Source organism: Pseudomonas sp. KUIN-1 (assembly GCF_009176725.1).
In the GTDB taxonomy this organism is placed as follows: Bacteria; Pseudomonadota; Gammaproteobacteria; order Pseudomonadales; family Pseudomonadaceae; genus Aquipseudomonas; species Aquipseudomonas fragariae.
Window position 1 is genome coordinate 2,348,625 of the sequence record NZ_AP020337.1, and the last position, 112,390, is coordinate 2,461,014.

Below are 112,390 nucleotides of genomic sequence, written 5' to 3' on the forward strand. Positions count from 1 at the left end.
AGTTCAAGTGGCTCTCGACCATCAGGCCGATGATCGATTCGTTGCCTTCCAGGATCTGGTTGGCGACGTTTTCCATCACCAGCGGTTGCAGGGCCGGGTCCTTGTTGGAGTTGGCGTGGCTGCAGTCGACCATGATGTTCGGGCGAATGCCGGACTTGTTCAGCGCCTGCTCGCAGAGCGCGACGCTGACCGAGTCATAGTTGGGCTTGCCATTGCCGCCGCGCAGCACCACATGACCGTAGGCGTTGCCTTTGGTGGTCACGATCGACACGCCGCCTTCCTGGTTGATACCCAGGAAACGATGCGGGCTCGACACCGATTGCAAGGCGTTGATGGCAACCGTCAGGCCGCCGTCGGTACCGTTCTTGAAACCGACTGCCGAGGACAGGCCCGAGGCCATCTCACGGTGAGTCTGGGATTCTGTGGTGCGCGCGCCGATGGCCGACCAGCTGATCAGGTCCTGCAGATACTGCGGGGAGATCGGGTCCAGGGCTTCGGTGGCGGTGGGCAGACCCATCTCGGCCAGATCCAGCAGCAACTGGCGACCGATGTGCAGGCCATCCTGGATCTTGAACGAGTCATCCAGGTACGGGTCGTTGATCAGGCCTTTCCAGCCCACCGTGGTGCGCGGCTTCTCGAAGTAGACGCGCATCACCAGATACAGCGTGTCAGACACTTCCGCCGCCAGCGCCTTGAGACGCTCGGCGTACTCCTTGGCTGCCTTGAGGTCGTGGATCGAGCACGGGCCGATCACGATGAACAGGCGGTGGTCATGGCCATCGAGAATGTTGCGAATCACTTCGCGGCCCTGGCTGACGGTCTGCAGGGCAGCATCGGTCAGGGGGATGTCGCGCTTGAGCTGATCCGGAGTGATCAGAGTCTCGTTGGAGGCAACGTTGAGGTCGTCAATCGGTAAATCAGCCATCGTGTTACTCATCAGGTCGCGGGTACTGGCCGCCAACGGTCCCCCGTGCGGCGGTGTCCAGCTGGTTTGAGCGCAGCGGGGAGCCGAACCTTAGCGCGTTATCGCGCTGTTCGACAATAAGTAAACGAGGTATTGGCCAGGTCGTTGCCCGGGATGCGCTGCCTTATTGCAAGACAATCCGCTGCGACGGATAGTGTACGGCCGCAAATAGCGAGACAGTCAAGGGAGAGGTCATGAGTGTTGATTCCCGTGGTCCGCGCGTCGGCATCATTGGTACGGGTGCCATCGGTGGCTTTTACGGACTGATGCTGGCGCGTGCCGGATACGATGTGCATTTTCTGCTGCGCAGCGAGTTTGACACGGTGGCGCGCGAAGGTTTGCAGGTCAAAAGCGCCGTGCACGGCGAGCTGTCCCTCAAGCCCGTTCAGGCGTATCGCTCGGCGGCTGAAATGCCGCCTTGTGACTGGCTGCTGGTCGGCACCAAGAGCACCGGCAATGCCGCGCTCGGTCCGATCATCCGTCAGGTGGCTGCGCCGAATGCCAGCGTGCTGCTGTTGCAAAACGGCCTGGCTGTCGAAGACCAACTGCGTAACGTCCTGCCCGACAGCCTGCACATACTCGGCGGGCTGTGTTTCGTCTGCGTCAACCGGGTTGCGCCCGGCGTCGTCGCCCATGAAGCCTTCGGTGCGGTCAGTGTCGGCTATCACAGCGGCCCGGCGGACGATGAGGCGAGCCGCATGGCGGTCGTCGAAGCCTGCGCGGCCCTGTTCAAGACGGCCGGCATCGACGCGCCGGTCATGGCCAATCTGCAGCAGGCCCGCTGGCAGAAGCTGGTCTGGAATGTGCCCTATAACGGGCTGTCGGCCTTGTTGCAGACCAGTACCGGTCGATTGATGGCCGATCCTGACAGCCAGGCCTTGATCCGGGCGCTGATGGACGAGGTCGTGCAGGGGGCCGAGGCCTGCGGGCACACCTTGCCGCCGGGTTTCGCGCAGCATCTGTTTACAGTGACCGAAAACATGCCGGATTACAGGCCCAGCATGTACCACGACCTGGCCGAAAGACGCCCGCTGGAGCTGGACGCCATTTATGCCCGGCCCCTTGCGGCGGCGCTTGCCGCCGGGTTTGACATGCCCCGCGTGCGGGCGCTTTATCAGGCACTGGCGTTCATCGATCGGGGCAACCGCCCGGCAAGCAAGGAGTGATTCATGACAGAAGCTGAAGACCATAAGCTGGTACTGGCGATTTCATCGCGCGCACTGTTCGATCTGCGCGACAGTCATGAGTTGTACATGGCCGATGGCGTCGAGGCCTACCGCAAGTATCAGATCGAGCATGAGGACGAAATTCTCGCGCAGGGCGATGCGTTCCCGCTGGTGGAAAAACTGCTGAGCCTCAATGCCAGCCTGGAGAAGGCGCGCGTCGAAGTGGTGCTGGTATCGCGCAACAGTGCCGATACCGGCCTGCGGGTCTTCAACTCGATTCAGCATTACGGCCTCGACATCAGTCGCGCCGCCTTTGCCGGCGGGCGCAGTCCTTACCCGTATCTCGCAGCGTTTGGCTGCCACCTGTTTCTCTCCACCCATGCCGAGGATGTACGCAGCGCCCTGGATGCCGGGTTCGCGGCCGCGACCATCCTTTCGGGTGGCGCACGGCGTGCAGCCAGTGCCGAGTTGCGGATTGCCTTCGATGGCGACGCGGTATTGTTTTCCGACGAATCGGAGCGGGTGTACCAGAGCGGCGGGCTGGCGGCCTTTCAGGCCAGCGAGCGTGAGTGGGCTCGCGAGCCGTTACGCGGCGGGCCTTTCAAACCGTTTCTCGCCGCACTCAATCAACTGCAGCGCGAGTTTCCCGACGCGAGCTGCCCGATTCGCACCGCGCTGGTCACGGCTCGCTCGGCACCTGCCCATGAGCGCGTGATCCGCACCTTGCGCGAATGGGACATTCGTCTGGACGAGTCGCTGTTTCTCGGTGGTTTGCAGAAATCGGCCTTCCTTGAAGCGTTCGCCGCCGATGTGTTCTTCGACGATCAGCCCGGCCACTGCGAGAAGGCGCGTGATGTGGTGGCGACGGGGCACGTTCCACACGGCATCAGCAACGAAATAGTGCCGCTTGCCGACGGGGGCTGAGAAGTCCGCCGTCGCAGCCGATGATGCGCTGCTACGCTGAGTCAATCTCCGCCATTCGGGTTGTTCGGGAGGTTGTATGGTTCGTTCGATGCTGTATGCCGCAGACCTCGGTCTGTACGCGCCTTATGTAACGCAGCACGCGCTGGCGCTGGCTCGAACGTTCAACGCCGAGCTGTACGTCATCCATGTCGTCGAGCCTCTGGGCCTGTTCGCCGAGTCGGTGCTGCAGAGTTACCTGGGCGAGGAAGCGTTGAAAGAGCTTCGCGGCAAAGGTGTGAATGCATTTTTGAGTGGAATAGAGCAACGAATGCTCGACGGGTTTCGTGAAGAGTTGGGCGAAGGGCACTCGGACCTTTCCCTGATTCGTACGGTGCGCGTCGTGCAGGGCGAGCCTGCCAGCGTGATTCTCGAACAGGCGCACAAGCTGGATGTGGATTTGCTTGTGGTCGGCAGTCACAGCCGCAGCATGGAAGAGGGCTCCTCCATAGGCCGGACGGCTGCCAGGGTTCTGCAGTTTTCCGCTGTGCCGGTCTACATGGTTCCGATGATGTTGAAAAAGGTGCGGGGGTAGGGGAAAGGTCCAATTGGTGGTTTTAATGAAATCGAGCGTGCGATCACCTTACAAAGGTGATAAAAAGTTCTAGAATTATTCGTCTCACCATTAATCCAGTTATATACCGTCGCCGATACCCATAGGGTTTATCTGCTTTGAGGGATACATATGAAGCTCCAACAACTGCGCTACATTTGGGAAGTGGCGCACCACGACCTCAACGTTTCCGCGACGGCCCAGAGCCTTTACACCTCCCAGCCCGGCATCAGCAAGCAGATCCGTCTGCTTGAAGATGAACTGGGCGTCGAGGTTTTCGCCCGCAGCGGCAAGCACCTGACGCGTGTGACACCTGCAGGCGAGCGCATCATCACGACAGCGGGCGAGATCCTGCGCAAGGTCGAGAGCATCAAGCAGATTGCCCAGGAGTTCTCCAACGAGAAAAAGGGCACCCTGTCGATCGCCACCACCCACACCCAGGCGCGCTATGCCTTGCCGTCGGTGATCAGCAACTTCATCAAGCAATACCCTGATGTTGCGCTGCACATGCACCAGGGCTCACCGATGCAGATCGCCGAAATGGCCGCTGACGGGACGGTCGATTTCGCTATCGCCACCGAGGCGCTCGAGCAGTTCAGCGATCTGGTGATGATGCCGTGCTATCGCTGGAACCGTTGCGTTGTCGTGCCGCAGGGTCACCCGTTGACCAAGGCACCCAAGCTGACCCTGGAACTGCTGGCCGAATACCCGATCGTGACTTACGTCTTCGGTTTCACCGGTCGTTCCAAGCTGGATGAGGCGTTCAGCCATCGCGGGCTGGTGCCCAAGGTGGTGTTTACGGCGGCGGACGCCGACGTGATCAAGACCTACGTCAGGCTGAATCTGGGTGTGGGTATCGTGGCGAGAATGGCGGTAGACGAGGAAGTGGACAGCGACCTGGTGGTGCTCGATGCCAGTGATCTGTTCGAGTCCAGCGTTACAAAAATCGCTTTCCGTCGCGGCACTTTCCTGCGGGGCTTCATGTGCGATTTCATCGAGAAATTCGCGCCGCACCTGACCCGCGAAGTCATGGCCAAGGCGATTCAGTGCCATAACAAGCAGGAAATGGAAGAGCTGTTTGCCAATGTCGAGCTGCCGGTGCATTAGAGGCAGTTTTGAGCTACAAGCTGCAAGCTACAAGCTACAAGCTACAAGCTACAAGCTACAAGCCAGAGCCCTACGCGCTTTGACTTGAAGCTTGAAGCTTGAAGCTTGCCGCTCGCGACATTAGTCGCGCACTATCAGATTGCCCGCATGCAGCCCGCATTCCTTCTGCGTGGCTTCTTCCCACCACCAGCGACCTTCGCGCTCGTGCTGGTTCGGCAATACCGGGCGGGTGCAGGGTTCGCAGCCGATGCTGATGAAGCCGCGCTCGTGCAGGCTGTTGTAGGGCAGCTCCAGCATGCGGATGTAGCCCCAGATTTCCTCGCTGCTCATTTGTGCCAACGGGTTGAATTTGTACAGCGTGCGCTCGGCTGTCGAAAAAGCGCTGTCGATTTCCACTGCAGCAACGGCGCTGCGGGTGCCGGGGCTCTGATCACGGCGCTGGCCGGTTGCCCAGGCGCTGACGCCAGACAGTTTGCGACGCAGTGGCTCGATCTTGCGGATGCCGCAGCATTCGCCATGGCCGTCCCGGTAAAAGCTGAACAGGCCCTTTTCCTTGACGAAAGGTTCAAGCTTGCTGTGATCGGGCGAAACGATCTCGATCTCGATCTTGTAGTGCTCGCGGACCTGCTCGATGAAGCGATAGGTTTGCGCATGCAGGCGCCCTGTATCCAGGCTGAAGACCTTGACGTTCTTGTTCAGCTTCCAGGCCATGTCGACCAGAACCACGTCCTCGGCACCGCTGAAAGAGATCCACAGGTCGTCGCCGAAGTGCTCGAAGGCCAGTTTCAGAATGTCTTGTGCAGATTTGTTCGCATAGGTCGTCGCCAGTTCAGCGACGTCGAAAGGTTGGCTCATCAGGCGGCTTCCTAAAATGCAAGAGTGGCGCTTAAGCGCTCGTGATGGCGGCAATGGTAACAAAATCCGCTGTTCAGTGGCCGTTGCCAGCGGCTAGAGTGGCACTTGCGTCGAGAGTGAATGGTTTGAGGAGTGTGCTGTGGAAATTGCCTGCCTGGACCTGGAGGGTGTTCTGGTCCCGGAAATCTGGATCGCCTTTGCCGAGAAAACCGGCATCGAATCGCTGCGTGCCACCACGCGGGACATTCCCGATTACGACGTGCTGATGAAGCAACGCCTGCGGATTCTTGATGAGCACGGTCTGAAACTGGCGGATATTCAGGAAGTGATCGGTACTCTCAAGCCGCTGGAGGGCGCCGTGGAGTTCGTCAACTGGCTGCGCGAGCGGTTTCAGGTAGTGATTCTCTCGGACACGTTCTACGAGTTCTCTCAGCCACTGATGCGACAATTGGGTTTTCCGACCCTGCTGTGTCATCGCTTGATCACTGACGAGACCGACCGGGTGATCGGTTACCAGTTGCGTCAGAAAGATCCCAAGCGTCAGTCGGTGCTGGCCTTCAAGAGCCTGTATTACCGGATCATCGCTGCAGGCGATTCGTACAACGACACGACCATGCTGGGCGAGGCCGACGCCGGTATCCTGTTCCACGCCCCCGACAACGTGATCCGCGAATTCCCGCAGTTTCCGGCGGTGCATACTTTCGATGACCTGAAAAAGGAATTCATCAAGGCCTCGAATCGGGATTTGATGCTTTGAGGGCGAAGCCTCGGTTGCGCGCGACTGGAGACAGGTGACGCAGAGCGTCACGAAATGATCTGGCTATCGTGCCGACGCTCTGCGTCGGTATGCCGTTCTGGACGCTCTGCGTCCTCTTTGCAACGCAGAGCGGTTCACAGTGCTTCAAGCGTCTCCAGCAGTACACGGACTTTGGTGAAGGTTTCCTGATATTCCGCCTCGCAGTCCGAGTCGGCGACGATGCCGCCACCGCCCCAGCAGGAAATCTGTCCGTCCTTGACCAGCAGGCTGCGGATGGCGATCGAGCTGTCCATTTCGCCACGCACGTCCAGGTACATCAACGAACCGCAATACAGGCTGCGGCGGGTCGGCTCCAGCTCGTCGATGATCTGCATGGCGCGGATCTTCGGCGCGCCCGTGATGGATCCGCCAGGAAAGCTGCCGCCGATCAGGTCCAGTGCATCGTTGCCGGCGGCCAGCTCCCCGGTCACGCTGCTCACCAGATGGTGCACGTTGGGGTAGCTTTCGAGGCTGAACAGCTCTGGGACTTTCACCGAGCCGATGCGGCAGCTGCGGCCCAGGTCGTTGCGCAGCAGGTCGACGATCATCAGGTTCTCTGCGCGGTCCTTCTCGCTGGCCAGCAGTTCGGCGGCCAAGGCGGCATCCTGCGCCGGGTCCGCGCTACGCGGCCGTGTGCCTTTGATCGGGCGGGTTTCGACCTGCCGGGTGCTGACCCGCACAAAGCGCTCGGGAGAAAGACTCAGCATTGCATCGGCCCCCGGCAGGCTCAGGTAGCCGGCGAATGGCGTCGGACAAGCCGCTCGCAGCGCACGATAGGCGGCCCACGGGTCACCCACGCACTGCGCCTGAAAGCGTTGTGCAAAGTTGACCTGGTAGCAGTCACCGGCCTGGATGTAGGCCTGAATGCGTTCGAACGCCTGGCGATAGTTATCCGCGCTGATACTGGCCTGAAACGGCTGGCTGAGACGGAACTCCGTGCGCGGCTCAGGGATATCGACAGAGAACAGCTCAATCAGCCGTTCGCGTTCGCTTGCGGCCAGGGACGGGTGAAAAATCAGCTGGCTGGTCTGCTCCTGATGATCACTGATCAGCGCCCAGGCGTAGAGCCCCAGACGGGCCTCGGGCAGTTGCAGGTCGTCAATGGCCTGATCCGGCAACGGCTCCAGGCGTCGACCAAACTCATAACTCAGATAACCGATCAGGCCGCCAGCGAAGGGCAGCTCGCATCCGTCAGGCAGCTGCGCTGGGCCGAGGGCCTTGAGACTGTCGCGCAAGCGCTGGAGATAGGTCGCTCCGTTCTCACCATCGGCGACGGTCAGTTCCTGCAACGGCCATGCACTGAGCAGGTCATGTCGGCCCCGCACGGCTGCCGGCCTGCCGCTGTCGAGCAGCACCGCACCCGGCGCTTCGCGGATTCGCGCGAAGAACGCGATCGGGTCGGCGCTGTAGGGCAGGGGGTGTATCGAACAGATCGGCATCGTCGAATATCGGTCTTGGAAACGCGGCTGGCGATTGTAGCCTTGCCGATGCGGCAGTCCTAGCGGTATGTCGGTTCAGACGCCGGGCACATGACCGAACAGGTCCTGAACAAAGTCGACCCGCTCCTGCGCCGATTCCTGGCGTCCTTCGAGAGCCAGTTGCTCCAGACGCGCCTCGACGGCCTGAGTGCGATGGGTCAGGCCACTGTCGTTGGCGATCTGAATGTTCAGGCCGGGACGGGCGTTGAGCTCCAGAATCAGCGGGCCTTTGTCCTGGTCCAGCACCATGTCGACGCCGATGTAGCCGAGGCCGCACAATTCGTAGCACTCGGCGGCAAGCTTCATGAAGCCGTCCCAGTTAGGCAGCTGCACGCCATCCACCGAGTGGGTGGTGTCCGGGTGCTTGCTGATGATGTTGTTCAGCCAGGTGCCTTGCAGGGTAACGCCGGTGGCCAGGTCCACACCCACGCCGATAGCGCCCTGGTGCAGGTTGGCCTTGCCGCCTGATTGCCGGGTAGGCAAGCGCAGCATGGCCATCACCGGATAACCCATCAGCACGATGATGCGGATGTCCGGTACGCCTTCGTAGCTGATGCTTTTGAAGATCGGGTCCGGCACGACCCGGTACTCGATCAGCGCGCGGTCGCGGTGGCCACCCAGTGAATAAAGGCCGGTGAGGATGCTGGACACCTGATGCTCGATTTCCGAGTGGCTGATGATGCGTCCCGAGACGGTGCGAAAGCGCTCCTCGAAACGGTCGGCGATCACCAGAATGCCATCGCCGCCTGCGCCCTGTGCGGGTTTGATCACGAAGTCGCTGTGCGCGCCGATGATCTCGTCGAGCCTGTCGATTTCCTTTTCCGTGGAAATCACGCCGTACATCTCCGGCACATGAATGCCTGCGGCGATGGCCCGCTCCTTGGTGATGATCTTGTCATCGACGATCGGATAGAGGCTGCGCTTGTTGTACTTGAGCACGTAGTCGGCGTTACGTCGATTGATGCCCATGATGCCGCGGGCTTCGAGCGCCTTCCAGGTTTTCCACCAGCCGATCACTTGGCCTTTTCCTCTTTCAGGAATGCCTTGAAGCGCACCAGTTCGGTCAGCCGGTAGCCACGGTATCTGCCCATCGCCAGCATGAAGCCGACCAGTATCAGCAGCACTGCCGGGAAGGTGAAGACGAAATAGGTCAGTTCCGGCACGCTCATGATCAGGTGTGCCAGCGACGCGGCGAACAGCGTACCGATGGCGACCTTCATGGCATGGCTGCCGCCACGCTCTTCCCAGGTGATCGACAGGCGTTCGATGGTCATGGTCAGAATCACCATCGGGAACAGCGCAACCGACAGGCCGCGTTCCAGCCCGAGCTTGTGGCTGAACAGGCTGATGGCAGCGATCAGCACCACGACGAAGGTCAGTACCACCGACAGGCGCGGCAGCATTTGCAGTTTCAGGTGCTCCAGATACGAGCGCAGTGACAGGCCCAGCGCGGTGATCACGGTAAACAGGGCGATGCCGAAGCCCAGTTGTGTCTCCCGGAATGCCAGCGCGATCAGCACCGGGGTGAAGGTGCCCAGTGTCTGCAGGCCGATCAGGTTGCGCAGGATCAGGATGACCAGCACGCCAATCGGGATCATGACCATGATCATGAAGGTCTGCTGGGTCTGCAGCGGCAAGCCGTACAGCGAATAGGCCAGGAAGTCCGAATCGGTGCTGGCGTCGGTCAGTTTGGCGAGACGCATGGCGTTCATTTCACTGTTGTTGAGGCTGAACGTGACTTGCACCTTCTTGCCGCCCTCGACGCTGACCAGGCCTTCCTCGCCGGTCCACCAGAGCAGGCGATCGTCCGGCAGGCCGGCTTCGCCGGTGTCGGGATTGAAGTACAGCCATTCCTTGCCGTTGAAGCTGCGCAGCCAGAGTTCCGGTGTCTGCTGCTCGGCATCCAGGCGAATGGTGTGGGCTTTTTCCAGCGGTACGTGGGCGATCGACAGCAGCAGCTCGGTGACCCGGGCCTTGTTGGACGCCGAGTTATCACCGGCCAGCAGCAGTTTGACGTTATCGTCATTCAGGTTGTTGACGCGCTTGATGGCCTCGGTGATGAAGGTCTCAACGTCCGCCGAATGCTGGCGAATGGGTGCCAGCAACGCTTCGGCTGCGACCTTTTCCGGGCCTTCGACGGTCATGCTGTCGCGAAAGATAGGCCCTTTGACCTTGGGTTTTTCACCGCTGTAGCGCTTGGTCAGCACCAGTCGGTAGTACAGGGTCTGGTTGCCGGTGGCGCGACGGGCCGACCAGGTGACCTTGCGGTTGCCGTCGGCGCGGTTGACGCTGACGCCGTAATTGTTCGAGATGAAGCTTTCATTGAGGCTGATGTAGTCGTGGGCCAGCGGCGGCACGAACATCTGCACCTTCACCGAATCCTTGGGATTGGCGACGAATTCGACTTTGGCGTCGATGTTCCACAGATCATCGGTTTCGTCTTCGCTGACGGGTATGCCGAGCGCCAGTATCTGATAGGCCGTGATCGCGATGCCGAGAGTCACCAGGGCAGTGATCAGGATCTTCAGATGGAGTGTAAGAGAGCGCATGGATTTACTCTGCGTTTTGAGCGACGGAAGCGCAGCCGGGCTTCCCTGCCGCATATTTAAGACTTGGATCGACCAGCGCATCAAAGCGTTTCAAGGCTTCGGAGCCGATCAAAAGCGGGTATTGGAAAGCACTTCGGTCAGTCAAGTTCACTTCTATGGTGCGCAAAGATTCGCCCATGCAGATATCGAGGCTGATCACCGGGCGTGACGAATACCGATTGTCGTCATCCGGGTCGAGATCGTCGGCACGCCGCTTGATCTTGCTGACCCGCGCCAGGGGGCGTTCGATGGGGTGTACATGCTTGCTGTCGCTGGCCAGATAGAAGCGCACCCAGCTTTCACCATCGCGCTTGAAATGTTTGATGTCGCGGGCGCTCAGCGAAGCAGTCTTGGCGCCGGTGTCGAGCTTGGCGGCAATCTCGATATCGATTTCGCTCAGCCTGGCGTATTCGTTGAGGCCATAGACTGTCTTGTTGGCGGCCAGGGTCAGGCCGGGCAAAAGCAGAAGGCCGAGCAGTGTGGGGAGGGTAGTCAGTCTCATAAATCCTGGCGCGATGAGCGAACAACTTCAGGGTCAGGGCGCAAATGGAATTGACCTGATGATGGTAGGGCAGGCGGTTCGCAGGCGCTGGCTCCGCTGCGGAGCGCGCTGTACGGACGCGACGCATTCTAGCATGAAGCCCTGCGGCTGCCAGTGATCAACCTGCCTGGCTGTTCAGGTTGGTCTGTCGTGCAAGGGGTGCGCGTTTTGGCTGATTGTCGACAATGCAGGGTTTTGTTTTGACTGAGTGGCGAAATATGACTAGATTTAAGCGAATATGGTCATGAGGTGTCGACAATGCTGAAGGTGGTCGAAAAAACTATGACGGTTGCCGACGACTCGGAAACGCTCTCCGAGAACGTTTTTCGACGTATTCAATCGGCCATCGTGAAAGGCGAGATTGCTCCCGGCAGCAAGATTTCCGAGCCGGAACTGGCTCGCACCTATGGCATCAGTCGCGGGCCGCTGCGCGAAGCGATTCACCGGCTCGAAGGGCAGCGACTGGTGGTTCGCGTGCCGCATGTGGGCGCCCGGGTGGTCTCGCTCAGTCATGCCGAACTGATCGAACTCTATGAAATTCGCGAGTCACTGGAGGGGATGGCCTGTCGTCTGGCCGCCGAACGCATGACGCAGGCCGAAATCGATGAGCTGCGCGGCGTTCTGGATACCCACGAGCGCGATGCCGCCTTTCAGGCAGGTATCGGCTATTACCAGCAGGAGGGTGATTTCGACTTTCACTACCGCATCATTCAGGGCAGCGGCAATCGCACCCTCAGCCAGATGCTCTGCGGCGAGCTCTACCAGTTGGTGCGCATGTACCGCATTCAGTATTCCACCACGCCCAACCGGCCTCGTCAGGCCTTTGCCGAACATCACCGCATTCTCGACGCCATCGCCGACCGCGACGGTGAGCTGGCTGAATTGTTGATGCGTCGCCATATCGGCGCGTCCAGACGCAACATCGAACGCCACTATCAGGCGGCTTCCCAGACGACTTCCGACCGAGGTAAACAATGAGTCATGACAACAGCACTCCCGGCCAGCGTTTCCGCGATGCAGTTACCAGCGAGCAGCCGCTGCAAGTGGTCGGCGCGATCAATGCCAACCACGCACTGCTCGCCAGGCGTGCCGGGTTCAAGGCTATTTATCTGTCGGGTGGCGGAGTCGCTGCAGGATCTCTGGGCATTCCGGACCTGGGAATCACTGGGCTTGAAGACGTACTGATCGATGTGCGGCGCATCACCGACGTCTGCGATCTGCCGTTGCTGGTGGACGTCGACACCGGTTTCGGCTCTTCGGCTTTCAATGTGGCGCGTACCGTGCGCTCGATGATCAAGGCCGGGGCGGCGGCGATTCACATCGAGGATCAGGTGGGCGCCAAGCGTTGCGGGCACCGTCCCAACAAGGAAATCGTTTCTCAGCAGGAAATGGTCGACCGGATCAAGGCTGCCGTGGATGCCCGGACTGACGACAGCTTCGTGATCATGGCGCGTACCGATGCGCTGGCGGTTGAAGGGCTGGAGTCGGCCCTGGAGCGTGCCGCTGCCTGTATTGAAGCCGGTGCGGACATGGTGTTTCCAGAGGCCATCACCGAACTGGCGATGTACAAGCAATTCGCCAACCGCGCAGGCGTGCCGATCCTCGCCAACATTACCGAGTTTGGCGCCACGCCGTTGTTTACGGTCGATGAGCTGCGCGAGGCGGACGTCTCGCTGGTGCTGTATCCGCTTTCCGCATTCCGCGCGATGAACAAGGCTGCAGAAAATGTCTACGGCGCAATCCGCCGTGACGGCAGCCAGAAAAACGTGATCGACAGCATGCAGACGCGCATGGAGCTGTATGACGCGATCGATTACCACACATTCGAACAGAAGCTGGATGCGCTGTTTGCGCAGAAGAAGGGTTGATGCCTGTGAAATACCGGGCTTCTGGCCGCAGGCCGTAGGAGCGAACTTGTTCGCGAAAGGGTTGTTATATTCTCTGATAATGCAACGTTGGAATCACTATCTTCGCTAACAAGAGAAGCCTCGCTCCGTCCCATCACACAAGAACAAAATTGGAGAACACCATGGCTGAAGCAAAAGTATTGAGTGGTGCCGGGCTGCGCGGGCAGGTTGCCGGGCAGACGGCGTTGTCGACGGTGGGCATGGCCGGTGCCGGGCTGACCTATCGCGGCTATGACGTGCGCGATTTGGCTGCCGAGGCGCGTTTTGAAGAAGTGGCCTACCTGCTGCTGTGCGGCGAACTGCCCAATCAGGTCGAATTGTCTGCCTATATGGACAAGCTCAAGCGCCTGCGCGATCTGCCGCAGGCCCTGAAAGAAGTGCTGGAGCGCATACCCGCCGACACTCATCCGATGGATGTCATGCGCACCGGTGCTTCCATGCTCGGCACCCTGGAGCCGGAGCGCAGTTTCGATCAGCAGCGCGACTCGACCGACCGTTTGCTCGCAGCGTTCCCGGCGATCATGTGCTACTGGTATCGCTTCAGTCACGACGGCAAGCGTATCGACTGCACCTCGGCCGAAGACTCCATCGGCGGGCATTTTCTGCACCTGCTGCTCGACAAGGCGCCCAGCGAACTGCACCGCAAGGTCATGGACGTATCGCTGATTCTCTACGCCGAACACGAATTCAATGCCTCGACCTTCACTGCCCGCGTCTGCGCGTCGACCCTGTCGGACCTGTATTCCTGCGTCACGGCAGCCATCGGCACCTTGCGCGGCCCGCTGCACGGCGGTGCCAACGAGGCTGCAATGGAAATGATTCAGCGCTTCGCCTCGGCTGAAGAGGCAACCAAAGGCACGCTGGGCATGCTGGAGCGCAAGGAAAAGATCATGGGCTTTGGCCATGCGATCTACAAGGAGTCCGACCCGCGCAACGAGGTGATCAAGGGCTGGTCGAAGAAACTCGCCGACGAAGTGGGCGATACGGTGCTGTTCCCGGTTTCCGAGGCCATCGACAAGGTCATGTGGGAGCAGAAGAAACTGTTCCCCAACGCCGACTTCTACCATGCGTCGGCGTATCACTTCATGGGCATCCCGACCAAGCTGTTTACGCCGATCTTCGTCTGCTCACGCCTGACCGGCTGGGCCGCGCACGTTTTCGAGCAGCGCGCCAACAACCGCATCATTCGCCCGAGCGCCGAATACATCGGCGTCGAACAGCGCGCGTTCGTACCCCTGGAACAGCGCTAAAAGGGGGCAGGGGAGCCGCCGACGAGCTCCCCACCCGTATTCCGAACACTCCGTGATCGAGTCCCGCAATGAACAGTGAATTTCGCAAACCGCTCCCTGGCACCCGACTGGATTACTTCGACGCTCGGGCAGCCGTCGAGGCGCTCAAGCCCGGTGCCTATGCCACGCTGCCCTACACCTCGCGGGTGCTGGCCGAGAACCTGGTGCGTCGTTGTGATCCAGCGACCTTGAATGCCTCGTTGATGCAGCTCATCGAGCGCAAGCGTGATCTGGATTTTCCCTGGTTCCCGGCACGCGTGGTCTGCCACGACATTCTGGGTCAGACCGCGCTGGTCGACCTTGCCGGGCTGCGTGACGCGATCGCTTCGCAGGGCGGCGATCCTGCGCTGGTCAACCCGGTGGTTCCGGTGCAACTGATCGTCGACCACTCGCTGGCAGTGGAGTCCGACGGTAATGACCCGCAGGCGTTCACGAAGAACCGCGTCATCGAAGACCGTCGCAACGAAGACCGTTTTCACTTCATTGACTGGACCAAGCAGGCGTTCAAGAACGTCGAAGTCATCCCGCCGGGCAACGGCATCATGCACCAGATCAATCTGGAGAAAATGTCACCGGTGGTGCAGGTGCTCGATGGCGTGGCCTTTCCTGACACACTGGTGGGCACGGACAGCCACACGCCGCATGTCGACGCCCTGGGCGTGATTGCCATTGGCGTCGGTGGGCTCGAGGCCGAGAACGTCATGCTCGGGCGCGCCTCGTGGATGCGCCTGCCGGACATCATCGGCGTCGAACTGACCGGGCGCCATCAGCCAGGCATCACCGCCACTGACCTGGTGCTCGCGCTGACCGAGTACCTGCGTCAGCAGAAAGTGGTCGGTGCCTATCTGGAGTTTTTCGGCGCAGGTGCGTCGAGTCTGACCCTGGGCGACCGGGCGACGATCTCCAACATGGCGCCTGAATATGGTGCGACGGCAGCGATGTTTTCGATTGATTCGCAAACCATCGACTACCTGCGTTTGACAGGGCGTGAGGACGAGCAGGTCAAGCTGGTCGAGCTGTACGCCCGGCACACCGGTCTCTGGTCGGACAGCCTGAGCGAGGTGCGCTACGAGCGGGTGCTGAGTTTCGATCTGTCCAGTGTAGTGCGCAACATGGCCGGGCCCTCCAACCCCCATGCGCGGGTCGCCACCGCTGATCTGGCGGCCAGAGGGATTGCCGGGCAATGGGATGAGGTGCCGGGGCAGATGCCCGATGGCGCGGTGATCATCGCCGCGATCACCAGCTGCACCAACACCAGCAACCCGCGCAACGTCATTGCCGCCGGTCTGCTGGCCCGCAACGCCAACCGTCTGGGGCTGATGCGCAAACCCTGGGTCAAGTCATCGCTGGCCCCCGGCTCGAAAACCGTGGCGCTGTACCTGGATGCAGCAGGGCTGACCTCGGAGCTGGAGCAACTGGGTTTTGGCGTCGTGGCTTTTGCCTGCACCACCTGCAACGGCATGTCCGGCGCGCTCGATCCGCTGATCCAGCAGGAAATCATCGACCGCGACCTGTACGCCACGGCGGTCTTGTCCGGTAACCGCAACTTCGACGGGCGTATTCATCCCTATGCCAAGCAGGCCTTTCTGGCCTCGCCGCCCCTGGTGGTGGCGTATGCCATTGCCGGGACCATCCGCTTCGATATTGAAAACGATGTGCTGGGCGTCGCCGAGGGCCGGGAAATCCGTCTCAAGGATATCTGGCCGAGCGATGAAGAGATTGATGCCGTCGTGCAGGCATCGGTCAAGCCGGAGCAGTTCCGCCAGGTCTATATCCCGATGTTTGCCATCGAAGAACACATCGGGCCGAAGGTCGAACCGCTCTACGACTGGCGTCCGATGAGCACCTACATCCGTCGCCCGCCCTACTGGGAAGGCGCGCTGGCCGGAGAACGCACGCTCAAGGGCATGCGGGCGCTGGCCGTATTGCCGGACAACATCACCACTGATCACCTGTCGCCGTCCAACGCGATCATGCTCGACAGTGCGGCGGGCGAGTACCTGGCGAAAATGGGCCTGCCGGAGGAAGACTTCAACTCCTACGCGACCCATCGCGGCGACCACCTGACTGCCCAGCGCGCGACCTTTGCCAACCCGCAACTGGTCAACGAGATGGCAGTGGTCGATGGCAAGGTCAGAAAAGGCTCGCTGACCCGTATCGAACCCGAAGGCGTGGTCACGCGCATGTGGGAAGCCATCGAAACCTACATGGCGCGCAAGCAACCGTTGATCATCATTGCCGGTGCCGACTATGGGCAGGGCTCGTCCCGTGACTGGGCGGCCAAAGGTGTCAGGCTGGCGGGCGTCGAAGCGATTGCTGCAGAAGGGTTCGAGCGTATTCATCGCACCAACCTGGTCGGCATGGGCGTGCTGCCGCTGGAGTTCAAGCCCGGCACCAGCCGTCTGACCCTGGGCATCGACGGCAGCGAAACCTTCGATGTGATCGGCCAGCGCACGCCGCGCGCGACATTGACGCTGGTGATTCAGCGCCGTAACGGCGAGCGCGTCGAGGTGCCGGTGACCTGTCGTCTGGACACCGCCGAAGAGCTCTCTATTTATGAGGCGGGTGGCGTGTTGCAGCGTTTTGCTCAGGATTTTCTGGAGGCCGCTGCATCGTAGCTACGCTGGAGCGTGAGGAACGCCAAGCGTGCGCAAGAGCACTATCGTGCCCATGCTCCGCGTGGGCATGCAGTTCTGGACGCTCTGCGTCCGATTTTGAGCGCTCAGCGCGCTCATCGAACAGGACAACGAATTCATGGCTAACGCACCACAGATCCGCATCCCGGCCACTTACATGCGCGGCGGCACCAGCAAGGGGGTGTTTTTCAGGCTGACTGATCTGCCCGAAGCTGCACAGGTTCAGGGCGCGGCGCGGGATACGCTGCTGTTGCGGGTCATCGGCAGCCCCGACCCCTATGAAAAGCAGATCGACGGCATGGGCGGGGCGACGTCGAGTACCAGCAAGAGCGTGATTGTGTCGCGCAGCAGCAGGCCCGACCACGATGTCGATTACTTGTTCGGCCAGGTGTCCATCGACAAACCATTTGTCGACTGGAGCGGCAATTGCGGCAACCTGTCAGCGGCCGTGGGGCCATTCGCGATCACCAATGGTCTGGTCGACCCTGAGCGCGTTCCGCAGGACGGCGTGGCGGTGGTGCGCATCTGGCAGGCCAACATCGGCAAGACCATCATCGCTCACGTGCCGGTCAGCAACGGCGCGGTGCAGGAAACCGGCGACTTCGAGCTGGATGGCGTGACCTTCCCGGCAGCGGAAGTGCCACTGGAGTTTCTTGACCCGGCGGCGGACGAAGAGGGCGCGGGTGGCTCGATGTTTCCCACCGGCAATCTGGTGGATGATCTGCAGGTGCCCGGCATCGGCACTTTGAAGGCAACCATGATCAATGCCGGTATTCCGACGATTTTTGTCAACGCTGCCGACATCGGCTATACCGGCACTGAGCTGCAGGGCGATATCAACGCTGATCCGCAGGCGCTGGCCCGTCTGGAGGCCATTCGCGCCTATGGTGCGCTGCACATGGGCCTGATTGGCAGCATTGATGAAGCTGCCGCACGCCAGCACACGCCCAAAGTGGCCTTTGTCGCTGCGCCCGCCGATTACGTGGCGTCGAGTGGCAAGCCTGTCGCTGCGCAGGATATCGAGCTGCTGGTCCGCGCCGTGTCGATGGGCAAGCTGCACCACGCGATGATGGGCACGGCTGCGGTGGCCATCGGCACAGCGGCGGCCATCCCGGGCACGCTGGTCAATCTGGCCGCTGGTGGTCAGGCGCGCAGCGCAGTCAGCTTTGGCCACCCCTCCGGCACACTGCGGGTCGGCGCCCAGGCCGTTCAGGAGGGCGGTGACTGGAAAGTCACCAAGGCCCTGATGAGCCGCAGCGCCCGCGTGCTGATGGAAGGCTGGGTGCGGGTGCCGCAGCCAGGCGTCTGAGTCGTCGGTTTGACGGAATGACAGCAGCGTCTACTTGAAACGTCGCTCCACGCCTTTTTCGACCAGCACCTTGGCGGAGATTTCTTCCACCGAAAAATGCGTGGAGTTGATGTGTGCAATGTTCTCGCGGCGGAACAGGCTTTCCACCTCGCGCACCTCGAATTCGCACTGCGCGTAGCTGGAGTAGCGGCTGTTGGGCTTGCGCTCGTGGCGGATCGCGGTGAGGCGGTCCGGGTCGATGGTCAGGCCGAACAGTTTTTCGCGATGCTGCTTGAGCGCTGCAGGCAGTTGCAGCCTTTCCATGTCATCTTCGGTCAGCGGATAGTTGGCGGCGCGGATACCGAACTGCATGGCCATGTACAGACAGGTCGGGGTTTTGCCGCAGCGCGAGACGCCGACGAGGATGATATCGGCCTTGTCGTAATAATGCGTCCGCGCGCCGTCATCGTTGTCCAGCGCGAAGTTGACCGCCTCGATGCGCTCCATGTAATTGGAGTTATGCCCGATGGAATGCGATTTACCCACGGAGTAGGACGAGTGTGAACTAAGCTCCTGCTCCAGCGGGGCCAGGAAGGTCGAAAAGATATCGATCATGAAGCCATTGGACGTTGCCAGAATCTCGCGAATGTCCTGATTGACGATGGTATCGAAGATGATCGGCCGCACATCGTCCTTGTCGGCGGCATTATTGATTTGTTGTACCATCGCCCGCGCCTTCTCGACGCTGTCGATATAGGGCCTGGTGAACTTGTTGAAGGTAATGTTTTCAAATTGTGCCAACAGGCTCTGGCCCAGGGTTTCGGCGGTGATACCCGTGCCGTCCGAGATGAAGAAAGCGGATCGTTTCATTTTTGCCCCAGGCCTTAAGCAGTTGACGAATTCTGGCTATCATAGGCGTGCTGGCCGGTCCTGAGAGCCCGCAGTTCAGCTTTTTTGCACGCATGCTTTTCGAACACTCGGTTTTGCACGCCCGATCTGTACGTCCGGGCAGACACGCCTGAAGCCACACCGCATGTGGCGCAGGTGAATGAGCTTTTCCCAACAACAAACACAGTTAGTGGAGAGATCACCTTGGTAGAGTACGTAGTTTCCCTCGATAAGCTCGGCGTCCATGATGTAGAGCACGTGGGGGGCAAAAACTCGTCCCTCGGCGAGATGATCAGCAACCTCGCAGGTGCTGGTGTTTCGGTGCCCGGCGGCTTCGCGACTACCGCCCAGGCTTACCGTGACTTTCTCGAGCTCAGCGGCCTGAACGAGCAGATCCATGCGGCGCTGGACGCCCTTGACGTCGATGATGTCAACGCGTTGGCCCGCACCGGTGCGCAGATTCGTCAGTGGATCATGGAGGCCGAGTTCCCCGAGCAGCTCAACGCCCAGATCCGTACTGCGTTTGCCGAGCTCTCTGCCGGTAATCCGAACCTGGCCGTGGCCGTGCGTTCCTCCGCAACGGCCGAAGACTTGCCGGATGCCTCGTTCGCCGGCCAGCAGGAGACCTTCCTGAACATCCGCGGCGTCGAGAACGTGATCCGTGCCGCCAAGGAAGTCTTCGCTTCACTGTTCAACGACCGTGCGATTTCCTACCGCGTACACCAGGGCTTCGACCACAAGCTGGTCGCGCTGTCTGCGGGTGTGCAGCGCATGGTGCGCTCCGAAACCGGTACGGCCGGTGTCATGTTCACCCTCGACACCGAGTCCGGTTTCCGCGATGTGGTGTTCATCACCGGTGCCTACGGTCTGGGCGAGACGGTCGTGCAGGGCGCCGTCAACCCCGACGAATTCTACGTGCACAAGGACACGCTGGCGGCTGGTCGCCCGGCGATCCTGCGTCGCAATCTGGGCAGCAAGGCGATCAAGATGATTTACGGCGAAGAAGCCAAGGCCGGTCGTTCGGTCAAGGTGATCGACGTCGAGCCTGCCGATCGTGCACGTTTCTGTCTGAGCGATGCCGAAGTGTCCGAACTGGCCAAACAGGCGATGATCATCGAGAAGCACTACAAGTGCCCGATGGACATCGAGTGGGCCAAGGACGGTGACGACGGCAAGCTGTACATCGTCCAGGCACGTCCGGAAACGGTGAAGAGCCGTGCGTCGGCCAACGTCATGGAACGCTATCTGCTCAAGGAGACCGGCAAGGTGCTGGTCGAAGGCCGTGCCATCGGTCAGCGCATCGGCGCGGGCAAGGTGCGTATCATCAAGGACGTGTCCGAGATGGACAAGGTCCAGCCCGGTGACGTGCTGGTGTCGGACATGACCGACCCGGACTGGGAACCGGTGATGAAGCGCGCCAGCGCAATCGTCACCAACCGTGGCGGTCGTACCTGCCACGCCGCGATCATCGCCCGTGAGCTGGGCATCCCGGCAGTGGTCGGCTGCGGCAACGCCACGCATACCCTTCAGGATGGCCAGGGTGTCACGGTTTCCTGTGCAGAGGGCGACACCGGTTATATCTTCGAAGGCGAGCTGGGCTTCGACATCAAGACCAACTCGGTCGATGCCATGCCTGATCTGCCGTTCAAGATCATGATGAACGTCGGCAACCCGGACCGTGCCTTTGATTTCGCCCAGTTGCCCAATGCCGGTGTCGGCCTGGCGCGTCTGGAGTTCATCATCAACCGCATGATCGGCGTGCACCCCAAGGCGCTGCTCAACTATTCGGTGCTGCCACCGGAAATCAAGGAAAGCGTCGACAAGCGCATCGCCGGTTACGACGATCCGGTCGGTTTCTATGTCGACAAGCTGGTCGAGGGCATCAGCACTCTGGCCGCCGCGTTCACGCCGAAAAAAGTCATCGTGCGCCTCTCGGACTTCAAGTCCAACGAGTACGCGAACCTGATCGGCGGCAAGCTCTACGAGCCCGAAGAAGAAAACCCGATGCTGGGCTTCCGCGGTGCGTCGCGCTATATCAGCGAGAACTTCCGTGACTGCTTCGAGCTGGAGTGCCGTGCGCTCAAGCGTGTGCGCGAGGAGATGGGCCTGACCAACGTCGAGATCATGGTGCCGTTCGTCCGCACCCTGGGCGAGGCGAGCCAGGTCATCGATCTGCTGGCCGCCAACGGCCTGAAGCGTGGCGAAAACGGCCTGCGCATCATCATGATGTGCGAGCTGCCGTCCAATGCGATTCTGGCGGAAGAGTTCCTCGAGTACTTCGACGGCTTCTCCATCGGCTCCAACGACCTGACCCAGCTGACGCTCGGTCTCGACCGTGACTCCGGTGTGATCGCTCACCTGTTCGACGAGCGTAACCCGGCGGTCAAGAAGCTGCTGTCCAACGCCATTCAGGCGTGCAACAAGGCCGGCAAGTACATCGGCATCTGCGGGCAGGGGCCTTCCGATCACCCGGATCTGGCGCGCTGGCTGATGGATCAGGGCATCGAGAGTGTCTCGCTCAACCCCGATTCGGTACTGGAGACCTGGTTCTTCCTCGCCGAGGCACAGGCGCCTGTCTGACAGGCGGCGGCTCGCCTGAGGCGCATTCCTCGCAACACCGGGCTGCCGTGTGACGCGAACGCGGCCTGAGCCGTCATGTGGTTCAGGTGTTTGAATGAGGCGGTTTCTTCGGAAGCCGCCTTTTTTATGGCGCACCGCGAGACCCCGGAGCGCGTGGTTTCATCCCGTCTGTCAAACCAGATAAAGAGTGATATGCAGAGCAGCAGCCAGCTTTTTCCCGTGGCCTTGATCAGCGCCGAGCGTCGTGGCGATCTGGTCGAGGACGTCTACCGTCTCAAACCTGCCAACAGTCCCGACGCCAGTGTCGAACTCGCGGTAACCCGGCTGGGGCGGGCCGATCAGCCCGACGTGCGTGGCACTCCGGTCATCCTGCTGCATGGCAGCTTTTCCAACCGGCGTTTCTGGTATTCGCCCAAGGGCATCGGTCTGGGCGCGTATCTGGCGCGTGCCGGTTATGACGTGTGGATTCCTGAAATGCGCGGCCATGGCCTGTCGGCTCGCAACCTGAGTTACCGCAGCAATTGCGTGGCGGACTACGCGCGTTTCGATTTGCCAGCCATTGCCGCGTTCATCGTCGAGCAAAGTGGCCAGATACCGCACTGGATCGGCCATTCGCTGGGCGGCACGAGCCTGGCGGCAGCCTTGGGCGGTCAGTACCTGGGGGCTGATACTGCGGCGTCCGTGGCGCTGTTCGGCAGCCAGGTCAGCCGCACCTACTGGCCGCTGAAAGTCCCGCCCCTGCAATGGTCTGCGAAGTGGCTGCTGAGGTCCTTCGAGCATATCTCCGGACCGCGTTTCAAGCGCGGGCCGGAAGACGAGCCGATTGGCCTGGTTCTGGAAAGCATGCGTTGGCACGGGTTGTTCGGGCGTTTCGGTGAGCGTGACAACAACTGGTGGGCAGGGTTGAGCGCGGTTCAGGTGCCGCTTCTGGCTGTCGCTGCGGCGGGCGACCATCAGGATCCGGTGTGGGCTTGCCGTGAGCTGTTCGAGCAGATCGGCAGCGCGCACAGGCAGTTTCTCTGCCTGAGCCGTGAACACGGCTTCAGCGAGGATTTCGACCATGTGCAGATGCTGGTCAGCAAGGCCGCGCAGCAGCAGGTCTGGCCGCGGGTGATCGAGTGGCTGGGCGAGCGGTCCGTTCCTGAACAGGTTGCAGAGTTTCAGGTCGCGGTGGGCAGTTAGCCGTTAAAGTCGCTATGGTTACCGTCAGCCGGTCGTGTCTATTTCAATGTCTGTATCAAGCGCGACCTCATAGCCGATGACAGGAGTTGCCCCCATGCATTACCTCACCCCCGATCTGTGTGACGCCTATCCGGACCTGATTCAGGTCGTGGAGCCGATGTTCAGCAATTTTGGCGGCCGCGATTCGTTTGGTGGCCAGATCGTCACGCTGAAATGTTTCGAGGACAACTCCAAGGTCAGGGAGCAAGTCGAGCTCGACGGCAAGGGCAAGGTGCTGGTCGTCGACGGCGGCGGTTCGCTGCGTTGCGCGCTGCTGGGTGACATGCTGGCAGACAAGGCTGCAAAGAACGGCTGGGAAGGCATGTTGATCTACGGCTGCATCCGCGACGTGGATGTCATCGCCCAGACCGACCTGGGTGTCCAGGCGCTCGCCAGTCATCCGAAGAAAACCGAGAGGCGCGGCATAGGCGAGCTGAATGTGCCGGTGACCTTTGGCGGCGTGACGTTCCGCCCGGGTGAGTACCTGTACGCCGACAACAATGGCGTCATCATTTCCCCATCAACCCTGACCATGCCGGAATAAGCGAAGTATCCATGTTCGATGAAGCAAACGCGCAGTGGGGGCTGGTTCATGCCCTCGTTTTGGACGGTAAGGGTGGGGCGCGTTTCATCGCTCGAACCGAATTGCAGGACCTTGCGTTGCAGCCAGAGGAAAGCCTCTGGCTGCATTGGGACCGCAGCCACCCGCAGACACATGCATGGCTGCGTACCGGCAGCGGTCTGAGCGAGTTTGCCTGCGACCTGTTGCTGGAAGAGAACACCCGGCCGCGCTTGCTGCCGTTGCCGGAGCAGGAACTGCTGCTGTTTCTGCGCGGTGTGAATCTGAATCCCGGTGCCGAGCCGGAAGACATGGTCTCGGTGCGTATCTTCGCCGCCGCGCAGCGGGTGATCTCGCTGCGCCTGCGTCCGCTGCGTGCCACCGAGGAACTGATTGAGCTACTGGGGCAGGGCAAAGGCCCGAAGGGCGCCTCGGAGCTGATCCTGCACCTGGCGCAGCACCTCACTGACAAGGTTCAGGATCTGGTGGGTGAACTGACCGAAATGGTCGATGAAGAGGAAGAAAAGAACGACGCCGACGAACGGTACAATCCCGAGCATGGCAAGCTGCTGCACATCCGTCGACGCGCTGCCGGCCTGCGTCGGTTCCTTGGGCCGCAGCGAGATATTTATGGTCAGCTTTCACGCATCAAGCTGTCCTGGTTTGCCCATGACGACGCTGATTACTGGAATGAGCTGAACAACAGCCTGACCCGTTATCTGGAAGAGCTCGAGCTGACCCGCGAGCGGGTGGGGCTGCTGCTGGAGTCCGAGGACCGGCGCCTGCGCGAGCACATGAACCGCACCATGTACCGCTTCGGGATCATTACCTGTATCTTTCTGCCGATGAGTTTTCTCACCGGTCTGCTGGGTATCAACGTTGGCGGCATTCCGGGTTCGGCCAGTTCGTACGGCTTTCTGGTGGCCTGTCTGCTGATCGTCGCACTGGGCGCAGGGCAGTGGTGGCTGTTCCGCCGTTTGCGTTGGGTATAGGGCGAGCCTGGATGGTTATTTGGCGAGCCTGTGTGACTTGTTGTTTTCGCGTCGCGTCTTTGAATGACATTACGTGAGGTGCCTGATGCACGATCCGTTTGAAGAATCTTTACGCGACATGCTCAATTCTTCATCCTCCAGCCGGGATGATGATGCATGTCTGGGACGCGTCCTGAAGACCGCCAATCGCCAGGTCGGCGCTGGTGTGTTGTTCGGGCTGCTGGGCCGCTGGTCAGAGGCGCTTATGATTGCCGTGAACAACGGCTCGGCCCACGTCTCTCCCGTTTCTCGTCGCACCACGAGTGGTGCGCGTTCTATCGATAAGGCTGATTGAGCATGGAATTGAATCTCTGGACCCAGAGCCTTCTTGCTGCAATGACTGCATTGTGGACCAAAGTCGCAAACTTCATTCCCAACCTGTTCGGCGCCCTGGTTGTGGTGCTGCTCGGTTTTGTCGTCGCCAAGCTGCTCGACGCACTGCTCTCCAAATTGCTGGCCAAGCTGGGCCTTGATCGTCTGGTCGGCGGTACCGGCCTGACCAAGATTATCGGCCGCGCTGGCGTCAAGGTGCCGGTCTCCACGCTGATCGGCAAGGTCGTCTACTGGTTCGTTCTGCTTATATTTCTCGTATCGGCCGCTGAATCATTGGGCCTGCAGAGGGTCTCAGCCACGCTGGACATGCTGGCGCTGTATTTGCCCAAGGTATTTGGTGCCGCGCTGGTTCTACTGGTCGGAGTGCTGCTGGCGCAACTGGTCAATGGCCTGGTGCGCGGCGCTGCTGAAGGCGTAGGGATCGATTACTCTGCCGGCCTGGGGCGAATTGCCCAGGGGCTGGTCATCATCATCAGTATTTCGGTTGCCATCAGCCAGCTCGAGGTCAAAACCGACCTGCTGAACCACGTTATCGTGATTGCGCTGATTACCGTTGGTCTGACAGTGGCGCTTGCCTTGGGCCTCGGCAGTCGCGAAATTGCCGGGCAGATCATTGCCGGAATCTACGTCCGTGAACTGTTTCAGGTCGGGCAGCAGGTCCAGATAGGGGATACAGAAGGGCAGATCGAGGAAATCGGTACGGTCAAGACAACGCTACTGACAGACGAGGGGGAGCTGGTGTCGTTTTCCAATCGCATCCTGCTCGAGCAGAGAGTAAGCAGCCGTTAAGCGGTTAACCTGCTAATGTATGCCGCCAGGTTGCCGATACAGGCCATGGCGGACATTGACCTGACTGTCGGCAAGATTTGTTTTGAATAAACCTCAACCGTTTTCGACGCGCTATGATCCACACGAGCTCTCAGACGAGGAGCTGGTTGCGCGCGCCCACGTTGAGCTGTTCAATGTGACGCGGGCCTACGAAGAATTGATGCGCCGTTACCAGAGAACACTTTTTAACGTCTGTGCACGTTATCTGGGGAACGATCGCGACGCTGACGATGTCTGTCAGGAGGTGATGCTTAAAGTGTTGTATGGGTTGAAAAATTTTGAAGGTAAATCTAAATTTAAAACCTGGCTGTACAGCATCACCTACAATGAATGCATCACGCAGTACAGGAAGGAACGGCGTAAGCGTCGCTTGATGGACGCGCTGAGTCTGGATCCACTTGAGGAAGCGTCGGAAGAAAAGGCGCCCAAACCTGAAGAACGGGGCGGACTTGATCGCTGGCTTGTGTATGTGAACCCGATCGATCGGGAGATTCTGGTCCTGCGGTTTGTTGCAGAACTTGAATTCCAGGAAATCGCTGACATCATGCACATGGGCTTGAGCGCAACGAAAATGCGTTACAAGCGGGCTTTAGATAAATTACGAGAGAAATTTGCGGGAATCGCCGAAACTTAATACGGTGCAAATATCTCTAACAAACTGGCAAGGTCTGGTAGACTTGCCGCTGAGTTGTCCCCCTGTGTGGGACTGCTTAATAATCATCAGATGGGGATTTAACGGATGAAACTGAAAAACACCTTGGGCTTGGCCATTGGTACTATTGTTGCCGCAACTTCGTTCGGCGCGCTGGCTCAAGGCCAAGGCGCGGTCGAAATCGAAGGCTTCGCCAAGAAAGAGTACTACGACAGCGATCGTAACTTCAAAAACGACGGCAACCTGTTCGGCGGCTCCGTTGGCTACTTCCTGACTGACGATGTTGAGCTGCGTCTGGGCTACGACGAAGTCCACAACGTTCGTAGCGACAGCGGCAAGAACATCAAGGGCGCAGACACTGCTCTGGACGCTCTGTACCACTTCAACAACCCAGGCGACATGCTGCGTCCATACGTATCTGCCGGCTTCTCTGACCAGAGCATCGGTCAAGACGCTCGCCGTGGCCGTGACGGTTCCACCTTCGCCAACATCGGCGGCGGCGCCAAGCTGTACTTCACTGACAACTTCTATGCCCGTGCAGGCGTTGAAGCTCAGTACAACATCGACCAAGGCAACACCGAGTGGGCGCCAAGCGTCGGTATCGGTGTAAACTTCGGCGGCGGCAGCAAGAAAGTTGAAGCGGCTCCAGCTCCAGTAGCTGAAGTGTGCTCCGACAGCGACAACGACGGCGTGTGCGACAACGTCGACAAGTGCCCGGACACCCCAGCCAACGTTACCGTTGACGCTGATGGCTGCCCAGCAGTTGCCGAAGTGGTTCGTGTTGAGCTGGACGTGAAGTTCGACTTCGACAAATCCGTAGTCAAGCCTAGCAGCTACGGCGACATCAAGAACCTCGCTGACTTCATGCAGCAGTACCCACAGACCACCACCACTGTTGAAGGTCACACTGACTCCGTCGGTCCTGACGCTTACAACCAAAAACTGTCCGAGCGTCGTGCAAACGCCGTTAAACAGGTTCTGGTTAACCAGTACGGTGTTGGCGCTAGCCGCGTAAACTCGGTTGGTTACGGCGAAACCAAGCCAGTTGCTGACAACGCAACTGAAGCAGGTCGCGCAGTTAACCGTCGCGTAGAAGCAGAAGTAGAAGCTCAAGCTAAGTAATTAGCCGCTTGTACTGAAAAGCCCGGCTCAGGCCGGGCTTTTCTTTGCCTGCGATTTGGCAGGGTGCTTGTTCAGACGGGCCTGGTGTCAGCTGGCATTCAGCTGCGCGTGGCCCATCAGGCTTTGATTCAGCAGCTCATTGCTGTAAGCCGCAACCGCGCCGATCACCAGAATGGCGGGGCTCTTCAGCTGGAAAGCGGCTGCGTCCTGTTGCATGGCATTCAGGGTGCTACGGCATTCGCGCTGCCATGGCAGCGAAGCGTTCTCGATCATCGCCACCGGCATCTCGCCACTCATTCCGCCTGCCAGCAGGCTCTCGCGAATTTCCGCCAGTTTCGCCACGCCCATGTAAACCACCAGGGTGGTTCCGCCTTGCGCGAGCGCTTGCCAGTTGAGCGTGCTGTCATCCTGAGTGTGGGCGGTGACCAGTGTCACGCCACGGCTTATACCGCGCAGGGTCAGCGAAATGCCGCACTGTGTTGCACCGGCAAGACCCGCTGTAATGCCGTTGACCAGCTCCACGGCGACACCGCGCTCCTGTAGCCATTGAGCCTCTTCACCACCACGTCCGAAGATGCACGGATCGCCGCCTTTGAGGCGGACCACGCATTTGCCCTGACGTACGTAGCGCAGCATCAGGCGATGGATAAACGCTTGCGGCGTCGAGCGGCAACCGCCGCGCTTGCCGACCGCGATCACCCGCGCCCCCGGACAATGCTCCAGCACTGCGGGGTTGACCAGATCGTCGATCAGCACCACGTCGGCTTCATGCAAGGCGCGTACTGCCTTGAGGGTCAGCAATTCCGGGTCGCCGGGGCCCGCGCCTACCAGCCATACTTTTGCGCTCATGCCGCATTCCTCATTCTGTAACCGCCACGGTATGGATCAGTCTTCTTATTTCCGGCACGCAGGAGCCGCACTGAGTGCCGCAGCCCAACTGTGTCTTGAGTTGATTCAGGTCCAGCCCACGCTCGATAGCGCTCATGACTGCGTTCTGGCTGACATTCATGCAGTTGCACAAGGTCTTGTCGCGAGTCTGTGTCGAGTCTTTGCCCGGTTCGCTGCTCAACGGTGCCAACAGCCAGCGTCGCAACGAAGCCTCAACGCGTTCTTCCAGCCACAACGTCTGCAACCAATGCCGGGCAAGTGTTTCGCCGGCCAGGCGAATCGCGGTAATACGATCATCGTCAATCCGTACCCGCTTGCCGATCGAGCGTTTGGGGTCGTCATACGCCATGACCGGTCCCTCATCCAGGCCCAGTACACGATCAATCTGCTGCAGCAGCGCTGAATCGGGTGCTTCTGCGCTGGCGGCGCGTATTACCAGAGCCGGTCGCCCGCGTCCGGCAAGGCCCATGCTCAGGTAAGTGAAGGTGTCACACAAGGCGCGCAGCGTTTCCATCCGTTGCTGCACGTTGCCCTCGACCAGCGCAAAGAACTGCCAAGGCAGGTGGGCTTTTTCGATCCTGACGCCGGCGTGCTTGAGTTCCGGTTGTTTCGAGATCGGATCGAAGGCCGGCTGGGTGAGAACGTTGACACCCCCCTTGAGGAACCTGTCGCCCCAATGCATCGGCACAAAGGCCTGGCCGACTGCAACGCTGTCCTCACTGCTGACCGGCAACAGCAGCTCGCCGCGCCGGCTGATCAGTTTGACCAGATCGCCGGGCTGCAGGTCATGGCTGAGCATGTCCTGCGGATTGATGCTCAACACAGCTTCGCTGACATGCCCGAACAAGCGCGCAGCGGTGCCGGTGCGGCTCATGCCGTGCCATTGATCACGCAGCCTGCCGGTATTGAGCGTCAGTGGGTAGTCGGCATCGCGCAATTCCCTGGCGGCGATGTAAGGCTCGGACAGAAACTGCGCGCGGCCTGAATCGGTGGGAAAGATACCCTCGCTGTACAGGCGCTGTGTGCCGCTGCTGGCGCCACGCGGGAAGGGCCATTGCTGCGGGCCCTGCTGGTCGATGAGCTCGCGGTCGATCCCGGACATGTCCAGATCGCGCCCGACTGTCAGGCCCTTGAACTCATCGAACAAGGCTTTGGGTGTCGCGAAATCGAACAGCGCGGGGGCGTCGGGTTGCAGGCGTTGTTGCAGGCGCTGGGCGAAATCCACCGTGATTGCCCAGTCGGAGCGCGCTTCGCCGGGCGCCTGGATGGCCTTGCGCACGTTGGAGATGCGCCGTTCGGAGTTGGTCACCGTGCCTTCTTTCTCGCCCCAGCTGGCAGCAGGCAGCAACAGATCGGCGTAACGCGCAGTTTCGGTGGTTTTGAACGCTTCCTGGAGTACCACGAACGGGCAGGTTTCCAGCGCTTGCCTGATGCGGTTCTGGTCGGGCAGTGACTGTGCCGGGTTGGTGCAGGCAATCCACAGGGCTTTGATTGTCCCGTTTTGCAATTGCTCGAACAGTTCGATGGCGGAAAGGCCGGGGCTGGCGGGCAGACTGTCGACGCCCCAGTAATCTGCAACCTCCTGACGATGCTGAGGATTTGCCGCGTCGCGATGGCCAGGCAACAGGTTGGACAGGCTGCCGGTTTCGCGTCCGCCCATGGCGTTGGGCTGGCCGGTGAGTGAGAAGGGACCTGCGCCGGGTTTGCCAATCTGGCCGGTCGCCAGGTGCAGGTTGATCAGCGCGCTGTTTTTCGCACTGCCGGCCGTAGACTGATTCAGCCCCATGCACCACAGCGACAGAAAAGCCGGCGCTTCGCCCACCCAACGGGCGCAGGTGTGCAGCTGTTCCAGAGTAATGCCGCAGAGGGCGGCCACGTGCTCAGGCGGGTAATCATGGACCAGCGTGGCCAGTTCCTCATAGCCCTGCGTGTGCGCGGCAATGAACGCCGGGTCGATCAGGCGTTCGTTCATCAGTATATGAAGGATGCCGTGAAACAGCGCGACGTCCGTGCCGGGCTGAATCGCCAGGTGCAGGTCGGCCAGCTCGCAGGTGTCGGTGCGCCGTGGGTCGATGACGATGAGTTTCATCTGCGGACGATGGTTTTTTGCTTCTTCCAGACGACGAAACAGAATCGGGTGCGCGTACGCCATGTTACTGCCGACGATCATCACGCAGTCGCTCAGTTCGATATCTTCGTAGCTGCAGGGCGGTGCATCGGCACCCAGGCTGCGCTTATAGCCAGCCACGGCGGAGGACATGCACAGCCGTGAGTTGCTGTCGATATTGTTGGTGCCGATCAGGGCGCGCGCCAGCTTGTTGAACGCGTAGTAGTCTTCGGTCAGCAACTGGCCGGAAATGTAGAAGGCAACGCTGTCCGGGCCGTGTTCGCGAATGGTCTCGGCAAACACATTGGCCGCGTGTTCCAGTGCGGTATCCCAATGGGTGACGCTGCGCGCCAGGCCTTTGCTCAGGCGCAGTTCCGGGTACAGCGCGCGGGCTTCGATGTCGCCGGTCAGGTGCAGGCTCGAACCTTTGCTGCACAGCTTGCCGAAGTTGGCCGGGTGCTTCGGGTCGCCGCTGACGCCGAGAATATGCTCGCCGTCATGTTCGATCAGTACGCCGCAGCCCACGCCGCAATAGCAGCAGGTCGATGCCGTGATCCGAGGGGTGTGAAGGGCAAGGCTGTTCATGCGCAGGCCGCCTGCGCAGCAGCGGGTTTGCCGAACATCAGATGATCGCGTATGGCGTCGATTCCCTGGCCATCACGGATCTGCTGCAAGTACCAGTTGCCGTCGGCGGTGTCGCCGTACAGGCAGGCGCCGACCAGTACGTCGTTCTTGATCACCAGCTTCTTGTAGACGCCGCCAATGGGATCGGAAAGGGTGATGCTTTCAGTGCCTTCACCGCCGAGGAAATCCCCGGCGGAAAACAGGTCGATGCCGGTGACTTTAAGCTTGGTCGAGGTGACCGAACCCGGATAACGCGCGAAGCCCAGTTGCGCAAGGTGATTGGCGCAGACCCGCGCCTGCTCGAACAGCGGCGCCACCAGCCCATAGGCAATGCCGCGGTGGCTGACGCATTCGCCAATCGCGTAGATGCGCGGGTCGTAGGTCTGCAAGGTGTCATTGACCAGAATGCCGCGGTTACAGGGCAGGCCGGCTTGCTCGGCCAATTCGGTATTGGGCCGTATGCCTGCGGCCATGACCACCAGATCGGCATCGATCCTGTCGCCGTTGTTGAATTGCACCTCGGTTACGCGGCCCTGATCATCGCCGAGCAGGGCGTTGGTCTGTTCGTCGAGGCGAAAGCTCAGGCCGCGCTTTTCCAGTGCCGCTTGCAGCATCCGCCCGCTGGTCTTGTCCAGTTGGCGCTCCAACAGCGTCTGGCCGTTATGAATTACCGTGACTTGCATGCCGCGCAGGCTCAAGCCATTGGCCGCTTCCAGTCCGAGCAAGCCGCCGCCGATGACGACTGCGCGTTTGTGCGTGACGGCGGTGTCGATCATCTGCCGCGTGTGGCTGATGTCGCGATAACCGATGACGCCGTTCAGCGTGTTGCCGGGGATCGGCAGTATGAACGGCCGCGAACCGGTGGCAATCAGCAGCCGATCATAGTGGGCCTGGGTGCCGTCATCGGCGATCACCAGGCGTTTGATGCGATCGATCTTCACCACGCGGCGGTTGAGCAACAACTCGATTCCATTGCGTTGGTACCAGTCGAGATCGTTGAGCACGATGTCTTCGAAATTCTGTTCGCCAGCCAGCACCGGCGACAGCAGGATGCGATTGTAATTGGGGTGTGGCTCGGCGCCGAAGACCGTGATGTGGTAAAGGTCTTCGCTCAGTTTCAGCAACTCTTCGAGTGTGCGCACGCCGGCCATGCCGTTGCCGATCATCACCAGTTTGAGTTTGGTCATCTTGCCTCCGAGTCACTGCAGCGCGTGCTCGACACGTTTCGCGCAAACAAAAAAAGGCGTCCCGTCAGTGGCCTGACGAGGACGCCTTTGTCCGGTCCCGTTCTCTCGGGAGACGCAGCCTTCATCGTTGAGGGCTGCGTGTTATGAATTATCTGCAAGAGACCATGCAGTGCTTGTGCCAACTCGCATCTGCCGGCCTGCGCGGTGTGCAGTCGATAACCCAGGCCTTTTCTGCACTGCGCTGAGGCGCGTTGCACAGAAGCGGGGCGCAAGGGCTCAGTGGCGGCCCAGCAACCCGATCACCAGCACCAGATTGAACAGCAGGGAGAGCAGCGCCAGTGTTCGCCAGACTTTCAGTGGTTCGCGTTCCAGCAGCGGACGCGGTTTTGTCACCAACGGACGATGCTCGGCTTGCTCCAGTTCCAGCAACCACTGTTCAGCGGTTTCGTAGCGCTGGTTCGGGTCGGCGTGCAGTGCCTTGTCCAGGCTTTGGCTCAGCCACTGCGGCAGATCCGGCCGATAACGGCTGGCAGGTATCGGTGCGCCGAAGCGACGGTGCTGAAAGGCTTCGATCTCGCCGTAAGGGTATTGCCCTGTCAGCAGGTAATACAAAGTGACGCCTGCCGCGTAGAGGTCCTGCTGCGGATGCGGTTCGGCACCGTTGAAGGCCTCCGGTGCTATATAGCTCGGTGTGCCGGGCAGGTCTTCGGTGTTGACCGCCGAAAGGCCCGGGCAGAACGCCAGGCCAAAATCCAGCAGGCGCAACTCGCCGTCGTCGGCCAGCAGCAGGTTTTCCGGTTTGATATCGCGATGGATGATGTTGCGTCGATGCAGCAGGCCCGTGGCCCGTAGCAGCCGGGTGGCGAGGTCCTGCCACTGGGCCAGCGGCAACGGCCCGTTGTCAGTGAAGCGCTCGGCCAGTGTGTGCCCGGGATACTCGCGCATCACGTAATACAGATGCTGGCGGTCTGTCAGCGGGTGTATCTCGGGAAAGAAGCGCCCGGCGACCCGGCGCAGAAACCACTCCTCCAGCAGCAGCCCCTGACCGGCGCCAGTTTCGTCATGGCGACTGGCCGGCAGGGTTTTCAACAGCCAGGGTTGCTCATGGATATCGGTGACCCGATATACGATGGACTGGCGCGATTGCGCCACGACGTTGCCGACTTTCCAGCCCTCGAATGCCTGATCGGCCTTGAGCGCGGGTGGCAGCGGCCATTGTTGCAACTGCAGCAACGCGTCCCCCAGATCATCCTCGCCGAGCGTGTCGACCTGAATCAGCAGGGCGCTGGCATTGTCCTGACTGCCGGCCAGGTGCGCCGCGCTGACCAGGGTTTTCACCGCCGCGTCGAGGTCGTGCTGTTCGCCCAGAATCGAGCGAATGCTCGCATCGCCCAGCGTCGCCCAGACCCCGTCGCTGACCAGCAGCAGGCGCTCGCCTTCACACAGTTCGCCGTCCAGGTAATCCATGACCACGTACTGATCCAGGCCCAGCGCACGCTTGAGTACATGCTGCATGTCGGCCTGTTCCCAGACGTGATCTTCACTGATGCGTTTGAGCGTCCCGGTTTGCCAGCGATAAACCCGGCAGTCGCCGACATGGGCGAGGGTGAAGCGCCGACCGCGCAGTACCAGAGCGCTGAGGGTGGTCAACAGGCCGTTGGCCAGCAGCCAGCGATTCTGCGCCAGCAGCAGGCGATCAAGGGACTGCGCCACGCCCCAGGTTTCCGGCGTGGCGTAATAGTCGAGGGCCAGCGCCTGGAGGGTGGACTGCGCGGCCAGTGCGCCGTCGGCACACTGGCTGACGCCGTCGGCAAGGGCGAACAGATAGCCTTTGCTGGCCGCCAGCGCCGGGACTGGCGTGACCAGGCGCACGGCGTCCTGATTCTCCGCTCGCGGTCCGCTGGCGCTGAATTGCGCGAACTGCAGTTGCAGGGTCATCGGCGCTTCAGACCCGAGCCGCCGTGACTGCGGCCGAACCCCAGGTGGTTCTCCAGCGACGCTTGACGTTCAGCAGGCCGAACCAGGCCAGTACCGCCAGGCCGGCGAACAGCCACAGGCCCAACTGGTAGTCGCCGGTGTTCTGTTTGATGGCGCCCAGGCCGGCGGCCAGCAGGAAACCACCGATGCCACCCGCCATGCCGATCAGGCCGGTCATGACCCCGATTTCCTTGCGGAAGCGCTGCGGTACCAGCTGGAATACCGCGCCGTTGCCGGCCCCCAGGCCCAGCATGGCGGCCACGAACAGCGCCAGTGCTGCCCACGAACTTGGCAGGTTGAAGCCCACGGCGGCGATGCCGATGGCGGCAACCGCATACATCACGGTCAGCGTGCGAATCCCGCCGAAACGGTCGGCCAGCGCGCCACCCAGCGGACGCATCAGGCTGCCGCCGAAGACGCAGGCAGCGGTGTAGTAACCGGCAGTGATCGGGCTCAAACCGTATTGGTCGTTGAAATAGCCGGGCAGGGCGCTGGCCAGGCCAATGAAACCACCGAACGTCACGCTGTAGAAAAACATGAACCACCAGCTGTCACGATCACCCAGCGCATTGAGGTAGTCCGCCATGGATTTGGGTTTGCTGCGTTGCGGGGCGTTGCGTGCCATCAGGGTGAAGGCGATCAGGGTCAGGACCAGCGGGATCAGTGCCAGACCGAAGACGTTGCTCCAACCGAAACTGGCGGCCAGCACCGGCGCGATCAGCGCGGCCAGTACAGTGCCGGAATTGCCCGCACCGGCGATGCCCATGGCCTTGCCCTGATGCTGCGCTGGATACCATTGCGACGCCAGGGGCAGCGCGACGGCGAACGAAGCACCGGCCATACCGAGGAACACACCCAGCACCAGCACCTGGCCGTAGGTGTGAATGCCCAGTTGCCAGGCAGCCAGCAGCGCGCCGATGACGATCACTTGGCCGATGATTCCGGCGGTCTTGGGCGACAGCTGGTCGGCCAGCAGGCCCATGAAGAAGCGCAGCACCGCACCCGCCAGAATCGGTGTGGCGACCATCAGGCCACGTTGCTGAGTGGTCAGCTGCAGGTCAGTGGCAATCTGCACCGCCAGCGGACCAAGCAGGTACCAGACCATGAAACTCAGGTCGAAATAGAGAAAGGCCGCGAACAGGGTCGGTTTGTGGCCTGCCTTCCAGAAGCTTGTATCCATGTGCACACCTCATCATCTGCTAGTTAGTCAGTCGGGCCATGACCACGACACGGGTTATTCAGACGCTGTGGTGGAGTGTTCCGAATGACGGCGACTCCACCGGCCCCTGCGCCGGGGCCAAAACGCAAAAAACGTCGCCTCTCTGTCCACTGGCGTGGAAAGGGATGAGCGACGTCTTTGTCGTAAAAGGTGATAGCCGCCGTTGGCTACCGGTGCGATTGCTTTAGCAATAGACGGGCCAAGGGCCGTGCAAGCGCGCCGGCCGCACGTTGCAGGCAGGTTGCAGGGTCTTTAGCGGCTGGGTGGTGAGTTGATGTATGACCTTGAACCGGGCGTCGGCCAGCAGACGCGCTGCAAAAAAGGGCATGGCGGCGAAAAGCCAGATAAACATTTGCGCAGTCCGTATCAAGCAACAGGCACGGGCATGTTAATAAAATCAGGATTGGTTCATTAACATTGGAGTTATTTAATATTATTTAATGTGCCATCAGTTTTAGGCGTAAGTACTGTCATTGTGATGCTGTTTCAATGCGTCTCTATGACGGCCTTAATATATATGAATTAATACGCGGCCCGTCGCGGTTGTACGATAACAGCGCCTTAAATATTTAATTTACTTTGTGGAGTATCTCTGAGAGCATCGCTTCTGTCGCAACGTGTGACGCTTGATCAACAGAAAGTGTTTTCACTTTTCAATCCGGTAATCTGTAGTTGCAGTTTGCCAGTCAATTTCGATAAAGGCTTACTGTGTAAGAAGTTATCGGCTACTCGCTCTTTTCTCGGTTTCCGGTTGTCCCCGACACCTGAATGCCCGACACACTCTGCACCTCGGCATTGCACCCGTGCCTGCCGTGTTGTCTTCCTATACGCGCTGCTTGTACAGGCGCCTGCAAAGGACATCATCATCATGAGTAACATCAATTACGTCCCTACCGTCTGGTCCCGTGCCGATGCTTTGAAGGTCAATGAAAATGACCCGACCACCACGCAGCCGCTGGTAAAACCGGACTTCCCGGTCATGAGTGATAAGGTCTTCATCTGGGACACCATGCCGTTGCGCGAGCTTGACGGCACGGTGGTCTCAGTCAACGGCTGGTCGGTCATCGTCACGCTGACAGCTGATCGCCACCCCGACGACCCGCAGTATCTCGGCGCCAACGGCCGCTACGACATCAAGCGCGACTGGGAAGATCGTCACGGGCGGGCGCGCATGTGCTACTGGTATTCGCGTACCGGCAAGAACTGGATCTTCGGTGGCCGGGTCATGGCCGAAGGCGTGTCGCCCACCACCCGCGAGTGGGCGGGCACACCGGTACTGTTGAATGACAAGGGTGATATCGATCTGTACTACACCTGCGTGACACCGGGGGCGACGATTGCCAAAGTACGCGGCCGTATCGTGACCTCCGATCAGGGCGTGGAGTTGAAAGACTTTACCCAGGTCAAGAAACTGTTCGAGGCCGATGGCACTTATTATCAAACCGAAGCGCAGAACTCGACATGGAACTTCCGCGACCCGAGTCCGTTTATTGATCCCAATGATGGCAAGTTGTATATGGTCTTTGAAGGTAATGTTGCCGGCGAACGCGGTACGCATACCGTTGGTGCTGCAGAACTTGGCCCGGTGCCAACCGGCCATGAAGAAGTTGGGGGTGCGCGTTTTCAAGTGGGCTGTATCGGTCTGGCGGTTGCTAAAGATCTCAGCGGTGAAGAATGGGAAATATTACCGCCACTGGTGACTGCGGTGGGTGTCAATGATCAGACCGAACGTCCGCATTATGTCTTTCAGGACGGTAAGTATTATTTGTTCACCATTAGTCACAAGTTTACGTATGCCGACGGTGTGACCGGGCCGGATGGCGTTTACGGTTTTGTGGGCGAGCATTTGTTCGGGCCTTACCGGCCGATGAACGCATCCGGACTGGTGCTGGGCAATCCGCCTGCACAGCCTTTCCAGACGTACTCCCACTGCGTGATGCCGAACGGTCTGGTGACATCGTTCATCGACAGCGTGCCCACCAGCGGCGATGACTACCGTATCGGCGGCACCGAGGCGCCGACGGTCAGGATCCTGTTGAAGGGCGACCGCTCGTTCGTGCAGGAAGAGTATGACTACGGCTATGTGCCGGCGATGAAGGATGTGCAACTGAGCTGACAGGCTGCGCCCCTGTAACCTGTGAAGAACGCCTGTACGGACAGGCGTTCTTCCTGGCTTCAGCCCAGCAGTTCGCTCATCGCGATAATCTGCTCGGCCACCTGAATCAGCTTCTGCTGGCGGCTCATCGCCTGACGCCGCATCAGCGTGTAAGCGTCTTCTTCGTTGCAATCCTTCATCTTCATCAGCAGCCCCTTGGCCAGTTCGATGCGCTTGCGCTCGGCCAGTTGCTGATCGCGTGCATGCAGTTGCGCGCGCAGCGCCTGATCGCTTTCAAAGCGCGCCATCGCCACATCCAGAATCGGTTGCAGCCGTTGCGCCTGGATACCCTCGACGATATAAGCGCTGACTCCGGACTTGATCGCCTGGCGCATCACGCCCGGATCGTGCTCGTCGGTGAACATCACGATGGGCCGTGGCTGGTCGCGGCTGACCAGCACCACTTGCTCCATCACGTCGCGACCAGGTGATTCAGTGTCGATCAGGATGACGTCCGGGCGCACGGCTTCAACGCGCGCGGGCAGGTCGATGATCAGTCCGGATTCGTCGATCACGTCGAAACCGGCCTCTATCAAGGCTGACCTGAGGCGGCCGACCTTTTTGGCGGTGTCATTGATAAGCAGGATACGCAGCATGGTTACGTTCTCCGTCAACGACTGGCCACAGCGGGCACGTCGTCGGCCAGCGAGTGGAGCTTGAAGCTACGCGCGTAGCCCGCCGGATCGCTGCCGTCCCAGACCCTGCCATCGATCAGCTGGCTGCTGCGCAAGGTTGCGGCGGGTACGTCGATGCCCAGTGCACTGGCTGCCTGACGGTACAGGTCGAGTTGCTGAACGCGGCTGGCCACCGCCAGGTAGTCCGGGTCTTCGCGCAACAGGCCCCAGCGTCGGAACTGGGTCATGAACCACATGCCGTCGGACAGCCAGGGGTAGTTGACCTGTCCCTGGGCATGGAAGCTGACCGCGTGAGGGTCTTGCCAGTGATTGCCGAGACCGTCGCTGTACTGGCCGAGCAAACGCGGCTCTATGCAGTCCACTGAGGTGTCCAGGTAATCGGCACCGCTTAGGAGTTGTGCGGTGCTGCGCCGGTTATGATCGTTTTCCTCGATGAAGCGGCTCGCTTCCAGTACGGCCATGATCAGCGCTCTGGCGGTGTTGGGGTTCTGCTCGACAAACTCTCGGGTACAGCCGAGCACCTTGCCCGGGTGATCCGGCCAGATCGACTGGCTGGTCGCCATGGTGAAGCCCAGTTGCTGCTGTACGGCGCTGGCGCCCCAGGGTTCGCCGACGCAGAAACCGTCGATGCGCCCGGCCTGCAGGTGTTGCGCCATTTGCGTGGGCGGCACCACGACACTGGTCACATCATCGAGCGGATGAATGCCCTGACTGGCCAGCCAGTAGTAGAGCCACATGGCATGGTTGCCGGTGGGAAAGGTCTGCGCGAAGGTCAGCTTTGAGCCGCTTTGGTGCGCGTGCTTGTCCAGTGCTTCAGGAGTGATCACGCCGGCCTGCTGCAACTCGCGGGACAGGTTGATGCACTGGCCGTTCTGGTTGAGTCCCATGAGGATGGCCATGTCGGTCGCCGGGCCACCGCTGATGCCCAGTTCCACCGCGTAGATCAGGCCGTACAGGCTGTGTGCCGCCTGCAACCGCCCGCTGACCAGTCTGTCGCGCAGCCCGGCCCAGGAAGTCTGACGCTCGAGGTTCAGGCTCAGGCCGTAAGGCTGGGCGAAACCCTGAGTGGCCGCGACCACCAGCGGGGCACAGTCGGTCAATGCCATGAAGCCCACGTCCAGGCTGTTCATTTCCGGGGCGTCGCTACCGGCCACCCAGTCCAGCGCATTACCGGTTCGTTCGTTCATCGCGCGTGCTTCATCAAAGGTCCGTCCAGAAAAAAGGCGTCGTCCGACCCGATGCCGAGTCGCTCTTCGTTATATACAAGTCTGTTTTTGATTCTGGCCGGAGGCGGTAGGAGCGAACTTGTTCGCGAAAGGGCCGGTACAATCGCTGAAAATCTATCGTCTGAAACACGGTCTTCGCGAACAAGTTCGCTCCTACGCCCTTCTGGCAGAAGCGTGAAAAACCCTGTAATTCGGGCTTTCCAGGGCTGTATATAACGCTGAGTGCCAGTGCAAGGGGCTGAAGCGACGCCGTTGTCCATGCACCGCTCCGCCGTTGGAGTGAGTGCCGATAGCGGTTTCAAGCAAGGCATATGCCATCGCCGGGGGAGGGCGAGCAACAAGTTTGTCGCGCGCCTCGCCTGACAGGCCCGCACACGTCTATAATCGCCACCCTGAATTCAGCTGCTCACGAGCCCATCCCGCCATGTATAACCTGGCCCGCCAGTTACTGTTCAAACTTTCCCCGGAAACCTCTCATGACCTGTCGCTGGATCTGATCGGTGCAGGCGGACGGCTGGGCCTCAACGGCCTGCTGAGCAAGTCCCCGGCGAAGTTGCCTGTCAGTGTGATGGGCCTTGAGTTTCCCAACCCCGTGGGGCTGGCAGCCGGCCTGGACAAGAATGGTGCGGCCATCGATGGCTTCGCGCAACTGGGCTTCGGTTTCGTCGAGATCGGCACGGTGACGCCACGTCCGCAGCCGGGCAATCCCAAGCCGCGTATTTTCCGCCTGCCCAACGCCGAGGCGATCATCAATCGCATGGGCTTCAACAATCTGGGTGTCGACAACCTGGTGTCCCGTGTCGAAGCGGCAAAGTATCGCGGCGTTCTGGGCATCAATATCGGCAAGAACTTCGACACGCCGGTCGAGCGCGCGGTCGACGATTACCTGATCTGCCTGGACAAGGTCTATGCCCATGCCAGCTACGTCACGGTCAACGTCAGTTCGCCCAACACGCCGGGGCTGCGCAGCCTGCAGTTCGGCGATTCGCTCAAGCAACTGCTCCAGGCCCTGAGCCTGCGCCAGCAGGAACTGACGCAACGGCATGGCAGGCGTGTGCCGCTGGCGATCAAGATTGCCCCGGACATGACCGACGAAGAGACCGTGCTGGTGGCCGCAGCCCTGATCGAGTCCGGTATGGACGCAGTCATTGCTACCAACACCACGCTGAGCCGCCAAGGCGTCGAAGGCCTTCCGCATGCTGATCAGGCGGGCGGTTTATCGGGCGCGCCGGTTCGGGAAAAAAGCACGCACATCGTCAAGGTTCTGGCCGGTGAGCTCGCGGGTCGTCTGCCGATCATCGCCGCCGGGGGGATCACCGAAGGCCGGCATGCCGCTGAGAAGATCGCTGCGGGTGCCAGTCTGGTGCAGATCTATTCGGGGTTCATCTACAAGGGCCCTGCGCTGATTCGCGAGTCAGTGGATGCCATTGCGGCAATGCCTCGCGCTGCACGCTGAGCCCGGGGTAAAAAAAGGGGCTCTGCAAGAGAGCCCCTGGGCGTTGGCCCGCCGCCCGGGTCGGGCGTGCATGGTGCAGGTGTGAATCAGTCAGTCATGTATGGCCCGACAGAGGCCTGAAAGTCTTTGATGTGAATCGCCTCATCCGACCGCGTGAAGTTCGTTGAGTCTGTGGATGCCCGCAGTGCCGGTCATACCGTCCCAGTTGTCGCCGCGTCCTTCGCGCCAGCCATTGATCCATGCCTGGCGTACTGACGGTAGAGTAAAAGGGCAAAGCTCACGGGATTTACCATGAACGCCGTATTGATAACCGCGTAAAAATGCTCTTTCCAACGGATCACGCTTAAGTCTTCTCATAGGGTAATGCCCTCGTCTGTTGACTGTAATATCCCTGAGACCCCGTGATGAGGTCGGGCAGAATCTTCTGCCGTTGGGGCCCGCTGCCGGCGTCGCGGGCCTTGATGCCATCACCATTGCAGCGATGACCTGAGACGATTTCTAACCAAAGCGCAGGGCGGTGTGAATGATCGTTTTGTCATAAGCACGTCACATTCAGGTCTGTCGAGCAATAAGCGCAGACCTGTTTCAACCCTGATTTTTTCTGCAGCCCCGTGAACATGGGGTGTTGCGAGCCCATTGAGATCGCTTATCAGGCTCATATACTGGCTCAATGCCTTGGCTGCTTAAGCGACGAAGGGTCATAAAGAGGCTGCAAAAATGTGACTTTTCAAAACACGACTTTTGATTGCGTGCTTTTATTGCCGACGTCGCCCTGCCTGATATCTGTTCTAATACGCGCCAAAACTGCCGCAATGACATGACAGGATCATGCGGTGGACCGGCACACATCACGTGCCACGCAGGCGTTCTCCATGAAAGACGCCTGTTCAAATCTGGCAGGGCAATGCGTTGCCCGCCGCAGACGGCTCAGGCCCTGGAATACACATGTCGGATCGCTACGAACTTTTCCTCACTTGCCCCAAAGGCCTTGAAGGCCTGCTTGCCGAGGAAGCCACTGCGCTGGGTCTGCAAGAGACCCGTGAACACACCTCAGCCATTCGCGGCTCGGCGGACATGGAGACCGCTTACCGGCTGTGTCTCTGGTCGCGCTTGGCCAACCGCGTGTTGCTGGTGCTCAAGCGCTTCCCGATGAAGGATGCCGAAGACCTGTACCACGGCGTACTGGATGTCGAGTGGCAGGATCATCTCGAATCCGACGGCACCATTGCGGTGGAATTCAGTGGTCATGGTTCGGGCATCGACAACACCCATTTCGGTGCACTGAAGGTCAAGGATGCGATCGTCGACAAGCTGCGCACCCCGGATGGCGAGCGCCCTTCGGTTGACAAGATCAACCCCGATTTGCGCGTGCACCTGCGTCTGGATCGCGGTGAGGCCATTCTGTCCCTCGACCTGTCCGGGCACAGCCTGCACCAGCGCGGTTACCGTCTGCAGCAGGGCGCTGCACCGCTGAAGGAAAACCTCGCCGCCGCCATTCTGATCCGCGCTGGCTGGCCGCGTATTGCTGCCGAGGGCGGCGCGCTGGCTGACCCGATGTGCGGTGTCGGTACCTTCCTGGTCGAGGCCGGGATGATCGCCGCCGACATCGCGCCGAACATCAAGCGTGAACGCTGGGGCTTCTCGGCCTGGCTGGGTCATGTCCCGGCGCTGTGGCGCAAGCTGCACGACGAAGCACTGGCCCGCGCCGAAGCCGGGTTGGCCAAGACACCTTCATGGATTCGCGGTTACGAGGCCGATCCTCGACTGATCCAGCCTGGGCGCAATAACATCGAGCGTGCCGGCCTGAGCGACTGGATCAAGGTCTATCAGGGCGAAGTCGCGACCTTCGAGCCGCGTCCCGATCAGAATCAGAAAGGCCTGGTGATCTGCAACCCTCCGTACGGCGAGCGTCTGGGAGATGAAGCCAGTCTGCTGTATCTCTACCAGAACCTTGGCGAGCGCCTGCGTCAGGCGTGCCTTAACTGGGAAGCTGCGGTGTTCACCGGCGCGCCGGACCTGGGCAAGCGCATGGGTATTCGCAGCCACAAACAGTATTCGTTCTGGAACGGCGCCTTGCCGTGCAAGCTGCTGCTGATCAAGGTCACGCCTGACCAGTTCGTGACCGGCGAGCGACGCACCCCCGAGCAGCGTCAGATCGAACGCGAAAACCCTGTCGAGGTTGAAGTCGTTGAGCGCAAACTCAACAAGAACGGCAACCCGATCAAGCCGGAACCGGTGGTGGTCGAACAGGCGCGCCTGAGCGAAGGCGGGCAGATGTTTGCCAATCGCCTGCAAAAGAACCTCAAGCTGATGGGCAAGTGGGTGCGTCGCGAAGGGATCGATTGCTACCGCGTGTATGACGCCGACATGCCTGAATACTCGCTGGCGATCGATCTGTATCACGACTGGGTGCATGTTCAGGAATACGCAGCACCCAAGTCCATTGATCCGGAAAAGGCGTCAGCGCGGCTGTTCGATGCGCTGGCGGCCATTCCGCAAGCACTGAACATCGACAAGAACCGCGTGGTGATCAAGCGTCGCGAGCGTCAGAGCGGCACCAAACAGTACGAGCGCCAGAGTGCTCAGGGCCAGTTTCTGGAAGTCAGCGAAGGCGGCGTCAAGTTGCTGGTCAATCTGACCGACTACCTGGACACCGGGCTGTTTCTCGATCACCGGCCGATGCGCATGCGTATTCAGCGCGAAGCGTCGGGCAAGCGCTTCCTGAACCTGTTTGCCTATACGGCGACGGCCAGTGTGCATGCTGCCAAGGGCGGTGCGCGCAGCACCACCAGCGTCGACCTGTCGCGGACCTATCTGGACTGGGCGCGTCGTAACCTGTCGCTGAACGGTTTCTCCGACAAGAATCGTCTGGAGCAGGGCGACGTGATGGCCTGGCTGCAGGCCAACCGCGACGAGTACGACCTGATCTTCATCGACCCGCCGACGTTCTCCAACTCCAAGCGCATGGAAGGCATTTTTGATGTCCAGCGTGATCAGGTCGAGCTGATCGATCTGGCCATGGCGCGTCTGGCGCCGGGGGGCGTGTTGTACTTCTCCAACAACTTCCGCAAGTTTGTGCTCGATGAAAACCTGAGTCAGCGTTATGCGGTCGAGGACATTACCGCGCACACCATCGACCAGGACTTTGCCCGTAACGGCAAGATCCACCGCGCCTGGAAAATCATGGCGCGTAGCTGATCCGGTGCGCGATGAACCGATCGGTAACGGTCCGGTCATCGCGCCTCGCGACACTTCCTGCACTCGTTTGCATGCCCGTGTGCTCAAACGCATTTGAGCCCTGGGCAAATGCCCGATTTGTGGTTGCGTATAAACGGCATATTAATCAATAAGTTGATGTGAAAAGCCTGAGCGTATGGACTTTGATGAAATTTATTTCACAAAGGCTGAAGCTTTTGCATTGCACGGAGTTGCGCGGTGTTATACTCGTGATATCAGATGGCTATACACTTTAGTTTTTAGTATTTCAGTCGTAATCCTACGGTTATGCAATTGCTGTCTTATTGCATCTCTTGTCTGTTTTCGTTTCCTCGGATTGTGCACTTTTATTCCCGATATGATTTCCTCGGGAAAGCGGTATATCGAATTTCAATTGTCGACCTCTTGAGTGACGTCCCTGTTCAATCGGGCGACTGAAGGTATCGACTGTGTTCCGAGATTGTCCACGCCGTACCCACCTCCGAAGGTAACAAGATGAGAAACGTCAAGGTCGCTGTTCGTGCCGGGATGAGCTTTATGCTGATCACCTGCCTGCTCATCGCGCTGGGAGGGATCGCGCTATGGAAAATGGGCGAGTTACGGGCCAGCATGGAATCGCTGGAAAAGGACGCGATGGCCAGCATCATACAGGCTAACAAAATAAGCAGCGCCACGCTGCGTTTGCGACTGGATGCCCGGCGATTGATTGCACAGACTGACCCGCAGGCTCAGACAATTACCGTGACTCGATTGAAAGCTGCGCGAGAAGACATGCTCAAACAATCTGCTGCATATGCGCCGCTGGCAAGCGCTGCCGATGAGGCAAGTCTCTATCAAACCGTCACTGCGTCCGCCCAGAAGTTTGCGTCACTTCTGGATACGGTGCTCGAATTGATTCAGAAAGGTGCCAACGCTGATGCGGTGACGTTTACCGACACCAATATAGTGCCCGTCACCGGTGAGTTGCAGACCGCCATCGATGCGTTGGTGCAGATGAATATTGATCAGGCCGATCAACTGAGTGTGCGTGCAGAAGCCGCCTATGAAAGTGGTTTTATGTTCACAGTGGTTATTATTATAGTGTCATTGATTATTACCATATTTCTCGCGATTCTGTTGACGCGCAGTATTGTCACGCCTTTGAAATCATTGTTGTCGGTCAATGAGCGTATTGCCAGCGGTGATCTTCGTGGCGATATTCCGGTCACCGGTGACGATGAGTTTTCCGAGCTGCAACGCGCGACACTGGCCATGCAGAAGAACCTGCGACAAACCATTGGCCTGATCGGCAACTCGTCACAGCAACTGGCTTCCGCTGCCGAAGAAATGAACTCCATCACCGTGCAGTCCAGCACCGGGTTGGGTCGTCAGAATCAGGAGATCGAGCAGGCCGCCACGGCGGTCAACGAAATGACCGCAGCGGTCGATGAGGTCGCACGCAACGCAGCAGCTGCGTCTGACGCAGCGAAAGAATCCAACGCCTCCACCGTGCGCGGGGCTGAGCGAGTGGCCAGTACCGTCACCGCGATCGAAAAACTGAGCGCCACGGTGCTTGCCACCAGTGCCGACGTGCAGCGTCTGGCCGGGCAATCCAACGACATCAGCAAAGTTCTGGCGGTGATCCGTACTATCGCCGAGCAAACCAACCTGCTTGCCCTCAATGCCGCTATTGAAGCCGCTCGTGCCGGCGAGCAGGGCCGTGGTTTTGCGGTGGTGGCGGATGAGGTCCGGGCACTGGCGCATCGCACCCAGCAGTCCACCCAGGAAATCGAGCAAATGATCAGCGCCGTTCTAGAGGGCTCCGAACAAGCCACCCGGTCGATGCAGGAAAGTTGCATGGGCGCGCAGAATACTCTGGGGGTTGCACATGAGGCCGGTGTGGCGCTTGACGAGATTGCCCGGCGTATCGAAGAAATCAATGACATGAACACGCTGATCGCTACGGCCTCCGAAGAGCAGGCGCAGGTGGCCCGTTCCATCGACCACAATCTGATCAGCATTCGCGACCTTTCCGTGCAGAGTACCGAGGGCGCCAATCAGACTTCCCTTGCCAGTGGCGAACTGTCGAGACTGGCCATTGAAATGAATGGCGTCGTTACACGATTCAAGATGTAACTTGATTGGCTGTCCGCAAGGCGAAGCCATGTCTTCAAGCTTGCGGACAGACCAACGGACCATCATGAAACAGTCATAAGCCTATGAAAATTATTGGCGAATAGCTATAACAGAAGTCATAGCCAGCCTGACGCTTCCGTATGTTGGCGTCATGAGTTTGTGTGTATGACAGTGAAACGGTTCAAGCTCAGAGTTCTGAGTTTCATCAATGGCCAGCTTTCAGCGTGGCTTATCGCTGTCGTGGCATTGCTGGTCGGCGTGGCACTTACGATCATGCTGGCGCTGGCCGACAACGAGTTGTATCAGCGCCAGTTGCATCAGCGTTTCGATACTGTTGCCGCGGAGCGCTTCAGTCGCCTGCAGGAGCGTCTGGACCGGCAGACTACCCGGCTCGACACCCTCGCTCGCTTCTTTATCTACTCCCATCAGGTTGAACTGTCCGAATTCAACGGCTTTGTCGCGCCGTTACTGATTGGTACCCAGGCGTATGCCTGGAACCCTAGAGTGTCGCAGGCCGAACGGACGGCTTTTGAAAGACAGTTGCGTGAGGAAGGCTCAGCCGCGTATGCCATAAGCGAAATGGATGAAAACGGCGCCTTGAAAGCCGCCGCCGTGCGAAATGAGTATTTCCCGGTTCGATTCATCCAGACGCTCAGTGACATTCCGACGCCAGCAGGGTTCGATATCGCCTCGGAGCCGGTACGCCGTGCCGCGCTGGAGCGTGCGCGGTTGCTGAAACGAACCGTCGCAACGCCTCGTATCCGCCTGCTTTCCCTGGAGCCGTCGGACACGTATGGCATTCTGCTGGTCGCGCCGGTGTTCTCGACTGGCCAGCCGGTTCCACAGTTGCGGGGCTATGTCACCGCCGTGATCAGCCTGACGCAATTGATGAATGTGCGCACGGCAGAGCAGGACAATCTTGCCGTGACCATGCTCGACCTCAGTTCGCCGGAAAAGCCCGAGCAGGTTTATCAGTCGCCGCTCCCTGCGATACACAATCAGTTGTATGCCAGCAGCCTGCTGAACCTGGGTGACAGGGATTATCTGGTCGAGGTTCGCCCTACGCAGATTTTCAGCCTGAACAACCAGATCATGATGCCCGGCCGGGTGTTGTGGCTTGGAGGGCTTTTGAGCCTGATGCTCAGCGCCTTGCTCTACAGTCTGATCAGCCAGCGTCAGCGCGCCTTGCAACGGGTGGCGCAGCGCACCCGCGAGCTGCGCCAGCGCGAGCACCAATTGAGGGCCGCGCATGGGCAGTTGCGCAGTGTGCTGGACGCGGCGACCGAAGTGGCGATCATCGCCACCGATCTGGACGGGCTGATCAAGACGTTCAACGTCGGAGCACAGAAAATGCTCGGCTATGCGCAAGAGGATGTGCTGGGCAGGTTCCGGCTGATGGACTTTTATCAGTCTGCCGATCTGGAGGCCCGCGCGAGCCGCATGAGCAAGAGCCGCGGGCAACCCATCAGCGCCTCGCAACTGATGTTTCTCGATGCTGTGCAGGATGGTAATCACCCTTCGCAGGAGTGGACCCTGCAGCGCAGCGATGGCAGCACGCTGGTGGTGAACATGCTGGTCACTGCGGTGCGTGACGATCAGGGGCTGTGGACCGGGTATCTGGCGGTATGCATCGACGTCACCGAGCACAAGCGCGTCAACCAGGCCCTTGCCGAGCAGGGACAGTTGTTGAAAAAGCTCGGCTCACAAGTGCCTGGCGGCATTTACCAGTACCACCTGGCCGTCGATGGCAGCGCATGTTTCAGGTACGCCAGCGCCGGCATGTGCGAGCTGTTCGAGGTGGACGAAGAGCAGTTGCTGGGCGATTCCGAAACTATCCTGCAACGCATACAGCCGCTGGACCTGGCACGGGTCAGAAGCTCCATTCTGATCAGCGCCACACACCTGACACCTTGGAGCCAGGAGTACCGCGTCAATCTGCCACGCAAGGGGCAGCGCTGGTTACGCTCGGCCTCCACGCCCGAGCGCCTGGCCGATGGCAGCGTGCTGTGGCATGGCTTTGTGTCCGATATCACCGACCTCAAACGCGTCGAGCAGGAGTTGCGTGCGCTGTCGGTCACCGACGTGCTGACCGGCGCCTATAATCGTCGCTACTTTCAGGACCGGATGCAGGCCGAGCTGAAAAGAATCGACCGGCACGGCGGTAATCTGTCGATCATCATGCTCGATATCGATCACTTCAAGCGGATCAATGACCGCTTCGGGCATGCCGCAGGCGATCAGGTGCTCAAGGCCATCTCGGAAAAGATCAGCCAGCGGCTGCGCAGCGACGATGTGTTCTGCCGTCTGGGTGGCGAAGAGTTCATGGTGATCTGTCCGGGAACGCGGGGTGCCCAGGCCTATCAACTGGCACTGAGCCTGCGCGAGGAACTGCGCAATCAGGCTATCGAAGGCGTCGACCAAGTGGTCACAGGCAGCTTCGGGATCGCCAGCTGGCGAGAGGGTGAGGGGATCGACGAGATGTTGCTGCGCGCCGACTCGGGCGTCTACGCCGCCAAACAGGCCGGTCGCGACCGGGTCGAGCCCGAGCAGGGTTGATGCAGACAGACCCGCTGCGATAGCGGGTCTGCCGATGGCCGGTATCGGCTGGTTATTGCTGGATCGAGACGGTGGTGTTGGTCAGCTTGGGCTGCCGGTACAGATCGACCAGTACTTCGTCGAGTATCGAGGATGCGCCGAACGGACGCGGGTCGTTGAGGATCGCCACGACGGCCCAGGTGTTGCCGTTGCTGTCGCGGCTGAAGCCGGCAATCGCGCGTACGGTATTCAGGGTGCCGGTCTTGATATGCGCTTCGCCCAGCAGCGGGGTGCGCTTGAGTCGCTTGCGCATGGTGCCGTCGAGGCCGGCCAGCGGCATGGAGCTCATGAACTCGGCAGCATAGGGGCTGCGCCAGGCCGCTTGCAGGATCACCGCCATCTCGCGCGCACTGACACGCTCGGCCCGCGACAGCCCGGAGCCATTCTCCATGACCAAATGCGGCGCAGTGATGCCTTTCTTCGCCAGCCATTGACGGATGACACGCTGGGCGGCCTTGCCGTCGTCACCGTCAGCTTCGTTGCGGAACTCTTCGCCCAGGCTCAGGAACAGTTGCTGAGCCATGGTGTTGTTGCTGAATTTGTTGATGTCACGGATGACTTCCACCAGGTCCGGGGAAAAGGCCTTGGCCAGCAGCTTGGCATTGCCGGGTAGCACGCCAACGCGGTCCTTGCCTTGAATGGTACCGCCCAGTTCCTGCCAGATGGCTCGCACTGCGCCGGCCGCATAGGTAGGGTGGTCCAGCAGTGACAGGTAGGTCTGTGAGTTGCAGCCATTGCCCAGCTGGCCGGTGACCGTCACGTTGACGCTGCCATCCGCCTGGGTGACCGGGTTGTAGCGCACATCCCCGGTGCATTGTTTCGAGGCGCTTGCCTTGACCTGATTATCAATGCGAATGCTGGCAATCGGCGGCTCGACCGAGACCAGAATCCTGCCGTCATCATTGCGGGTCACGAAACGCAGCGCCTTGAGGTTGACCATCAGCGCGTCGGGCTTGACCAGAAACGGCTTGTTGTCGTCATTGCCGTCATCGTTGAACACCGGCAATTGCGGTTGCACAAAATGACTGCGGTCCAGAACCAGATCGCCGGTCACCTGCTGTACACCATTGGCGCGCAGGTCACGCATCAGCAGCCAGAGCTTTTCCATATTCAGCTTGGGATCGCCGCCGCCCTTGAGGTACAGGTTGCCGCGCAGCACGCCGTTGCTCAGGGTGCCGTCGGTGAAGAATTCGGTTTTCCACTGGTGGGTCGGGCCGAGCATTTCAAGGGCCGCGTAGGTGGTAATCAGCTTCATGGTAGACGCCGGATTGACCGATACGTCGGCGTTGAACACGGTCGGTGTACCTGGGCCGTTGAGCGGCAGCATCACCAGCGAGAGTGCGTCATCGCCGAGTTTGCTGGCTTTCAGGGCCTGTTGAACCTTGGGGGGCAGCGTGGTGTTGATGACGGCAGCGTAGGAGGGTAGGGTCAGGGGCAAAAGGAGTGACGCGAGCAACAATGGACGTAGCGACTTGATCATTGACTAAAACCCTACTGCAAAGAGGGAAACGAAAAAGAGGGCATGGATGAATTACCCTCGGTAACTATTGCAAATGTAGATTCGATTTCGATAACTATAGTAGTGAATGCGCGGCGGGCTTTTTTTGTAACACACAATGCCACGCATGATACGAGCCGCATTATGCCCCAAGCGGGGCAGGCTTGTGACCGGGGGGCAAGCCGGTAAATGCTATTTTTTATTGATTCGGTATCCATGGCCGTCGCAAGGCCGGATATCCACTCCACGCCGCAATTGTCGGGCTTTTAAATCGCCAAGCTGGTAAAGTGCCGCCCGATATTTATTGATGAGGATTGTCCCATGGCCACTAACCGCTCCCGCCGTCTGCGCAAAAAACTGTGTGTGGACGAGTTCCAGGAATTGGGTTTTGAACTGAACCTGGACTTCAAGCAAGAGCTGGACGACAAGGCAATCGATGCTTTCCTTGACGCTTTCCTGAAAGAAGCAATGGAAGCCAACGGTCTTGGCTATGTGGGCGGCGACGACTTCGGTCTGGTTTGCCTGAGCAAGCGTGGCTCGGTCAGCGAAGAGCAGCGTGCTGCTGTCGAAGCCTGGCTCAAGGGCCGCAGCGAACTGACAGAAGTCACTGTCAGCCCGCTGATCGACGTCTGGTACCCGGAAAAGGAAATCAATCCGGCCGCCTGATGTAACGGGAAGCAGGCCAGCGCCTGCTTCCCTTGCCTGTTCCCGCACGTCCCCTCGTACACCCCCTCGCTATACCGTCTTTAACGCTCAGTCAGGCTTGGCCTGCTGCAGCATCAGCGCGTCCTCAAGCTCGATCATGGCCAGTTCGACGGTCTGCTGGCAGGTGTAGAACTGCTCATCCGGTGTGTCCGGTTCGCAGGCCAGTTCAAGCGCATCACAGGCATCAACCACCCTTGAAGCTGTGATGATCCGTGCCGCGCCCTTGATCCTGTGCGCCAGATCGCGGGTTTTCTGGCGATTGTTCTCCGGCATCAGTCTGGCCAGTAATAGCCGGTCTTCGTGGTTGCTGTGCAGCAGTTGCGCGAGCAGGCGTTCAACCATTTCAGGACGGTCACCGGTCAGGTTGCTGACGCTGTCGAGGCTGAAGGGCAGGGCACGTGCGGGCGCCAGCGGGGCAATGGCTGTCAGCCGTTCGCTGAGCATCGAGAGGCTGATGGGTTTGAACAGGCAATCGTCCATGCCCGCCGCCCGGCAGCGCTCGATTTCGTCAGGCTGCGCGTTGGCCGTGAAGCCCCAGACAGGGCAGCGTTGGCGCTCGCAGGCGCGCTCCTGTTCGCGGATAGCAGCGGTCATGTCGTAGCCGTTCATGATCGGCATGTTGCAATCGGCGACGACCAGATCGAAGGCATCGTTTTTCCAGCGATCGAGCCCTTGCGCGCCGTTTTCGGCCATTTCGCAGTGATGGCCGAGAAACCTCAGTTGCTGGCAAAGCAGCAGTCGATTGGCAGGATGATCGTCGACGATCAGGATTCTGAGGGTCTGATGAACGACGGCTGCCGGTTGCGCAACGACGGGCTGCCCGGTCAGCGGTTCAAGTGTGGTCAGCACCAGGTTCATGCTGATCCGGGTGCCGTGCCCTGGCGTGCTGTCGAGCGAAAGGTTGCCGCCCATCATCATGCACAGGCTGCGGCAGATCACCAGCCCGAGTCCGGCGCCGGTACGCGCCATTTGTCCGGTGTTATCGGCCTGGGCGAACGGCTCGAACAAACGTTGCTGGTCTTCGACACTGATGCCGATGCCGCTGTCCTGAACGGTGATGTGCAGATGCAGCAGTTGCGGGTCCGGACTTTCGGCTGCCAGCAGTACGACCTTGATCCGCCCCATCGGGGTGAACTTGATGGCGTTGCTGACCAGATTGGACAGTATCTGTTTGAAGCGCAACGGGTCGATCAGTACGTCGGCGTTGATCCTGCTGTCCAGTTCGAGCACCAGCTCGAGGTCCTTCTGCCGCGCCAGCCCGTCGAATACCCGGAGCACCGCCTCCACCAGCCGACGCAGATTCGCACGCTCGGGGTTGAGTGACAGCCGCCCGGATTCGATGCGGGCGATGTCGAGGATGTCGCCGATCAGGTCCAGCAGGTCATTGGCCGAACTGTAGGCGACTTCGATGGCGGAGCGATCCAGTTCGCCGTGATCGGCACGTTTGAGCGCCAGTTCCAGCATGCCGATCACCGCATTCATGGGCGTGCGGATTTCATGGCTCATGGTGGCAAGGAAGGTGCTCTTGGCCCGGCTGGCGGCGTCGGCCTGTTCCTTGGCAGCCTGCAAGTCTTCGATGAGCTGGCGACGCTCGCTGATGTCGATCCAGCCACCGATGATGCCCTGTACTTCGCCCAGAGAATCGCGAAATGGCAGGATCCAGTGGTAGATGGTCAACTGTCGATCGCCAATGCGCAGAGGGCGGTCGAGGATCAGCGCGGTATTGCTGGCCATGACCCGCTGATAGTCGGCAGCGTATTCCCGGGCTTCGAAGGCATTGCCCAGTACCCCTTCGGTAGCGCTCTTGCCGATGATGTCTTCCCGTTGCGCGGAGAACACCCTGAGGTAGCTGTCATTGCACATGCGCAGCATACCTTCGCGATCCCGTACGTAGATGGGATGCGGCGTGCCCTCGACCAGGGCGCGCATGAATTCGAACTGATCGCCCAGCGCCCGCTCCGCAGCTTCGCGCTGACGTATCTGCCGCCGCATCCACGCATTCCATGCCAGCAGGCCCAGCAGCAACAGGCCTGCACCCACCACAATCTGATAGATCAGCCGTTCATAGTCATGCCAGTTGGCGCGTGAAGGGGTATAGACGCGCCAGCGGTTGTTGATCGCTGCCAGATCCTGCGGCGCGATGCTCGCCAGCGCCTTGTCGAGAATCGAGCTCAGCTCGATGGCATTGCGTGAGGTCGCCATGGAAATCAGCGCCGGATCCTCGCCGACGGTGGCGGTCATCTGCAAACGCTCCTCGAAGATCCCGGACGACAGGAAATAGTCTGCGCTGAGCAGCGAGATGACCGCACCTTCCGCTCTGCCCAGTGACAACATGTCCAGCGCCTGGAACGGGTTGTCGATTTCCAGCGGCACCACCCTGGGGTATTTGCGGCTTAGCCAGTCGAGCACCGGGCTGCCCTGGGTAATTGCCAGACGCTTGCCGTCCATCTGCTCCAGATAGCTGGGGGCGCCCGGTTCCTTGCGGGTGACCAGCACGAACGAATTGTCGATGTAGGGACGGGTGAAGCTCAATCGGTCCTCGCGCGCATCACTGGACACCAGCGCACCGATCATGTCTGCCTGGCCTTCGCTGACCTGATTCAACATGTCGGTCAGGCTGGGCGAGCGTTTGACGTCGAACCTGAGCCCGGTACGCAGACGTACCAGTTCGAGCAAGTCTGCGGTGATGCCGCGAAAGTTGCCCTTGGCATCGAAGAATGTCAGCGGTGCATACGCTTCGTTGACGACTACGTGCACGGTCGGGTGCTGAGCGATCCAGCGCTCCTCGCGTTGCGTCAGTTGCAGCTTCTGGTCGGTGAGCATCAAGTCGCTGCCCGTGCTCCAGCGTCTGGAGATATTGACGCGTTCATCAACCGGGATCGCCTTCAGCGTCTGATTGATGATGCCCAGCAGTTGCGGGTTTTCACTGCTGACCGCGAAGCTGAAGCCGTTGGGCTCGTGCTTGCCGAAATTCGACATCTGCACGTTGTTCAGATACCCCTTATTGATGATGTATTGGGTGGAAATCGTATCGCCCAGGAACACATCCGCCTGATTGAAGGCGACTGCATTGATGGCGTTCTGAAAAGAGGGATAGGTCTTCAGTGTCGCGCCGGGATAGGACGCTTCGACCTCGGCAGGCGGCAGGTAGTGATAGACCATGCTCAGCCGCATGCCTTTCAGGCCTTCGTTCAGGGGGCGGTTGTCTCCGACCCGGGTGACCAGGACGGGCTGGTCCACCGAGTAGGGCTGTGAAAGCCTGATGGTGCGATCGACTGCTTCAAAACCGTTTGCGGTGCCCAGCAGATCGATCTGGCCTGCGCCGAGGGCCTTGATTGCAGCATCACGGGTTTCGAAACGCTGAACCCTGATCGGCAGGTCCAGCGCATCCGAGATGATCCCTGCGTAATCGGCAGTGATGCCTTCGTAATCGTTACCCGACATCGTGATATCGAAGGGTGGGTAATCAGGGTTGGAGGTGCCGAGAATCAGTTCGCGTTGCCCGCGCACCCACTGCCACTGGTTATTGTCCAGTTTCACGTCCATGTGCGCCGGACTCGAGCGACCGAGCAGGGTATAGTGATCGGCCGCATGAACACCGGCCTCAGCACCCCAGCCTATGCACAGGCTTGTGGCCAGTATTAATAATTGTCTGAAGCGCTTGGACATCCGTTTTCTCACACTAGCGCGTTGCGTTTTGCCATCTCGATAAGTTCTACCAAGGTTCTGGTTTTCAGTTTTTGCATAAGCCGCGTTTTGTAAGTACTGACGGTTTTGTTACTGAGAAACATGCCCTTGGCTATTTCCTTGTTGGAACGGCCCTGGGCAAATAACTGCAATACCATCAGTTCACGGTCATTGACCAACTTGAACAGCTCCAGCTCGTCGGTCTGGCCATCTTCACGAACTGCGCACGTCAACGCCTGACTGGGAAAGTAATTGTAGCCGGATAATACCGCTTTCACCGAACTGAGCAGTTCACTGAGGTCTTCCTGTTTGCACACATAACCCGAGGCGCCCGATTGCATGCAGCGAATGGCAAACAGGTTGGGGGTCTGCGACGTCAGCACCAGAATCTTGGAGGGCAGCCCCATCGTATTGAAGCGGGCCAGCACCTCGAGGCCGTCGAGCTTGGGAATGCTGATGTCGAGGATGATCAGGTCGGGCATGCACTCACGCACCATTTGCATGGCGTCGACACCGTTATCGGTCTCGCCGACCACCTCATAATTTTCGTTCTCCAGAAGCATTCTTACCGCCATCCGGATGACCGGATGGTCGTCGATGATAAAAACTGAGTTCATATTCCATTCCATAACAAGCAGTGAAGAAAGCGCGCACCTTAGCTCAGATGTTCGGGCAGGCACATAAAGAGACTTGCTCGGCAGGCATATATAGGAAAAGTCCTACAAAAATTAGCGTATCGGAGTACGTAAAAGCCTACGTAGAACATAAGTGTGTTTAAACGTTAACGCTTATTTCAATGTGTGTTTGGCGAGTGCTGCCCCGAATGTTTATTACTTTCTGGAATCATCATTCATGTTGACCGATGATTTCCTACGGGTCTGAACGTCGAATTAATCAATCCAGTTTGCCGGCGTCTGGCATGTACCTGTTTTTGCCCGGCATATTTGAAGCCGAATAAAGCCGGCTGGCCGACGTCAGTCAACGAGGTTCCCCAGCAGGCGGCTGAGGTCGGGCCCGTGCAGGGGTTTGCTCAGGCAACCGAGCAGGGGGAGATCGCGCTGCAGGGCGAGTTGCTGCAGGTTTTCAAGCTGTGTATCAGGCAAGCCGCTGAGCAGAATGGCCTGGCGCAGCCAGCCGTGTCGGGCGGCCTCGTCGATCAGGTCGAGGCCTGACATGTCCGGCAGGCACTGATCGCACAGCACAAGCCCGTAGGGTTCCGCGCTGCGTTGCATGGCGGCCATGGCCTCGGCCGCCGTCAGCACGGGAGTCAGCAGGAAGTAGCCATGGTTGTTGAGCAGCACCTGAGTGGCGATCAGTTGAAACGGGTGATCTTCCACCAGAAGGATGCGCAGGCTATGTGTGGACATGAGCGTTCCGGAAAGGCCCTGGCGAAGCGTTCAGGCATCGGCAGGCGGCGTGCGGACCCGTGAGTATCGCAGGCGGATGGATGATGTGCCGGATGGCAGTTGAAGTGGCTGGAATTATTGAGGGATGCAAGAAAAGCTGCGATAGGACCCGTCTGACATGCATGTAGGGCCTGTCTGAGTTTTGCGAGGCAATCAGTCTGACCAGCCTTTTGCCTGTATCCATTCAGGCAGCGGGCTGGTCGATGGAAGCTATATCTGTCCGGAGCGGCCGGTCATTTCCCGGGCCATTTCGCTGGCGTAGCTGTCGGTCATCCCGGCGATGAAATCGATCATGCGCAGGAACGAGGTATGCAGCGGTGCCTTGGGATCGGGCGCGCTGTTACCCAGCAAGTCGAGGATGCGTCGATGCTTGAACGAGGGTGTCCTGCCGCCAAACTGTTCGACGGCCGCGCCGCAGAACGCGTTGAGGAGGATTTCCAGCGTGGTGTAGGCACCGATTTCATGCAGTGTCTTGCGCTTGTCCTGAAAGATTTTCTTGCGCGCCATGTCCTTGGCGTTGAGCACACAGCGTTTGGCCGGACCGTGCATGTGCTCGACCAGGTCGCCAGGCAGGGTGCCGGCCAGCAAGGCGTCCTGCTGCTCGACGAAGGCTCTGGCGGCCGCGTTGGTCAAGTGCTCGATAGCCTTGCCACGCAGAATTGCCAGTTTGCGCCGTCGTGAGTCGCCCGGGCCCAACTGTCGGTAGGTTTCCGGCAGATCATCGCCGACCAGCCCGAGCAAAAGCGATTCCACTTCCGCGTAATTGAGCAGGTCCATCTCCAGACCGTCTTCCAGATCGATCAGGGCGTAACAGATGTCGTCGGCGGCTTCCATCAGATAAACCAGCGGATGACGCGCCCAGCGCTGATCTTCGAGCTGCGGCAAACCCAGCTTGCCGGCGATCTGCTCAAGGATTGGCAGTTCGCTCTGATAGCAACCGAACTTGTGCTTCTTGTAGCCCAGCGAGTCCGCATGGCGGGCGGTCCACGGGTATTTGAGGTAAGTGCCCAATGTGGCGTAGGTCAGGCGGGTGCCGCCGTCGAACTGGTGGTATTCCAGCTGCGTCAGCACCCGGAACCCTTGGGCATTGCCTTCGAAATTGAGGAAGTCATTGCGCTCGGTCTCGCTCATCGCGTCGAGCCAGCCACGCCCGGCCGCCTGATTGAACCAGTTGCGAATCGCATCTTCGCCCGAGTGACCGAACGGCGGATTGCCGATGTCGTGCGCCAGACAGGCCGACTGCACGACCATGCCCAGGTCGCTCGGATCGCACCAGTCGGGCAGGGCAGAGCGCAGCGTTTCGCCGACGCGCATCCCCAGCGAGCGGCCGACACAACTGACTTCCAGCGAATGGGTCAGGCGCGTATGGATATGATCGTTGCTGGACACCGGATGCACCTGGGTCTTGCGTCCCAGGCGGCGGAAGGCCCCGGAAAAGATGATCCGGTCATGGTCCTTGTGAAACGGACTGCGCCCCAGTTCCTCGGGGCTGTGCAGGGTCTTGCCCAGTCGTTCGCGGTTAAGCAGTGTTTGCCAATCCAATGCGTTCACTCCGTCAATAATAGGGGCGTAGCTTCCCGGTTCGACACGCCTGCCGCAAGGGCCGCATTGATGAAATCAGGCCCCGTAGAAAAACAAATGCCTGCTCCGGAATACCGGAGCAGGCATTTACATTCAGGCCGGGAGATTCGAGCCTGGGTCACGCGAGACGCAGGGTGCAATCAGACTTTGCGATTGCGATTCTGCAGGGTGCGTGCTTGCATGGCGACCTTGACCAGGGGCGTCAAGGTGATGCCCAGCTTCAACAGGCGTCCCAGCAGGCTGGTACGTCCGGTTTTGGCACGTTTACCGCTCAGGAAGCCCAGCAGGGCCACCGAGCCCACGCCCCAGAGCGGCGCGTGGCGAAAGCCCAGCGCGCTTTTCCAGTCATGGCGGATGCCGCGAAAGCGTTGCAACGGCTGCATCAGTTGCGTCGATTCGTGGCGAATTTCCTGGCGGTGCATTTCCATGCGCAAGCGAATCAATGCCTTGCGCAGTTCTCGACGGGTATTGCTCTGGTGCGACTTGGGTTCACTCATGGCATCAATCGCTCACGGTCATTGGCCAGTTCTTCGAGGGTCGCATGGAAAGGCGAGGACTCGTCGAAGATCGCTGCCTTGAGGCGCAATCCACAGAAGATCGCGGCCAGCAGGTAAAACGTACACAGGCCGACGATGCCCGCCAGACGATAGCTGTCCCACAGAACGATCAGCAGCAAGGCCGAGAGCCCGGTGAGCAGCAGCAGGCCGAAAACCAGGGCCAGACCGGCGAACAGCAGCAGGCTGACGGTTCGCGCTTTCTGTTCCTGCAATTCGATGCCGAACAGCTCGACGTGAGTGTGCAACAGGCCAAGGAATGCAGCGCCCAGGCGCCGCGGTGAAGAGCCCGGAGTTCCCTCGGGCGGTGCTGATTCCGTTCCCAGAGTCATGATGTTAGCGCCTTGTAGCCAGCAGACCGATCAGAAAGCCGACACCTGCGGCGATACCGACGGACTGCCAGGGGTTGTTCTGAACGTAATCTTCGGTGGCGACCACTGCGGCTTCGCCGCGCTCGCGCAGCGAGTCTTCGGTGGTCTTCAGGGTTTCCTTGGCACGCAGCAGACTTTCACGGATCTGGGCGCGCAGTTCATCGGCCTGATCACCCGCCAGAGAGGCGGTATGCGCCAGCAATTTCTCAGTGTCGGCAACCAGTACCTGGAAGTCGGCTCTCAGGATTTCCTGAGCATTCTGTGCAGTTTCGCGGGCCATGATGTTCTCCGTTTGGTGGGCGTATGAATGTTTCGAGTACAGGTGATTCCTGAAGGTTCACTTCGATTGCCGTATCGTGTTCGATCAGGCTTTACGCTGCCGCTGCACCTTACTCCAAAACTATCTGCCAGGAAAAACCGCAAGCACTGGAAGATTGGGGTTCCGTATTTCTGGCCATTGGCTATGCTCCACACGCGTGACCACGGGATGGCCTGGCGCGCGCGACATCCGTTGAATGGAGAGAGGCATGGAGCGGCTGTATTCCCTGCAGGGGCTCAGGGGCGTAGCGGTCCTTGGCGTTGTGTTGTTTCACATGATGTCGGTAGAGAGCAAGTTTTCCGGTGGCGATATCCTTCTGCCGCCCTGGCTCGATTTTTTTCAGCTGGGCGTCGATCTGTTTTTCGTCATCAGCGGATTCGTCATGGTGATTGTCAGCCGTGGACGTTTTCAGAGCGCAATCGAGGCTCAGCGCTTTCTGTTCAATCGAGTATCGCGGATCTATCCCACGTACTGGCTGTACTTTTTCATCACCCTGGCGGTTTATCTGGTGCAGCCGGGCATGGTCAACAGCGGGCATGGCTCGTCCAACCTGATCATGTCGTTCCTGTTGTTGCCCAACGACAAGGTGCTGCTGGTGATGGTCGCCTGGTCGCTGCTGTTCGAGTTGTGGTTCTACGTGGTGTTCTCCGGCTTCCTGCTGTTTCGCGAGCGCAGTCTGCCGTTTCTGCTCGGCGGCTGGGGCGTGATCATCGTGGTGTTCAATACGCTGGCAGACTGGCAGGACTATTCCTCGGCAGTGAAGATCATCCTGCATCCCTATGCCCTCGAGTTCATGCTGGGCGCCGCGCTGGCCCTGTTCTTTTACGGTCGCCACAGTGCCCGCGTACCGACGGCTGCGGTCTGGTTACTGCTCGGTGTCGCGCTGTTGGCGGCGGTGCCCCTGATCGGCTATTACCGGTTGTATGAAAGTCAGGGCCTGCTGCGCATGCTCATGGTCGGGGGCTCGTTCGGCGTGCTGGTCCTGACGCTGGCCTTGCTCGAACGACGCCGACACCTGCTGGTGCCCGGGTTTCTGGTTGCCGTGGGCGATATGTCCTACACGATCTATCTGTCTCATCTGCTGGTGCTGGGGGTGATCGGCAGGGTCTGGAGCCTGGTGGGGGCCTGGCCCGAAAGCTATCTGGACAACCTGTTTTTCGCGTTGCTGATGCTGGCTGCGGCGGTGTGCTATGGCTGGGTCGGTTATCGTTGTTTCGAGAAACCGGTACTGGACCGTGCCAACGCGTTCAGCAAGGCGCATTTCCGGGTGTCGACGTGATCCCGGTGCGCGCCTAGAATAATTTCCGCTCACCGAGGATTCGCCGAGGATTGACTCATGCCCCCCGAATGCCAGCTGTTCAGCACCCTGGGATGTCCGCTGTGCGAGGTTGCCGAAGCGGTTTTACTGCCGTTTGCCATTGAGCACGGCCTGCTGGTTGAGCTGGTCGACATCTGCGAGGATGAGCAACTGCTTGAACGCTACGAGTTGCGCGTTCCTGTGTTGCGTCGAGTCGACACCGGTGACGAGCTGGACTGGCCATTTGATGCGCCTCAAGTGGCGTCGTTTCTGAGTCGCTGAGCTGCTTTGTCGTTGAGCTGCATTCCCTTTCATTTACCGGACACGACGCGCAGTGAATATCGATACACGCATCAAATTTCGCCATCTGGTCTGCTTTCTCGAAGTGGCCCGGCAGGGCAGTCTGGCGCGTGCCTCCGACGTTCTGGCGATCAGTCAGCCTGCGTTGTCGAAAAGTCTCAAAGAGCTGGAAACCCTGCTCGACACCACGTTGTTCGTGCGCAGCAAGAGCGGTGCGGCACTTACCGAAGCGGGTGTGGCGTTCATGCGCTTTGCCGGGCCGAGCGTTCAGGCCCTGCGCGAGGGTGTCAGCAGCCTGAGATCCGGTGAACATGACACCGTTACTGCACGGCTGGGCGTACTGTCGACGGCCGAAAGCCTGCTGGTGCCTGAGGTCGTTCATCGCCTGCACCAGCGGCACCCGGCGCTGATCGTCAGCGTGATGACCGGGCCCAGTGCCTATCTGCTGTCGCAATTGAGGGTAGGGGAGCTGGATCTGGTGGTCGGGCGCATGACTGACAGCCCGCAGATTCAGGGCCTGACGTTCGAGCACCTGTACAACGAGTCGATGACACTGGTGGTGCGCAGCGATCACCCGCTGCTGGCTGCGCCGCTCAAGCCCGAAAGCCTGGAGCAATTCCCGCTGGTGCTGCCGCTGGCAGGCACGACCATCCGCAAGTTTGCCGATAGTCTGTTCGTGCAGTGCGGCATCCGCATGCCGCGGCAACGCCTGGAAACCCTCTCGCTTACCCTCAGTCGGCGCTATGTGCAATGCAGCGATGCGGTGTGGATCGCGCCACTGGATGCCGTGTCGCTGGAGTTGAAAGGTGGCACGCTGGTTGAACTGGACATGGGTATTCGTGAGCCGGGCGGCTCGGTCGGTTTGTGCAGCAACCCGGCCTTGCCACTCACGCGCGCAGCGCAGTGGTGTGTGGACGAGCTGCGCAGTCTTGGAGAGGCCTGTCGCAACGGCTAGCATCCATAACCAAATGGTTATGGATCATGGGGTTTATTTCAGTTCTCCATAAGCATGGATCGCGCGACACTTCGCCGCAGCCTGTAGCGCATGTGATCGACGCCTGCGCGCCCCATAAAAAAGAAAAAAGAGGAGAACGCCATGTCTGCCGCGGACAACAGCCGCTTCGTCATTCGTGACCGAAACTGGCATCCAAAAGCGCTCACACCTGATTACAAGACCTCGATCCTGCGCTCGCCGCGCCAGGCGCTGGTCAGTATCCCGCAGTCCATTTCCGAAACCACCGGCCCGGATTTCTCGCATTTGAAATTCGGCCAGCACGATAACGACCTGCTGCTCAATTTCAACAACGGTGGGCTGCCCATCGGTGAGCGTATTCTGCTGGCCGGGCGGGTCTGCGATCAGTATGGAAAGCCGATCCCGCATACCCTGGTGGAGATCTGGCAGGCCAACGCCGGCGGGCGTTATCGCCACAAGCGCGATGCCTATCTGGCGCCCATCGATCCCAATTTCGGCGGCGTCGGACGTGCGTTGACCGACAGCGAAGGCAATTACAGCTTCCGTACCGTCAAGCCAGGGCCTTACCCATGGCGCAACGGTCCCAATGACTGGCGCCCGGCACACATTCATGTGTCGATCAGCGGGCCGTCGATTGCCACACGGCTGATCACCCAGTTGTATTTCGAAGGCGATCCGCTGATTCCGATCTGCCCGATCGTCAAGGCCATCGCCAACCCGGACGCCGTGCAGAGTCTGATTGCCAGGCTCGACCTGGGCATGGGCAATCCAATGGATTGCCTGGCGTATCGCTTTGATATCGTGTTGCGCGGCCAGCGCAAGACTCACTTCGAAAACTGCTGAGGAGGCCCGACATGCCCGTTCAATTGCTGCAGGAAACCCCTTCGCAAACCGCCGGCCCCTACGTCCACATCGGTCTTGCACCGCAGGTGGCCGGCAACCCGACCCGCGAGCTGGAAATCTGGAACGAGATGGCCAGGCCCGAGGCGCCCGGCGAGCACATCGTGTTGCTGGGCAAAGTCTTCGACGGCAACGGCCATTTGATCCGCGATGCCTACCTGGAATTCTGGCAGGCGGATCATCAGGGCGCGTATCACAGCGAATTCCACCCGGACAGGCCGTTCAACGGCTTTGGTCGCACGGCAACCGCGGACGATGGCCAGTGGATCCTGAAGACCATCAAGCCAGGCTCTGCGCGCAATGCGGCGGGTGTGCCGATGGCGGCGCACATCAATGTTTCGCTGTTTGCGCGTGGCATCAATATTCATCTGCAGACGCGGTTGTATTTCGACGACGAAGCCCAGGCGAATGCGCAGGACCCGGTGCTCAATCTGATCGAGCAGCCCCCGCGTCGCGAAACCCTGGTGGCGCGCCGCTGCACGTACGAGGGGCAGACGGCCTATCGTTTTGATATCCGTGTACAGGGTGAAGGCGAGACAGTGTTTTTCGATTTCTGAATCGCTTGTCGATTGCGAAATCAATGTGCGTGCGATTCAAGGCGCCTGCATCGGCAGGCGACCCTATAAAAATAAAAGGACACCTCCATGACGCTTTCCGCCGGCAGCCCCGCGCCGAGTACGCTCGACGTTCAGGCCTTCATCAATGCGCAACCGCTATCCGGGTACCAGTGGCGAGTGGTTGCGCTGTGTTTTCTGATCGTGTTTCTCGACGGCCTCGATACTGCTGCAATGGGCTTCATTGCCCCCGCGCTCAGCCAGGATTGGGGGATTGATCGGGCCAGTCTGGGGCCGGTGATGAGCGCTGCGCTGATCGGCATGGTGTTCGGCGCGCTGGGTTCCGGCCCACTGGCGGACCGCTTCGGACGCAAGGTGGTGCTGGTGGTCGCGGTGCTGCTGTTCGGTCTATTCAGCCTGGCATCAGCCTATAGCAGCAACATCGATCAATTGCTGGTCCTGCGCCTGTTGACCGGGCTCGGGCTTGGCGCAGCGATGCCCAACGCCACCACGTTGCTGTCGGAATACACCCCCGAACGGCTCAAGTCGTTGCTGGTGACGAGCATGTTCTGCGGTTTCAATCTGGGCATGGCCTGCGGCGGTTTTGTGTCGGCCAAGCTGATCCCCAGCATGGGCTGGCACAGCCTGCTGATGCTGGGCGGTATCCTGCCCCTCCTGCTGGGGTTGGTGCTGATGGTCTGGCTGCCGGAGTCGGCGCGGTTTCTGGTGGTTCGCAATCGCGGTGCGGAGCGGATCCGCAAGGTACTGGCACCGATCGCGCCGAAGGCACTGGCCGGCATCACTGACTTCAGCGTTCCCGAACAGAAAACGGTCAGCAGCCGCAACGTGCTGAAAGTGATTTTTTCCGGCACCTACAGCGCCGGCACGCTGTTGCTGTGGCTGACGTATTTCATGGGCCTGGTCATCGTCTACCTGCTGACCAGCTGGCTGCCGACGCTGATGCGCGACAGCGGCGCGAGCATGGAACAGTCGGCTTTCATCGGCGCGCTGTTTCAGTTCGGCGGCGTGTTGAGCGCTGTGGGCGTGGGCTGGGCGATGGATCGTTACAACCCGCACAAGGTCATTGGTTGTGCCTATGCGCTGGCGGGCGTGTTCGCCTGGCTGGTCGGGCAGAGTCTGGGTAACGTCGCGCTGTTGGCGACACTGGTGCTGCTGGCCGGTATGTGCATCAACGGCGCGCAGTCGGCGATGCCGTCACTGGCAGCGCGTTTTTACCCCACCCAGGGGCGTGCCACGGGGGTGTCGTGGATGCTCGGGATCGGCCGTTTCGGCGCCATTCTCGGCGCCTGGGCCGGTGCCACGCTGCTGGGCCTGGGCTGGACGTTCGAGCAGGTGCTGACCGCGCTGGTGATTCCGGCGGCGCTGGCCGCGATTGCGGTGCTGATCAAGGGCTGGGTCAGTCATTCGGACGCTACCTGAAACCTTTCAATCTGGAGTGGTGATGTGAACAGAGCGAGCAATCAACTTTTCGATGCCTACTTCATGCAACCCGAAATGCGCGAGATCTTTTCCGATGAAGGTCGGGTGCAGGGCATGCTCGATTTCGAAGCTGCGCTGGCGCGGGCGCAGGCACGGGTCGGCCTGATCCCGCCTGAAGTGGTCGCCGACATCGAGCTGAGCTGCGACGCACGGCTGTTCGATTTCGACGCGCTGGCAATCGCCATCGGCAGTGCCGGCAATTCGGCGATTCCGCTGGTCAAGGCGCTGGGCAAACAGATTGCCGCACGCAGCGCTGAAGCCGAGCGCTACGTGCACATGGGCGCGACCAGTCAGGATGTGATGGACAGCGGGCTGATCCTGCAACTGCGTCGAGCCATCGTGCTGCTTGAGCATGACCTTACCCGACTGGCCGATGCGATGGCTGAGCAGGCGCAGCGTCATGCTGGCACGCCGCTGGCCGGGCGCACCTGGCTGCAGCAGGCCACGCCGGTCACCCTGGGGATGAAAATCGCCGGCTGGCTGGGCGCGGTCACTCGCCATCGACAGCGTTTGAACGAGATCAAACCGCGCCTGCTGTGCCTGCAGTTCGGCGGCGCTTCCGGCAGCCTCGCGGCGCTGGGCGATCAGGCCTTTTCGGTGGCCGAAGCGCTGGCCGGTGAACTGCAGCTGGCGTTGCCCGAGCAGCCTTGGCACACCCAGCGCGACCGACTGGTGGAGTTTGCCAGCCTGCTGGGCCTGATCGCCGGCAGTCTCGGCAAACTCGGGCGCGACGTGAGCCTGCTGATGCAGACCGAAGTGGGCGAGGTCTTCGAGCCTTCGGCACCGGGCAAGGGCGGGTCTTCGACCATGCCGCACAAACGCAACCCGGTCGGCGCTGCGGTCATGATCAGCACCGCCACCCGCGCACCGGGGCTGGTGGCCACGATGCTGGCGGCCATGCCGCAGGAACATGAACGCAGTCTGGGCCTGTGGCATGCCGAGTGGGAGACCTTGCCGGAGCTGTGCTGTCTGGTCTCCGGTTCGCTGCAGCAGGCATTGCAGGTGATACCCGGTCTGCAGGTCGATGCCGAGCGCATGGCGGTCAATCTGCAATCCACCAAAGGCCTGGTTCTTGCCGAGGCAGTGAGCATTGCGCTGGCTCAGCGCATCGGGCGCGATGCAGCCCACCATCTGGTTGAACAGTGCTGCCGGCGTGCGGTGGAGCAGGGCGCGCATTTGCGTCAGGTGCTCGGCGAAACCCCGCAGGTCAGCGAGCAGTTTTCTTCTGACGAGCTGGATCGTCTGCTCGATCCGGCCCATTACCTTGGCCAGGCTCGCCATTGGGTCGAGCGCGCCGTGGCCGAACACACAAGGATTTCCCGATGACCGAAGACGAACGTTACGAAGCCGGCATGCAAGTGCGCCGCGCGGTGCTGGGCGAAGCGCATGTCGATAACAGCCTGAGCAAACTGACGCCGTTCAATGAAGAGTTCCAGGAGATGATCACCCGTCACGCCTGGGGTGATATCTGGACGCGTCCGGGATTGCCGCGCCATACGCGCAGCCTGATCACCATCGCGATGCTGATCGGCATGAATCGCGAAGGCGAGTTGCGCCTGCACCTCAAGGCCGCGAAAAACAACGGCGTGACCCGTGAGGAAATCAAGGAAGTGCTGATGCAGAGCGCGATCTACTGCGGCATTCCGGCGGCCAATGCGACGTTCCACCTGGCGGAAGCAGTGTGGGATGAAATGGGCGTGGAGTCATTGCAGGACAATTGAGCGCTTTGATCGAGAACGCCGCCGCAGCGCCCTTGGCCACGGCGGCGTCCTGTCTGGGTCAGAGCAGCGACAACGGGTAGCTGACGATCAGGCGGTTTTCGTCGAACTGGTTGGTGCTGTAGTCGCGACGCATGGTGGAGTTGCGCCATTTGACCGACAGGCTTTTGAACGCGCCGTTCTGGAACACATAAGCCAGCTCGGTTTCCCGTGCCCACTCTTCGCCGTCGGTGATGGCCCCGGTATGCACGTTGTCGCCGCTGATGTAGCGGTTCATCAGGGTCAGGCCGGGTACGCCCAGGGCTGCGAAGTCATAGTCGTGGCGCAGCTGCCAGGATTTTTCCCTGGCGTTGTCGAAGCTGGAGTTGTAACTGTCGTTGGCCAGGGTTCCGCCGCTGGTGCCGTTGACGCGCATCCAGGCGCTGTCGCCGCTGACTTTCTGCAGGCCCAGGTAAAAGGTGTTGCCACCGTGCCGTGCCGAAAGCAGCGCTGACCAGGTCTTGTTGTCCAGATCGCCGGCCAGCGACTGACCGTCGTCCTTGCCCTGGAAGTAGCCAAGGTTGGCCCCCAGCGTCCAGCTGCCCAGCGGCTGGCTGTGCAGCAGGTTGAAATATTGCTGGTGGTAGATGTCTTCAAGCTCGGCGTACCACACGCCGACCTGGGTGCGATTTTGGTTGAACACGTATTCGCCGCCGCCAAAGTTGAAGCGGTCGGAAGTGAACGCGGTGCGGCCATTCAGGGACATGTCTTCCATGCTGGCGTCGTTGCGCGGGCTGTTGCCACGGAACTGGCCACCGTAGAGGGTCAGGCCGTCGATCTCCTTGGAGGTGATCTGCCCGCCCTGAAAGGTTTGCGGCAGCGAGCGGCCGTCATCCGAGCGCAGGATCGGCAGCACTGGCATCCACTCGCCGACCTTCAATTCGGTCTTCGAGAAGCGCGCCTTGCCGGCCACCGCCAGTCGGCCGAAGTCGTCGGCCGGGCGTCCATCGCCATGGATGGGCAGCAATTGCGTACCGCCGGTACCCTTGCCGCCGTCGAGCTTGAGCGAGTAGAGGCCAAGCGCGTCGACACCGAAGCCGACGGTGCCCTGGGTGAAGCCGGAGCGGGCGTCGAGAATGAAGTTTTGCGTCCACTCCTCGGCGTAGTTCTGCGCGTTGGCCGGGTCGACGAAGTTGCGGTTGATGTAGAAGTTGCGTAGGTTCAGATTGACCTTGGCGTCTTCGACAAATCCGGCGCTGTGGCCGCTGATGGGCGCCAGACTTGCAGCGACGGCCGCCGACAGACCGCAAAGGAGTTTGCAGGGAGAATTCACGCGCATGGAACAGACCTTTTTTGTAGTTATTGAGTCGTTTAGCTGGCTGCGATAGTGAAATGCCGGAACGCGGCGTGCAATTGTGAAACAGTTGTTTTGGGCGATTATCGAACGTTAATGAACCGGTTCGAACATTTTCTGCGAGAAGCCGCAAACGTGTGTGCGATGCTCACGGGTAACTATGGGTAGAGAGCGTGTTCGGCCACGGTGTCGGGCTGCTGAAACTTGAACAAGGAAGCGTAATGAGCACTGCCAGCACGCCGTCGTCCGGCGTCAATCAACCTCTCAAAGGTATAGGCTTCATTCTTCTGGCGACCTTCCTGTTTGCCAGTCACGACACCCTGTCCAAGTACCTGTCCGGCTTCTATCCGATCATTCTGGTGGTTTGGGCGCGCTATCTGGTGCACACGCTGTTGATGGCCTGCATTTTCATGCCTTCAGCGGGGTTGCGAGTGTTGCGCACCAAAAGGCCCGGCCTGCAGGTCTTGCGCGCACTGGCGCTGCTGGGCACCAGTCTGCTGTTTACCAGCAGCCTGATGTTCATCCCGCAGGCAGAGGCGACCGCGGTCAACTTTCTTGCGCCGTTGCTGGTCACCGCGTTATCGGTGCCGCTGCTGCACGAGCGTGTAACGCGCGGCCAGTGGATTGCGGTGGTGGTAGGGTTTGTCGGGGTGATGATCATCATTCATCCGGGCGGCGAGCTGTTTACCCCGGCAATTCTGCTGCCGCTGTCGTCAGCCTTGTGTTTTGCGCTGTATCAACTCCTGACGCGGCTGGTCAGCCCGTTCGACAGCCCGACCACCAGCAACTTTTTCGCCGGGCTGTTCAATACCCTGTTGATGAGTGCGCTGGTGCCGTTCTTCTGGGAAGTGCCAGCGCTCAAGCACCTGCCGTTTCTGCTGGCGCTCGGCGCGTGTGGCATGTCGGCGCATTTGCTGCTGACCCAGGCCTTCCGCTTCGCCGCCCCGGCCATGCTTGCGCCGTTCAGTTATTGCCAGATCGTGTTTGCCGGACTGCTGGGCTACCTGGTCTTCGACCACACCCCGTCCCCGACCGCGCAGGCCGGCATCGCCATCATCTGCCTCAGCGGTCTGGCAGCAGCGTGGCAACAGCGACGTAAGGGTGGGTAATGTGTGACGCTGACGCCCTGCGTCACAGGTCTTCGGCGCAGCACAATGTCATGCTGCGCCTGCAAGAGGCCGCCATACGTGCTTTTCGATCACGGTGGCACTGACGACGCAGAGTGCGACGTTAGTGACGGCTGAGTCCTGGCGCTGATCCGGGGGTAGCCTGGCAGGACGCCAGGCTAGCCGTATCGGGCCATGGATGGCCCGTTGCGGCGACCCCCGGATCAGTGACAGGGCGAAGGAACCCGACGAAGTCGGGCCGGAAACGGAGCTGCGGGCTTTGCCTACTTTGGCCCCATCAAAGTAGGTCGCCGAGGGGCGAAAAGGTGACCTGAGTCGAACCCCAATCCACCTGACAAAGAAAACCCGCCGTGTGACGCGGAGCGTCACGAACTGCATTCCCACGCGGAGCGTGAGGAACGAGAGTTAAAGGTGACCTGAGCCGAACGCCAATCCACCTGACAGAGAAAACCCGCTGTGTGACGCAGAGCGTCACGAACTGCATCCCCACGCGGAGCGTGGGGACGATAGCCATTCTGGGTTTTCGGGCTGCGTCAGACGATTACTCGCTGAGCGTCGGAACCTTGCGAGGGGCCATGAAGTACATCCAGATCAGGGCAATGAAATACATCGCCGGGATCATCGTGAACAACACGTTGTAGTTGTTATTGGTGGCGGTCAGCACCGCACCCACGATCTGCGTCATGAACATACCGCCGATGGCTGCACACATGCCGCCGAAGCCGAACACGGTACTCATCATGTGCTTGGGGGTGTAGTCCATCACCAGGCTCCAGATATTCGCCGTCCAGGCCTGATGCGCACCCACGGCAAGCGAAATGGCCAGTACCGCTACCCACAGCCCGCTGGCATTGGCGGCGAACACCACGCTGCAGATCGTGATGGCAAAGATCAGCATCGACAACAGCCGCGCAGTCGTCGCACGCATGCCACGACCAATCAGCCAGGACGACAGGATACCGCCACCGACACTGCCGAAATCGGCCGTCAGCCAGATCAGAATCAGCGGAACACCCATCTGCGTCACGCTGATCCCCAGGTTGTATTGCTGATTGAGGAACGGCGGCAGCCAGTACAGGTAAAACCAGAACACCGGAGCAGTGATCGCATACGCCAGCGCGAACGCCCATGTGCCACGCATCTTCAGAATGCCGGTGAATGGCACCTTGACCGGAGCCGGTTCGACTTCCTGATTGATGTAATCCAGCTCGGTCTTGCTGACGGTCGGATGTTCTTCGGGGTTGTAGTACTTCAGGCGCCAGGTGATAGCCCAGAGCAGCCCCAGCGAACCCATCGCCACGAAGGCGGCCTGCCAGCCCCAGACCGTGAGGATCACCGGCAGCAGGGCCGGGGTCAGCATGGCACCAACGTTGGTGCCGGCGTTGAAGATACCGGTGGCCACCGCGCGCTCACCGGCAGGGAACCACAGCCGCGTGGTCTTCACACAGGCCGGGTAATTGGCGGCTTCGGTCAGGCCCAGAATGAAGCGGCAGACCATGAAGCCCACGGCGGAAGTGGCCAGGCCGTGAGCACCGGTCGCCAGGCTCCACAGCAGCACCGCGAGGAAGAATGCACGCTTCACGCCGACCTTGTCGATGAAGCGGCCCTGCAGCACAAAGCCGACCGCGTAACCCACCTGAAACCAGAAGTTGATGTTGGCGTAGTCCATCGCCGTCCAGCTCATTTCCTTGGCAAGGATGGGCTGCATGACGCCGAGCGCGGCACGGTCGATGTAGTTCAGCGTAGTGGCGAAGAACACCAGGGCGAGCATGCCCCAGCGAGTCTTGCCGACGGCGAGTGCGCCGCGGATCTTTTCGCCCATCCCGGCACGGGCGGCCTGGGCGACAGGGTTGGTCTGGGTGTTAAGCATGATGTTCTAACCATCCGTTCCAGGACTGTGCTGCTGGCAACAGTCGGACTGAGAAGTCCACTCGATGCAGGCGTTGTGCAGGTAAAGTGAAGTCGTAGAACCGCGATTCGACTGGCCTCTAGACTCAGGCTGTCCTCGAAACGATCCGTCGGGCCGACAATTTACAGGTTGAGCCGCGTAAGTGTGTTGGAATGTTTCAGGCGACGCGGACCCAGACCGGGCTTTTGGCCGGGTGGGTTCGTCGAACATGTCGTCTGATAAGACGGACGGGCGATCGGGCGAGCAAAGCGAGAAGGGTGCACATGAGCAATGTTCCTGTTTTTTGAATTGTTATGGGTTTGCTGCTGATGAAGCGAAGATCAAAATGTTTGGCTGCGGGTCTATCCTGCAATGTGATGCTGATGTTGAGCATTGCGAGATACAGCGTCAATTGAGTAAAACGGCTTTTGTTCGATAATCGAACGTAAAACTAACCGGTTCGTACACTTTATGTTGCTGTAGTATTTTCACAGGCAAATACTTTACTCGCACCTCTGAATAAGGCCGGGAAAGGCCAGGAATGCGGTGCTGTCCAGTCGCGATCCAAGCAGGTCGCGTTCATCCAGGAGCTGAAAAGCATGCAGCGTTCAATTGCTACCGTATCCTTGAGCGGTACTCTGCCCGAAAAGCTCGAAGCCATCGCCGCAGCCGGCTTTGACGGCGTCGAGATTTTCGAAAACGACTTGTTGTATTACGACGGCAGCCCACGCAACATCAGGCAAATGTGTGCCGACCTGGGCATCGCCATCACCCTGTTCCAGCCGTTCCGCGATTTCGAAGGCTGCCGCCGTGATCGTCTGCAGCGCAATATCGACCGTGCCGAACGCAAATTCGATCTGATGCAGGAGCTGGGCACCGATCTGGTGCTGGTCTGCAGCAATGCGTCTGCCGATTCGGTGGGCGACGAAAACATTCTGCTCGATGACCTGGGCCTGCTCGCCGAGCGCGCGGGTGCCCGTCACCTGCGCGTCGGTTATGAAGCGCTGGCCTGGGGCAAGCACGTGAACACCTGGCAACAGGTCTGGAACCTGGTGCGCCAGGTCGACCACCCGGCACTAGGCGTGTTGCTCGACAGTTTTCATACCCTGTCGCTGAAGGGCGATCCGAGCGCCATCGCGCAGATCCCGGGCGACAAGATCTTCTTCGTGCAGATGGCCGACGCGCCGCTTCTGGCGATGGATGTACTGGAGTGGAGCCGCCATTTCCGCTGCTTCCCGGGTCAGGGTGAATTCGATCTGGCCGGCTTCCTCGCGCCGATCCTGCGCAGTGGCTATACCGGGCCTTTGTCGCTGGAAGTGTTCAACGATGGCTTCCGTGCAGCGCCGACACGCGCCAATGCCGCGGACGGTCTGCGTTCGCTGCTTTATCTGGAAGAGAAAACCCGCCAGCTGATGGCGCGTGACGAGCCGGCCGCGGTTCCCGAAATCCTCTTCAATCCGCCTGCGGCCAGTACCTACAATGGCGTCGAGTTCCTCGAGTTTGCCGTTGACGAGAGCCACGGCGCTCGCCTGTCGGGCTGGCTGCAACGGCTGGGCTTTGCCAAGCTGGGTCAGCATCGCTCCAAGGCGGTCAGTCTGCTGGGGCAGGGCGATATCAGGATTGTGCTCAATGCCGAACCCTATTCCTTCGCCCACAGTTTTTTCGAGGCGCACGGCCCTTCGTTGTGCGCCACCGCCTTGCGCGTCGACGACGGTCATCAGTCGCTGGAACGCGCGCGTGCTTTCAAGGGCCAGCCCTATCGTGGCCTGGTCGGTCCCAACGAACGGGAGATTCCGTCGGTCCGCGCGCCCGACGGCAGCCTGATCTATCTGGTGGATAACGCCGCACCGGGAGAATCGATTTACGACAGCGATTTTGTCGTCGATCCGCAAGCCGTCGCCAAGGGCGGGTTGCAGCGTATCGACCACATGGCCATGGCGCTGCCGGCCGACAGTCTGGACAGCTGGGTTTTGTTCTACAAAAGCATTCTGGATTTCGAGGCTGACGACGAAGTGGTTTTGCCCGACCCCTACGGCCTGGTCAAGAGCCGGGCGCTGCGCAGCCGTTGCAGCACCGTGCGCTTGCCGTTGAATATTTCCGAAAATCGCAACACGGCCATTTCCCATGCGCTGTCGAGCTATCGCGGCTCGGGTGTGCACCACATCGCATTTTCCTGCGAAGACATCTTTGCCGAGGTAAGCCGCGCCAAGGAATCGGGCGTGCCGTTGCTGGACATCCCGCTCAATTACTACGATGACCTGGCGGCACGCTTCGATTTCGACGAGGAGTTTCTCAGCGAACTGGCGTATTACAACGTGCTCTATGACCGCGATGCGCAGGGTGGCGAGCTGTTCCACGTCTACACCGATGCGTTCGACGGGCGCTTCTTTTTCGAAATCCTGCAGCGCAAGAACGGTTACGCAGGGTATGGCGCTGCCAACGTCCCGGTGCGTCTGGCTGCGATGGCCAAGGCGCGCAATGTGGCAGCACGTCAGGCGCGTCTGTAAGGCGAATCCGATTGCAGGGCCGCTACGAGGGTTCGACGCCCTCGCGGCTTCCCTCGGTTGCCGGTCGGCTTCATACTCCGCGCATCACTCGTGGTCATGAGCCAACAATGAAAACAACTGACGACTCCGTTGCCGTTGCGTCGAAAGGGCGCAAGAACAATCCGGAAAAGACCCGCGAAGACATTCTGCAGGCCGCCGTTGCCGAGTTTGTCGCCCATGGCCTGTCGGGTGCGCGTGTCGATGCCATTGCCGAGCGCACCAAGACCTCGAAACGGATGATCTATTACTACTTCGGCAGCAAGGAGCAGCTGTACGTCGAAGTGCTGGAAAAACTCTACGGCGCGATTCGCAACACCGAGAGCCAGCTCAATCTGTCCGAACTCGAGCCTGTGGAAGCGATTCATCGCGTGGTCGAGTTCACCTTCGATCACCACGACAGCAATGTCGATTTCGTGCGCATCGTGTGCATCGAAAACATCCATAACGGCGAGAACGTCAAACAGTCCGAGTCGATTCAGGCCAAGAGCCAGAACATCATCAGGGCGCTCGACGGCATCCTGCGTCGTGGTGAAGCCAGCGGCCTGTTTCGTGACGGCGTTCATCCGGTTGACCTGCACCTGATGATCAGCTCGTTCTGCTTTTACCGGATCTCCAACCGCCATACCTTCAGCGAAATCTTTCAGATCGAGCTGTGGAGCGAGGAGGTCAAACAGCGTCACAAGGCAATGATCTGCGACGCTGTGTTGCGTTATCTCAAGCGCTGATGTTTACAACGTGTGGAAGTGCGCCATCATCCGCTCTGCATCGGCGGACTGGCCACTGAACAGTTCGAAGGCCTTGACCGCCTGAAACACCGCCATGGTGCTGCCATCCAGGGTGCGGCAGCCCAGTGCGCGGGCATGCCTGAGCAGTTCGGTTTCCAGCGGAAAGTAAATGATTTCCGCCACCCACAGTTCAGGCCGCAGCAACTCGACCGGCAACGGCGTACCCGGCAGTTTGGTCATGCCGACCGGCGTGGTATTGACCAGTCCGTCGGCTTCGGCCATCGCCGCAGGCAGGTCGGTACCCACCTGCGCGCGTCCGGCACCGAAGTGCTGGTTGAGGTTGTCCACCAGCCCCTGGGCGCGTTGCGGCTCGACCTCGAACACGCTGAGGCGCTCGACGCCTGCGCTCAGCAGCGCATGAGCCACGGCAGCGCCCGCGCCACCTGCACCCATCTGCACTACCTGTTGGCGTGGGGCCTTGTCCAGGCCGCGCTGAAAGCCTTCGGCAAAGCCCAGGCAGTCGGTGTTGTGACCGATGCGCTTGCCGTCCTTGAACACCACCGTATTCACCGCGCCGATACCGCGCGCTTCGTCGGACAGCTCGTCCAGTAACGAGATGACCGCCTGCTTGCAGGGGAAGGTGATATTCAGGCCGGTGAAGCCGCACTGCCTGGCACCTTCCAGCAGTTGGGGCAGGGCATGGATGTCCAGTTGCAGGGCGTCGATATCGATCAGCCGATACAGATAGCGCATGCCTTGTGCATCGCCTTCATGCTCGTGCATGGCAGGTGTCCGCGAGGCCTGGATGCCCGAGCCGATCAGGCCGGCGAGGATGGAGGGTTTTTCAGCATGAGTCATAAAAATACGTCTCTTGTTTTTGTGTCACTGCCCGGTTGGCGGCAGGTGTTAAACAGAATGTACCAGATGGTTAATAGTGCCGCAGGCAGGAGTCGATTACCACGCAGCGATGTTGTGCGGTGATCGCACTAATCAGTGATAATCCACGGCCAGCCGCTCCAGGCTTACACGAGTTCGAGTCCCCGCATGTCCGAGTCCGTCTTCAGCGCCGCACAGCAGCAAGCCAGTACGTTGTATCTGCCACCCGGCTCGTGGGCCACGGTGCTCGATTGCCTGTGCGCGAAATTTCCGGCCATCAGTCGTGAACAATGGCTGGATCGTTTTGCTCGCGGCCGGGTGCTGGACGAAAACGGCAAGGCCATCGCGCCTGATCTGGCGTACCGGGAGGGGCTGCGGGTTCACTACTTTCGTGAGGTTGCCAACGAAACGCCGATCCCCGTGGTTGAAACGATCCTCTACGCCGACGAGCATCTGGTGGTGGCTGACAAGCCGCACTTCCTCCCGGTGACACCCGCAGGCGAGTACGTCGAACAAACCTTGCTGCGCCGCTTGATCCATCGCCTGGACAATCCGGATCTGGTGCCGCTGCACCGCATCGACCGGCACACCGCAGGGCTGGTGCTGTTTTCCGCCAACCGGCAGACGCGCTCGGCTTATCAGGGCTTGTTTCCCACCCGGCGCATCGACAAGTTTTACCAAGCCATTGCGCCAGCGCTGCCGGGGCTGGCGTTTCCGCGTCTGCACGAGAGCCGTCTGGTCGAGGGCGAACCGTTCTTTCGCATGCAGGAAGGTATCGGCGCGAGCAACACCCGCACGCAGATCGAGGTGCTCGAACGGCAGGATAAATTGTGGCGTTACGGGCTTTACCCGGTGACCGGCAAAAAGCATCAGTTGCGTGTACACATGGCTGCACTGGGTGCTGCCATCTGCAACGACCCGTTTTACCCGGACGTGGTGAAAGACCCGGTGGACGACTATCAAAATCCTTTGAAGCTGCTGGCCAGCAGCTTGCGCTTCGTCGATCCGCTCAGTGGCGAGCAGCGCCACTTCGAGAGCCTGTTGACGCTCGACTGGTAGTACAGGACAGTGAAATGACAGGCAAAAAAAACCCGCACTCGGCGGGTTTTTTCAAATCAGTAACGCGACGCCCGGATCACAGATCCTTGACGGTACGTACCTGATCCTTGTTGATGCGGGTCTGCTTGCCGTCAAGTTGCTTGAACTCGTAGAAGCCCGAGTCTTCATCGTACTTCGGCGTGTCGACAGCCTGGATTTCACGACCATCATTCAAGGTGATCACAGTGGGCGATGCGCAGCCGGCGAGGGAGGCAATGCTCAGTGCAAGCAGGAAGGCAGCGGGAAGGGTCCGTTGTTTCATTACTGTGTCTCCAGATGGATTCTTGATTTGCTGAACTCTCAGACGGATACACCGTCAGCAAGTTCCGTATACACCCGCAGCAACTTCAATGACCAGTCACTTGTTGCGGTTTTCACTGATCCCGGTCAACAGACAGGGAGTGTTCAGGTTGGCCAGGCGTGGATCGCCGGCTTCCAGTTGCAGGGCGACCGGCTGCAGCGGCTCCAGAGCCCGTCTCGGGCTGCGCTCGCCGGCCTGCCATGCGGCTTCCAGCGTTGCGGCGTGAGCGACAGGGATCATACCTAAAAGCGGCTGCCAGTGCTGACCTTCACGCACCATTATCGGTCGCTCCGGGTATTCAGAGGCTTTTTCACGCAATGCGCGCAGCAACGCTGCATCGACCAAAGGTACGTCGCAGGGCAGGATCAGCAACCATCGATGTCGCGCCAGAGGCAGCGCGGCACGTATTCCGGCCAGAGGCCCGTTGAAATCGGTATCGTCGTCCTGCACCAGTCGATCGGCGTAACGCGCATAGCGATCGATATTGCGATTGCAGGAAATGATCAGATCGTCGGTCAGTGGCCGGGTCAGCCGGTGCAGATGTTCGATCAGCGCGGCGCCTTGCCATTCGATCAGGCCCTTGTCACGCCCGCCCATGCGCTGCCCGCGGCCTCCGGCCAGCAGCAGAATAGAGCAGGGCGGCAGTGGGGCAGGAACATTCATCGAACACTCGTCGGGCAGTCAAAAGGAGGGCTGTGATATAACACCCGCCTGTTTTCTTAACAACTGGATGAGGCCATGAAAGCCAAGGCTGACACACCTTTCGTACCCCTTAATATCGCCGTACTGACCGTCAGCGATACCCGCACCCGAGAAACCGATACCTCGGGCCAGATGTTCGTCGACCGCCTGACCGACGCAGGCCACGGCCTGATCGAGCGCGTGCTGCTCAAGGATGACCTGTACAAGATCCGCGCTCAGGTAGCGACCTGGATTGCCGACGATCAGGTGCAGGTGGTGCTGATCACCGGTGGCACCGGCTTCACCGGCCGTGACAGCACGCCTGAAGCCGTGGCCTGCCTGCTGGACAAGCAGGTCGATGGTTTCGGTGAGCTGTTCCGGCAGATATCGGTGCCGGATATCGGCACCTCGACCATTCAGTCCCGCGCGCTGGCCGGCCTGTCCAACGGCACGCTGGTGTGCTGCCTGCCGGGCTCCACCAATGCGGTGCGCACGGCATGGGACGGCATCCTTGCCCAGCAACTGGATTCGCGCTTCCGGCCTTGCAACTTTGTGCCTCACCTCAAGCAGGCCGAGCCCTGTGCGACCCGTGGTTGAGTGCTCATGAGTCACGAGCCGAAAACCCTGCTGCCTGTTGAAGACGCCATTGCACGGCTGCTGAAGATGGCCGAAGCCACGCCGATCACCGAGCGCCAATGCGTCTCGCTGGTCGATGCCGAAGGCCGGGTACTGGCAGTGGATCTGGTCTCCACACTGGATCTGCCGCCCTGGCCGAACAGCGCCATGGACGGTTATGCCTTGCGCGTGGCGGACTGGCGCGGCGAGCCGTTGAGCGTCAGTCAGCGCATCTTCGCCGGTCAGGCCCCCGAGCCGCTGGCCCCTGGCACCTGTGCGCGTATCTTCACCGGCGCGCCGATGCCTGAAGGCGCTGACTGCGTCGAGATGCAGGAAAACGCCGAGGTGCAGGCGGATCAGCGTGTGCGCTTCAACGAGCCGCTGGGCGCCGGGCAGAATATTCGTCCGCAAGGCCAGGAAACCCGGGTCGGCGATACCGTGCTGGCCGCCGGCACGCGGCTGGGTCCGATCGAACTGGGTCTGGCGGCCTCGCTGGGCCTCGCCGAGCTGGAGGTCATTCGTCGCGTGCGGGTCGCGGTGCTGTCCACGGGCGACGAGTTGATTGAGCCCGGTCAGCCATTGGGGCCGGGGCAGATCTACAACAGCAACCGGGTGTTGCTGTGCAGCTGGTTGAAGCGACTGGAATGCGAGGTCGTGGATGCAGGCATCCTGCCTGATGATCTGGACAAGACTCGCGCTGCACTGGCGAATCTGCAGGGCGTTGATCTGATTCTCTCCACGGGCGGAGTGTCCGTGGGCGAAGCGGATTTCCTCGGCCACGCATTGCGTGAAGAGGGCGAACTGACCCTCTGGAAGCTGGCGATCAAGCCTGGCAAGCCGCTGACCTTCGGGCATTTCCGGGGTGTGCCGGTGATCGGTCTGCCTGGCAATCCGGCCTCTACGCTGGTCACCTTCGCCTTGCTGGCCAGGGCTTACCTGCTGCGTCGCCAGGGCGTGATCGACGTCGCCCCCTTGCAGTTTCCGGTGCCTGCCGGGTTTGTCTGGACGCGTCCTGGCAATCGCCGCGAGTACCTGCGCGGCCGTCTGGAGCAGGGCCGGGCCGTGGCTTATCGCAATCAGAGTTCGGGCGTATTGCGCAGCGCTGCATGGGCCGATGGTCTGATTGAAGTCCGCGAAGGCTCGACCGTGGCCGAAGGCGACTGGGTCAACTTCATTCCGTTGAGTGAAGTGCTCGGCTGAGTGCATTCGAATGGTGGGGCGGGTACGCATGAGCTACTCTCAACAACGCTGACACAGTGGGCAACCGGACTTCGCCCTGGAGTATTGTTATGGCGCCATTGAGAGTGGCTTGTGTGATCCCGACCTACAACGGACGCAAGGATCTGGAACGTCTCCTGGATTCACTGGCTGCGCAGACTGCCAGCTTCGATACGCTGATCGTGGACTCCAGTTCCTCGGATGGCACGCTGGAGCTGGCGCAAGCGCGATGTGCCAATGTGCTGCGCATCGACAGCAAGGATTTCAACCACGGCGGCACCCGGCAGATGATGGTCGATCTGCATCCCGACTATGACGTGTATGTCTTCATGACCCAGGATGCGTACGTTGAAGACATCAATGCCATTGCCAACATTCTGTTGCCCTTCGCCGACCCGAAGGTCGGTGCTGTGTGCGGGCGACAGCTGCCGCACAAGGATGCCAACCTGCTGGCCCAGCATGCACGGTTGTTCAATTACCCGCCGACCTCGCAGATCAAAACGCTGGCCGATGCCGGGACGCTGGGCATCAAGACGCCATTCATGTCCAACTCGTTTGCGGCCTATCGGGGCGAAGCGTTGCGGGCCATTGGCGGTTTCCCGCGGCATGTGATTCTTTCAGAAGACATGTACGTCACCGCGAAAATGCTCATCGATGGCTGGAAAGCGGCTTACGAAGGCTCGGCGGTCTGCCGTCACTCCCACAATTACAGCCTGCGCGAAGAGTTTCGTCGTTACTTTGATATCGGTGTGTTCCAGGCCCGCGAAGCGTGGATCTACGAAACCTTTGGCGGCATTGGTGGCGAGGGCATGCGTTACGTCAAGTCCGAGCTGAAATTCCTCGGTCCCCGGCGAATCCTCTGGTGGCCTGTGTCGTTCGTGCGTAATGCGCTGAAGCTACTGGCCTACAAGCTGAGCCGGCAGGAAAAACGCTTGCCCCGCGGCGTGAAGAAGAAGCTCGGCATGTACGCGCGTTACTGGGACAGCCCCTACGCCTGAGTTGCGCCGCAGACCAGCCTGCGGCGCATGAGCAGGTCAGCTTTTCGCGGCTTCTTCGTCCAGACGGTCTGCCTCGAACAGTTGCGCGAGGTCGGCCCTGGCTTCGCGGGCGGTCTGCAGGACCTTGGCGTCGTCGTCATACACCTCATGCTGAGCGGCCAGCACCTGTTCGTCGTGACGTTTGAAGCGACTGATGCGTGCGTCGGCCTGTGTTTCGCTGAGGCCCAGGCCCATGAGGGTCTGGCGACTCATTTCCAGGCTTGAATAGAACGTTTCGCGAACCGCGTGAGCGCCCAGGTCCATCAACCGATGAACATGCTGGCGGTTACGTGCGCGGGCAATGATCTTCATGTGCGGATACAGCTTGCGGATCAGCTCGGCAGTCTTGATGTTGGTGTCAGGATCATCGGTCGCGATGACGAAGTATTCGGCCTCATCGACTTTGGCGGCACGCAGTATTTCCGGGCGCAACGGGTCGCCATAGAAGACCGGTACATTGCCAAAGCTACGGGAGAACTCGATGGACTCGACGGCGGTATCCAGGGCGATGAAAGGAATCTTCTGCGCGCGCAGGATACGCGCGACAATCTGTCCCATACGGCCCATGCCGGCAATGACGACGCGTGGTTTGTCGGTCTGGATATCGCGGTATTCCTCCGGCACCTCGACAGGCTTGACCTTGGGTTTGATCCAGCGCGCCAGAGCAATGAACAGCAACGGCGTGACCGCCATCGACAAGGTGATGGTCAACACCAGCATGTCGTATAGCCCGGCCTCGAACAGCCCCTGAGCGCTGCCGATCTTGAACACCACAAAGGCAAACTCGCCGCCTGCGGCCAGTACCAGACCCAGCTGCAGCGCGCTGCGGTTGTTGAGTTCGCCAAGGGTGCGACCGATCAGGAACAGCATCGGCAGCTTGATTGCGATCAGCAATAGCGTCAGGCCCAGCACGATCAGCGGCGAGCTGAGCAACAGGCCAACGTTGGCGCCCATGCCGACACTGATGAAGAACAGCCCCAGCAATAACCCTTTGAACGGTTCGATCTGTGCTTCCAGTTCGTGACGGTATTCGGAGTCGGCCAGCAACAGGCCAGCAAGAAACGCGCCCAGCGCCATGGACACTCCCACCAGTTCCATCAGCCACGCTGTGCCTATCACCACCAGCAAGGCCGTGGCGGTCGAAACTTCCTGGATTTTGGTCTTGGCGACGATCCGGAACACCGGGCGCAGCAAATAGCGCCCGCCAATCACCACAATGGCAATGCTGCCCAGCACGCGCAGACCGTGGTTGATGCTTTCGCCGGTGTCCATCGCGTGGTCAGCCCCGGCCAGAAACGGCACCATGGCAATCAGCGGGATCGCCGCAATGTCCTGAAACAGCAGAATCGCGAACGCCATCCTGCCGTGCGGGCTGTTCAGCTGTTTGCGTTCCGCCAGGCTCTGCAGGCCGAAGGCCGTGGACGACAGGGCAAGGCCCAGGCCCAGAATGGCCGCGGTGTTCAGCGACTGGCCGAAGGCAGCGAAGGCGACCCCGCCGATGATCAGGCCGGTCAGCAGTACCTGCGCCATGCCTACGCCAAACACGGATTTGCGCATGACCCATAAACGTTTGGGCGAAAGCTCCAGGCCAATGATGAACAGCAGCAGTACCACGCCAAGTTCGGAAATATGGCTGACGCTCTCGGTATCACCGATCAGGCCCAATACCGAAGGGCCGATGACCACGCCGGCGAACAAATAGCCGATCACCGCGCCCAGCTTCAACCGCTTGGCCAGCGGCACAGTCAGCACGGCGGCGAGCAGGAATACCACTGCGACCTGCAGCAGGCTGCCTTCATGGGGCATGTAAAACTCCTTGGTAATAATTGAACACACTGTTGAAGCAGGGGCGGTATTAAAGCATGGGAGTTTTACACGGCAACGCGCATCGCAGCATGACGATAATCAACGTCGTTGATAGAACCTGCAGGAAAGGGCGCGCGTGAGGGGGGGACAAGGCGCGTGACGATGCCATCTGTCGCGCATCGGCGTAAGATATGCCCGCAAACAGGCAGCGTCAGTTGCCTGCTCATGAGCATTCAGGAAACCGTTATGACCAACAAGCAGCGTTTGATTTACTCGATTCTGATCGCCCTCGGCGTTCTGGCGATCATGCTGGGCTTGTCGCATCTGCAAAACAGCGGTGCCATCACCGAAAAGACCTTTCAGTACATTGCAATCAGCGTGGCGGTGCTGGTGGTGATCCTCAACGGCATCATGCGTCGCAAGGTCAAGCGCTAAGCGCTGGTGACCGGTGCGGCGATGAGGCGGGGTTTACCGGGCGCTGTTCTTGCCGATTTCTCCCAGCCATTCCCGGGCGCGGGGGTGCAGGCTGTAGGTCTTGTCGTCGTTGAGGTCGATCACGCCCTCGTCGCACAGACGCTTGAGCACCTCGCGCACGCTCAGAAACGATAGCGGCACATCGAGCCTGAGCAACTGGCTGTGTACGCCGCGCACTCCCAGAGGGTGGCCTTCTTCACTCGAGACCATTAGCGCGTCGAGCACCTTGAGCCTGACCAGGCTGGTGCGCAGGCCGAAGCTTTTCAGGAGCATCCGGATGTGCTCGTTTCCGGGCCGCTCGGTCTCCAGAGCGGGCGACTGTGCCTGCGCAGCCACTGCGGTTTGCCGCAGCAGGGTGCGAGTCGTGATTCCTTGGCGATTGAACATCCGCAAACTCCTTTTCAGGCTTTTTAAACACTCTCAATTACTAAGACGAACGAGCTCGGCAAAACCTCAGTTATAGGCGGAAAAAAATCTGCGGCCCAGCCTGTACAGGCTCGCTGCAGCGAGGTGCGCTTGAGGTTAGATGAAGAATCGACGGGCGCGAGAAGAGATCGTTCCGACGATGGGCGCAGCCGAAATTACCGCGCGTCAGCAAGACCGCGAGTGCGATCAGCCTTTCGGAGCGTCGGCGGTGCGGCGGTTGAGTACCGGGTTGCCGTTCTGATTCTGCGTCACATACACCGGCAACACCTTGGGCAGTGAGCCCAGCAGGCTCGACAGGTCGTGAGTGTTGTAACTGCCGCCCAGGCGCATGGCTCCGGTTGCACTGTCCGCCAGCAGAATGGGGGTTTGCAGGTAGCGATTGATCAACGGCAGTGCCTGGCTGAGCGGCAGGTCATTGAAGATCAGCTTGCCATTGCGCCACGCCAGGCTGGTATCGCGTGCTTCGGTCTGGCTGATCAGTGGAGCGTCGTCGCCTGCCTTGTAACTGGCCTGCATGCCGGGGGCCAGGGCGTGGCTCGAAGAAGGATGTGCACGATCACTGTTGATCTGAACCGAACCCTCGACCAGCGTCACGCGTACCTGATCCTGATACATCCATACGTTGAAGCGTGTGCCGGTGACCCTGATGCTGCCTGCGCCGGCATCGACCACAAAAGGGTGCGAGCTGTCGTGGCTGACCTCAAAGAACGCCTCGCCCTTTGTCAGCGTGACGCTGCGTCGATCCCGGTAATTGGCGTAGGTCAGCTCGGTACCCAGGTTCAGCTCGGCGCGGCTGCCGTCTTCCAGCATGACCAGGCGTGTAGCGGTGTCGGCGTTGTAGGTTTCGTAGGCGTCAGGCAGCCAGCCCTGATGCCAGCCGACATACCCGGCGATCGGCAGTGCCAGAGCAACGACCGCTGCGGCTGTGGCCAGTTTTGCCCAGCGGCGACCGCGACGAGGCCGAACGTGATCGGGCAGGGCAGCCTGGGTTTGGCGCGCAGGTGCCGGGTTGAGCGGTTCGATTTGCCCGGTGATGTCCCAGACTTCCAGCATGGCGTTGTATTCGATCGCATGCAGGGGGTGGGCCTTCAGCCATTGCTCGAATGCTTTTCGTTCTGCAGCGGTACAGTCTTCTGCATGCAGGCGCATGCACCAATGCGCAGCGGCATCGGTGATCGCGTCGTGTTCTGCCTTGCTGAAAAGAGGGTCGCTCATGGGCGCTCCAGCCTATACCTTCGGCGCATTCTACCCTTTGATTTCAGGGAGAGAGAACATTTGCAGGCCATTGCCCATGAAGGTGCTGCGTATTTTCTGGTGAATGCAAGCGGCTCTCATTGAAAACTCCCCGTCGCATCCTGAGTGCTATTGCCCGGGGAGTGTCCTTGCAGCGTCCGCAGCGCTACTCTCGGGGCTTGCATTCGCCTTGTCGTTCTCGCTAGCGTTCTCGATCTACCGCCATGAACAGGAGTTCCAAATGCGCGCCAATCCTGCCGATCAGTCGACCCGGGCCGTTTCCCTTGAGCAACTGACAGATCTGTTGCGCCGAATCTTCCTCGCCCATGGCACCCGCGCAGAGGTTGCCGAGGTGCTTGCCGAGAACTGCGCCAGCGCCCAGCGTGATGGCTCGCACAGCCATGGCATCTTTCGCATTCCCGGCTACCTCTCATCGCTGGCCAGCGGTTGGGTGGATGGCAAGGCTGTGCCGGTGGTCGAGGATGTCGGCGCTGCGTTTGTCCGGGTCGATGCCGGAGGCGGTTTTGCCCAGCCCGCACTGGCGGCGGCCAGAGCTCTGTTGATCGACAAGGCGCGCAGTGCCGGCATTGCGGTTCTGGCCATTCGCAACTCTCATCACTTCGCTGCGTTATGGCCGGATGTGGAGCCTTTCGCCGAACAGGGGCTGGTCGCCCTGAGCATGGTCAACAGCATGACCTGCGTTGTGCCGCATGGCGCGCGTCAGCCCCTGTTCGGTACCAACCCGATTGCTTTCGCCGCGCCCCGTGCAGGCGGCGAGCCTGTGGTTTTCGATCTGGCGACCAGCGCCGTTGCCCACGGTGATGTGCAGATCGCCGCACGCGAAGGTCGATTGCTGCCAGCAGGCATGGGCGTCGATCGCGACGGCCAGCCCACTGAAGAGCCCCGCGCCATTCTCGAGGGCGGCGCGTTGTTGCCCTTCGGCGGGCACAAGGGCTCAGCACTGTCGATGATGGTCGAGCTGCTGGCCGCAGGGCTGACGGGGGGCAATTTCTCATTCGAATTCGACTGGTCGAAGCATCCCGGGGCACAGACACCCTGGACCGGTCAGTTGCTGATCGTCATCGATCCTGACAAGGGCAGTGGTCAGTCGTTTGCGCAGCGCAGCGAGGAGCTGGTACGACAGCTCCATGGGGCAGGGCAGGAGCGTCTGCCGGGGGATCGGCGTTATAGCGAACGCGCGCGATCAATGGCACACGGTATCAGCATCGCCCAGACTGACCTGGAGCGCCTGCAAGCACTGGCGGGTCATTGAGGCATTTACAAATTCACTGACCATTCGTCGCGACCAGTCTTGTATCAGCGCGCTGTTCAAAATACTGTATGCATGAACAGTAAAAAACGAATGAGGTCTGTCATGTCCCTTAAGTCAGCGCAAAGTCCGATTGCTCAACAACATCGTACGCTCTCTGCAGTCAACGAAATGCAGCGCGAGGATTTTCTCCGGCTGGCGGCCGCACTGCGCCAGTTCAATGCCTACGAGCCGGAGGTGTCGATAGTCATCGCGGCCGCCCGCGCGGGCGGTGAATACCGCCAGGCCAGCGCGATGGAGTAAAGCGGCTGAATGCAGCCACGGCACGTCTCGGGTTGATTGTGAGTATACGTAACGTATATGCTTCATATATTCAACTTGAGGTGAATCATGGGTCTGGTAAAAATTTCCGAAAACATGCACGCCAATCTGCGCTCTGCCAGCGTTGCGCTCAGCCGTTCCATCAATGCGCAGGCCGAGCACTGGATGCGTGTCGGTATGCTCGCTGAACTGCACCCGGCGCTGGATTACAGCGAGATCTGCCAGATGCTGATCCGTCTCGAAAATGCCGGTGAGACCGTGTTGACCGCTTCGAACTTCAACGTCTCGGAGCTTGCAGCTTCCAGCCTGTCCAAGGCGGCCTCATGAGCAGCGCTATCGGTATCAAGACCGAACAGGACCTCGTGCAGTTGCGCATAGCCGGCAGGCTGGCTGCCGATGTGCTCGCGATGATCACGCCTTACGTCAAGGCTGGCGTCAGCACCGAAGCGCTCGACGACATCTGCAATGAATACATCGTCAAAGAGCTGAAAGTGATTCCCGCGAATGTGGGTTATCACGGTTTTACCAAGACCACCTGCATCTCCCCGAATGCCGTAGTGTGCCATGGCATACCTTCTGCCACCGATATCCTCAAGGAAGGCGATATCGTCAATATCGACGTTGCAGTGATCAAAGACGGCTGGTACGGCGATACCAGCCGTATGTACCTGGTGGGTGAGGTCAGCCCGCTGGCCAGGCGTCTGGTCGAGACGACCTATGAGGCAACTCGCGCCGGTATTCATGCCGTGCGTCCGGGGGCAACCCTGGGTGATATCGGTTACGCCATCCAGAGCGTCGCTCATCGCGAAGGCTTCAGCGTGGTACGTGAGTATTGCGGGCACGGTATCGGGCGCAAGTACCATGAAGAACCGCAGGTTCTGCACTATGGTGCGCAGGGCAAAGGCCTCAGGCTCAAACCGGGCATGGTGTTCACCATCGAGCCGATGATCAATGCGGGCAGGGCGGGCACCCGGACGTTGCCGGATGGCTGGACGGTTCTGACCAGCGACCTCTCACTGTCTGCGCAGTGGGAGCATATGGTTGCCGTCACCTCGACCGGTTTCGAGCTGCTGACGCCGTGGCCTGACGGTACGGGTGATTACCCGGCCATCTGATCCAGTAGGGTCTGGCAATGTATATGAACAATGGCCTTTTCGAAGGCCATTGCTTTGTTGGAAAGGGCGATGCCTCAGGCTTGTAGCGAAGACCTTCTCCAATGCACCTGCGTCACGCCAAAACGCTTGGCCTGCAAGGTTGCGACGCCTATCGGGCCTGCGGATATATTGCCGCTCACTGTCCCGACACCTGCATGCAGGGTCGCACAATGCAATGCATCGCTCTGGCACAGTTGCTTTGCATGATGCAGAAAGCAGTAAGGTTGGCCATTGAACTGATAGTGAATTTCAAATTCCGTTTGATGATTCATCTTCCCTGCCTGCGAACGTGATGATTAGCCTGGCTGTTTTGACGTATGCACGAGAAGGATCGTCCCCGACTACGCCCTTGTTTTCAAAGAGTAGAACGAAAATCATTCTGCTTATGGGCTAGTTAACAGTTGACCGATGAGTGGTTTTGGATTCACTCAGATGCATTCATCAATGGCCGAGCAATCATCCGTATGAGGGCTCGGCCTTTGATCAACTTCGTTATTTACACGACTTCAGGTCTACCGGGCCTACAAAATCATTGCCACGCCCCATGACACAGGCGACCTGCTGGTTACGCTGGCGCTCCCATGCCTGGGGCGGATAGGTTTTGTCCCAGGCTTGATAAAGCTGTTGGTCCTGGCGCGAGAGACGCAAGTTGTATTGTTTGCTCATGTAGAAGTAGGTGCGCGCAATCATGCCGCGTATCGAGGGGCGGGGCATGACCTTTTTGGCCTTGAAATCCACTTGCGTCAGGCAAGAACCGTACTGACCCTTTTGTTCGGGTATCCAGCCAAAACTGAAATTGCTGCGGTCGCCGTTGACCTCGCCGATGCTGGGCACCAGATTATGCAGGTCCGCCTCGGCGCGTTTGTAGACCGGGTCGGTTTTTGTGCAGTTCTTGCGCCCGCCGTTCTGCCAGCATTGGCGCAGGTGGCCGATCTGCCAGGCAGGCACAATGTGCTCCCATTCAATACGACTGGCGCGTTTGGCGCTCTTGCGCGGGACGTAGCCGCAGCCAGCGAGATCGACTCGATTGCCGGTGTATTTGCAGCCGCAGTAAAACTCGGTCGACTGCGGCGCATACAAGCCCCAGGCAACTTTCTTGGCTTCGCTGAAGGTGCGCGGGGCTTGTGCCTGGGCGGCGAACGATGCGGTGATGAGCAGGGCGGTGCAAAGCAGTTTAGAGAATCGAAACGTCATGCCGTCAATCTTCCTTCGGCAACGTCCAGAAGATTTGCACGCCACCGTCGTCGCGCCAGGCGAGGGTGACATTATCGTTCTCGGCTATTTCTTCAAGCAGTTGCGCCCAGTCGTCTTCTGCCTCGTCCGGCTGACGAAAGAGCAGGGCAGCCCTGGATTTCTGCGCGGTGGGCGAGTTGATGATCTTCTGTACCCGCATGCCCATGCGCTCGTAAGGGCCGGGAGTGGAGGGGGTCGCTGCGCTTTGTTTTGCCACGGAAAAAGGTCCCTGAATATTGCTGTACGGGCATACAGTATTTGAGTGTCGGATCTTTCGCAACATCTATGTAAGATAAAGCCTTCCAAATGGCACACTGTTGCCTTGAAAAAAACCTGACGTTTCCGGAGTCACGCATGAATATCAAGTCACTGGCATTTCCGTTACTGGCCTCGGCAGTTGTGCTGCTGGCAGGCTGTTCCACGCCCTCGGTCGTCACGCTGCAAAACGGTACTCAGTACGTGACCAAAGATATGCCCAAGACCAAGACGCGCGACGGTTTCTACGAGTTCGAGGATATCTCCGGCAAGACCATCCGGATCAAGGCCGATGATGTGGCGACGGTCAAACCCGAGGAGTGAAACCCTGCTCATCGTGACGCCCGCTCCCTGCGTTAGCGGGGACGGGCAGCTCGGGCATATTTAATTTCCGGTGGATTGACAAAGGCTGCAGCTTTTTCCATAGTTCGCTCCTCGCAAACGTTTGCGCGACGATGCCCGGCATCGATTCTGCGCCGTTCGCCCGAACAATAATCACAAGATCGGAGATGAACTCATGAAGCTGCCATTCGCTGGACGCCTTCTCGCTGTCGCCATGTTTGCTGCCGTTACGGCAGTCATGCCCCTCTCTGCGGCTTACGCCCAGACGCCTGAAAAACCCAAGGTCGCACTGGTCATGAAGTCGTTGGCCAACGAGTTCTTCCTGACCATGGAAGACGGTGCCAAGGCCTACCAGAAAGAACATGCCACCGAATTCGACCTGATCTCCAACGGGATCAAGGATGAGTCCGACACGTCTGCACAGATCCGCATCGTCGAACAGATGATCGCCTCCAACGTGAATGCGCTGGTGATCGCGCCAGCCGACTCCAAGGCGCTGGTGCCGGTGCTCAAGAAAGCCACCGATGCCGGAATCAAGGTCGTCAACATCGACAACCAGCTCGATGTCGACGTGCTCAAAAGCAAGAACCTGCAAATCCCCTTCGTAGGGCCTGACAACCGCAAGGGTGCCAAGCTGGTGGGCGACTATCTGGCCGGGAAACTGACCGCTGGCGACGAGGTGGGCATCATCGAAGGGGTGTCGACCACCAACAATGCTCAGCAACGCACCGCCGGTTTCAAGGACGCCATGGACGAAGCGAAAATGAAAGTGGTGTCTACGCAGTCCGGTAACTGGGAAATCGACAAGGGCAACGCTGTGGCCTCGGCGATGCTCAACGAATACCCGAACCTGAAAGCCTTGCTGGCCGGTAATGACAGCATGGCGCTGGGCGCCGTCTCTGCAGTGCGTGCGGCAGGCAAGGCTGGCAAGGTCATGGTCGTGGGCTACGACAACATCAATGCGATCAAGCCGATGCTCAAGGATGGCCGGGTTCTGGCCACGGCCGATCAGTACGCAGCCAAGCAGGCGGTCTTCGGCATCGAAGCTGCGCTCAAGCTGGTCAAAGGCGAGAAGGTCGATACCAACGACAAGGGCGTGATCGAAACGCCGGTACAGCTCGTTACTCAACCTTGATCCACGCCGTGTAAAGGTGCCCGTCCGCAGAGGACGGGCGCTGGGAGAAATGTATGTCAGCGTCTGCTCAGACAGCTGTTCTTTCGGTCAGTGGCATCGGCAAAACCTACGCACAGCCCGTACTCGGTGACGTCGACCTGACGTTGATGCGCGGCGAAGTGCTGGCTCTGACCGGGGAAAACGGTGCCGGTAAAAGCACCTTGTCGAAAATCATCGGCGGGCTGGTAACGCCTACCACCGGAAACATGGAATTCCAGGGCCAGCCTTATCAGCCTGCAAGTCGTACCCAGGCCGAAAAGCTCGGCATTCGCATGGTCATGCAGGAACTCAACCTGCTGCCGACCCTGACCGTGGCTGAAAACCTGTTTCTTCACGACCTGCCCCGCAGGGCCGGCTGGATCGACCGCAAGCGCTTGCGCGAAAACGCGACCGAGGCCATGGCCCAAGTGGGGCTCGACGCCATTGATCCCGATACGCTGGTCGGCGAGTTGGGGATTGGCCACCAACAGATGGTCGAGATCGCCCGCAATCTGATCGGCGACTGTCACGTACTGATTCTCGACGAACCCACTGCCATGCTCACCTCGCGCGAAGTGGAAATGCTCTTCGAGCAGATCACACGGCTGCAGGCGCGGGGCGTCTCGATCATCTACATCTCCCACCGGCTTGAAGAGCTGGCCAGGGTGTCCCAGCGCATCGCCGTGCTGCGCGACGGCAAGCTGGTGTGTGTCGAGCCGATTGCCCGCTACAACAGTGAGCAACTGGTGACCCTGATGGTCGGCCGTGAGCTCGGCGAGCATATCGACATGGGCGCCCGGCAGATTGGCGAGGTGGCGCTGTCAGTCAAGGGGCTCAGTCGCGCCGGCAAGGTTGAGGATGTGTCCTTCGACGTGCGTCGAGGTGAAATCTTCGGTATTTCCGGACTGATCGGTGCCGGGCGTACCGAGTTGTTGCGTTTGATTTACGGTGCAGACGTTGCCGACAGCGGTGACATCGAAGTCGGAAGTCCGCTGCAAAAAGTCAGCATTCGCTCGCCAGCCGACGCGGTGGCGCAGGGTATCGCGCTGATCACGGAAGACCGAAAGAGCGAAGGCCTGCTGATGTCGCAATCGATCAGCGCCAACATTGCGCTGGGCAACATGCATTCGATTTCCAGCGCGGGCGTGGTCAACAGCGAAGATGAGCTGAAACTGGCGCAGCGCCAGGTGGCGGCCATGCGCATTCGCAGCTCCAGTCCGGGCCAGCTGGTCTCCGAGTTGTCGGGTGGCAATCAGCAGAAGGTGGTGATCGGTCGCTGGCTGGAACGTGACTGCACGGTGATGCTGTTCGACGAGCCGACACGGGGCATCGACATCGGTGCCAAGTTCGATATCTACGCGCTGCTGGCCGAATTGACCCGTCAGGGCAGGGCGCTGGTGGTGGTGTCCAGCGATCTGCGCGAACTGATGCTGATCTGTGATCGTATCGGCGTGCTGTCTGCCGGTCGCCTGATCGACACGTTCGAGCGCGACAGCTGGACCCAGGACCAATTGCTGGCCGCTGCCTTCGCCGGTTATCAGAAACGTGACGCGCTGCTCAATGATGCGGCGCCCAGGAACAACTCATGAAAAATACTCCTTCTCCGACGCTGACTGTGCCAGTCCGTCGCGGCGGCAACTACTTTGGTCTGGGTACCTACATCGGGCTGGCCGGTGCGTTGCTGGTGATGATCGTGCTGTTCTCGCTGCTCAGCGATCACTTCCTGTCCTACCAGACCTTCAGCATGCTCGCCAACCAGATCCCGGACCTGATGGTGCTGTCGGTCGGCATGACGCTGATCCTCATCATCGGCGGCATCGACCTGTCGGTCGGCTCGGTGCTGGCACTGGCCGCTTCGGCGGTCAGTGTGGCAATCCTCGGCTGGGGCTGGAGCGTGTTTCCGGCGGCGTTGCTGGGCATTGCCTGTGCGACGCTGGCGGGTACGATCACCGGCTCGATTACGGTTGCCTGGCGCATCCCTTCGTTCATCGTGTCTCTGGGCGTGCTGGAAATGGCTCGTGGTGCGGCCTATCAGATGACCAATTCGCGTACCGCCTACATCGGTGATTCGTTCGCCTGGCTGTCCGATCCGATTGCCTTTGGCATTGCGCCGTCTTTCATCATCGCGTTGCTGATCATCTTCGTCGCTCAGGCGGTACTGACCCGGACCGTTTTCGGTCGCTACCTGATCGGCATCGGCACCAATGAAGAGGCCGTGCGTCTGGCGGGTATCAATCCCAAGCCTTACAAGATTCTGGTGTTCTCGCTGATGGGGCTGCTGGCCGGTGTCGCGGCACTGTTTCAGATATCCAGGCTGGAAGCGGCCGATCCGAATGCCGGTGCCGGGCTTGAGCTGCAGGTCATTGCGGCAGTGGTGATTGGCGGTACCAGCCTGATGGGCGGACGCGGTTCGATCATCAGCACCTTTTTCGGTGTGCTGATCATTTCCGTGCTGGCCGCGGGCCTGGCGCAGATCGGTGCGACCGAGCCGACCAAGCGGATCATCACCGGTGCGGTGATCGTGATTGCTGTGGTGCTGGACACCTACCGCAGCCACCGGGCTCGGCGCCAGGGCTGATATGGCAACCATCAAGGATGTCGCGGCCCTGGCGGGGATCTCGTACACCACGGTCTCCCACGTGCTGAACAAGACCCGGCCGGTGAGCGAGCCGGTCAGGCTCAAGGTCGAAGCCGCCATTGCACAGCTCGATTATGTGCCCAGTGCAGTGGCGCGTTCGCTGAAGGCCAAGACCACCTCGACCATCGGCCTGTTGATTCCCAACGGCATGAACCCGTATTTTGCAGAGTTGGCGCGGGGCATCGAGGATTACTGCGAGCGCAATGGTTTTTGCGTGATCCTCTGCAACTCCGATGACAATCCGGAGAAACAGCGTGGCTATCTGCGCGTGCTGCTGGAAAAGCGCGTGGACGGTCTGATTGTTTCTTCGGTGGGGGGGCGACGCGGGTATTGCAGGTGGCCTTGCCGAGGTACGTACGCCGCTGGTGATCGTTGACCGGGAGCTGGACGGTATCGATGCCGACATGGTCCGTATCGACCATGAACAGGGTGCTTATCTGGCAACCCGGCACTTGCTGGACCTGGGACATCGCGCCATTGCCTGTATTGGTGGGCCATTTCACAGCACAGTGGCCGAGATGCGTCTGGCGGGTTATCGGCGCGCCTTGCAGCAGGCGTCCGTTCCGGTCCGTGCCGAATGGGCGCTGCACAGTGAGTTCACCAGCTCTGCCGGTCATGAGGCAGCGTGTCAGCTTCTGGCAGCGCATCCGCCGACCGCGATTTTTGCCGGCAACGACGTCATCGCCATCGGTGTGCTGCGCGCCGCCGCCGAGCGCTTGATTCGTGTGCCTCAGGACCTGTCGGTGATCGGTTTCGATGATATCCAGATGAGTCGCTACGTTTATCCGGCGCTGACCACCGTGGGGCAGTCGATCATGCAACTGGGCGAAACCGCTGCAGAAATGCTGCTGAGCAGAATCGCCACACCCCATGCGCTTCCTGCCGAAAAAAGACTTGTGACGCCCAGCGTCGTGGTGCGCGAGTCTACGGCAGCGCCAAATACTTTATCCAACGAATGACGCGCAAGCACAGCAACGGATTAATCAGCCATGCAAGCAAAAATAGTGATAGTAGGCAGTCTGAACATGGATCTGGTCATCCGCGCCCAGCGTCTGCCACGTCCTGGCGAGACCTTGAGCGGGGAGACATTCGACACCGTGCCTGGCGGCAAAGGCGCCAATCAGGCGGTCGCTGCGGCACGTCTTGGCGCCAGTGTGGCAATGATCGGTTGTGTCGGGGCGGATGCCTACGGCGAACAACTGCGTGCAGCGCTGCTGGCCGAGCAGATCGATTGTCAGGCGGTGACCGTCGTTGAGGGCGTGTCCACCGGTATCGCCTCGATCGTGGTCGACGCCAACAGCCAGAACGCCATTGTCATCGTGGCCGGTGGCAATGGTCGGCTCACTCCGGCATTGATCGAGCGCTTCGACGCGCTGCTGGCAGATTCGCAAATCGTCATCTGCCAGCTCGAAGTGCCGACCGAAACCGTTTTCCACACCCTGGCCCGCGCCCGTGCGCTGGGCAAGACCGTCATTCTCAATCCTGCCCCGGCCAGCGAGCCCTTGCCGGCAAGCTGGTATGCCCTGATCGACTACCTGATCCCCAATGAAAGCGAAGCGCAGACTCTGACCGGTGTGAACGTCGACTCGCCGGCCGCCGCTGAAAATGCGGCATCGGTCATGCTGGCGGCCGGCGCGCGCAACGTGATCATTACCCTCGGCGAGCGCGGAACCCTGTTCGCCAGTGCGTCTGGCATGGAGCATATTCCAGCGCGTCGTGTGCAGGCCGTGGACACCACCGCTGCAGGTGATACCTTTGTCGGCGGTTTTGCGGCGGCGCTGTCCGCAGGCCATGGCGAATTGCAGGCAATTCGTTTCGGTCAGGCTGCGGCGGCCATCTCCGTCACCCGAGCGGGTGCCCAGCCGTCCATCCCGACGTTCGAGGAAGTACAGGAATTCAATTCGCTATGAAAAAGACCCCGCTACTCAATATTGCCCTGTCCCGCGTGATTGCATCGCTGGGTCACGGTGACATCCTGATGATCGTCGACGCCGGCATGCCAGTACCGGCAGGCGTCGAACTGATCGACCTCGCGCTGACCCGCGGTGTGCCGGATTTCATCAGTGTGCTGGATGTCGTGCTGAGTGAAATGCAGGTTGAAAGCCACGTACTGGCCAATGAGATGGCCGAGGTCAAACCGCCTGCGTTGCAGGTGATCGAAAGCCTGAATCTCGACGACCAGTTGGGGCGACAACGCTGGATAAGCCACGAAGACCTAAAGGTCTTGAGTCGCAAGGCCAAGGCAATCATCCGTACCGGAGAATGTCAGCCGTACAGTAATGTGGCGCTGGTGTCCGGAGTCGTCTTCTAATAATTCAAGAAAGGGAGTTTCATATGACATTGATACAGTTTTCCAGACAGTTCATTCGTGGAGCGTTGCTCTTGTCCATTCTCGGTACTGCTGCTGTCCATGCGGCTGAAAAGCGTGATCTGATCATCGATACGGATCCAGGTGCGGACGATGTCGTTGCGCTGTTACTGGCGCTGGCGTCACCTGAAGAGCTCAACGTGATGGCTATCACCACGGTGGCCGGCAATGTGCGGCTCGACAAGACCTCGCGTAATGCCAGGCTGGCGCGTGAGTGGGCCGGGCGCGAAGAGGTGCCTGTGTATGCCGGTGCGCCCAAGCCGCTGGTGCGTACCCCGATCTATGCCGAGAACGTTCACGGTCAGGAAGGTCTGCCGGGCGTGCCCGTGCACGAGCCCGCCAAGGGCCTTGCCGAAGGCAATGCCGTCGATTACCTGATCCGCACCCTGAGCAAGGCCAAGCCGCATAGCATCACCATCGCCATGCTCGGCCCGCAGACCAACCTGGCGCTGGCCTTGGTACAGGCTCCGGAAATCACTCAGGGCATCAAGGAAGTGGTGGTCATGGGTGGCGCGCATTTCAACGGCGGCAATATCACCCCGGTTGCCGAATTCAATCTGTTCGCCGACCCGCATGCCGCGCAGATCGTTCTGGCCAGTGGTGTGAAGCTGACGTATGTGCCGCTGGATGTGACCCACAAGATTCTCACCAGTGAACAACGCCTCAAGCAGATCGCCGCACTGGGCAACAATGCTGGCAAGCTGGTCGACGGCATTCTCAATGAATACGTCAAGCTGGACATGGAGCATTACGGTTTGCCCGGCGGGCCGGTACACGACGCCAGCGTGATTGCCTGGCTGCTCAAGCCCGAGCTGTTTTCCGGGCGGCAGATCAACGTGACAGTGGACACGCGTGAGGGCATCGGTTTTGGTCAGACAGTGGCCGACTGGTACGGCACGCTCAAGCAGCCGCAGAATGTATTCTGGGTCGAGAACGGCGACGCTCAGGGGTTCTTCGATCTGCTGACCGAGCGTCTGGCGCGTCTCAAGTAAGTACGCAACCTGAGGCCGCGTATCAGGCGGGCAGTCCGGCCGCGGCATAGCGGCTCAGCACCTGGCTGATGAAGGCACGGGCACCCTCGGTGCCCAGTTCCTTGATCAGCAGGTCGACTGCGATGATCATCAGTTCTTCCGGATTCCCGGGGCTGTGCGAGCAGTGCCCCTGAGGCCATCTGGCCTTGATGTCCGCGTCTAGGGTTATGGCTGTCATGTCTGTCTGATCTCCACTGAAGGGTCACGCACACGCTGCTCGCTTCCCGGCGTTTGTGTCCCTGGCAGTAAACCATCCCGCGCGCATTTTGACACTTCTACTTAGATATGATCCTGATAGCCCGATTCAATGAGCTGCGGCGATAAACGTTTTGTGACGATTTCCTCGCACGCCCTGTTTCATGCCAAGGCAGACTCCCGTTCCAGGCAGATCAACAGGTTACACAAGGCATGTCGGTCGGACCGTGCAACCAACGCGCCTGAGCGCGGTCGGACAGGTCTGGAAATGTTCATTGGCAGAGGAGGGTGTATGCCCCGGAAATTCGCAACATTGGGTTTTATGGTCGTGGCTTCATTGATGGCAGGCTGCAGCAGTACGGCGTCTGATAGCAGTGCCAGTGCTGAAGCGCCCGTCAAGGCCGACGCGCCAGCCAGCAACGCGATACCTGGCCGCTGTGATGCAGGGCTTGCCCAGTTCGCCATTGGCAAGCAGGCGTCCATCGACCTCCTTTCTCAAGTCCGCGCCCGTTCCGGTTCGCAGGATGCGCGCATTCTCGGTCCTGACGACATGGTCACGCTGGAATACCGATCCGAGCGGGTAAACGTCAACACCGACGCGTCGGGGAAGGTGACCCGTATCAATTGCGGCTGAGCCGGTACTTTCTTTTGCGCATAAAAAAACCCCGTCAGTGACGGGGTTTTTTTTTTGTCAGGTGAATCAGGCCACCTGAACTTCTTCTGCCTGCATGCCTTTCTGGCCTTTAGCAGCAACAAAAGTAACGGTCTGGCCTTCTTTCAGGCTTTTGAAACCGTCGCTCTGGATTGCTTTGAAGTGTACGAACAGGTCGTCACCGCCACCTTGTGGAGTGATAAAGCCGAAGCCTTTTTCATCGTTGAACCATTTTACGGTGCCGGTTTGGCGATTAGACATGGTGTATCTCCAGAAACATAATTTTCAGTAACGTGCTGCTCAGGCCAACTGGGCACACCGGGCTATCATAGTCGAAATGAGCAAAAAAACAGCTATTAAGGTGGGCGCTTTGCGTAAAGGTCCCGTATATGCGGTTCACCATACTCTGCAAACCGCCCTCAGAGGTGCCAGGCTCAGCACAGAACGGGCCGTATCAATAGCGCTTAAAGCCATGATTTTCATGGCTTTCAGAAGTGCCGGGGCCAACTGCTATCAGTGCTCGGCACGTGCGTCTTACCCCGGCTGAAAAAAATGATTATTTTGTCGCTGTGCAGTTCTCTGCGACCAGTTTTTGCAGTTTTGCCGTCAATGCAGCGGGTGGTGCTGCCTTGGTGTCCTTGAGCGAGGCTATTTCCTTGTCGGTGAAGTGACTGTCCACCTGTTGTGCTCCGCATTCGCAGTGAGTCGTTGCGGTCTTGTCATTCAGCCCCTGTTTCTTGGCCGCAGCCACGCATTCCTGACTGAAGGTGGTGCGTGTCGCTCCATCCATCGCAGCGTGAGCACCCAGCGGGATGAGGGCGGCGCTGCAGACGAGGAGGCTGGTCAGGCGTGAAAACTTCATGGTGTTCTCCTTATTGCTGGAAAAAACGTACGGGGTCTTGCTGGTTTCTGACGCCCATGAAGCCAGCCAGTTCAGGCGGCGTGCCAATTCCATTTCATTTGCGTGGATGTGCATCCCGGCCGGCCTGGCTGTGTTAGGATGCGCGTCCTGTTATTTTCCAGCGCCCCATGGCCAATGGCTTTCGGTGCCGCGCAGGCAGGTTTTTTCGTACATTCCAGTCATCTGGTCCGGTTCAAGGTTGGCCCCAAGGCTCCTGCCACTGTGAGGCAGGCATACCACCGGATCACGTACTGGCTCATCCCAACCCACGTGACCTTTGGTAGGGGTCACCACTAGGAGAGGAGGCGCCATGCCAACTATTACTCTTCCCGACGGCAGTCAACGTTCATTCGATCAGGCGGTTTCCGTAGCCGATGTCGCGCTTTCAATCGGTGCCGGTCTGGCCAAGGCCACCGTCGCCGGCAAGGTCGACGGCAAGCTCGTCGACGCCTGCGACCTGATCGAAAACGATGCCAGCCTGCAGATCATCACCCCCAAGGATCAGGAAGGACTGGAAATCATCCGTCACTCCTGCGCGCACCTGGTAGGGCACGCGGTCAAGCAGTTGTATCCGACTGCAAAAATGGTCATCGGCCCGGTGATCGACGACGGCTTCTATTACGATATCGCCTACGAGCGCCCGTTCACGCCTGACGATATGGCGGCGATCGAACAGCGCATGCAGCAGTTGATCGAAAAAGATTACGACGTCATCAAGAAAGTCACGCCGCGCGCTGAAGTGATCGAGGTGTTCACCGCCCGTCACGAAGATTACAAGCTGCGTCTGGTCGAAGACATGCCGAGCGAGCAGGCCATGGGCCTGTATTACCACGAAGAATACGTCGACATGTGCCGCGGTCCACACGTGCCGAACACTCGCTTCCTGAAGTCATTCAAGTTGACCAAGCTGTCCGGTGCCTACTGGCGTGGCGACGCCAAGAACGAGCAATTGCAGCGCGTCTACGGCACTGCCTGGGCCGACAAGAAACAACTGGCAGCCTACATCCAGCGCATCGAAGAAGCCGAAAAACGCGACCATCGCAAGATCGGCAAGCGTCTCGGCCTGTTCCATACCCAGGAAGAAGCGCCGGGCATGGTTTTCTGGCACCCGCAGGGCTGGACCCTGTATCAGGTGCTTGAGCAGTACATGCGTAAAGTGCAGCGTGAGAATGGCTACCTCGAGATCAAGACCCCGCAAGTGGTCGATCGCTCGCTCTGGGAAAAATCCGGGCACTGGGCCAACTACGCCGACAACATGTTCACCACCGAGTCCGAAAGCCGCGACTACGCGATCAAGCCGATGAACTGCCCTTGCCACGTGCAGGTGTTCAATCAGGGCCTGAAAAGCTACCGCGAGCTGCCGATGCGTCTGGCCGAGTTCGGTGCCTGTCACCGTAACGAGCCGTCGGGTGCCTTGCACGGCATCATGCGCGTGCGTGGCTTCACCCAGGACGATGCGCACATCTTCTGTACCGAAGACCAGATGCAGGCCGAGTCCGCCGCGTTCATCAAGCTGACGCTGGATGTCTACGCCGATTTCGGTTTCAAGGATATCGAACTCAAATTGTCCACTCGCCCTGAAAAGCGTGTAGGCTCCGACGAGCTTTGGGACCGTGCCGAATCGGCGTTGGCTTCCGCACTCGACAGCGCTGGTCTGCCTTACGACCTGCAGCCGGGCGAGGGCGCGTTCTACGGTCCGAAAATCGAGTTCTCCCTCAAGGATTGTCTCGGTCGGGTATGGCAGTGCGGCACCTTGCAGCTGGACTTCAATCTGCCGATCCGTTTGAGTGCCGAGTACGTGTCGGAAGACAACAGTCGCAAGAATCCGGTCATGTTGCACCGCGCAATCCTTGGGTCTTTCGAGCGTTTCATCGGAATTCTGATCGAGCATTACGAAGGGGCGTTTCCGGCCTGGCTGGCGCCTACCCAGGCAGTGATCATGAATATCACTGACAAACAGGCCGATTTTGCCCTCGAAGTGGAAAAAACTCTGGCCGAAAGCGGGTTTCGTGCCAAGTCCGACTTGAGAAATGAAAAGATCGGCTTTAAAATCCGTGAGCATACTTTGCTCAAGGTTCCTTATCTCCTCGTCATTGGAGATCGGGAGGTTGAAATGCAAACTGTCGCTGTGCGTACACGTGAAGGCGCTGACCTTGGCTCGATGCCGGTCGCCCAATTCGCTGAATTCCTCGCACAAGCGGTTTCCCGGCGTGGTCGCCAAGATACGGAGTAATTATTATTAAGCGTGAAATGAGACAAGATAAACGAGCTGCACCCAAGGCCCCGATCAATGAAAATATCTCGGCCCGCGAGGTTCGTTTAATTGGCGCTGACGGCGAGCAGATTGGCATCGTCTCGATTGATGAAGCGCTTCGTATTGCCGAAGAGGCGAAGCTGGATCTGGTAGAGATTTCTGCCGACGCAGTCCCTCCGGTCTGCCGTGTGATGGATTACGGCAAATCGATCTTCGAGAAGAAGAAGCAGGTTGCTGCAGCGAAGAAGAACCAGAAGCAGATCCAGGTTAAAGAAATCAAGTTTCGTCCAGGGACGGAGGAAGGGGATTACCAGGTAAAACTACGCAACCTGGTACGTTTCCTGAGTGACGGGGACAGGGCCAAGGTATCGTTGAGATTCCGCGGTCGTGAGATGGCCCACCAGGAGCTGGGTATGGAGCTGTTGAAGCGGGTTGAAGGTGACCTGCTCGAATACGGTTCCGTCGAACAGCATCCTAAGATGGAAGGACGCCAGCTGATCATGGTCATCGCCCCGAAAAAGAAGAAATAACCACCAGGGCACGGCAGGCCTTGCGGTTATATTTATCAACTGAATGCGGAGTATCCGAACATGCCAAAGATGAAGACTAAAAGTGGTGCAGCTAAGCGGTTTTTGAAAACCGCCAACGGCATCAAGCACAAGCACGCTTTCAAGAGCCACATCCTGACCAAAATGTCGACAAAGCGTAAGCGTCAATTGCGCGGTAGCAGCTTGCTGCATCCGTCTGACGTGGCAAAAGTCGAGCGCATGCTGCGCCTTCGTTAATTTTGATCAAGATATAGAGGAAGTAACTCATGGCTCGTGTAAAGCGTGGCGTCATTGCCCGTAAGCGTCACAAAAAAATTCTGAAACTTGCAAAAGGCTACTACGGCGCGCGTTCACGCGTATTCCGTGTTGCCAAGCAAGCGGTAATCAAGGCAGGCCAATACGCCTACCGTGACCGTCGTCAGAAAAAACGTCAGTTCCGCGCTCTGTGGATCGCTCGTATCAACGCTGGTGCTCGTGTTAACGGTCTGTCCTACAGCCGTTTCATTGCTGGCCTGAAAAAAGCGTCCATCGAGATCGACCGTAAGGTTCTGGCTGATCTGGCAGTGAACGAAAAAGCGGCGTTTGCTGCGATTGTCGAGAAAGCTAAAGCCACCTTGGCCTAAGTCCCCGACAATCACTTGCCCCGGTTCTCCGGGGTCGGTGTTAAACGTCATAAATAGGGGAAGAGCCTTCAGCTCTTCCCCTATTTTGTATCTGGAGTCTGTACATGGAAAACCTGGACGCGCTGGTCTCTCAAGCTCTTGAGGCTGTGCAAAGCGCCGAAGATATCAATGCCCTGGAGCAAATCCGGGTTCACTACCTCGGCAAGAAAGGCGAGTTGACTCAGGTGATGAAGACCCTGGGGAACCTGCCAGCTGAAGAGCGTCCGCAAGTCGGAGCGCTGATCAACGTTGCCAAGGAACGTGTCACAGAGGTTCTCAATGCACGCAAGGCATCGTTTGAGCAGGCAGAACTGACTGCCAGGCTCGCAGCCGAATGCATCGATGTGACCCTGCCGGGCCGCGGTCAGACCTCAGGTGGTCTGCACCCCATTACCCGTACTCTGGAACGTATCGAACAATTCTTCACGCACATCGGCTACGGCATCGCCGAAGGCCCTGAAGTGGAAGACGATTACCACAACTTCGAGGCGCTCAACATCCCAGGCCACCACCCGGCCCGGTCGATGCACGACACCTTCTATTTCAACGCGAACATGCTGCTGCGCACCCACACCTCGCCGGTACAGGTACGCACCATGGAATCGCAGCAGCCGCCGATCCGCATCGTCTGCCCAGGCCGTGTGTACCGTAGCGACTCGGATATCACCCACTCGCCGATGTTCCACCAGATCGAAGGCCTGCTGGTCGATCGCGACATCAATTTTGCCGATCTGAAAGGCACCATCGAAGAGTTCCTGCGTGTGTTCTTCGAGAAAGAGCTGGCCGTGCGCTTCCGTCCTTCGTATTTCCCTTTCACCGAGCCCTCGGCGGAAGTGGATATGGAATGCGTGATGTGCAGTGGCAAGGGCTGCCGCGTCTGCAAGCAGACCGGCTGGCTTGAAGTCATGGGGTGCGGCATGGTCCACCCGAACGTGCTGCGCATGTCCGGCATCGATCCTGAAGAGTTTCAGGGCTTTGCGTTCGGCATGGGCGTAGAGCGTCTGGCCATGCTGCGTTACGGCGTCAATGATTTGCGCCTGTTCTTCGACAACGATTTGCGGTTCCTCGCGCAATTTCGCTAAGTCGTACGAACCCATCAGGAGAGCAGGATGAAATTCAGTGAACAATGGCTGCGCGGCTGGGTAAGCCCGCAGGTTTCCCGCGACGAGCTGGTTGCTCGTCTGTCGATGGCCGGTCTTGAGGTTGACAGCGTGACGCTGGCCGCCGGCGTTTTCAGCGGCGTGGTAGTGGGCGAGGTGCTGAGCACCGAGCAACACCCCGATGCCGACAAGTTGCGTGTGTGTCAGGTCAGCAATGGCAGCGAAACCTTTCAGGTCGTCTGTGGCGCGCCAAACGTGCGTCCGGGCCTGAAAATTCCATTCGCCATGATCGGCGCCGAGCTTCCGGGCGACTTCAAGATCAAGAAAGCCAAGCTGCGCGGCGTCGAGTCCAACGGCATGTTGTGTTCGGCTGCCGAGTTGCAGGCCGGCGAGGGCAATGATGGCTTGATGGAGCTGGCAGCCGATGCGCCAGTCGGTCAGGACATTCGTGTCTATCTGAGCCTGGACGATGCCAGCATCGAGGTCGACCTGACCCCGAACCGTGGCGACTGCCTGTCGGTGGCCGGTCTGGCGCGTGAAGTCGGTGCGCTTTACGCCGCTGAGGTCACCCGTCCGCAGGTCGCTGCTGTCAGCGCTGTACACGATGAAGTGCGCCCGGTCGAAGTGCTGGCGCCGGCTGCATGCCCGCGCTACCTGGGCCGTGTGATCCGCAACGTCGACCTGTCGCGTCCGACCCCGCTGTGGATGGTCGAGCGTCTGCGTCGTTCCGACGTGCGCAGCATCGATGCCGCTGTCGACATCACCAACTACGTGATGCTGGAACTGGGTCAGCCTCTGCATGCGTTCGATCTGGCCGAAATCAACGGCGGGATTCGTGTGCGTATGGCCGAGGAGGGCGAGAAGCTCGTTCTGCTCGACGGCCAGGAAGTCAGCCTGCGTGCCGACACGCTGGTCATTGCCGATCACCAGCGCGCGCTGGCAATCGCCGGTGTCATGGGTGGCGAGCACAGCGGTGTGACTGCCGGTACTCGCGATATTTTCCTGGAAAGCGCGTTCTTCGACACCATTTCGGTGGCCGGCAAGGCGCGTTCCTATGGCTTGCATACCGACGCTTCGCACCGCTACGAGCGTGGTGTGGACTGGCAACTGGCCCGTGAAGCCATGGAGCGGGCCACTGGCCTGCTGCTGGAAATCACCGGTGGCGAAGCCGGCCCCGTGATCGAAGTGGTCAGCGAGCAGCATTTGCCGTCGATCGCCCCGGTTACGCTGCGCGCCAGCCGCGTCGAGCAGATGCTCGGTCTGGTGATCGAAAACGCTGAAATCGAACGCCTGCTGAAAGGTCTCGGTCTGGCTGTGACTGCCGAAGCCGATGGGCAATGGCGTGTCGAAGTGCCAAGTCATCGTTTCGACATCAGCCTTGAAGTCGACCTGATCGAAGAGCTGGCACGTCTTTACGGCTACAACCGTCTGCCGGTCCGCTATCCACAGGCCCGTCTGGCTCCTCAGGCCAAGGCCGAAGCCAGCGGCGATCTGCCTGAGCTGCGCCGCCTGCTGGTTGCCCGCGGTTATCAGGAAGCGATCACCTACAGCTTCATCGACCCGAAATGGTTCGAGCTGTTCTCGCCGGGCGCCAAGCCCTTGCTGCTGGCCAACCCGATCTCCAATGACATGGCGGCCATGCGTGCCTCGTTGTGGCCGGGTCTGGTCAAGGCGCTGCAGCACAACCTCAACCGCCAGCAGGACCGCGTGCGGATGTTCGAAAGCGGCCTGCGCTTCGTCGGTCAGCTCGATGGCTTGAAGCAAGAGCCCATGCTGGCGGGCGTTGTCTGCGGCAGCCGCCTGCCGGAAGGCTGGGCGCAAGGTCGTGATGCAGTCGATTTCTTCGACGTCAAGGCTGACGTTGAAGCGGTTCTGGGCTTTGCCGGTGCACTGGGCGAGTTCACCTTCACGCCGGGTCAGCATCCTGCCTTGCACCCAGGCCAGACGGCGCGCATCGAGCGTGATGGCCGTGAGGTCGGTTTCCTGGGCGCCATTCACCCGGAACTGTCGAAAACCCTGGGGCTGGATCGTCCGGTGTTTGTTTTCGAGCTGGTTCTGGCGGAAGTGTCGACCGGCCGTCTGCCGAAATTCCACGAGCTGTCGCGCTTCCCTGAAGTGCGCCGCGACCTGGCGCTGCTGGCCGATCGGGATGTTTCGGCCAGTGCGGTTCTGGACGTTATTCGTGAAAATGCAGGCGAGTGGCTCACAGACCTCAGGTTATTTGATGTTTACCAGGGTAAAGGCATTGATCCGCATAGAAAAAGCCTTGCAGTCGGCTTGACCTGGCAGCATCCATCACGCACTCTTAATGACGATGAGGTAAACGCAACGACACTTGCTATCCTCACCTCGCTTGAGGAGAGGTTAAACGCCACGTTAAGGAAGTAGCGTATGGGGGCTCTGACGAAAGCTGAGATGGCCGAACGTCTGTACGAAGAGCTGGGCCTGAATAAACGGGAAGCCAAGGAACTGGTCGAACTGTTTTTTGAAGAAATCAGGCACGCTCTGGAAGATAACGAGCAGGTGAAGTTGTCAGGTTTCGGCAACTTCGACCTTCGAGACAAGCGCCAGCGGCCTGGGAGAAATCCCAAGACCGGTGAAGAGATTCCGATTACGGCGCGCCGTGTGGTCACCTTTCGTCCAGGGCAGAAGCTGAAGGCCCGAGTTGAGGCATATGCTGGAACCAAGTCATAACGACGAGCTGCCGCCGATCCCCGGCAAACGCTACTTCACCATCGGTGAGGTCAGCGAGCTCTGCGCGGTAAAACCGCACGTTCTGCGTTATTGGGAGCAGGAGTTTCCTCAACTCAACCCCGTCAAGCGACGCGGAAACCGTCGGTATTATCAGCGCCAGGACGTGCTGATGATCCGCCAGATCCGCGGCCTGCTATACGATCAGGGCTTCACCATCGGTGGCGCCCGACTTCGTCTTACCGCCGGTGAACCAAAGGATGACACCCAGCAGTACAAGCAGATGATTCGCGAGATGATTGCGGAGCTGGAAGACGTACTCGTCATGCTCAAGGCGTAATTGAGCAGTCAGGATACTTCCAAAATTCAAATGCTTAGGGTATATTCCTCAACGTTTTCGCAGGTTGCAAAACAGATACACGCCTAGTCGGGGCGTAGCGCAGTCCGGTAGCGCACTAGCATGGGGTGCTAGGGGTCGAGTGTTCGAATCACTCCGTCCCGACCATATAATTCAAAGGGTTGCGAGATTTTATCTCGCGACCCTTTTTTGTTTTTAAGCGTTTTTACCCCTACAAAAATTCTGGCTCTTGGTTGAATCTTCAGCAGCTACAAAGTTCATGGCGCGAGAAGAGTGCTTCGCTGTGTGCTGGAAGGGGACGGCCGTTAAAGAGCCTTTTCCGGTGCCGGTTGGTCGTTGGGTTGGGCGATGATTGTTTTGAGCTCTGCGCTCATGGGGAATTTGAGATTCAAGCCTTTGGGAGGGATGGGCTGAGTAAACCATTTATCGTAGATGGCGTTGATTTCACCTGAGACAAAAAGTGACTTAATCGAGTCATCCACGACTTTTTTGAGATCCGGATCACCCCGACGCATTGTGCAACCATAGATTTCGTTGGATTGCGGGGTGCCAGTCACTACCCAATCTTCCGGTTTCTTTGCCTTTGCCATTTCGCCCGCTAGCAATGCGTCGTCCTGCATAAACGCAATGGCGCGGCCGGACTCGAGCATTTGGTAAGACTCGCCAATGTCTTTGGCAGAGATTACGTTCATGTTCATCTTTTTCTCGGCATTCATGACCTTGAGCATCCGCTCGGCAGTGCTGCCAGCAGTAGTCACTACGTTCTTGCCGTTGAGATCTTGAAAGTCCTTGTAAACCGAATCCTTCCTGACCAACAGACGGGTGCTGGCTTCAAAAATGCCGACCGAGAAGTCGACCTGCCGAGCTCTCTCGGCGGTATTGGTTGTGGAGCCGCACTCCAGGTCCACAGTGCCGTTTTGCACCAGTGGGATACGCGTCTGTGATGTCACCAGGTTGTACCGTACGTTCAGCTTGGGCATACCGAGTTCTTGCTTGATAGCCTCGACAATCTTTAATTGAATGTCATGGGAGTAGCCCATCGGCTGACCGGATCCGTCGGCCATATAAGAGAAGGGAATGGAAGAGTCTCGGTGACCCAGGGTGATGGTCCCCGAGGTCTTGATTTTCTTAAGCGTGCCGGTGGGTTCGGCAGCCATGAGGGCAGTACTACTTAAGGCCACAGTCAGGGTAACGCCCAGGATTGCAGAGAAGGTACGCATCAAAAGCTCCTCATTAGGGTGAGGCGAGAGGTCTCGCGGGGCTTGGCGACTCGCTTGTTGTTAGTGACGGTCCAGCCAGACGGTCTGTGCATTACAGAATTCGTGCACACCGAAATGCGACAGTTCACGGCCAAAACCGCTTTTCTTTACGCCGCCGAAAGTGACGCGTGGATCGGTTGCGCAATAGCCATTGATGAATACGCCGCCGGTTTCCAGTTCGCCGGCCAGCTTCTGGGCCAGTTCCAGAGCATGTGCGGCGTCCCGCGCAGTTGTGATCGATGCCACGGGTCTAAGGCTGGAAACGTTAGTCATGACACCGTCCTGCAGGATGGGAATGGATGCATAGCTTCTAAGCAACAGCGCCGGTTTTGAATCAGATCGCGCGAGCCAAAATGGATTGCGCGCGACCAATGACCGGCGCATCGACCATTTGCCCATCCAGCACGAAAACGCCTTCACCTGAACGAGCGGCTTCGATAATGCGTTGCGCCCACTGCAATTCTTCCTGGCTTGGTTTTAGCGCCTGATGAATGATTGCGACTTGGGTTGGATGGATACACAGCGCGCCACCAAAGCCCATGTCGCGTGCAAAATGAACCGCGCGTAGTAGCCCAGCGGTGTCCTGGAACGACGGAAATACCCCATCCAACGCTGGAGCGAGCGCTGCAACCCGGGTGGCGAGCAAAACGGCGTAGCGCGCATGGCTAAGGATTTCTTCGGCGGCAGGGCTGCCAGTAGTCAGGTTCAGGTCCAGACCCAGATCCAGACTACCGAACGACAACCGCTCAACGCCTTGAGTGCCGGCAATTTCGTTGAGTGCTGACAAGCCCTTCGCGCTCTCGATGATTGGCCAAATCGGTTTTTCGGTACCGGCAGCTGTGGTGACCTGTTTCGCGCTTTCTGCTTTGGGCAGCAGAATTCCGATAACGCCAGCGTGGCGTCGGCAAAGATCCAGGTCCGCAACATGCGCCCAGTGATCCGGGGCATTCACTCGGACCAGAATTCGTGCATCCGGGGCTTCGCTCAGAAATGCGTCGAGGTTATCCCTCGCCTGCTCCTTGAGGTTTTCTTGCACGGCATCTTCCAAGTCAACGATGACCCGATCCGCCCCGGTGGCAATAGCTTTTGAGATGCGCTCTGGTCGAGTGGCCGGCACAAACAGGGCGGAGCGAACAAGTGATTTGCTCATGGCGTTGCTCCATTGCTGAACTCGATCTCTCCGATCTGTGCAGTGCCGTCCTGATTGCCAGCCCAGACCTGTGCCTTGCCGTTTTCGATTAGACGTCCGCCCACCTCGAAAGGCTTAGGCGAAATCAGAGGTCGTACTCCGCGGAATGCGAAACGCTCCAGACGCGCAGCTGGATGCGCTTTGGTAAAGGCACGCAAATTCAACGTGGCGATCAATGGACCATGTACCACCAGCCCCGGATAACCTTCGGTCTCTGTCACATACGGCCAGTCATAGTGAATACGATGACCATTGAAGGTCACTGCGGAATAGCGAAACAGCAGGGTTGGAGTGGGTTCTATCCGTTCCTGCCATTGGCCTTCAGGTAACGTTTCGGTACCGTTCAGTTTGGGCGGGGAAGCTTCACGGTAAACAATGTCCTGATCGTCTTGAAGGGCGCGTTTGCCGTCCTGGAAAAACTCATGGCGTACTGTGACGAACAATAAGGAACCCGTGCGACCGTGCTTCTCCTCGACGTTGAGGATGGTCGATACACAGGTCACTTCAGCATCCACTCTTAATGGCTGGAAAAACTCAATTCGGCTTCCCGCCCACATGCGATTGTGGTTATGGGCCGGCGGCAAAAATCCCCCCAGCGCTGGATGGCCGTCCGGCCCCAGTTCGCTGGCACCCACCGGCTCCTGAAAAAATGCCCAGTGCCACAGGGGCGGCAGCGGCTCACCGGGTTTTGGTGCCGACTCGCCCAATGTCGCGGCAATGCGTCTGACCAGAGTGAAACTGATCCGGTCCTGGCTTTCCTGACGTCGTCCAATCCAGGCGGAAAAATCGGAACTGTTGCTCATATTCTTTGCTCCAGTCGGTCAGTGATCAAGCCAGGGTGGCCATTTCTGGAATCGCTTCAAAAAGATCCGCCACCAGGCCGTAATCGGCCACCTGGAAGATCGGTGCTTCTTCGTCCTTGTTGATCGCAACGATCACTTTGGAGTCTTTCATGCCGGCCAGGTGCTGGATCGCGCCGGAGATACCGACGGCGATGTACAGCTGTGGCGCAACGATCTTGCCGGTCTGGCCGACCTGCATGTCGTTCGGTACGAAACCTGCGTCGACCGCTGCACGGGAAGCACCGACGGCAGCGCCCAGCTTGTCGGCCAGGGCGTACAGGTGTTTGAAGTTGTCGCCGTTCTGCATGCCGCGGCCGCCGGAAACGACGATCTTGGCAGCGGTCAGCTCAGGACGATCGGACTTGGCCAGCTCTTCGCTGACGAAGCTGGAAGTGCCGGCGTTGTGAGCAGCAGCAACCGCTTCAACAGCAGCCGAACCACCTTCAGCGGCAACCGGGTCGAAACCGGTTGCACGCACGGTGATCACTTTGATCGCAGCGGTCGATTGCACAGTAGCGATGGCGTTACCGGCGTAGATCGGACGCTTGAAGGTGTCAGCGCTTTCTACCGAGATGATCTCGGAAATCTGGTCAACGTCCAGCTGGGCGGCAACGCGCGGCAGGATGTTTTTGCCGTTGGAAGTGGCGGCAGCCAGGATGTGGCTGTAACCAGCGCCCAGTTCGGCTACCAGCGGAGCAACGTTTTCCGGCAGCTGATGCGCGTAGGCAGCATTGTCAGCGTTCAGGACTTTGCTCACGCCTGCGATTTTCGCGGCGGCTTCAGCCACGGCGCCAGCACCCTGGCCGGCAACCAGAACGTGGATGTCGCCGCCGATTTTGGCAGCGGCAGCCACGGTGTTCAGGGTGGCCGGAGCCAGCACTTTGTTGTCGTGTTCAGCAATAACCAAGATAGTCATTTAGATTACCTTCGCTTCGTTTTTCAGTTTCTCGACCAGTTCAGCCACCGACTTGACCTTGATGCCCGCGCTGCGTGCAGCCGGCGCTTCGACTTTCAGGGTCTTGTTGGTGGAGGCGGTGGAAACGCCCAAAGCGTCCGGAGTCAGCGTCTCGAGAGGCTTCTTCTTGGCTTTCATGATGTTTGGCAGGGACGCATAGCGCGGCTCGTTCAAACGCAGGTCGGTGGTGACGATCGCTGGCAACTTCAGGGAGACAGTCTGCGCGCCGCCGTCGATTTCGCGGGTCACGGCAACGCTGTCGCCGGAAACTTCGACTTTCGAGGCGAAAGTGCCCTGACCGTAGCCGCTCAGTGCAGCGAGCATCTGGCCGGTCTGGTTGTTGTCGCTGTCGATGGCCTGTTTGCCCAGGATCACCAGCTGAGGCTGTTCCTTGTCGACCACGGCCTTGAGCAGCTTGGCCACGGCCAGGGAAGTCAGGTCTTCAGCGGATTCGACGAGGATGGCGCGGTCGGCACCCAGAGCCAGTGCGGTACGCAGCTGTTCCTGAGCGGTGGACGGGCCGATGGAGACGACGACGATTTCAGTCGCAACGCCTTTTTCTTTCAGGCGTACGGCTTCTTCCACTGCGATTTCGCAGAACGGGTTCATCGACATCTTGACGTTGGCGAGGTCTACGCCGGAATTGTCCGCCTTGACGCGAACCTTGACGTTGTAGTCGACCACTCGTTTCACAGCTACCAGCATTTTCATTGGGCAGTGTTCTCTCGAAAAACTTTGATCGTTGCAGGCAGGCTTTTTATTTTCAGCTGAAGGCTAAATCGCCCCGGCTACGCGCATTTGTTCAATACGGTCTGTACCCAGCCCCAGTTCCCTGAGCACCTGTTCGGTGTGCTGACCTAAACCCGGTACGGCATCCATACGTGGCTCGAACGCGCTGTTGCTGCCGGGAGGTATCAAGCTCGGAACGGTACCGGCGGAGGTTTCGACTTCCCGCCAGCGATCACGCGCCTGAAGTTGCGGATGGTCCCAAACACCTTGCATGTCATTGACCCGAGCATTAGCAATTTGCGCATGCTCCAACCGATCAAACACGGCATCGAAATTGAGTGTGGAGAACGATTCAACGATGAGTGCCCGCAGCGCCTGGCGGTTTTCGACGCGCTTGAAGTTGGCAGAGAAACGTTCGTCTTTCGCCAGTTCAGGAGTAAGCAGTACCTTGTCGCAAAACAGCTGCCACTCACGCTCGTTCTGCAACCCCAGCATGACTGTGGTGCCGTCACCGATGGGGAAGGGACCATAGGGGTAAATTGTGGCGTGCGCGGCGCCGGCGCGAGGGGGAGGGGGAGAGCCGTCGTACGCGTAGTACATCGGGTAGTTCATCCACTCGACCAGGCTTTCCAGCATGGACACATCGAGGTGGCTGCCTTCGCCAGTGCGTCCACGCAACAGCAAGGCAGACAGAATTCCGGTGTAGGCGTACATGCCGGCCGCGATGTCAGCAATCGAGCAACCGGCCTTGGCCATTTCGTCTTCACCCGGTCCGCCGGTGACCGACAGGAAACCGCCTTCGCTCTGGATCAACAGGTCATAGGCTTTTTTCTTTTCATACGGGCCGCCTGCGCCGTAGCCTGAAATGTCACAAACGATCAGGCGCGGAAACCGCTGATGCAAAGCCTCAAATGAAAGTCCCATTCGTGCTGCGGCACCCGGCGCCAGGTTCTGCACCAGGACATCGGCAGTGGCCAGCAAGCTGTCCAGCACCTCGGTGGCCGAATCTTGTTTCAGATCGAGGGTCAGGCTTTCTTTCGAGCGATTGGTCCAGACGAAGTGCGAGGCGAGACCGTTGACGCGTTGGTCGTACCCTCTGGCGAAATCACCGGTGCCTGGGCGTTCGACCTTGATCACACGCGCGCCAAGATCGGCCAATTGTCGGGTGCAGAAGGGCGCTGCAATCGCATGCTCAAGGCTGACGACGGTAACGCCATCGAGCGGACGGATGCCTTTGGGTTGGCTCATGATTATTATCTCTCTTGTCATGGCTCCCCAGTCGCGTCTGCTTGGGCCGACGCACTGGGCTATACGCTTATTCCTTAAAAGGAGCGCGGCAGTTCGAGCAGGTGTTCGGCAACGTACGACAGGATCAGATTGGTGGAGATGGGAGCAACCTGATACAGACGGGTTTCACGGAATTTGCGCTCGACGTCGTACTCGCAGGCAAAACCAAAACCGCCGTGGGTCTGCAAGCACGCATTGGCGGCTTCCCACGAGGCTTTCGCCGCCAGGTACTTGGCCATATTGGCACTGGCCCCGGCGTTGATACCGCTGTCGTATTCCTCGCAAGCACGCCAGCGCATCAGGTCAGCCGCTTCGATTTCAATGTGTGCTTCAGCGATGGGGAACTGAACGCCCTGGTTCTGCCCGATAGGGCGTCCGAACACGACGCGATCACGCGCATAGGCGCTGGCTTTTTCGATAAACCAGCGACCGTCACCAATGCATTCGGCTGCGATCAGTGTGCGCTCGGCGTTCAGTCCGTCCAGAATGTAGCGGAAACCTTTGCCTTCCTCGCCGATGAGGCTATCGGCAGGAATTTCCAGGTTGTCGAAGAACAGCTCGTTGGTTTCGTGATTGACCATGTTGGCGATCGGCTGCACGGTCATGCCGTTGCCAATGGCCTCGCGTAGATCGACGAGAAAGATCGACATACCTTCGGATTTTTTCTTCACGTCGGTCAAAGGCGTGGTACGCGCCAGCAAGATCATCAGATCGGAGTGCTGGACGCGCGAGATCCAGACCTTCTGCCCGTTGATCACATACTTGTCACCTTTGCGCACGGCGGTGGTCTTTATCTTTGTAGTGTCGGTACCGGTAGTGGGTTCGGTGACGCCCATCGATTGCAGGCGCAATTCGCCGCTGGCCAGTTTCGGCAGGTAGTAGCTTTTCTGCGCCTCGCTGCCGTGTCGTAGCAGGGTGAACATGTTGTACATCTGGCCGTGCACGGTGCCGGAATTACCGCCGCAGCGGTTCACTTCTTCCAGGATTACCGAGGCCTCAGCCAACCCGAGGCCGGAGCCACCATATTCGACAGGGATCATCGCTGCCAGCCAACCTGCGTCGGTCAGTGCCTTGACGAAGGTTTCCGGAAAGCCTTTTTCTTCGTCGACTTTGCGCCAGTAAGCCGCATCGAATTCAGCGCACAGAGCGCGTACGCCCTCGCGGATGGCATTGAGTTCTTCAGAGTTACGGTCAGTCATTTTTATTCTCCTCAACGCGTCACGCACGGTAACTGCCCTGCGTGACCGGGGCCGAGCAAAGAGCAATCAGATCGGGTTGAAACCCAAGGCGGCACGAAAGCGATTCTTGACGTAATGACCATCGCGCGGCGGCAGCACCCGGGGCGGGTTCTCCGCTTTGATCTTTATCGTCGCGAGCTTGACGCCGTCGCGGCTCGCAAAGCGCTCGCGCAAGTTATGTACGCCTTCCATGTCGCGGATCTCATCGGTCCAACTGAAGCCGCAAGTTTTCGCCACCTGGTCCAGGGAAATACCAAAGCCGGCGTGGCTGACTTG

106 protein-coding genes, 1 tRNA gene and 3 pseudogenes (2 of these 110 only partly in view) are annotated in these 112,390 nt (G+C 59.6%); 62 read left to right on the forward strand and 48 right to left on the reverse strand.

Going from position 1 to position 112,390, the window contains the following annotated elements; genetic code table 11:
- Positions 1-925, reverse strand: partial view of a 3-deoxy-7-phosphoheptulonate synthase gene (locus KUIN1_RS10860; RefSeq protein WP_003406774.1) — the 5' portion only. The gene continues 152 nt to the left of window position 1, outside the view; the window shows 925 of its 1,077 coding nt (coding positions 1-925); it begins with the start codon at positions 923-925; the stop codon falls past the left edge of the window.
- 233 nt (positions 926-1,158) lie between these two features.
- Here KUIN1_RS10860 and KUIN1_RS10865 point away from each other — a divergent pair, with 233 nt between their 5' ends.
- The 4 genes from KUIN1_RS10865 (at position 1,159) to cysB (ending at position 4,750) form a co-directional block, all read left to right on the forward strand.
- On the forward strand, positions 1,159-2,130 hold the full coding sequence (locus tag KUIN1_RS10865; RefSeq protein ID WP_003406773.1) for a putative 2-dehydropantoate 2-reductase: 972 nt from the start codon (positions 1,159-1,161) through the stop codon (positions 2,128-2,130).
- Between the two features lie 3 nt (positions 2,131-2,133).
- Positions 2,134-3,054 carry a 5'-nucleotidase gene (locus tag KUIN1_RS10870; protein WP_057457836.1) on the forward strand — a complete coding sequence of 307 codons (921 nt, stop codon included), beginning with the start codon at positions 2,134-2,136 and terminating at the stop codon, positions 3,052-3,054.
- A gap of 76 nt (positions 3,055-3,130) precedes the next feature.
- Positions 3,131-3,625, forward strand: coding sequence for a universal stress protein (locus KUIN1_RS10875; RefSeq protein ID WP_003406771.1), 495 nt, complete (start codon positions 3,131-3,133; stop codon positions 3,623-3,625).
- A gap of 150 nt (positions 3,626-3,775) precedes the next feature.
- A complete protein-coding gene (cysB, locus tag KUIN1_RS10880) occupies positions 3,776-4,750 on the forward strand; it encodes an HTH-type transcriptional regulator CysB (RefSeq protein ID WP_003406770.1) in 975 nt (324 codons plus the stop codon).
- 120 nt (positions 4,751-4,870) lie between these two features.
- Here the strand turns inward: cysB and KUIN1_RS10885 are convergent, their stop codons facing one another.
- Positions 4,871-5,605: a phosphoadenylyl-sulfate reductase gene (locus KUIN1_RS10885; RefSeq protein ID WP_003406769.1), complete on the reverse strand. Its 735-nt coding sequence runs from the start codon at positions 5,603-5,605 to the stop codon at positions 4,871-4,873.
- A 139-nt stretch (positions 5,606-5,744) separates the two neighbouring features.
- Between KUIN1_RS10885 and thrH the strand changes: the two genes are divergently transcribed.
- Entirely contained in the window at positions 5,745-6,362 is a 618-nt protein-coding gene (thrH, locus tag KUIN1_RS10890; RefSeq protein ID WP_024640703.1) for a bifunctional phosphoserine phosphatase/homoserine phosphotransferase ThrH, read from the forward strand.
- Between the two features lie 134 nt (positions 6,363-6,496).
- Here the strand turns inward: thrH and pabB are convergent, their stop codons facing one another.
- The 4 genes from pabB to rloA form a co-directional block, all read right to left on the reverse strand.
- Entirely contained in the window at positions 6,497-7,840 is a 1,344-nt protein-coding gene (gene pabB, locus KUIN1_RS10895; RefSeq protein ID WP_116886879.1) for an aminodeoxychorismate synthase component I, read from the reverse strand.
- Between the two features lie 75 nt (positions 7,841-7,915).
- Positions 7,916-8,893 carry an alpha-L-glutamate ligase-like protein gene (locus KUIN1_RS10900; protein ID WP_161632394.1) on the reverse strand — a complete coding sequence of 326 codons (978 nt, stop codon included), beginning with the start codon at positions 8,891-8,893 and terminating at the stop codon, positions 7,916-7,918.
- On the reverse strand, positions 8,893-10,428 hold the full coding sequence (rloB, locus tag KUIN1_RS10905; RefSeq protein WP_024650843.1) for an osmotic stress tolerance membrane protein RloB: 1,536 nt from the start codon (positions 10,426-10,428) through the stop codon (positions 8,893-8,895). Before rloB ends, KUIN1_RS10900 begins: the two co-directional genes overlap by 1 nt.
- 4 nt (positions 10,429-10,432) lie before the next feature.
- Complete coding sequence (gene rloA / locus KUIN1_RS10910; RefSeq protein WP_003406755.1) at positions 10,433-10,969, reverse strand: retropepsin-like aspartic peptidase RloA; 537 nt, start codon at positions 10,967-10,969, stop codon at positions 10,433-10,435.
- A gap of 297 nt (positions 10,970-11,266) precedes the next feature.
- On the opposite strand from rloA, the gene KUIN1_RS10915 reads away from it, so the two are divergent.
- From KUIN1_RS10915 to prpF, 5 genes are all read left to right on the forward strand, one after another.
- Positions 11,267-11,986, forward strand: a complete 720-nt coding sequence (locus KUIN1_RS10915) for a GntR family transcriptional regulator (protein ID WP_003392922.1) — start codon at positions 11,267-11,269, stop codon at positions 11,984-11,986.
- Entirely contained in the window at positions 11,983-12,876 is an 894-nt protein-coding gene (gene prpB / locus KUIN1_RS10920) for a methylisocitrate lyase (RefSeq protein WP_011267426.1), read from the forward strand. Before KUIN1_RS10915 ends, prpB begins: the two co-directional genes overlap by 4 nt.
- A 161-nt stretch (positions 12,877-13,037) precedes the next feature.
- Positions 13,038-14,165, forward strand: a complete 1,128-nt coding sequence (gene prpC, locus KUIN1_RS10925) for a bifunctional 2-methylcitrate synthase/citrate synthase (RefSeq protein WP_057458530.1) — start codon at positions 13,038-13,040, stop codon at positions 14,163-14,165.
- A 68-nt stretch (positions 14,166-14,233) separates the two neighbouring features.
- On the forward strand, positions 14,234-16,822 hold the full coding sequence (gene acnD, locus KUIN1_RS10930; protein WP_103754022.1) for a Fe/S-dependent 2-methylisocitrate dehydratase AcnD: 2,589 nt from the start codon (positions 14,234-14,236) through the stop codon (positions 16,820-16,822).
- Positions 16,823-16,958: 136 nt separating this feature from the next.
- Positions 16,959-18,149 carry a 2-methylaconitate cis-trans isomerase PrpF gene (gene prpF, locus KUIN1_RS10940; RefSeq protein ID WP_152091980.1) on the forward strand — a complete coding sequence of 397 codons (1,191 nt, stop codon included), beginning with the start codon at positions 16,959-16,961 and terminating at the stop codon, positions 18,147-18,149.
- Between the two features lie 30 nt (positions 18,150-18,179).
- Here prpF and ppsR read toward each other — a convergent pair whose 3' ends face one another.
- On the reverse strand, positions 18,180-18,998 hold the full coding sequence (gene ppsR / locus KUIN1_RS10945) for a posphoenolpyruvate synthetase regulatory kinase/phosphorylase PpsR (protein ID WP_003347114.1): 819 nt from the start codon (positions 18,996-18,998) through the stop codon (positions 18,180-18,182).
- Positions 18,999-19,073: 75 nt separating this feature from the next.
- The gene (locus tag KUIN1_RS28620; RefSeq protein ID WP_373686963.1) at positions 19,074-19,274 is read right to left on the reverse strand and encodes a hypothetical protein; all 201 of its coding nucleotides are present in this window, start codon (positions 19,272-19,274) and stop codon (positions 19,074-19,076) included.
- Between KUIN1_RS28620 and ppsA the strand changes: the two genes are divergently transcribed.
- The 8 genes from ppsA (at position 19,221) to KUIN1_RS10985 (ending at position 27,342) form a co-directional block, all read left to right on the forward strand.
- A complete protein-coding gene (gene ppsA, locus KUIN1_RS10950; protein ID WP_003406749.1) occupies positions 19,221-21,596 on the forward strand; it encodes a phosphoenolpyruvate synthase in 2,376 nt (791 codons plus the stop codon). The genes KUIN1_RS28620 and ppsA overlap by 54 nt on opposite strands.
- Positions 21,597-21,788: 192 nt before the next feature.
- On the forward strand, positions 21,789-22,778 hold the full coding sequence (locus KUIN1_RS10955) for an alpha/beta fold hydrolase (protein ID WP_116886880.1): 990 nt from the start codon (positions 21,789-21,791) through the stop codon (positions 22,776-22,778).
- A 94-nt stretch (positions 22,779-22,872) separates the two neighbouring features.
- Positions 22,873-23,361 (forward strand): ribonuclease E activity regulator RraA, encoded by a 489-nt coding sequence (gene rraA, locus KUIN1_RS10960; RefSeq protein ID WP_152091981.1) that lies wholly within the window; start codon positions 22,873-22,875, stop codon positions 23,359-23,361.
- Between the two features lie 11 nt (positions 23,362-23,372).
- Positions 23,373-24,368, forward strand: coding sequence for a zinc transporter ZntB (locus KUIN1_RS10965; RefSeq protein WP_011267432.1), 996 nt, complete (start codon positions 23,373-23,375; stop codon positions 24,366-24,368).
- 85 nt (positions 24,369-24,453) lie between these two features.
- Positions 24,454-24,702, forward strand: a complete 249-nt coding sequence (locus KUIN1_RS10970) for a crfX protein (protein ID WP_003406745.1) — start codon at positions 24,454-24,456, stop codon at positions 24,700-24,702.
- Between the two features lie 2 nt (positions 24,703-24,704).
- Positions 24,705-25,529, forward strand: a complete 825-nt coding sequence (locus tag KUIN1_RS10975) for a mechanosensitive ion channel family protein (RefSeq protein ID WP_003315687.1) — start codon at positions 24,705-24,707, stop codon at positions 25,527-25,529.
- A gap of 82 nt (positions 25,530-25,611) precedes the next feature.
- Positions 25,612-26,202 (forward strand): RNA polymerase sigma factor SigX, encoded by a 591-nt coding sequence (gene sigX, locus KUIN1_RS10980; RefSeq protein WP_003406744.1) that lies wholly within the window; start codon positions 25,612-25,614, stop codon positions 26,200-26,202.
- Between the two features lie 105 nt (positions 26,203-26,307).
- Positions 26,308-27,342: an OmpA family protein gene (locus tag KUIN1_RS10985; RefSeq protein WP_003406743.1), complete on the forward strand. Its 1,035-nt coding sequence runs from the start codon at positions 26,308-26,310 to the stop codon at positions 27,340-27,342.
- Positions 27,343-27,429: 87 nt separating this feature from the next.
- On the opposite strand, the gene cobA is transcribed toward KUIN1_RS10985, so the two are convergent.
- From cobA to KUIN1_RS27470, 6 genes and pseudogenes are all read right to left on the reverse strand, one after another.
- On the reverse strand, positions 27,430-28,191 hold the full coding sequence (gene cobA / locus KUIN1_RS10990; protein ID WP_024640697.1) for a uroporphyrinogen-III C-methyltransferase: 762 nt from the start codon (positions 28,189-28,191) through the stop codon (positions 27,430-27,432).
- A gap of 10 nt (positions 28,192-28,201) precedes the next feature.
- On the reverse strand, positions 28,202-30,922 hold the full coding sequence (locus tag KUIN1_RS10995) for a nitrate reductase (protein WP_152091982.1): 2,721 nt from the start codon (positions 30,920-30,922) through the stop codon (positions 28,202-28,204).
- Positions 30,923-30,941: 19 nt separating this feature from the next.
- A pseudogene (locus KUIN1_RS11000) lies at positions 30,942-32,148 on the reverse strand (NAD(P)/FAD-dependent oxidoreductase); the annotation flags it as partial.
- A gap of 276 nt (positions 32,149-32,424) precedes the next feature.
- Entirely contained in the window at positions 32,425-34,086 is a 1,662-nt protein-coding gene (locus KUIN1_RS11005; RefSeq protein ID WP_024640694.1) for a bifunctional protein-serine/threonine kinase/phosphatase, read from the reverse strand.
- A gap of 7 nt (positions 34,087-34,093) precedes the next feature.
- On the reverse strand, positions 34,094-35,305 hold the full coding sequence (locus KUIN1_RS11010) for a nitrate/nitrite transporter (RefSeq protein WP_152091983.1): 1,212 nt from the start codon (positions 35,303-35,305) through the stop codon (positions 34,094-34,096).
- Between the two features lie 223 nt (positions 35,306-35,528).
- Positions 35,529-35,696, reverse strand: coding sequence for a hypothetical protein (locus tag KUIN1_RS27470; RefSeq protein WP_003406736.1), 168 nt, complete (start codon positions 35,694-35,696; stop codon positions 35,529-35,531).
- A 516-nt stretch (positions 35,697-36,212) separates the two neighbouring features.
- On the opposite strand from KUIN1_RS27470, the gene KUIN1_RS11015 reads away from it, so the two are divergent.
- A complete protein-coding gene (locus KUIN1_RS11015; RefSeq protein ID WP_060406150.1) occupies positions 36,213-37,460 on the forward strand; it encodes a glycoside hydrolase family 68 protein in 1,248 nt (415 codons plus the stop codon).
- Positions 37,461-37,519: 59 nt separating this feature from the next.
- Here the strand turns inward: KUIN1_RS11015 and KUIN1_RS11020 are convergent, their stop codons facing one another.
- Both KUIN1_RS11020 and KUIN1_RS11025 read right to left on the reverse strand, forming a co-directional pair.
- Positions 37,520-38,095, reverse strand: coding sequence for an ANTAR domain-containing response regulator (locus KUIN1_RS11020; RefSeq protein ID WP_003406734.1), 576 nt, complete (start codon positions 38,093-38,095; stop codon positions 37,520-37,522).
- A 14-nt stretch (positions 38,096-38,109) separates the two neighbouring features.
- Positions 38,110-39,321 carry a CmpA/NrtA family ABC transporter substrate-binding protein gene (locus KUIN1_RS11025; protein ID WP_024640692.1) on the reverse strand — a complete coding sequence of 404 codons (1,212 nt, stop codon included), beginning with the start codon at positions 39,319-39,321 and terminating at the stop codon, positions 38,110-38,112.
- Positions 39,322-39,784: 463 nt separating this feature from the next.
- Between KUIN1_RS11025 and KUIN1_RS11035 the strand changes: the two genes are divergently transcribed.
- Positions 39,785-40,816: a quinone-dependent dihydroorotate dehydrogenase gene (locus KUIN1_RS11035; protein WP_003346110.1), complete on the forward strand. Its 1,032-nt coding sequence runs from the start codon at positions 39,785-39,787 to the stop codon at positions 40,814-40,816.
- A 141-nt stretch (positions 40,817-40,957) separates the two neighbouring features.
- Here KUIN1_RS11035 and rmf read toward each other — a convergent pair whose 3' ends face one another.
- Positions 40,958-41,173, reverse strand: coding sequence for a ribosome modulation factor (gene rmf, locus KUIN1_RS11040; RefSeq protein ID WP_002553055.1), 216 nt, complete (start codon positions 41,171-41,173; stop codon positions 40,958-40,960).
- A 588-nt stretch (positions 41,174-41,761) separates the two neighbouring features.
- Here rmf and rlmKL point away from each other — a divergent pair.
- The 3 genes from rlmKL to KUIN1_RS11055 all read left to right on the forward strand — a co-directional run bounded on the left by rlmKL (position 41,762) and on the right by KUIN1_RS11055 (position 48,703).
- Positions 41,762-44,014: a bifunctional 23S rRNA (guanine(2069)-N(7))-methyltransferase RlmK/23S rRNA (guanine(2445)-N(2))-methyltransferase RlmL gene (rlmKL, locus tag KUIN1_RS11045; protein WP_011267439.1), complete on the forward strand. Its 2,253-nt coding sequence runs from the start codon at positions 41,762-41,764 to the stop codon at positions 44,012-44,014.
- A gap of 513 nt (positions 44,015-44,527) precedes the next feature.
- Positions 44,528-46,147 carry a methyl-accepting chemotaxis protein gene (locus KUIN1_RS11050; RefSeq protein WP_110392437.1) on the forward strand — a complete coding sequence of 540 codons (1,620 nt, stop codon included), beginning with the start codon at positions 44,528-44,530 and terminating at the stop codon, positions 46,145-46,147.
- 165 nt (positions 46,148-46,312) lie between these two features.
- Entirely contained in the window at positions 46,313-48,703 is a 2,391-nt protein-coding gene (locus KUIN1_RS11055; RefSeq protein WP_152091984.1) for a sensor domain-containing diguanylate cyclase, read from the forward strand.
- A gap of 52 nt (positions 48,704-48,755) precedes the next feature.
- Here KUIN1_RS11055 and dacB read toward each other — a convergent pair whose 3' ends face one another.
- Entirely contained in the window at positions 48,756-50,222 is a 1,467-nt protein-coding gene (gene dacB, locus KUIN1_RS11060) for a D-alanyl-D-alanine carboxypeptidase/D-alanyl-D-alanine endopeptidase (protein WP_152091985.1), read from the reverse strand.
- A 339-nt stretch (positions 50,223-50,561) separates the two neighbouring features.
- On the opposite strand from dacB, the gene KUIN1_RS11065 reads away from it, so the two are divergent.
- Positions 50,562-50,906: a YggL family protein gene (locus KUIN1_RS11065; protein WP_003346101.1), complete on the forward strand. Its 345-nt coding sequence runs from the start codon at positions 50,562-50,564 to the stop codon at positions 50,904-50,906.
- An 87-nt stretch (positions 50,907-50,993) separates the two neighbouring features.
- On the opposite strand, the gene KUIN1_RS11070 is transcribed toward KUIN1_RS11065, so the two are convergent.
- The 7 genes from KUIN1_RS11070 to KUIN1_RS11100 all read right to left on the reverse strand — a co-directional run bounded on the left by KUIN1_RS11070 (position 50,994) and on the right by KUIN1_RS11100 (position 58,824).
- A complete protein-coding gene (locus KUIN1_RS11070) occupies positions 50,994-54,614 on the reverse strand; it encodes a transporter substrate-binding domain-containing protein (protein WP_080374727.1) in 3,621 nt (1,206 codons plus the stop codon).
- Positions 54,615-54,622: 8 nt separating this feature from the next.
- Complete coding sequence (locus KUIN1_RS11075; RefSeq protein ID WP_004408514.1) at positions 54,623-55,249, reverse strand: response regulator transcription factor; 627 nt, start codon at positions 55,247-55,249, stop codon at positions 54,623-54,625.
- Positions 55,250-55,606: 357 nt separating this feature from the next.
- Complete coding sequence (locus KUIN1_RS11080) at positions 55,607-55,999, reverse strand: response regulator (RefSeq protein WP_004408512.1); 393 nt, start codon at positions 55,997-55,999, stop codon at positions 55,607-55,609.
- Positions 56,000-56,248: 249 nt separating this feature from the next.
- On the reverse strand, positions 56,249-57,580 hold the full coding sequence (locus KUIN1_RS11085) for a deoxyguanosinetriphosphate triphosphohydrolase (RefSeq protein ID WP_004408510.1): 1,332 nt from the start codon (positions 57,578-57,580) through the stop codon (positions 56,249-56,251).
- A gap of 179 nt (positions 57,581-57,759) precedes the next feature.
- The gene (locus tag KUIN1_RS11090; RefSeq protein WP_004408508.1) at positions 57,760-58,116 is read right to left on the reverse strand and encodes a hypothetical protein; all 357 of its coding nucleotides are present in this window, start codon (positions 58,114-58,116) and stop codon (positions 57,760-57,762) included.
- Positions 58,113-58,505, reverse strand: a complete 393-nt coding sequence (locus KUIN1_RS11095; RefSeq protein WP_002553117.1) for a phage holin family protein — start codon at positions 58,503-58,505, stop codon at positions 58,113-58,115. Before KUIN1_RS11095 ends, KUIN1_RS11090 begins: the two co-directional genes overlap by 4 nt.
- A gap of 4 nt (positions 58,506-58,509) precedes the next feature.
- Positions 58,510-58,824, reverse strand: a complete 315-nt coding sequence (locus tag KUIN1_RS11100; RefSeq protein WP_003315618.1) for a DUF883 family protein — start codon at positions 58,822-58,824, stop codon at positions 58,510-58,512.
- A 247-nt stretch (positions 58,825-59,071) separates the two neighbouring features.
- Between KUIN1_RS11100 and KUIN1_RS11105 the strand changes: the two genes are divergently transcribed.
- The 8 genes from KUIN1_RS11105 to pcaC all read left to right on the forward strand — a co-directional run bounded on the left by KUIN1_RS11105 (position 59,072) and on the right by pcaC (position 66,108).
- On the forward strand, positions 59,072-60,142 hold the full coding sequence (locus KUIN1_RS11105) for an acyltransferase family protein (RefSeq protein ID WP_032653933.1): 1,071 nt from the start codon (positions 59,072-59,074) through the stop codon (positions 60,140-60,142).
- Positions 60,143-60,199: 57 nt separating this feature from the next.
- Positions 60,200-60,442 carry a glutaredoxin family protein gene (locus KUIN1_RS11110; RefSeq protein ID WP_003315616.1) on the forward strand — a complete coding sequence of 81 codons (243 nt, stop codon included), beginning with the start codon at positions 60,200-60,202 and terminating at the stop codon, positions 60,440-60,442.
- A gap of 52 nt (positions 60,443-60,494) precedes the next feature.
- On the forward strand, positions 60,495-61,415 hold the full coding sequence (pcaQ, locus tag KUIN1_RS11115) for a pca operon transcription factor PcaQ (RefSeq protein WP_032653928.1): 921 nt from the start codon (positions 60,495-60,497) through the stop codon (positions 61,413-61,415).
- 141 nt (positions 61,416-61,556) lie between these two features.
- Positions 61,557-62,276 carry a protocatechuate 3,4-dioxygenase subunit beta gene (gene pcaH / locus KUIN1_RS11120; protein WP_003366939.1) on the forward strand — a complete coding sequence of 240 codons (720 nt, stop codon included), beginning with the start codon at positions 61,557-61,559 and terminating at the stop codon, positions 62,274-62,276.
- Positions 62,277-62,287: 11 nt separating this feature from the next.
- Positions 62,288-62,890, forward strand: coding sequence for a protocatechuate 3,4-dioxygenase subunit alpha (gene pcaG / locus KUIN1_RS11125; RefSeq protein ID WP_116886887.1), 603 nt, complete (start codon positions 62,288-62,290; stop codon positions 62,888-62,890).
- 87 nt (positions 62,891-62,977) lie between these two features.
- The gene (locus tag KUIN1_RS11130; RefSeq protein ID WP_011267446.1) at positions 62,978-64,327 is read left to right on the forward strand and encodes an MFS transporter; all 1,350 of its coding nucleotides are present in this window, start codon (positions 62,978-62,980) and stop codon (positions 64,325-64,327) included.
- A gap of 24 nt (positions 64,328-64,351) precedes the next feature.
- Positions 64,352-65,713 (forward strand): 3-carboxy-cis,cis-muconate cycloisomerase, encoded by a 1,362-nt coding sequence (locus KUIN1_RS11135; protein ID WP_103378227.1) that lies wholly within the window; start codon positions 64,352-64,354, stop codon positions 65,711-65,713.
- Positions 65,710-66,108, forward strand: coding sequence for a 4-carboxymuconolactone decarboxylase (pcaC, locus tag KUIN1_RS11140; protein ID WP_096126586.1), 399 nt, complete (start codon positions 65,710-65,712; stop codon positions 66,106-66,108). Before KUIN1_RS11135 ends, pcaC begins: the two co-directional genes overlap by 4 nt.
- Positions 66,109-66,166: 58 nt before the next feature.
- Here the strand turns inward: pcaC and KUIN1_RS11145 are convergent, their stop codons facing one another.
- Positions 66,167-67,423 carry an OprD family porin gene (locus tag KUIN1_RS11145; RefSeq protein WP_011267448.1) on the reverse strand — a complete coding sequence of 419 codons (1,257 nt, stop codon included), beginning with the start codon at positions 67,421-67,423 and terminating at the stop codon, positions 66,167-66,169.
- 236 nt (positions 67,424-67,659) lie between these two features.
- On the opposite strand from KUIN1_RS11145, the gene KUIN1_RS11150 reads away from it, so the two are divergent.
- A complete protein-coding gene (locus tag KUIN1_RS11150; RefSeq protein ID WP_011267449.1) occupies positions 67,660-68,547 on the forward strand; it encodes a DMT family transporter in 888 nt (295 codons plus the stop codon).
- Positions 68,548-69,106: 559 nt separating this feature from the next.
- Here the strand turns inward: KUIN1_RS11150 and KUIN1_RS11165 are convergent.
- Positions 69,107-70,435 carry an MFS transporter gene (locus KUIN1_RS11165; RefSeq protein WP_011267450.1) on the reverse strand — a complete coding sequence of 443 codons (1,329 nt, stop codon included), beginning with the start codon at positions 70,433-70,435 and terminating at the stop codon, positions 69,107-69,109.
- Between the two features lie 617 nt (positions 70,436-71,052).
- On the opposite strand from KUIN1_RS11165, the gene quiC reads away from it, so the two are divergent.
- Entirely contained in the window at positions 71,053-72,960 is a 1,908-nt protein-coding gene (gene quiC / locus KUIN1_RS11170; protein ID WP_024652224.1) for a 3-dehydroshikimate dehydratase QuiC, read from the forward strand.
- 107 nt (positions 72,961-73,067) lie between these two features.
- A complete protein-coding gene (locus tag KUIN1_RS11175) occupies positions 73,068-73,724 on the forward strand; it encodes a TetR/AcrR family transcriptional regulator (protein ID WP_003416207.1) in 657 nt (218 codons plus the stop codon).
- 3 nt (positions 73,725-73,727) lie between these two features.
- Here the strand turns inward: KUIN1_RS11175 and KUIN1_RS11180 are convergent, their stop codons facing one another.
- Positions 73,728-74,582, reverse strand: coding sequence for a shikimate dehydrogenase (locus KUIN1_RS11180; protein WP_024652225.1), 855 nt, complete (start codon positions 74,580-74,582; stop codon positions 73,728-73,730).
- Between the two features lie 186 nt (positions 74,583-74,768).
- Here KUIN1_RS11180 and KUIN1_RS11185 point away from each other — a divergent pair, with 186 nt between their 5' ends.
- Complete coding sequence (locus KUIN1_RS11185; protein ID WP_024639010.1) at positions 74,769-75,659, forward strand: pseudouridine synthase; 891 nt, start codon at positions 74,769-74,771, stop codon at positions 75,657-75,659.
- A 76-nt stretch (positions 75,660-75,735) separates the two neighbouring features.
- Here the strand turns inward: KUIN1_RS11185 and KUIN1_RS11190 are convergent, their stop codons facing one another.
- Positions 75,736-75,960, reverse strand: coding sequence for a YgdI/YgdR family lipoprotein (locus tag KUIN1_RS11190; protein ID WP_003315600.1), 225 nt, complete (start codon positions 75,958-75,960; stop codon positions 75,736-75,738).
- A gap of 96 nt (positions 75,961-76,056) precedes the next feature.
- Positions 76,057-76,662 (reverse strand): molybdenum cofactor guanylyltransferase MobA, encoded by a 606-nt coding sequence (mobA, locus tag KUIN1_RS11195; protein ID WP_011267454.1) that lies wholly within the window; start codon positions 76,660-76,662, stop codon positions 76,057-76,059.
- Between the two features lie 75 nt (positions 76,663-76,737).
- Here mobA and moaB point away from each other — a divergent pair, with 75 nt between their 5' ends.
- The 3 genes from moaB (at position 76,738) to KUIN1_RS11210 (ending at position 79,511) form a co-directional block, all read left to right on the forward strand.
- Positions 76,738-77,277, forward strand: coding sequence for a molybdenum cofactor biosynthesis protein B (gene moaB, locus KUIN1_RS11200; protein WP_002553131.1), 540 nt, complete (start codon positions 76,738-76,740; stop codon positions 77,275-77,277).
- Positions 77,278-77,283: 6 nt separating this feature from the next.
- A complete protein-coding gene (locus KUIN1_RS11205; protein WP_152091987.1) occupies positions 77,284-78,495 on the forward strand; it encodes a molybdopterin molybdotransferase MoeA in 1,212 nt (403 codons plus the stop codon).
- Positions 78,496-78,584: 89 nt separating this feature from the next.
- On the forward strand, positions 78,585-79,511 hold the full coding sequence (locus KUIN1_RS11210; protein ID WP_011267456.1) for a glycosyltransferase: 927 nt from the start codon (positions 78,585-78,587) through the stop codon (positions 79,509-79,511).
- Positions 79,512-79,547: 36 nt separating this feature from the next.
- On the opposite strand, the gene KUIN1_RS11215 is transcribed toward KUIN1_RS11210, so the two are convergent.
- Positions 79,548-81,356, reverse strand: a complete 1,809-nt coding sequence (locus KUIN1_RS11215; protein WP_004408474.1) for a monovalent cation:proton antiporter-2 (CPA2) family protein — start codon at positions 81,354-81,356, stop codon at positions 79,548-79,550.
- Positions 81,357-81,602: 246 nt separating this feature from the next.
- Between KUIN1_RS11215 and KUIN1_RS11220 the strand changes: the two genes are divergently transcribed.
- The gene (locus tag KUIN1_RS11220; protein ID WP_003393013.1) at positions 81,603-81,791 is read left to right on the forward strand and encodes a hypothetical protein; all 189 of its coding nucleotides are present in this window, start codon (positions 81,603-81,605) and stop codon (positions 81,789-81,791) included.
- Between the two features lie 33 nt (positions 81,792-81,824).
- On the opposite strand, the gene KUIN1_RS11225 is transcribed toward KUIN1_RS11220, so the two are convergent.
- Positions 81,825-82,217, reverse strand: a complete 393-nt coding sequence (locus tag KUIN1_RS11225; RefSeq protein ID WP_032653918.1) for a Fe2+/Zn2+ uptake regulation protein — start codon at positions 82,215-82,217, stop codon at positions 81,825-81,827.
- Between the two features lie 225 nt (positions 82,218-82,442).
- On the reverse strand, positions 82,443-83,471 hold the full coding sequence (locus KUIN1_RS11230; protein ID WP_004408467.1) for a FecR family protein: 1,029 nt from the start codon (positions 83,469-83,471) through the stop codon (positions 82,443-82,445).
- A gap of 259 nt (positions 83,472-83,730) precedes the next feature.
- Here KUIN1_RS11230 and KUIN1_RS11235 point away from each other — a divergent pair, with 259 nt between their 5' ends.
- The 4 genes from KUIN1_RS11235 (at position 83,731) to map (ending at position 86,195) form a co-directional block, all read left to right on the forward strand.
- Entirely contained in the window at positions 83,731-84,762 is a 1,032-nt protein-coding gene (locus tag KUIN1_RS11235; RefSeq protein WP_024642427.1) for an Ldh family oxidoreductase, read from the forward strand.
- A gap of 102 nt (positions 84,763-84,864) precedes the next feature.
- Entirely contained in the window at positions 84,865-85,062 is a 198-nt protein-coding gene (locus KUIN1_RS11240) for a hypothetical protein (protein ID WP_011267459.1), read from the forward strand.
- 87 nt (positions 85,063-85,149) lie between these two features.
- Positions 85,150-85,407, forward strand: a complete 258-nt coding sequence (locus KUIN1_RS11245; RefSeq protein ID WP_004408456.1) for a ParD-like family protein — start codon at positions 85,150-85,152, stop codon at positions 85,405-85,407.
- Positions 85,404-86,195 (forward strand): type I methionyl aminopeptidase, encoded by a 792-nt coding sequence (map, locus tag KUIN1_RS11250; protein WP_003346035.1) that lies wholly within the window; start codon positions 85,404-85,406, stop codon positions 86,193-86,195. The genes KUIN1_RS11245 and map overlap by 4 nt, the downstream gene beginning before the upstream one ends.
- A gap of 74 nt (positions 86,196-86,269) precedes the next feature.
- Here map and KUIN1_RS11255 read toward each other — a convergent pair whose 3' ends face one another.
- From KUIN1_RS11255 to KUIN1_RS11265, 3 genes are all read right to left on the reverse strand, one after another.
- Positions 86,270-86,506, reverse strand: a complete 237-nt coding sequence (locus KUIN1_RS11255) for a DUF6555 family protein (protein ID WP_011267460.1) — start codon at positions 86,504-86,506, stop codon at positions 86,270-86,272.
- A gap of 220 nt (positions 86,507-86,726) precedes the next feature.
- The gene (locus KUIN1_RS11260) at positions 86,727-87,428 is read right to left on the reverse strand and encodes an endonuclease (protein WP_011267461.1); all 702 of its coding nucleotides are present in this window, start codon (positions 87,426-87,428) and stop codon (positions 86,727-86,729) included.
- 4 nt (positions 87,429-87,432) lie between these two features.
- A complete protein-coding gene (locus KUIN1_RS11265; protein ID WP_003416220.1) occupies positions 87,433-87,684 on the reverse strand; it encodes a DUF1654 domain-containing protein in 252 nt (83 codons plus the stop codon).
- A gap of 137 nt (positions 87,685-87,821) precedes the next feature.
- On the opposite strand from KUIN1_RS11265, the gene KUIN1_RS11270 reads away from it, so the two are divergent.
- The 8 genes and pseudogenes from KUIN1_RS11270 (at position 87,822) to KUIN1_RS11305 (ending at position 95,215) form a co-directional block, all read left to right on the forward strand.
- Positions 87,822-88,046 carry a YgdI/YgdR family lipoprotein gene (locus KUIN1_RS11270; protein ID WP_003315580.1) on the forward strand — a complete coding sequence of 75 codons (225 nt, stop codon included), beginning with the start codon at positions 87,822-87,824 and terminating at the stop codon, positions 88,044-88,046.
- A 193-nt stretch (positions 88,047-88,239) separates the two neighbouring features.
- Positions 88,240-89,199, forward strand: a complete 960-nt coding sequence (locus KUIN1_RS11275; RefSeq protein WP_004408447.1) for a sugar ABC transporter substrate-binding protein — start codon at positions 88,240-88,242, stop codon at positions 89,197-89,199.
- A 53-nt stretch (positions 89,200-89,252) separates the two neighbouring features.
- Positions 89,253-90,806, forward strand: coding sequence for a sugar ABC transporter ATP-binding protein (locus KUIN1_RS11280; protein ID WP_024652227.1), 1,554 nt, complete (start codon positions 89,253-89,255; stop codon positions 90,804-90,806).
- Positions 90,803-91,795: an ABC transporter permease gene (locus tag KUIN1_RS11285; protein ID WP_004408445.1), complete on the forward strand. Its 993-nt coding sequence runs from the start codon at positions 90,803-90,805 to the stop codon at positions 91,793-91,795. The genes KUIN1_RS11280 and KUIN1_RS11285 overlap by 4 nt, the downstream gene beginning before the upstream one ends.
- A 1-nt stretch (position 91,796) precedes the next feature.
- Positions 91,797-92,814, forward strand: a pseudogene (locus KUIN1_RS11290) (LacI family DNA-binding transcriptional regulator).
- 30 nt (positions 92,815-92,844) lie between these two features.
- Positions 92,845-93,765: a ribokinase gene (rbsK, locus tag KUIN1_RS11295; RefSeq protein WP_024642423.1), complete on the forward strand. Its 921-nt coding sequence runs from the start codon at positions 92,845-92,847 to the stop codon at positions 93,763-93,765.
- On the forward strand, positions 93,762-94,166 hold the full coding sequence (gene rbsD / locus KUIN1_RS11300) for a D-ribose pyranase (protein ID WP_116886833.1): 405 nt from the start codon (positions 93,762-93,764) through the stop codon (positions 94,164-94,166). Before rbsK ends, rbsD begins: the two co-directional genes overlap by 4 nt.
- Before the next feature lie 23 nt (positions 94,167-94,189).
- Positions 94,190-95,215, forward strand: a complete 1,026-nt coding sequence (locus tag KUIN1_RS11305) for a nucleoside hydrolase (protein ID WP_024639018.1) — start codon at positions 94,190-94,192, stop codon at positions 95,213-95,215.
- A 22-nt stretch (positions 95,216-95,237) separates the two neighbouring features.
- Here the strand turns inward: KUIN1_RS11305 and KUIN1_RS11310 are convergent, their stop codons facing one another.
- Positions 95,238-95,432 (reverse strand): hypothetical protein, encoded by a 195-nt coding sequence (locus KUIN1_RS11310; protein WP_011267467.1) that lies wholly within the window; start codon positions 95,430-95,432, stop codon positions 95,238-95,240.
- Between the two features lie 309 nt (positions 95,433-95,741).
- Between KUIN1_RS11310 and KUIN1_RS11315 the strand changes: the two genes are divergently transcribed.
- Positions 95,742-96,083, forward strand: coding sequence for a lipoprotein (locus KUIN1_RS11315; protein ID WP_011267468.1), 342 nt, complete (start codon positions 95,742-95,744; stop codon positions 96,081-96,083).
- 66 nt (positions 96,084-96,149) lie between these two features.
- Here KUIN1_RS11315 and KUIN1_RS11320 read toward each other — a convergent pair whose 3' ends face one another.
- Both KUIN1_RS11320 and KUIN1_RS11325 read right to left on the reverse strand, forming a co-directional pair.
- Positions 96,150-96,362, reverse strand: coding sequence for a cold-shock protein (locus KUIN1_RS11320; RefSeq protein ID WP_003315566.1), 213 nt, complete (start codon positions 96,360-96,362; stop codon positions 96,150-96,152).
- A gap of 295 nt (positions 96,363-96,657) precedes the next feature.
- Positions 96,658-96,963: a hypothetical protein gene (locus KUIN1_RS11325; protein WP_011267469.1), complete on the reverse strand. Its 306-nt coding sequence runs from the start codon at positions 96,961-96,963 to the stop codon at positions 96,658-96,660.
- A 349-nt stretch (positions 96,964-97,312) separates the two neighbouring features.
- On the opposite strand from KUIN1_RS11325, the gene thrS reads away from it, so the two are divergent.
- The 9 genes from thrS to KUIN1_RS11370 all read left to right on the forward strand — a co-directional run bounded on the left by thrS (position 97,313) and on the right by KUIN1_RS11370 (position 104,762).
- Positions 97,313-99,235 (forward strand): threonine--tRNA ligase, encoded by a 1,923-nt coding sequence (gene thrS / locus KUIN1_RS11330; RefSeq protein ID WP_011267470.1) that lies wholly within the window; start codon positions 97,313-97,315, stop codon positions 99,233-99,235.
- The gene (gene infC / locus KUIN1_RS11335) at positions 99,235-99,786 is read left to right on the forward strand and encodes a translation initiation factor IF-3 (RefSeq protein WP_170846037.1); all 552 of its coding nucleotides are present in this window, start codon (positions 99,235-99,237) and stop codon (positions 99,784-99,786) included. The genes thrS and infC overlap by 1 nt, the downstream gene beginning before the upstream one ends.
- A gap of 60 nt (positions 99,787-99,846) precedes the next feature.
- On the forward strand, positions 99,847-100,041 hold the full coding sequence (rpmI, locus tag KUIN1_RS11340) for a 50S ribosomal protein L35 (RefSeq protein ID WP_002553160.1): 195 nt from the start codon (positions 99,847-99,849) through the stop codon (positions 100,039-100,041).
- Positions 100,042-100,070: 29 nt separating this feature from the next.
- The gene (gene rplT, locus KUIN1_RS11345) at positions 100,071-100,427 is read left to right on the forward strand and encodes a 50S ribosomal protein L20 (RefSeq protein ID WP_002553161.1); all 357 of its coding nucleotides are present in this window, start codon (positions 100,071-100,073) and stop codon (positions 100,425-100,427) included.
- Positions 100,428-100,531: 104 nt separating this feature from the next.
- Positions 100,532-101,548, forward strand: coding sequence for a phenylalanine--tRNA ligase subunit alpha (gene pheS / locus KUIN1_RS11350; protein ID WP_003367019.1), 1,017 nt, complete (start codon positions 100,532-100,534; stop codon positions 101,546-101,548).
- A gap of 27 nt (positions 101,549-101,575) precedes the next feature.
- On the forward strand, positions 101,576-103,954 hold the full coding sequence (pheT, locus tag KUIN1_RS11355) for a phenylalanine--tRNA ligase subunit beta (protein WP_011267471.1): 2,379 nt from the start codon (positions 101,576-101,578) through the stop codon (positions 103,952-103,954).
- A 3-nt stretch (positions 103,955-103,957) separates the two neighbouring features.
- The gene (gene ihfA / locus KUIN1_RS11360; RefSeq protein WP_002553164.1) at positions 103,958-104,260 is read left to right on the forward strand and encodes an integration host factor subunit alpha; all 303 of its coding nucleotides are present in this window, start codon (positions 103,958-103,960) and stop codon (positions 104,258-104,260) included.
- Positions 104,241-104,597: a MerR family transcriptional regulator gene (locus tag KUIN1_RS11365; RefSeq protein ID WP_004408375.1), complete on the forward strand. Its 357-nt coding sequence runs from the start codon at positions 104,241-104,243 to the stop codon at positions 104,595-104,597. Before ihfA ends, KUIN1_RS11365 begins: the two co-directional genes overlap by 20 nt.
- 88 nt (positions 104,598-104,685) lie before the next feature.
- A tRNA-Pro gene (locus KUIN1_RS11370) sits at positions 104,686-104,762 on the forward strand.
- A 158-nt stretch (positions 104,763-104,920) separates the two neighbouring features.
- Here the strand turns inward: KUIN1_RS11370 and KUIN1_RS11375 are convergent.
- The 9 genes and pseudogenes from KUIN1_RS11375 to KUIN1_RS11415 all read right to left on the reverse strand — a co-directional run.
- Entirely contained in the window at positions 104,921-105,835 is a 915-nt protein-coding gene (locus KUIN1_RS11375) for a transporter substrate-binding domain-containing protein (protein WP_011267472.1), read from the reverse strand.
- A gap of 60 nt (positions 105,836-105,895) precedes the next feature.
- A pseudogene (locus KUIN1_RS11380) lies at positions 105,896-106,123 on the reverse strand (aldehyde dehydrogenase family protein); the annotation flags it as partial.
- A gap of 85 nt (positions 106,124-106,208) precedes the next feature.
- Positions 106,209-107,024 (reverse strand): HpcH/HpaI aldolase/citrate lyase family protein, encoded by an 816-nt coding sequence (locus KUIN1_RS11385; protein ID WP_011267473.1) that lies wholly within the window; start codon positions 107,022-107,024, stop codon positions 106,209-106,211.
- Complete coding sequence (locus KUIN1_RS11390) at positions 107,021-107,866, reverse strand: FAS1-like dehydratase domain-containing protein (protein WP_011267474.1); 846 nt, start codon at positions 107,864-107,866, stop codon at positions 107,021-107,023. The genes KUIN1_RS11385 and KUIN1_RS11390 overlap by 4 nt, the downstream gene beginning before the upstream one ends.
- A gap of 25 nt (positions 107,867-107,891) precedes the next feature.
- Complete coding sequence (locus KUIN1_RS11395) at positions 107,892-108,821, reverse strand: electron transfer flavoprotein subunit alpha/FixB family protein (protein ID WP_011267475.1); 930 nt, start codon at positions 108,819-108,821, stop codon at positions 107,892-107,894.
- Positions 108,822-109,571, reverse strand: a complete 750-nt coding sequence (locus tag KUIN1_RS11400; protein WP_011267476.1) for an electron transfer flavoprotein subunit beta/FixA family protein — start codon at positions 109,569-109,571, stop codon at positions 108,822-108,824.
- Between the two features lie 63 nt (positions 109,572-109,634).
- The gene (locus KUIN1_RS11405; protein ID WP_024652272.1) at positions 109,635-110,837 is read right to left on the reverse strand and encodes a CaiB/BaiF CoA transferase family protein; all 1,203 of its coding nucleotides are present in this window, start codon (positions 110,835-110,837) and stop codon (positions 109,635-109,637) included.
- A gap of 74 nt (positions 110,838-110,911) precedes the next feature.
- Positions 110,912-112,075, reverse strand: coding sequence for an acyl-CoA dehydrogenase family protein (locus KUIN1_RS11410; protein ID WP_003442215.1), 1,164 nt, complete (start codon positions 112,073-112,075; stop codon positions 110,912-110,914).
- A 66-nt stretch (positions 112,076-112,141) separates the two neighbouring features.
- A protein-coding gene (locus tag KUIN1_RS11415; protein WP_011267478.1) for a thiamine pyrophosphate-dependent enzyme crosses the window boundary here: on the reverse strand, positions 112,142-112,390 show its end. It continues 348 nt past the right edge of the window; the window shows 249 of its 597 coding nt (coding positions 349-597); its start codon lies beyond the right edge, outside the window; the stop codon is at positions 112,142-112,144.

Bases quoted from the DNA above. Each gene is read 5' to 3' on its own strand.
- KUIN1_RS10865 (WP_003406773.1), top strand. From the start codon at position 1,159: ATGAGTGTTGATTCCCGTGGTCCGCGCGTCGGCATCATTGGTACGGGT.
- KUIN1_RS10870 (WP_057457836.1), top strand. From the start codon at position 2,134: ATGACAGAAGCTGAAGACCATAAGCTGGTACTGGCGATTTCATCGCGC.
- KUIN1_RS10875 (WP_003406771.1), top strand. From the start codon at position 3,131: ATGGTTCGTTCGATGCTGTATGCCGCAGACCTCGGTCTGTACGCGCCT.
- cysB (WP_003406770.1), top strand. From the start codon at position 3,776: ATGAAGCTCCAACAACTGCGCTACATTTGGGAAGTGGCGCACCACGAC.
- KUIN1_RS10885 (WP_003406769.1), bottom strand. From the start codon at position 5,605: ATGAGCCAACCTTTCGACGTCGCTGAACTGGCGACGACCTATGCGAAC.
- pabB (WP_116886879.1), bottom strand. From the start codon at position 7,840: ATGCCGATCTGTTCGATACACCCCCTGCCCTACAGCGCCGACCCGATC.
- rloB (WP_024650843.1), bottom strand. From the start codon at position 10,428: ATGCGCTCTCTTACACTCCATCTGAAGATCCTGATCACTGCCCTGGTG.
- rloA (WP_003406755.1), bottom strand. From the start codon at position 10,969: ATGAGACTGACTACCCTCCCCACACTGCTCGGCCTTCTGCTTTTGCCC.
- KUIN1_RS10915 (WP_003392922.1), top strand. From the start codon at position 11,267: ATGCTGAAGGTGGTCGAAAAAACTATGACGGTTGCCGACGACTCGGAA.
- prpB (WP_011267426.1), top strand. From the start codon at position 11,983: ATGAGTCATGACAACAGCACTCCCGGCCAGCGTTTCCGCGATGCAGTT.
- prpC (WP_057458530.1), top strand. From the start codon at position 13,038: ATGGCTGAAGCAAAAGTATTGAGTGGTGCCGGGCTGCGCGGGCAGGTT.
- acnD (WP_103754022.1), top strand. From the start codon at position 14,234: ATGAACAGTGAATTTCGCAAACCGCTCCCTGGCACCCGACTGGATTAC.
- prpF (WP_152091980.1), top strand. From the start codon at position 16,959: ATGGCTAACGCACCACAGATCCGCATCCCGGCCACTTACATGCGCGGC.
- ppsR (WP_003347114.1), bottom strand. From the start codon at position 18,998: ATGAAACGATCCGCTTTCTTCATCTCGGACGGCACGGGTATCACCGCC.
- KUIN1_RS10955 (WP_116886880.1), top strand. From the start codon at position 21,789: ATGCAGAGCAGCAGCCAGCTTTTTCCCGTGGCCTTGATCAGCGCCGAG.
- rraA (WP_152091981.1), top strand. From the start codon at position 22,873: ATGCATTACCTCACCCCCGATCTGTGTGACGCCTATCCGGACCTGATT.
- KUIN1_RS10965 (WP_011267432.1), top strand. From the start codon at position 23,373: ATGTTCGATGAAGCAAACGCGCAGTGGGGGCTGGTTCATGCCCTCGTT.
- KUIN1_RS10970 (WP_003406745.1), top strand. From the start codon at position 24,454: ATGCACGATCCGTTTGAAGAATCTTTACGCGACATGCTCAATTCTTCA.
- KUIN1_RS10975 (WP_003315687.1), top strand. From the start codon at position 24,705: ATGGAATTGAATCTCTGGACCCAGAGCCTTCTTGCTGCAATGACTGCA.
- KUIN1_RS10985 (WP_003406743.1), top strand. From the start codon at position 26,308: ATGAAACTGAAAAACACCTTGGGCTTGGCCATTGGTACTATTGTTGCC.
- cobA (WP_024640697.1), bottom strand. From the start codon at position 28,191: ATGAGCGCAAAAGTATGGCTGGTAGGCGCGGGCCCCGGCGACCCGGAA.
- KUIN1_RS10995 (WP_152091982.1), bottom strand. From the start codon at position 30,922: ATGAACAGCCTTGCCCTTCACACCCCTCGGATCACGGCATCGACCTGC.
- KUIN1_RS11005 (WP_024640694.1), bottom strand. From the start codon at position 34,086: ATGACCCTGCAACTGCAGTTCGCGCAATTCAGCGCCAGCGGACCGCGA.
- KUIN1_RS11010 (WP_152091983.1), bottom strand. From the start codon at position 35,305: ATGGATACAAGCTTCTGGAAGGCAGGCCACAAACCGACCCTGTTCGCG.
- KUIN1_RS27470 (WP_003406736.1), bottom strand. From the start codon at position 35,696: ATGTTTATCTGGCTTTTCGCCGCCATGCCCTTTTTTGCAGCGCGTCTG.
- KUIN1_RS11015 (WP_060406150.1), top strand. From the start codon at position 36,213: ATGAGTAACATCAATTACGTCCCTACCGTCTGGTCCCGTGCCGATGCT.
- KUIN1_RS11020 (WP_003406734.1), bottom strand. From the start codon at position 38,095: ATGCTGCGTATCCTGCTTATCAATGACACCGCCAAAAAGGTCGGCCGC.
- KUIN1_RS11025 (WP_024640692.1), bottom strand. From the start codon at position 39,321: ATGAACGAACGAACCGGTAATGCGCTGGACTGGGTGGCCGGTAGCGAC.
- KUIN1_RS11035 (WP_003346110.1), top strand. From the start codon at position 39,785: ATGTATAACCTGGCCCGCCAGTTACTGTTCAAACTTTCCCCGGAAACC.
- rmf (WP_002553055.1), bottom strand. From the start codon at position 41,173: ATGAGAAGACTTAAGCGTGATCCGTTGGAAAGAGCATTTTTACGCGGT.
- rlmKL (WP_011267439.1), top strand. From the start codon at position 41,762: ATGTCGGATCGCTACGAACTTTTCCTCACTTGCCCCAAAGGCCTTGAA.
- KUIN1_RS11050 (WP_110392437.1), top strand. From the start codon at position 44,528: ATGAGAAACGTCAAGGTCGCTGTTCGTGCCGGGATGAGCTTTATGCTG.
- KUIN1_RS11055 (WP_152091984.1), top strand. From the start codon at position 46,313: ATGACAGTGAAACGGTTCAAGCTCAGAGTTCTGAGTTTCATCAATGGC.
- dacB (WP_152091985.1), bottom strand. From the start codon at position 50,222: ATGATCAAGTCGCTACGTCCATTGTTGCTCGCGTCACTCCTTTTGCCC.
- KUIN1_RS11065 (WP_003346101.1), top strand. From the start codon at position 50,562: ATGGCCACTAACCGCTCCCGCCGTCTGCGCAAAAAACTGTGTGTGGAC.
- KUIN1_RS11070 (WP_080374727.1), bottom strand. From the start codon at position 54,614: ATGTCCAAGCGCTTCAGACAATTATTAATACTGGCCACAAGCCTGTGC.
- KUIN1_RS11075 (WP_004408514.1), bottom strand. From the start codon at position 55,249: ATGAACTCAGTTTTTATCATCGACGACCATCCGGTCATCCGGATGGCG.
- KUIN1_RS11080 (WP_004408512.1), bottom strand. From the start codon at position 55,999: ATGTCCACACATAGCCTGCGCATCCTTCTGGTGGAAGATCACCCGTTT.
- KUIN1_RS11090 (WP_004408508.1), bottom strand. From the start codon at position 58,116: ATGAGTGAACCCAAGTCGCACCAGAGCAATACCCGTCGAGAACTGCGC.
- KUIN1_RS11095 (WP_002553117.1), bottom strand. From the start codon at position 58,505: ATGACTCTGGGAACGGAATCAGCACCGCCCGAGGGAACTCCGGGCTCT.
- KUIN1_RS11100 (WP_003315618.1), bottom strand. From the start codon at position 58,824: ATGGCCCGCGAAACTGCACAGAATGCTCAGGAAATCCTGAGAGCCGAC.
- KUIN1_RS11105 (WP_032653933.1), top strand. From the start codon at position 59,072: ATGGAGCGGCTGTATTCCCTGCAGGGGCTCAGGGGCGTAGCGGTCCTT.
- KUIN1_RS11110 (WP_003315616.1), top strand. From the start codon at position 60,200: ATGCCCCCCGAATGCCAGCTGTTCAGCACCCTGGGATGTCCGCTGTGC.
- pcaH (WP_003366939.1), top strand. From the start codon at position 61,557: ATGTCTGCCGCGGACAACAGCCGCTTCGTCATTCGTGACCGAAACTGG.
- pcaG (WP_116886887.1), top strand. From the start codon at position 62,288: ATGCCCGTTCAATTGCTGCAGGAAACCCCTTCGCAAACCGCCGGCCCC.
- KUIN1_RS11130 (WP_011267446.1), top strand. From the start codon at position 62,978: ATGACGCTTTCCGCCGGCAGCCCCGCGCCGAGTACGCTCGACGTTCAG.
- pcaC (WP_096126586.1), top strand. From the start codon at position 65,710: ATGACCGAAGACGAACGTTACGAAGCCGGCATGCAAGTGCGCCGCGCG.
- KUIN1_RS11145 (WP_011267448.1), bottom strand. From the start codon at position 67,423: ATGCGCGTGAATTCTCCCTGCAAACTCCTTTGCGGTCTGTCGGCGGCC.
- KUIN1_RS11150 (WP_011267449.1), top strand. From the start codon at position 67,660: ATGAGCACTGCCAGCACGCCGTCGTCCGGCGTCAATCAACCTCTCAAA.
- KUIN1_RS11165 (WP_011267450.1), bottom strand. From the start codon at position 70,435: ATGCTTAACACCCAGACCAACCCTGTCGCCCAGGCCGCCCGTGCCGGG.
- quiC (WP_024652224.1), top strand. From the start codon at position 71,053: ATGCAGCGTTCAATTGCTACCGTATCCTTGAGCGGTACTCTGCCCGAA.
- KUIN1_RS11175 (WP_003416207.1), top strand. From the start codon at position 73,068: ATGAAAACAACTGACGACTCCGTTGCCGTTGCGTCGAAAGGGCGCAAG.
- KUIN1_RS11180 (WP_024652225.1), bottom strand. From the start codon at position 74,582: ATGACTCATGCTGAAAAACCCTCCATCCTCGCCGGCCTGATCGGCTCG.
- KUIN1_RS11185 (WP_024639010.1), top strand. From the start codon at position 74,769: ATGTCCGAGTCCGTCTTCAGCGCCGCACAGCAGCAAGCCAGTACGTTG.
- KUIN1_RS11190 (WP_003315600.1), bottom strand. From the start codon at position 75,960: ATGAAACAACGGACCCTTCCCGCTGCCTTCCTGCTTGCACTGAGCATT.
- mobA (WP_011267454.1), bottom strand. From the start codon at position 76,662: ATGAATGTTCCTGCCCCACTGCCGCCCTGCTCTATTCTGCTGCTGGCC.
- moaB (WP_002553131.1), top strand. From the start codon at position 76,738: ATGAAAGCCAAGGCTGACACACCTTTCGTACCCCTTAATATCGCCGTA.
- KUIN1_RS11205 (WP_152091987.1), top strand. From the start codon at position 77,284: ATGAGTCACGAGCCGAAAACCCTGCTGCCTGTTGAAGACGCCATTGCA.
- KUIN1_RS11210 (WP_011267456.1), top strand. From the start codon at position 78,585: ATGGCGCCATTGAGAGTGGCTTGTGTGATCCCGACCTACAACGGACGC.
- KUIN1_RS11215 (WP_004408474.1), bottom strand. From the start codon at position 81,356: ATGCCCCATGAAGGCAGCCTGCTGCAGGTCGCAGTGGTATTCCTGCTC.
- KUIN1_RS11220 (WP_003393013.1), top strand. From the start codon at position 81,603: ATGACCAACAAGCAGCGTTTGATTTACTCGATTCTGATCGCCCTCGGC.
- KUIN1_RS11225 (WP_032653918.1), bottom strand. From the start codon at position 82,217: ATGTTCAATCGCCAAGGAATCACGACTCGCACCCTGCTGCGGCAAACC.
- KUIN1_RS11230 (WP_004408467.1), bottom strand. From the start codon at position 83,471: ATGAGCGACCCTCTTTTCAGCAAGGCAGAACACGACGCGATCACCGAT.
- KUIN1_RS11235 (WP_024642427.1), top strand. From the start codon at position 83,731: ATGCGCGCCAATCCTGCCGATCAGTCGACCCGGGCCGTTTCCCTTGAG.
- KUIN1_RS11240 (WP_011267459.1), top strand. From the start codon at position 84,865: ATGTCCCTTAAGTCAGCGCAAAGTCCGATTGCTCAACAACATCGTACG.
- KUIN1_RS11245 (WP_004408456.1), top strand. From the start codon at position 85,150: ATGGGTCTGGTAAAAATTTCCGAAAACATGCACGCCAATCTGCGCTCT.
- map (WP_003346035.1), top strand. From the start codon at position 85,404: ATGAGCAGCGCTATCGGTATCAAGACCGAACAGGACCTCGTGCAGTTG.
- KUIN1_RS11255 (WP_011267460.1), bottom strand. From the start codon at position 86,506: ATGAATCATCAAACGGAATTTGAAATTCACTATCAGTTCAATGGCCAA.
- KUIN1_RS11260 (WP_011267461.1), bottom strand. From the start codon at position 87,428: ATGACGTTTCGATTCTCTAAACTGCTTTGCACCGCCCTGCTCATCACC.
- KUIN1_RS11270 (WP_003315580.1), top strand. From the start codon at position 87,822: ATGAATATCAAGTCACTGGCATTTCCGTTACTGGCCTCGGCAGTTGTG.
- KUIN1_RS11275 (WP_004408447.1), top strand. From the start codon at position 88,240: ATGAAGCTGCCATTCGCTGGACGCCTTCTCGCTGTCGCCATGTTTGCT.
- KUIN1_RS11280 (WP_024652227.1), top strand. From the start codon at position 89,253: ATGTCAGCGTCTGCTCAGACAGCTGTTCTTTCGGTCAGTGGCATCGGC.
- KUIN1_RS11285 (WP_004408445.1), top strand. From the start codon at position 90,803: ATGAAAAATACTCCTTCTCCGACGCTGACTGTGCCAGTCCGTCGCGGC.
- rbsK (WP_024642423.1), top strand. From the start codon at position 92,845: ATGCAAGCAAAAATAGTGATAGTAGGCAGTCTGAACATGGATCTGGTC.
- rbsD (WP_116886833.1), top strand. From the start codon at position 93,762: ATGAAAAAGACCCCGCTACTCAATATTGCCCTGTCCCGCGTGATTGCA.
- KUIN1_RS11305 (WP_024639018.1), top strand. From the start codon at position 94,190: ATGACATTGATACAGTTTTCCAGACAGTTCATTCGTGGAGCGTTGCTC.
- KUIN1_RS11310 (WP_011267467.1), bottom strand. From the start codon at position 95,432: ATGACAGCCATAACCCTAGACGCGGACATCAAGGCCAGATGGCCTCAG.
- KUIN1_RS11315 (WP_011267468.1), top strand. From the start codon at position 95,742: ATGCCCCGGAAATTCGCAACATTGGGTTTTATGGTCGTGGCTTCATTG.
- KUIN1_RS11320 (WP_003315566.1), bottom strand. From the start codon at position 96,362: ATGTCTAATCGCCAAACCGGCACCGTAAAATGGTTCAACGATGAAAAA.
- KUIN1_RS11325 (WP_011267469.1), bottom strand. From the start codon at position 96,963: ATGAAGTTTTCACGCCTGACCAGCCTCCTCGTCTGCAGCGCCGCCCTC.
- thrS (WP_011267470.1), top strand. From the start codon at position 97,313: ATGCCAACTATTACTCTTCCCGACGGCAGTCAACGTTCATTCGATCAG.
- rpmI (WP_002553160.1), top strand. From the start codon at position 99,847: ATGCCAAAGATGAAGACTAAAAGTGGTGCAGCTAAGCGGTTTTTGAAA.
- rplT (WP_002553161.1), top strand. From the start codon at position 100,071: ATGGCTCGTGTAAAGCGTGGCGTCATTGCCCGTAAGCGTCACAAAAAA.
- pheS (WP_003367019.1), top strand. From the start codon at position 100,532: ATGGAAAACCTGGACGCGCTGGTCTCTCAAGCTCTTGAGGCTGTGCAA.
- pheT (WP_011267471.1), top strand. From the start codon at position 101,576: ATGAAATTCAGTGAACAATGGCTGCGCGGCTGGGTAAGCCCGCAGGTT.
- ihfA (WP_002553164.1), top strand. From the start codon at position 103,958: ATGGGGGCTCTGACGAAAGCTGAGATGGCCGAACGTCTGTACGAAGAG.
- KUIN1_RS11365 (WP_004408375.1), top strand. From the start codon at position 104,241: ATGCTGGAACCAAGTCATAACGACGAGCTGCCGCCGATCCCCGGCAAA.
- KUIN1_RS11375 (WP_011267472.1), bottom strand. From the start codon at position 105,835: ATGCGTACCTTCTCTGCAATCCTGGGCGTTACCCTGACTGTGGCCTTA.
- KUIN1_RS11385 (WP_011267473.1), bottom strand. From the start codon at position 107,024: ATGAGCAAATCACTTGTTCGCTCCGCCCTGTTTGTGCCGGCCACTCGA.
- KUIN1_RS11390 (WP_011267474.1), bottom strand. From the start codon at position 107,866: ATGAGCAACAGTTCCGATTTTTCCGCCTGGATTGGACGACGTCAGGAA.
- KUIN1_RS11395 (WP_011267475.1), bottom strand. From the start codon at position 108,821: ATGACTATCTTGGTTATTGCTGAACACGACAACAAAGTGCTGGCTCCG.
- KUIN1_RS11400 (WP_011267476.1), bottom strand. From the start codon at position 109,571: ATGAAAATGCTGGTAGCTGTGAAACGAGTGGTCGACTACAACGTCAAG.
- KUIN1_RS11405 (WP_024652272.1), bottom strand. From the start codon at position 110,837: ATGAGCCAACCCAAAGGCATCCGTCCGCTCGATGGCGTTACCGTCGTC.
- KUIN1_RS11410 (WP_003442215.1), bottom strand. From the start codon at position 112,075: ATGACTGACCGTAACTCTGAAGAACTCAATGCCATCCGCGAGGGCGTA.